Here is a 114,280-nt window from a genome sequence, read left to right on the forward strand (position 1 = left end):
TTGTGGCGCCATATAGACCCCATCATTCCAAACTGTCAACGCAGTTTCGTAAAAAAGAAGGAATTTTCTTTCCACAGCCAATATGGTCCTTTTTAACCAAATTTCAACTGGGAAAAACCGGCGATTCGAACGGTTGCGACGATTCCATGACAGTTACCGTGACAATTGGATGAATGAGCATGAAGCCTATGCCTTATATTCTGGCCGTCGATGGCGGCGGCACCGGATGCCGGGCGCTGCTTGCCGACAGCAATGGTGACCCCATAGGCCGAAGCACGAGCGGCCCCGCCAATATTGGCGCAGATCCGGCGACGGCTCTGGATAATATCATGCGCGCAGCAACACTGGCCGTGCACGATGCAGGACTGGATGTCTCTATATTGAATGAGACCTGCGCCGTGTTCGGGCTCGCAGGCGCAAACTCGCTCCCGGACAAGGATCGCGTGGAACAGAGCCTGCCTTTCGGCAAGGTGAAGATCGTTTCCGACGCTGTTACCGCCCTGCAAGGTGCGCTCGGTCAGAAAGACGGTGCCGTCGTCATTCTCGGCACCGGCTCGGTGTTCGTCAAAAGAGAAGAAGACGCTTTCGAGATTATCGGCGGGCGCGGCTTCATGTTGAGCGATCATGCGGGCGGCGCGCGGCTTGGTCGTGAACTTCTTGAAGAAACGCTGCTTGCTCTGGACGACATGACAGAGCGCACGGAACTTGCCGATGCCGTGCTGGCACGGTTCAACGGTGACATGCGCCAGATCATAATCTTTTCGCGCACGGCGACGGCCGCAGACTACGCCGCCTTCGCTCCCATCGTTTTTGACTATGCGCATAAGGGCGATGCGCTCGGCCTTTCGATCCTGCAACGCGCCTGCTCTTATATTGCCCGCGGTCTGGATGGGCTCGGTATAGAAACGCTTGGCCGGTTCAGCCTGACGGGAGGCCTCGCCTCATCCTATGCAGCCCTGCCATTTCTACCGCATCGGGAACGCTTTCGGCCCGCGCTTGGCGATGCGTTGCAGGGAGCATTATCGCTCGCCTTGCTGGCCAACGGACGAGATTAGCCGCGTGAACGCCATGCGCCATCGCGGATGTTCCACACTATAGAAGTCACGCATCGTGCATTCCAAAATCGATTCCGATTTTCGGGCCGATGCTGTAGCGGCAAAAAGACTTGTCGCGGCGGGGTTTACCCCCTAACTTCTTATATACAGGCACTCACAGATATTCGGCCTGATCTTGCGAAACGGTGCCAGCTCACGCTGGCGGCGTGTGTGGCGTATTCTTTTCATGCATTTCCGGACGGAAACCGGTTTCCGTTCCCAGAGGAAATGCTCCACAGGGGTGGCATGCTGACTAAAAAGGGCAAATATGGCCTGAAAGCCATGGTGCATCTGGCGGGCGTTGCAGATGGACAGCTGGTTTCGGCCAGCGAAATCGCCGAGAAGCACCATATACCGCGCAAGTTTCTCGACAATATTTTTACCGAACTTCGCAATGCCGGCTTCGTTCTTAGTCGCAAGGGCAAAGGCGGTGGCTTCTGTCTGGCCCGCCCGGCCCACGAGATTGCCATCGGCAATATCATCCGCGCGCTCGACGGCGCGCTTGCCCCCATCGCCTGCGCCAGCAAGACAGACTATCGCCCATGTGACGATTGCGATGAGGACGAATGCGAGGTGCGCCATATGATGCTCGATGTGCGCGAAGCCATCGCCAGCGTTCTGGATCATCGGACGCTAGCCGACAGCAAGGCCCTGGATATAGCCTCACTGTCAGAATAGGCCTCAAGCCGCGGCGGCCGACCAGTTCGGGAACGGATCGTTCAGCCCCGACCAGCGCTCTGGCACGAAGTCTTCTTCCTCAAGAAGACATTGATCCAGCTCATCGATGAGCGCATCTTCCTGCATCGGATCGACACCGATGAACACAATCTCCTGACGCCGATCGCCCCACACCTTATGAAAATATGGCTCCATGGCGCGCTGCCATTCGGGTTCCGCCGGCCAGTATTGCTTCGGCACGGATGACCACCAGCGCCCCCTTTTTCCGGTGCGGACCAACGCGCCCGCCTGACTGATTTCACCGACAAAATCCGGACGGGTGGCAAGCCAGAAGAAGCCTTTCGCCCGCACGACACCCGGCCAGCCCTTGTCGATGAACGATTGAAACCGTTCAGGATCGAAGGGACGTCGCGCACGATAGACAAAGGAGCGAACGCCATATTCCTCGGTCTCGGGCGTATGCGAGGCAAAGCCATGCAACTCCTTGTACCAGAGCGGATGCTCATGCGCCTTGTTGAAGTCGAAAAGCTTCGTGTCCAATATGGCGTCGAGCGACACTTCTCCGAAATCGACCTCCTCGATGCGGGCATCGGGATTGAGCGAGCGGATGACCTTGTGCGCCAGATCGCGCTCCTCTTTTGAAGCGGTCGATATCTTGTTCAGCACGACGACATCGGCGAACTCGATCTGTTCAACCAGAAGATCGACAAGCGTGCGCTCGTCATCTTCACCAAGGGATTCGCCGCGATCACGCAGAAAATCGCTCGATGCATAATCCTTCAGCAGATTGGCGGCATCAACAACTGTCACCATCGTATCGAGCCGAGCGACGTCCGAAAGACTGTTGCCCTTCTCGTCGCGAAACTCGAACGTGGCGGCAACCGGCAGTGGCTCGGCTATGCCGGTCGATTCGATCAGCAGATAATCGAAGCGTCCCTGAGCTGCCAGTTGTGAAACCTCCTTCAGGAGATCATCGCGCAATGTGCAGCAGATGCAGCCATTGGTCATTTCGACCAGCTGTTCATCCGTGCGGGAGAGATTGGCGCCGCCCTCACGAACGAGGGCGGCATCTATATTCACTTCACTCATATCATTGACGATCACCGCGACGCGGCGGTTCTCGCGATTATTGAGCACGTGATTGAGCAGTGTCGTCTTTCCGGCCCCGAGAAAACCGGACAAGACCGTAACGGGCAGTCTCTTTCTCATGACTCCGTTCCTCATCAAACTGGGTAGAATCAATCGTGATGGTGGTGATCGAGGTTGAAGGTCAGCGTGGTGAAATAGCTGAGCTTGTCCGCTTCCTTTGAATCAGACAGCGGCCTGGAATAGCCCGCCCCAACGACATTGAGACCCGCGTTGCGGATATTGATCCTGGCGATGCCTTCCGCGTCGGTTTTCACCGGCGCTGCGTGACTGTCATTGACATAATCCGCCGTAACCTCGACGCCTTCCACCGGCTTTCCGTCAAACAGAACCTGCACGGGAAGCTCGTTGCCCGCCTCCAATATTGTCGGGTCCATCAACGGAACGATTTCGAAAGGCAAACCTTGGGCTTCTGGCTTTTTGCGCAGATGATCCAGAATGGCGACAGCAAATTTCTGACTCTGGCTGGACTGTTTTGCGCCCGGCACTTCCGATTTCGGCTTGTTGACCCACTTGCCGTCCGGACCCTCGGCCCAGAAACCATTGTCGAATGTGCCGCTGACCACGACTGCATCCTTGGGCACGCTCAGCAGGGCATGATCTTCCTGTCGTTTGATCTCGACGGCGACATCCTTGCCCTCTCCATTCTTGGCCGTAACCGTCTTGAGCTTCTGCGGGTCATAGGCCTCATCGCTTGCGCCGTGACCGTAAACAACCGCCTGCGTTCCGTGACGTTCTGCAATCCAGATTCCATGAGCACCCGCGATTGCGGGAGCAAGAAAAGTCAAGACAGCACCAGCCTGAAGCGCCTTCACAAAGCTACGCATTCTCTTCTCCTTAATGTTATATCATAACAGATTTAGTGGTGAAAATAGGCGGCCTGAGCCGCCTTTGAGTGTCGAAATGCAAGTTTCGATCCGCTTCAATCAGGTCGAGGCGCACTCATTAGAGCATGTCTACCGAAAGTGGGAACCGGTTTCGGGATAAAGACATGCTGAAAAACAAACAGATAGAGCATTTCCAATGATTCAATTAAAACAGGAAATGCTCTAGTGCCGGGCTGCCCGTAAGTTAAAGCAGGGTCCAGCCCGGCACCGTTGCGACCGCTACCAAGTTATGGGCGTGCACCTGGCGAGGGCGCGGTCGCAGCTGTTGGCCCTATTTCGACAGACAGTCCTTCAACGAATCCGCCAGATTGCGAATGAGCTGCGGATAGAGATCCGGACCATCCTTCAGCTCTGCCCCCAGCGGATCGAGAACGCCTGTCCTGGCATCCGTTCCTTCGATAACTGTATTCACCAGCTTCGGTTCGAACTGCGGTTCGGAGAACACGCAGGTTGCGCCAAGCGATTTGATCTTCTCGTGAATTTCCTTGATGCGCGCGGCACCCGGCGCCTTTTCCGGGCTCACCGTGATTGATCCGGCCGCCTTCACACCGAAACGATTTTCGAAATACTGGTATGCATCATGGAAGACGATAAACGGCTTGTCCTTTACCGGCTCCAGTTCGCTGGCGACTTCCTTGGTCAGCGCGTCAATCTTCTCGCCATAGTCCTTGGCGTTCTTTTCATATTGCGCAGCGTGTTCGGGGTCGCTTTCGCCGAGCGTCTTGGCGATATCCGCCGCCAGAACCTTTCCGTTTTGCGGGTCGAGCCAGAAATGCAGATCATATTCACTGTGACCATGGTGATGGTCATGCCCGCTTTCCGATGCTTCGGCGGCATGATTGTGCCCCTTGTCGGCATCGGCGGCATCCTTCTTGTCATCGTGAGCATGGTCATGACCTTCGGCACCATGGTTGTGACCTTCATGGCCATGGTCATGCGCTTCGAACGGACCACCTTCACGGAACTTCAGCTTGGTCAGGCCATCCGCTTCACCAAGAGCGACAACCTTTGCGCCATCGCCAAGTGTATCGATGGGCTTGTCGAGGAAGGTTTCCATCGACGGCCCAGCCCAGAAAATCACCTTGGCGTGCTCGATTGCTTCGGCATCGGAGGGTTTCAGGCTGTAGACATGTTCGGAACCCGCACCCTGAACGATCAGTTTCGGCTCGCCCACACCCTGCATGACTGCGGAAACAATGGAATGGAGCGGTTTGATCGAGACCACGACGCCGTCGCGTTCTGCCGCAAGTGAGACATTTGCCGTACTAGCCAGAAATGCCGAGGCTAGGAGGAGGGAGCGGAGATGTTTCATAGTCTCTCTCTTGTACGATTGGGGAGGGGCACCATATTCATGTGATATGTTATTCTATTACGTCAGTTGCGTTATGCTATAACGTCTGTCATAAGGTGAGGCAACCCCCATTTTGGAAAAATCACAGCGGCGGTTGCGCAATAGAGCGGCAACGGAAAAAGACGCTGGGAAAAATTTCGAATCGGCGGATGATCCGTGCGTGGGACACGAACATACAGGCATTGAAAGCCCGGAATAAATGAGCAGGAAGACCGCCCTCCCCGCCGAAAAAGCGCGGGAAACATTGATTGAACTGAAAGATGCCGGCGTCTATCGCGACGGGCGCTGGCTCGTGCGCAATGTCGACCTGAGTGTTGAGCGCGGGGAGATCGTCACCCTGATCGGTCCGAATGGCGCGGGCAAGAGTACCGCCGCCAAGATGGCGCTGCGCATCCTGAAACCAGACGAAGGCAGCGTGATCCACGCGCCGGGCCTGCGCATCGGCTATGTGCCGCAAAAGATCAATATCGACCGCACGTTGCCGCTTTCGGTCGAGCGCCTGATGACCCTGACGGGGCCTCTCTCGCGCGAGGATACCGAGACGGCCTTGGAAGTGGTGGGCATTCCGCATCTGGCCAAGGCGGAAATCGCTAATCTGTCAGGCGGCGAGTTCCAGCGTGCGCTGATGGCGCGCGCACTCGCGCGCAAACCGGACCTCATGGTGCTGGACGAACCGGTGCAGGGCGTCGACTTTTCCGGCGAAGCTGCATTGTACGAACTGATTGCGAAACTGCGCGACGACACAGGCTGCGGCGTGCTGCTGATTTCGCACGACCTGCATCTGGTCATGGCGGCGACCGACCGCGTCATCTGCCTCAACGGGCATGTATGCTGCAGCGGGACGCCGCGCGATGTGACGGCGAGCCCTGAATATATGCGGCTGTTTGGCAGCCGGGCCGTCGGACCGCTTGCCGTTTATGAGCATCATCACGATCACACGCATCTGCCGGACGGGCGCGTGCTTCATGCCGACGGTTCCGTGACGGATCACTGCCACGCCGATGACGGCCATCATCATGACCATGAACACGGGCATGATCATGAACATCATCATCACGAAGGGAGCGCGCCGCGTGCTTGACGATTTCTTCACCCGCGCCATCATCGCCGGTGTCGGGCTTGCGCTCACGACCGGACCGCTCGGCTGCTTCATCGTCTGGCGGCGCATGGCCTATTTCGGCGATACCATGGCGCATTCCGCCCTGCTCGGCGTGGCGCTGGCGCTCATTTTCGACATCAATATGATGATCGGCGTGTTCGCCGTTGCCGTGGCGATTTCAGCCATTCTGCTGCTCTTGCAGCGCCGACACACATTGTCGGCGGATTCGCTGCTCGGCATCCTGTCCCATGCCACGCTGTCGCTTGGCCTCGTCCTCGTTGCCTTCATGACATGGGTGCGCGTCGACCTGCTGTCGTTCCTGTTCGGCGATATTCTGGCTGTCTCGCGAATGGATATCGCCTTCATCTATGGCGGCGGGGTGTTTGTGCTGGCGGTTCTGGCCTGGCTGTGGCGCCCTTTCCTTGCTGCCACCGTCAGCGAGGATATTGCCCGCGCCGAAGGCATGAACCCTGCCCTGTCGCGCATTGTTTTCATGCTGCTTCTGGCCATCGTCATCGCCATTGCGATGAAGATCGTCGGAATTCTATTGATCACCTCGCTGCTGATCATTCCGGCAGCAACGGCACGCCGCTTTTCCTCCACACCCGAACAGATGGCCATTCTGGCCTCACTGATCGGTGCTGCGGGGGTTATCGGCGGACTTTATGGTTCCATTCATTTCGACACGCCATCCGGCCCTTCCATTGTGGTCGCGGCGCTTGCCATTTTCATTTTGAGCCTGCTACCCCTACATAAGAGGGAAAAGGCATCACCGAAACGGATCGCTGGACAATGAGCACGCATCACCATCATCACGCCCCGCAGGACCTCACCCGCAATCAGACACTGGTTTTCGACGTTTTGTCCAAAGCGGAAGGCCCACTCAGCGCCTATACGATCCTCGACCAGTTGCGTGACGACGGTTTCCGCGCGCCGCTGCAGGTCTATCGCGCACTGGAAAAGCTGCTCGATTACGGGATGATCCATCGCCTTGAAAGCCTCAACGCCTTCGTTGCCTGCGCGCACCCGCAATGCCATCAGCAGGGTCTGGTGGCTTTCGCGATTTGCGAGAAATGCGGTCAGGTGACGGAATTCTCCGACGCGGCGATCGAGAACCTTGTCAGCGCCTGGAGCCTTCAGAACGGTTTCAAGTCGCGCAAGACGACACTGGAGCTGCGCGGCCTCTGCGAAGCCTGTGGCGAGCACTGACAAACAGGAACCTGTTCAAGGTAACCATGTCCGCAAAATCCCGGTTTAAAAAGTAACGCATCGGCAATCGAAACCTGCTAGATTAGTCTCAGGGGAATAGCAGGTAAGATTTTGATATGGCACGGGTTAAGCCATCCCACGAACGTCGTAGGGAAGAGAGACAGCGTACAAGGCTGCGCTCCGGAAAGATCGTGGGGCTCGATGGGCGTTTCATCATCGAATGCCAGTTCAGCGATATCGCGCCCCATGGCGCCAAGCTGAGAACTGTCGAAGTCCCGACCCTGCCCGAACGCTTCTGGCTGTTTGACGATTATTACGGACGCGCGCTTCTGGCCCGCGTGGCCTGGCGGGATGGTCGTGAAATGGGTGTGGAGCTTGTATCCGACCCGGCGGTCGCACCGCTCGATGACGAGCGCCTCGCCCAGCTTGCAGGAAAATACTATTCGCTGTGACTGACAGGCTCTGCGTTGGCCTGCTTCTCTGACTGCTTGGCCGGTGCCGTCGGTGTCGGCGTGCCGCGCATGTTCATGGCACGGATTTCTTCCGCTGAAATATAGTTGAACTGCTCAACCAGAAGGTCCTTGATGACCGGCTCGGGGAACCGCGCATTGAGATCGGTGATGATCGAGGCACGAACGTCCTCGAAACTCACCTTCTCGACCTCTTTCGTATCCGAATAGCTGCCATAGAATTTACGGAATATCTCATCGTTGATGAAGAATTCGAGCGGCACGGTCAGCTTCTTGCGAATGTTCGAATCGACCGTATAGACAAGCTGCGTCACCACATAACCGGCGACGCCGCCATTCGAGATGATCGGCACGCTCATCACATCTGTCTTGACGTAATCCACGCCGCCAAATCCACTGGTCGCCGCCTGCGCCTCACCCGACGATGAGACGTTCTGGCGAACCGCCAGGAAAAGCGAGCCGAAAGCGACGGCACAAATCCACAGACCGATGGCAATGATGCGGATCATCGTGCGTGACCGAGCCTCACACTCTGCATGCTGTAGGTGCCGTCGGCTTCCTGCGTTTCCAGCGCACCGCGAATGAGATCAGCCAACTCACCAACGGCCCGCAGATGCAGCTGCAGCGCTTCGCAGTTCTTCTCAAGCTTCTGCTTCAGGCTGTCGAGCAGCGGCTGAAGCCGCTTCATCGTCGCCGGTTCGGCAGCACTGGCCGCTTTCTTGATCGCTTTGTTGAAATCGTAAAGCCCACGGCTCTTGCGGGAGTTGATTTCCGCCAGATCCGGATTGCCGCCCTCCAGAAGAAGACGCGTTTCAGTATCGATGACATCTTCCAGACGTTGGATTGCCCGCACGACCGGCTTCAATGTGGGGTTCTCGGCCGGTTCCTCTGCCAGCGCCTGCCCCGGTTCGCTCGTGACAGTGACGATTTGCGAATCCTCTGGCGGCAGGCTGTTTTCAGAGCTTGTCTCGGTCATTTAGGGGTCCTCAATTATGAAGCATGGCGGACGCTATGGTTGCGGGCCAATCAGCCGCGCGCGCTGTCCGTATCGCTGTTGTTGTCGAGTTGCTTTTGAATGAGCTTGCGTTCGAAGCCATGCACGATGTCCTTCGATACGCCGTTCTGGCCCACACTTTCTCCCAGATTATTGATCACGTCTCCTAACGCTATCGTCGTCGGCGCGTCTGCCCGCCCGTTGCGCGCCGCCTGTTCCTCAAGCAACTTGGCAATGCCGACACCGCCGCCATCCGCCATCTTGTTTGCCATGGCTTCCGCCATCATGGACTTCCAGTATTCACCGGCAATCCCCTTCCCGAAGGTCGCCGTCGTGTCACTGGTGAACATCGACTGCACGAAGGATTGCAGCATGAAGGCCTCGAACTTGCGATAAGCCGGACTGGCCGCATTCTGCGCATCCGCTCGCACGCTGACCCCAGCCGCAAGGCTGTCGGAAAAGCTGGCGAAATTATCCCGCGTCAGTCCACCACCGGCGGCGGGTGCCGCCATTGTGGCTGCCCCAGTGGGTGCCGCCATTGTGGCTGCCCCAGTGGATGCCACCATGGTCCCGGATGCGGACGGCGCTCTCAGCCGTTCCGCCGCCATGCGATAGGCTTGCGGATCGGCTGCACGCGCCACGTCCATCACCAGATCTGACGGCGGGTTGATCGCCATGCATCTCTTCCTTCTTTTAGAGCGCGTTTCGATCTGATCGTCCTTGCGCGCATCTTGTCCAAAAATCGCTTCGCACTTTTTGGGATGCGCTTTGTTACTTGCACCATAATGGGTCAAACTTGACTGAAACTTGTGCGTGCGTTCAGCCTCGATTTTGCGCTCAATCAGGGTTTTGCAAGCGATTTGTCGTTTTCCGGCTAATAAATTCCTCGATCAAGCTGGAAAGTTCCCGCCGTTCGCGATCATTTTCAGCATCCGTCAGCCGCTCTTCCAGCAACCCGACACGTCTTTGTTCCTGCAGAAGTGCTTTGCGCTGTGATTCGAGACGCTGCTCGAGCTGCTGCGATTCGGCGGCATTGGTTCCAAGACGCTTGATGAGCAGCGATGGATCGATATCGAGCGTATCGCCATCATAGCGGCGATCCTGCATGGCGATGAGCGCCTCCCGCTCCTCATCCAGCGCGCCCTTGCGTGCATTGGCTGCGGCAAGAGCCTGTTCCAGCCGGGCGCTTCCGAGTTTTTGCAGTTCAATCAGCTTTTTCAGATTGCGTGGATTCGCCATGGCCACCCCTAAAACAGCTCGCGAAGCTGCGTCGCAGTTTCGTTGGTGAAGAAGCGCAGGAGTTCCGGCAGGATGAAATAGACCACCAACAGCCCTCCCCCCAGCACGAATGGCATCGATACGAAGTAAACCGGTATGGTCGGCGTCAGCTTGTTCACCAGACCGATGGCAAAATTGACGAGAATCGCAAAAACGATGAATGGCGCTGCAATACGCAGTGTCGCCAGAAAAGCCGCCGAAAGCGCATCGGTGAAGTCGATCATCGCCGCATCGGGGCGGAACTGCCCGTCAACCGGAATGGCCACATAGGAATTGAGCAGCGCCCGGAAGATTTCCAGATGCATATCGGTAATGAAGAACAGGAACAGTGCGCTGAAGGTGACGATGGTGGCAAGTGTCGCCTGCGGTTCACTTTCCGTGATGGCATCGGCAGGCGAGCCGGAATATCCGACTGAAACCGCCATCGTGTTTGCCATGAATTGCAACGCCCAGAAATAGATATGTGCCAGAATACCGATAACCGCGCCGACGAACATCTCGCTCGCCATCAGGCGGAATAGAGTCCACGGCTGCCCGGCATCGACAACGGTAACGATACGCTGCAGCACCAGCGGCAGGACTGCGAATGAACAGGCCAGCGCAATATAGAGCCTGACCTGCAACGGAATGCGCGCACTCGAAAGCCCCGGCATCAGCATCAGGCACGCACCGACCCGGCAGAACGCCAGAACGGCGGCCAGAATGATTTCGTTGAGCGGCAGTTGCGCGACAGGCACTCAAGGCCCTTTCATTATATGAAGCAATAACTAATCCCCTCGCCCTTCGATCCTTCGAGACGGTTCCCTTCGCTGCGCTCAGGGCACCTCCTCAGGATGAGGGGCGTAGGATCGAAGAATGCTGTCCTCTTACGAAATCGCGCCGAGTGACTTCACCTCCACACCACGTGCGATTTCGACATGGGACAAGACAGGCAGGGTGGCGAACAGACGCTCGATAATCATGCGAATGTATGGCCGCGCTTCTGGCGAGGAAACCAGCACGAAACGTTCGCCATTGTCGAAATGCTTGCGAATGACGGTGGAGGCCTCGGTGCCAAACTGTTCCAGCAGGCGCGGATCGATGTCGAATTCGACGATTTCACCTTTGGCGTCACGCTTGAGGCTCTGGTGGAAGACCAGATCCCAGCGATTGCCCAGACGCAAAACATTCAGCACGCCATTGTCGGAAAGATCGCCGCAAATCTGCTGCGCCATGCGCATGCGGACATGTTCCACAATCATTTCCGGGCGGCGAACAAGCGGTGCGATCTCCGCAATGGCTTCAAGGATCAGATGCAGGTTGCGGATGGAAATGCGTTCGGCGAGCAGCAGCTTCAGCACCGCCTGCAGGCCCGAATAGGAAATATGCGTCGGGCAGATATCTTCCAGAAGCTTGCGATATTCAGAGCCGAGACGGTCCAGCAGAATGCGCATATCCTTGTAGGAAAGAAGCTGGGCCAGATTGTTGCGGACGATTTCGCTCAAATGTGTCAGCAGGACTGAGAGATTATCCACGGTCATATAGCCATCGCGGCGGAGATCGGACGCAAAGGTTTCCGGCACGGAATAGGCGCGCATACCGAAGGCCGGTTCGCGCACTTCCTCACCCGGAATGGATGGGATCGGGCGGTCGCCAAGCACGACAAGCGTTTCACCGACGCGCAGCTCGTGGCTGGCAACGGCCGTACCGTGTATCTTGATGCGATAGCTTTTCGGCGGAAGCGCGATATCGTCCGTGACCTTGATTTCAGGGATGACGAAACCGTATTCCTGCGCGAACTTGCGGCGCATCTTGTTGACGCGATGCGCCAGCTCCTGCTGCGATGCGATCAGGCGGGCGGAAAGCTGCTTGCCGAGGCAAAGTTCGATCTGGTTGGTTTCGAGTGACGCCTTGACGGAATTGCGCTCCTGCTCTTCCGCTTCGCGCTGCTTCTTGCCGGCCTCGTTGGCTTCCGCCTCGCGCTGGCGCGCTTGTCGACGGGGTACGGCAATACCGATGAAGGCCATTGCGCCACCGAGCATAAAGAACGGGAAGGCTGGCAGGCCCGGCATGATGCCGAGGACGAAGAGCAGCATCGCCGCGACCAGAAGCGCCTTCGGATAGGCACCCAGCTGACCGAAGATCGCCTGATCGGCGGAGCCGCGTGTGCCGCCCTTCGACACCAGAAGACCGGCGGCAAGCGAGACGATCAGGGCCGGAATCTGTGTGACCAGACCATCGCCGACCGACAGCTTGGTGAAGACATCGGCTGCGTGCGCAATATCCATGTCGTGGCGCGTAGCGCCGATGATGATACCGCCGAAAATATTGACGGCGGTGATGATGAGACCTGCAATCGCATCGCCGCGCACGAATTTGGATGCACCGTCCATGGAGCCGAAGAAGGAGCTTTCCTCTTCCAGCTCGCGACGGCGGCGCTGCGCTTCCTTTTCATCGATCAGGCCGGACGACAGGTCGGCATCGATGGCCATCTGCTTGCCGGGAATGGCGTCGAGAGTGAAGCGCGCGCCCACTTCCGCGATACGCGTCGCGCCCTTGGTGATGACGAGGAAGTTGACGATGATGAGAATGCAGAAAACGACCAGACCGATGACGAAGTCGCCGCCCATCACGAATTGCGAGAAGCCGTGGATCACATGACCGGCGGCAAGATAGCCTTCATTGCCGTGGGTGAGAATCACGCGTGTCGTCGCGATATTCAGCGACAGTCGCATCATGGTGGCGATCAGCAGCACCGTTGGAAAGGCGGAAAAGTCTAGCGGGCGCTGAATCCAGAGCGCAACCATCAGGATCAGGACCGAGAAGGCGATCGAAAACGCCAGACCAATATCCAGCACGACAGCCGGAACAGGCAGGAAAAGCACGGTCAGGATGATGATGATGCCAACCGCCAGCCCCATATCGCTGCCGGTCAGAAGTCCGCTTTTCATCAAGGGTTTAGCCGCTGCCTGCTGCACATCCGTCTCCTGTTTCGGGACGGACCTTAGCTCGCGAAGCTTGCGCGAAGGCTACGTGCTAGAACCCCTTCTCGATACGAGAATAGGCCAGCAGCGTGAAGGAGTTGATCTGCGCACCGACGAACGGCGCGGTCAGGGCCAGCACGACGAAAATGACGATGATCTTCGGCACGAAGGTCAGCGTCATTTCCTGAATCTGCGTCAGCGCCTGGAAAAGTGCGATGCCGATGCCTGCAAGCATGGCGGCAAGCACCGCCGGACCGCTTGCCATAAGCACGGTCCAGATCGCAGAATTGACGATATCAAGCGCGTCGGCTTCGTTCACCGCATCGGTCCTAGCTGATCTTGACGCCTGCGCCGATCATCAGCGTCTTGCCGTCTTCCAGTTCGGCCAGCATGCCGTTTGACTGGATGGTAACGGATTTCACGACGCCCGATATGCTGCCATCGGCATTGGTCAGCGTGCGACCGATCCAGCCTTCGGCCTGTGTCAGAGACGTATTGGCGATCAGCGTTTCAAGCTTGCTGTTCATCTGCACGGCCTGCTCGACATTGGAGAATGTCGCAAGCTGCGAAACATATTGCGTCGCGTCCATGGGCTGCGTCGGATCCTGATTTTGCATCTGGGTCACCAGAAGCTTCAGGAAGGAATTATAATCGACGCTCGCCTTGTTGGCCGCGGAATTGCTGTTGTTCGTCGTGTTGTTATTCGTCGTATTTGTGCCAATCGGCGGTGTCGTGGTCATGGGTTTGCCTCCGCAGATTTCCGGGTCGCAGCCACGGGCAAAACAGGGCTCTCAAGGCCCATCAGTTCGGCCTCGCGTGGATATTGCGCGCGAATTGTCTTGAGCGCCTCGAAAATGCGCCCGTTATGCACCAGCTCGTCGACCAGCTTCAGCGCATTCAGGATTTCCGCATCCTTGAACGTCGAGAACATGCCTTTCAGCATCTGTGCGAAAGTGGAGTGGGCCTGTTCGCGCATGGCCGGTTCGATCAGCATCATCTGCGCGGCGAAATAGAGCTGGCGCAACGGCGTGGTCGTGTCTTCCGGCTGGAGAACATGGTTTTCCAGAAGGAAGGTCGCATCGTTCAGGAGTTCGAGCGAGACCTTGCGGTCGGCTCTCAGTACGGCACCGTTGATGAAGATTCGTTCGCCCGCGCGCAGCGAAAGGCGAATGGCCGGTTTTCCGTTTGGGGTCATCTCAAAGCCCATCCCGGATCGACTGTGTGATCTCGATCAGCGTGGCGTAATCATTGCTTTCGCCCTGGCGGATGCGCTCGATTTCCTTCAGCACGAAAATACCGACGGAAATGATCGCAGCCTTCAGTTCCTTCGGCAGCACATTTTCCTCGGACCCCAGATCATCGATGATCGTGGTCCAGAGCTTTGTCGTGAAATAGGTCGCGTCAATTGCCTCACGCGAGCCGCTGCCATTTGCCTTCGCCGCCTCGAGCATTGCGATGGAACGGTCGAACAATGCCCGTTCCCGTTCCTTGGCGCTCGCCATATCGTCATTCATGACATCTTCGTAGCGCATCTGATACATGGTTTCTCCGTCTATCAGTTCGGACGGGCTCGCATCATGCTGCGTCCGTCCTCATTTCATCTCAACTATCTGAGATAGTTGAGCAGGCTCATATTCTGCAGCTGAACCGTCAGCGAATAGGACGTTTCGATCTGTGTCTTCAGAGCGTTGACGCGTGTCGCCGCTTCATAAGGATCGACTTCTTCGAGATTGAGAACGGACTGGTTCAGGATCTTTTGCTGCGCCACAATGCGCGTGGTTGCAGCTTCGGTGCGCGACTGGGCGAGACCAAGCGTCGTCTGTTGCGACGTCGTTTCGGTGATTGCAGTCGTCGTGGTCTGCATCGCCTTTTCAGTCAGGGCATTGAAAGCGGAATTGTTGAGGCCGATGGTTGCAAATTCGGCCACCATAACCGCCGACATGATGGTCTTGCGGAAACCGTCGGCATTGGCCGAGATCGATGTATCCGCCGTTTCTGTCGGCGAAATACGGCTCTTGATCACCGTGTCCGATGCATCCGACCAGTTTGCGGCCCAGTTGGCATCGTTGAACTCGTCGGCGAAATCACCGTCCAGAAAGGCCTTCATTTCATCGCCGGTGATGTTCGCCACCTGCGGATCGTCGATGGCAAAGCCGAAATGCGTCTGAAACGCCTGTCGCACTGCTGTTTGCGCAGCGCTGCCTTCGGTATAGTCGGCAACCGGCTTCACATCGGTGTTCACACCGGCGAAGATATATTCGCCGTTATAGCTGGTGTTGAGCAGACCGGTGACAGAATTGAGAATGGACTTTGCCGACTTTGCAATCGTGGCAGCGCTTTCAACGGTATTGTTGGCGCCAGTCAGATCACCCAGAAAATTCTGCGTGTTCTCGATGATCGTACCGGCAGCGGTCTGCGTCGCATTCATGCGCTGCTGCACCAGCTTGTTCATGTCTGTTAGCACGGTCAGACGGTCATATTCCTTGCGCAACGATACGGTCTGGCCAGACTTGGAGCCAAGCGACAGGCCGACATCGAACACGGTTCCCGTGGTCGCTTCCTGCTGCGCCTTCAACATCTCGGCCTTGTTCTTCGCCACAAGGGCTCGCAGGGCTGACGTTGCGCCATAGGTGGAAATCGATTGCGCTTTCATTGGCCTCACACCGCGTTGAGAAGATCGTCGAGCATTGCGCTGATCGTGGTCAGCACCCGGCTCGATGCCTGATAGGAATGTTCAAGATCGAGAAGCAGCGCCATTTCGGTATCCATATCGACACCGTTGGCGTTGGAGAGGGCTGTGTCTGCCTGACCGGCAACCGTCGCATTATAGGAGAATTCGCTGTTGGCCTTCTGGCGCTTGCCTTCAAGCCAGCTGATCGACGATGAGCTGTAGTCCGTCAGGCTGGAGTTTGTCGCCAGACCCGCCACCGAATTGAAGGTCATCGGCTCCGAAAATGCTTCGTTGAGCGCACGCAGGCGATCGCTGAAACCTGCCCCACCTTCAGTATTATATTTGTAGTCAGGCCCGTTGGCCCCACCGTCGCGCAGAAGAAGTGAGCTGCCGCCGTCAGACGTAACGAAAGCCGAAGACACCTTGATGGTGCCTGCAATACCTGCCGAAAGGCCTGCACCAGGAACATCCGGCGATCCGCCCCAGCTGAACAGGCCCGTCTTGTCCGCGCCAACACCGGTCTGGTCGCTTTCAGCGAACATCGTCACCAGATTGCGTGCAATCTCATCAAGCTGCATCTGGTATTGCGGGGCGATCTGGTCACGCAACTGCAGCAATCCGCTCAGGCGGCCCGTTCCATAAGGCTGGTCGAACGTCTCGTGGTTGAGCGGAACGCCATCCACCAGCACCGCCTTGCCGGCAATACCCGGCGCCAGCACAGTCGATTGCTCGAAGCTCACCTTGCGCGCCGTGGTCTCGAACAGTGTCACGCCGTTTTCGGCAAAAATGACCATGTCATTATCGCCGCGCATCATGGTGGTGATGCCGATCTCGCCGGAAAGCTGCTTCAGGATCGAGTCGCGCTGATCCATGTAGTCGGAGACATCGCGATTGGCGCGCGTACCGCCGACGATCTCCTGATTGATCTTTTCGAACTTGGCGAGAAGATCATTGATGTTGGCGACAGAATCCGCGATTTCACGGTCCGCATCATTGCGCAGCGACTGAACCTGCTTGGTTCCGGCATTGAGCGCATTGGCAAGCGATTGCGCCGTGGAAACAACACTGTCGCCAAGCGCGCTGTTGGACGGAGAAGCGGCAAAGGTCTGGAGTGCATCGCGCAAATCGCCGATCAGTGCCGATGGCGAACCGGAATAATTATCTGCCGAATAAAGCGACGAAAGGCGGTCAAGCCCGCCTGCGAGAATGGAAGAGGAAGAAGCCGTACTGTTGGACTGGATGAACTTGTTGAACAAGGCTTCATCCGCCGACCGGCTGATGCCCACGTAAAGAGAACCGTAGGGCCCCGATACGAGAGAAGCCGTGCGCCGGGAATAATCCGGATCGTTGGCGCCCGCAATATTGCGAGAGACAACGGAGGTCTGCTTGGACGTTGCCGCAAGCGAACTTTTGGCCGTCAGAAGAGCAGAACTAAGCGACATCTTACCCCATCCTACAAGTGCATCCCCGAAAAGCGCGAAGCGGTCTCGCGTCCGGAAATGCGGCTAAAACAAACACCTGGAAAGCCCCTGATAATTCCGCTTATATCGGAACTGCCCCAGCGTGCGCGGACCGTACCTGTTGCCTGAACGGTCCGTATTCTCAATGCTGCAATTCCGGGGAAGACTTCTTTGCCATCCCCGGAATCGTCTCGATTTATCTCTTCAGATTGACCAGCACGTCCATCAGTTCGGAGCCGGTCTGGAAGACTTTCGAATTGGCTGTGTAGCTGCGCTGCGCCTCGATCATGTCGGTCAGCTCCTGCGCGATATCGGCGTTGGATTCCTCCAATGTGCCCGACATGATCTTGCCCAGACCTTTACTCTGGGGATAGCCGAGATTGACCTCGCCCGATTCCGCGCTCGGCAGGAACACGTTGCCGCTCACAACCGTCATGCGATCAGGGCTTGCCACATTGGCCAGCGGAATGCGCGCCAGAACCTTCTGCGTGCCGTTTTCGTAGATGGCAACGACGGAACCATCATTGGCCACATCCACGCCTTTGACCGCAGATGGTGCCTGACCGTTAATCTGCGCCTGCGAAATGGTGTAGTCACCGGCGCGCTGCGTCGATGCTCCCAGATTAAGGTTGAGGTTCTGGCCGCCATAAGGCCCAAGATCGACCGCAATGCCACCTGCAGACGTCATGTCGCCGGTGGTCGGATCGAATGTCAGCGCTGTCGGGCCGCCAACCACCACATTGTCGGCAGCATTCTTGACCGTGACGCTCCATTCATCCGCGCCGGTCTTGGTGAAATAGACATCGAGCGTGATCTTCTCGCCCTTGTCATTATAGGAGATCAGCGACGTCTTATGATTGAACTCGCCAGCTGCCGGGACCTGATCGGTAGACGGCAAATTAACGGTGAAGTTGCCCGACGTGCTGGCCTCGGCAGGAAGTGCGGCGCTGTTGACATTGATGATGTTCAAACCGGGAACCGTCAGGGCGCCAGCCGGGTCGTTCGGGCCCGCGCCCAACAGATAATAGCCGGCTGAGTTGACCAGGTTGCCGTTCTTGTCGGGAACGAAGGAGCCAGCCCGGGTCAGGAAGGTCGAGCCGTCCGCTCCCTGCACCACAAAATAACCGTTGCCGTCGATGGCAAGGTCTGTCGTGGACGATGTGGAGCGGATGCCGCCCTGGTCGGAAATGCCGTAACGAACATCAGTCAGAACGCTGCCGGAATTATACTGTCCGCCAGTGCTGGGCAGAACGAGCGACGAAAACTGGGTTTCCGCACGCTTGTAACCGACGGTGCTCGCATTCGCGATGTTGTCAGCGACCGCCGACAGGCGGTTCGCCTGCGCGTTCATTCCCGAAACACCGGTCCGCATCATACCGTAGAGGCTCATTGGCAGCTCCTGATTAGTTGTAGCAACCAGCTCAAAGTCCGAAACTATCGGGCTGGAATTCGTAAAACCGAGCGACTGAATCGGCACACCGATCCAATCATCCGCGGTAAAGCTAATGGACCACGCTTGCGTGAAACTGTAGCCTCGGGATTTTCTACGCTTTTACTGAGGGGACAGGCGCGATTTCAGAAATCCGGAAATGTGCTCGAAATCGCGATACTGGGGATTATGGAGATGCAGCAATATCACTCGATATTGATGCAGTAGCCGAGGAAGCGCTTGGAATCGATCGGATCGAAACCCATCTGCTCACGCAGCTTTTTCCGCAACTTACTGATATGGCTTTCAACGACGTTCTCTTCGACTTCACTGTCGAAGATGCCGTAGATCGCGCTGAAAATCTGCGCCTTGTTGAGGCGGCGACCGCGATTGGCGATCAAATATTCCAGGATGCGGCGCTCGCGACGCGGCAGTGGAAAATCGATGCCATTGATCTGCGGATCACGACCATCGGAGAAAACACGGATCGGACCGAGCTCCGTGCCGCTATCATTGGAAGCAGCTGATGCACCTGCACGGCGGCGGATCGCATTGATGCGCGCAAGGATTTCACGCACATGCACCGGTTTGCGAACAACATCGTCAACCCCGGATTGAAACAGCTCAAGTGTATGTTCAAGCGAGGGGCGATCGTTGACGGCGATGACGGGCGCCTTGCAGCGTTCACGAATCCGGGCTGGAAGGCGATGCTGATCTGCACATTCGCCGATCAGAAAAGCTTCGACAGCCATAATATCCTGTTGTGGAACGCTCTCGACCCATTCGTCGAAATCGGTAGGGGTAAAACCTGTTGTCGTGATGCCTTCGCGACCGAACCAGGAAGAGTATCCTTCAGTCACTATGTCTCTGTCGTCTACGACAACAATCATCGGCCCGCCTTCCGAATCAATATGTTAGCCCAAGCACGATAGGAATAACTGGCAGGAGGAATCAGCAACAATGGCAATTAATTGCCCGCAATATATTGGGAGGTAATTTAGTATATTCTAATTTAATGGGAATCGCACTGATTGCAATGCGCCTACCTCTTTAGCCGTAAGAACCTTAACCAGATGTCAACGGCTCACGAACTTTTACGATTCTTTACAAGGGCTTAAAAATCCACGTGCTAATTTAGCGCCCACCGGGCTCGGCAATCATAGGTTGAGCACAGGCAAGCCGGGTGTATCTGACGTTCTGTTACAACCTGTAAAATTCCAAGGGATCCCTGTTCAGCCGAAGCAGAAGCTTCGCGCCTGTGGCGTCCAGTTTCCGAAGCCGGTGGCGACCATATTCGTCATCACGCGACAGACATAACGCTTCTGGGCGGGGTCGTTGTTCGGCCCTGCGTGATAGCGTGCAACTGCCATCGTCCAGTTGCCTTCGCGCTGTCGAAGCTGCCGCAGAAAACGCGCCGCATAATCAACATTGAGGCTCGGCATCAGCATCGCGGCGACCGACGGAAATTCCTTGCCGTGATAATAGTAGTTGATCTGCATGCAACCGAGATCGACCAACTTCGCACCTTCGGCCCGCACTTCTTCGAAGCGCCTTACCGCCGCCATTTGCGATGGCATAAATTCGGCATGGCCTTCAATATTCATCGCATAAGGTTGCAGCGAGTTCTTGCGACCGGTTTCCGTGAGGCCGACCGCGTAGAGTATGCCAAGCGGCACATCGTAGCGGGCGGATGCCCGGTGCATTTCACGCTCGCAGATATTTTCGGCGCGGGCCGGGCTGCTATCAGACAACCAGGCCACGGCCATCATTGCGAGAAATGCCGCTCCCGCTGTCCTGAGCGGTTTGCATGTCTGAACGCTCGCGTCCTGCCTGACCGGATTCGCCATTCTGCCTGCCCTCGCCGCCCATAAAACCCGCCTGTGCCTCAGCGCCGTTTCGCCCGTCGAAGCCCTGCTGCATGTTGAAAGCTTGCTGCTGACCCGGTTGCTGGCCACTCGCCTGTTGCTGGCCCGCATTCTGCGATGCCTGCGCCTGCTGGACGGCACCTGCCGCGTTGCGGTCAGCGACGGTCACCGAAATTTTCGCATCGTCTGCAATGCCCGCCGCTTTCAGTGCTTTCTCAATCATCGAGCGGTCAGCGGCGAGCGCTTCCGCCGCATGGGTCTTTTCAGCGACGAGATGCACCTCGATACCTTCCGACGCCACACGGATACGCGCCGTCACCGCTCCAAGCTCAACCGGATCGAGCCTGATCTGCAAGGTCTTGACCGTTCCGAAGCTGCGCTCGGAAACCACCTGAATGTCGGCTATCCGGGCTGCTGCCTGCGATGGCGTGGCGGCTGCCTTGATGTCTGCAGGCGCGTTACCCTTTGCGGGTGGCTGCTGCTGGATATCGGCTCTGTCAGGCATTTGACCCGACTGCTGCTGTGCCGACCTCTTATCAGTTTTCAGAAGGCTGGCGAGATCGTCTGGAGCGTTTTCGGCCTGATTGTCGCCGGTAGCCTTCGGTGCGTCCTGATTGATTGCCTGATCCGGTTTGGTGCTGGCCGTCAGGATTGCTGCAGCCTTCGAAGGCACTGTTTCAGGCGTGCGCTTCTTCAGATCGGCCTGCAGCTCGCCCTCCTGCCCCTCGACCTGTTTCGGATCGATGTCTTTAATTAAGGCAGAAAGCGGATCGGGGGCATTTGTGTCGTTTTTCGCAGTATTCGGCGTGGAAAAACTGTGATTTGCCCCTTTCAATTCAGGCGAAGAAGCGTCCAAAGAAAGGAGATTTTGTGGCAAGGCAAACAGAGCGACCGGCTTTGAACCTTCCTCATCCTTCGTATCTGTCTCGTCCGAACCCGCATTGGCTTCGCTGTCGCTCTTCTTTTCGACCTTGCCCTGAGGCTTTTCGAGAAGCGAACTGAACAATTTTGCCGGGTCAGCATTATCCTGTGCCTCGCCCTCGGCTTTTGCCTGGGAAGGACCCAAATTTCGAGCGAGCGAAGCAAGTCGGCTGGTGGAATTCAGCAAAATATCAATGCTCATTGAACGGTCTTTCCTAGCAAGGCATCGATCTCGGCGAGCTTGCGCCGCGCATCTTCCATCGTTTTCTGCAAATCGTCTTCCGGCTGGTTTTTGACCGGCTTCATGCTAACCGCCGCCGGGGTCGGCTCAGGTTTTACGGCCTCATGCTCCTGCGAATCCGCCACTGCCATTGGCGGCACATCCCGTTCGGTGAGAGCGGGTTTTGCAGGCGGCAAAGCATCTGGAGTGCGTGTAACCACCGTGCCGACCGCTTCAGCGGCCTTCAACAATTTCCGGTCACGCTCCTGCAATTTGTCGGGTGAAATCTGCGACAGTTCACGCAGCGCACTGCCCGCCGAATCCGAAGCCACATCGCTTGCCGCCGCATAAAGATTGGCGCGGGTAGGGTCGGCCTTCAGCCTGTCAGCAAGTTTCTTCGCCTCTGCCGACATGAAACGCGCCCGTTCCGTCTGGCCATCAACGAGCGCACCGCGCGCGATTTGCAGATAAAGCGAATATTGCATCACCGGATCAGCAGAGCCGATCAGTTTTGCCAGCTCCGCATTGCCGATACGGTCGTTGAGTTTCACCGCAGCATCAACAAATTGCGCCATGAAATCACGCATATAGGGCGAACGTGGAAAGCGCTGGAGATAGTTGCGCGACAGGAGCCTGATCTTGTCAGCATCGCCGAGCTTGGCCGCAATCGGCATCGAACGGCGGATTGCCGCTTCCTCAAACAAGGTGCCCGGCGCATCGAGTCGCACCTGATCAAGCCGCATCAAGGCCGTCGCTGGGTCGAAGGCGGTCATCTGGCTCGCGGTGACAAGCACGATGGATGCCTTCAGTTCTGCCGGAACATCACGCGAAAGCGGCACCGAGAAAAGCTTCACGACTTCGATCGTCTGGCCGGAAGCATAGGCCAATGCGCCCTTGACCAGCTCCGGCGGCACCGCATCCGTCTTGAGGTCGGCAAGAACCTTGCGCACCGCTTCCGGATTGCCGCCGTTGAAGAGATAGATGATCGCCGCGTAGACATTTTCCGGATTGCTCCAGACGTCATTCGAAGCTCGGCCCATATCCGCGCTGACAAAGCCCAGAAGCTTGTTCAGCATCACCACTGCTTCCGGTTTTCCGGCGACGACCTGATCCTGCAGCATGCGCAGCGAACGCACGAGCTTGTAAGGCTCCAGCACCGGCAGCGCGCGGGTCTCAGCCGGTGCCTGCGTTTGCGCAAAGACTGGATAGGCCGCTCCCATCAGGGAGAAGCCTGCAACACATGCCAGCAAAGAGCGCATGGCGAGCTGCATCATGGAGCGGATTTCAGGAAAATATCGATGCGGCGGTTTTCAGCCGCATTCGGATCGTTGGCGTTCTTGGGCTGGCGGTCTGCATAGCCTTCAACGCGCAGCACACGCTTTTCATCGAGCCCGCCGCGAACCAGCATGTAATAAGCCATCTGCGCCCGCGCCGAAGACAGACGCCAGTTATCATAGGTCGCGCTCTTGAACGGCCGCGCATCCGTATGCCCACTGATGATGACTTCACCCGGCTGGCGGGAAATCACCTGCGCTATACGCTCCAGCATCTGCACCACCCGCGCATCCGGCTTGGCCGAGCCGATGGTGAACATGCCATAATCGATCTTGTCGGTGAGCTGGATCATCACACCGCCATCGACCGGAACGACCGTCACATCCGGCATTGGCTCGGCCTTCTTCGCCTCAATCCCGTCTTTCGCGGCTTCGCCCTCAGCTGCCTTCTTCAGGTCGGCAATGAGCTGCTCCTGCGTTTCTGCAGGCTTTGCAGCTTCCTCCGGCTTCGGCTGTGCTGTTTCCGACTTGGGTGGTGCGGCAGGCGCAGCATCGGGCGGGGTCAGGTCATCGACAGCCTTGCTCGACCAGTAATCCGGGCTGAACGGATCGCGATAGGCTTCACCGCCTTCGGCACCCGTTGCCGGACCGGATTGCGAGGTACCGCCATCGCCCTTGGCCGACTGGTTCTGCAGAACACCGGTTTCATGAGCCAGTTCCGAGAGGACCGCATAGGGTTCGCGGAAAAGCTGGCGCTTTTCCTGGTCGCTTGGCGGCGCAACCGTCGTATCGTTGATGACCTTCGTGCTGTTTTCGATCTTCTGGTCGCTCTCATAGCGAACCTTGCCGTCTTTTTCCTCGACGTCCTGCACGCCCTTGGAGCTTGAATGCCGGTCCATCAGCTTGACGGGGTTGAAATAGCTGGCAACCGCTGCCTTGGTTTCCTCATTGGCGGCATTGATGAGCCACATGACGAGGAAGAAGGCCATCATTGCAGTCATGAAGTCGGCATAGGCGATCTTCCATACGCCACCATGATGGCTGTCATGATCGTCGTGCCCGCCCCGGCGAACAATGATGATCTCACGTTTGGTTTCGGGATCGATGCTCATTGAACCGCAGCCTTCAATTCTTCAAGAAGCGGCGCGATGCGCGTTTCAAGCTTCCGGTCGCCAAAGGAAAAGGAAAGTTCTTCCGCCCCGGTTTCTGAAAACCGGCAACCATGCGGCAACAGGGCCGCATGATCGCGAAGCGGCGCAATCAGTCGCGCCGGACCGGAGATTTCCGGTGCTTCGCCATCGAGCGCCAGCGCCGCAATGCGCCGCGCAAATTCCGCGACCGCCTCACGCTCCATCTTTTCCGCCAGAAAAGGCATCAGGATTTCGGCGATCTGACCGGAAAAGTTTCGTTCAAGCGCGGTCAGCGCTTCGGTCAGACTACCCGCCAAGAGCAAGGCCTGCTCACGCGAAAATGCAGCGCGCAATGTCTCGATCTCGGTCTCATGTTCGCGCAGAAGCCGCGTCTTTTCAGCTTCGTAAAGCGCCTGAGCTTCCCGGTGGCCGTCCTCACGCCCTGCTTCGAATGCCAGGCGCTTTTCTTCCTCGATGGCGATGATGGCGGCGACTTCGGCCTGCTCGGCAGCGGCGGCTTTCTCAGCCGAAACGGGACGCTTCGCTCCATCGCCGCCTGCCTGCGGCGGGGGTGTGTCTTTCAGCGGCATCTGCGGCGCAGGCGCAGCAATGATCTCGATCGCCTCATCCTCGATATGATGGGTCGAAAAGTCGGGAAGATAACGGCTGAGGGAAAGCGCGCTCATCGTCAGGCCGCCTCAAGCTCCGGCATGGCCGAAGCCTTTACGGCCGATTCCCTCAATGGTTGGGCTTCGCGGCTCGCGGCGGTTTCGTGAATCCACTGCTTGAGAATGGAGGCGACGCGCTCCTCATCCATGTCGATCATCTGCTCCAGACGTAGCTTGGCAGGCATGCGCATGCGCTGGCGAAGATCGCTGAGGCTGGTCTTCATCTGATCGGCATAGGCCTCCGGCCCACCGATGACAGCCTGCACGCCTTCACCAGCCGCCTGACCGCCGACGAAATTCGGCATTGCCACTTCACTCGTCTCGCGGACTGCCACTTCCGTGCCGGTTGGCTTGGCATTCTGGTCACGCAGCAGCGGACGCAGACCGAACCAGATCAGGAGACCAACGGCGGCGAGGATTGCAAGCGCATTGACATAGGAGCCGCTCTGGCGAAGCACAGTATCGGTCCACGGCGTGGAGACCGGCTCCATATCGGCACCGGCAGGATCAAGGAAGTTCACCGCCGTCACATTGATGACGTCACCGCGATCCGCATTCAGACCGGCAGCCGTTGCAACGAGGTCGCGGATCTTGGTGATCTGCTGATCGACGAAATTGGCAGGCGGCGGCGTGGTACCCGCAGTTTCCAGAAGGCGCGCCTGATCGATGACCACGGCAATGGACAGCCGCTTGACGGCATAGCCGTCGCTGACGGTGGAGACCGTCTTGCTGTTCATTTCGTAATTGGTCAGCTCCTCGCGGCGGTCGGTCTTTTCCGTCGAGCTTTCGCCGTTGCGGTTCTGGATTTCTTCCTGCGGAATGTTCTGTTCCACACCGGTTGCATTGTCGTTACGATTGTTGCGGGAATCGCCGCTTTCACGGACAACACGTACGGAACGCTCGACGCGGGATTCAGGATCATAGGTCGTCTCGTTGATCTGGCGGCGGTCCGTATCGAGCACGGCCTGAACGCTCGTCTGGAAATGGCCAATGCCGAGATAAGGCGCCAGCGCCTTGCGAATGCTGTCATCCACATTGCCTGCAACCTGCTGTTCCAGCGAGGCGGTCATGAGGGCTGCGCCATTGGCAGCTTCGCCAGCCGATGCCAGCAGACGGCCGTTGGTGTCGAGAACAGTGACGGCGGAAGCATCAAGCGACGGGACGGCAGCGGCGACCAGCTGGCGGATGGACTGTGCGGATTCGGCAGCAAAGCCGCCTTCGGCGCGGATGACGACCGAGGCGGACGGCTTCTGGTCGCCGCGACGGAACGAGCCTTTTTCTGCCATGACTATGTGAACGCGCGCGGCTTTCACACCACGAATGGCCTGGATGGTGCGGGCGATTTCGCCTTCAAGCGCACGCACGCGGGTGATTTCCTGCATAAACGAGGTGAGGCCGAGCGAACCCATATTGTCGAACAGCTCGTAACCGGCATTGTTCGAGGTCGGCAGGCCCTTTTCAGCCAGATACATGCGGGCATTTTCAGCCTTGCCGATGGGCACGAGGATGGACGAGCCGTCAGCCTTCACGTCGAAAGGAATGCCTGCTTCACCGAGCGCAAGACCCATGCGGTTCACGTCGTCACGCGAAAGGCCGACATAGAGCGTCTCGTAGGATGGGCGGCTCAGATAGATGCTCGTATAGAGGATCGCGCCCATGAGTGCCGCGCCCACCAGTCCGAGCGCGATGAGTTTTCGCGCGCCGAGCTTGCCGAGCGTACCCTTGAGCTGTTCGATCAATTGCTGGAAATTCTGCTGCATCCACACCACCGCCATAATGATGGATGCAAACTAGCCCGCGAAGCTTGCGCGAAAGTGGCGGCTGATGAAGCAAGCGCTTTCTAATGCATGTCTCCCAAAAGTGGGAACCGCCTTCGCGGGGGACTCAGTCCACTGGACTGATTTCTGGTCCCGCTACGATGGGATAAAGACATGCATAAAAACAAAAGTTTAAAGCGGGTCGTAAGAGTACGATAAAACGCGACACGCTTTAATACAGAAATGAGCGCAAAGAATTGGGGCGCGGAATAAATCCCGCGCCCCGTTTTCCGCCCAAAGACATCCGATCCGATCAGGTCGGTTCGGATGCGAACCCCTGATTTACCTGAGAACTCGCGAGCGCCGGCAACCCGGCGCCCTTGCTGTCTACTCAGTTATGATTAGCCGCGGAACAGCGACAGGATCGACTGGTTCGACGAGTTGGCAATCGACAGAGCCTGAACGCCGAGCTGCTGCTGAACCTGCAGAGCCGACAGACGTGCCGATTCCTTGTTCATGTCAGCGTCAACGAGCGTGCCAACGCCCTTTTCAATGGAGTCCTGAAGACCCGACAGGAAGCTCTTCTGGCTGTCGATCTGCGACTTGGCTGCACCGAGGGTCGCTGCGCCGGTAGCCAGCGAAGCAAGAGCGGTTTCAACCGTGTTCAGAGCCGTGCCGATAGCAGCGTCGTCCGAGCCGGAAGTGAAGAAACCCGTACCCACGATCGTAGCGACCATGGTCTTCGCATCGGTGTCGGCAGCGGCAACGGTGATCTTGTCAACCGTGACGGTAGCACCAGAACGATTGTACGAAGCAACAACGTCGAGATCGGCGGTCGGGCCGTTCAGCAGGTTGGAACCAGCGTAATTGGCATTGCTGAGAGCAGAGTTGATGTTGGAAACGATCGACTTGATTTCAGTTTCGATCTTGGTCTTGTCTTCCGTGCTCGCACCCAGAGCCGAAACAAGCTTGGTCTTGATGTCGTCAACCGATTCACGAATCTTGTTGATCGCGGAATAAGCGGTGTCGACCTTGCCTGCGCCGAGGCCGAGAGCGTCCTGAACAGCCGAGTTGGCCTTGTTGTCGGACTTCATCGACGTCGCGATGGACCAGTACGAAGCATTGTCCGAAGCTTCCGAAATGCGGAGGCCGGTCGAGATACGGTTCTGGGTCGATTCCAGTGCCTTGTTGGTCGAGGAAAGCGTCTGGAGAGCGGTCAGAGCCGACGAATTTGTAAGAATGCTAGCCATAGTTTTTTGCCCCTTGGGAAAAACAATCTGAGGGACAGGCCGGGTTTTGGATTACCGGCATGGTGGAGCGGCATCATGCCTGTTGCCGCGTAACGCGCGGAAACCCACCATGAGCCGACAGTTAGAACCCAAACATTAAATAAAGGCTAATTTATTCAGTCGAAATTTAACGGATTCGCGGATTCCGATGCAGAAACTTGATTGGCACGGTTCGAAGCGTACCAAAATGGGTCAGGAGAAGGATCGTATGAGGCTTCCGACCAGAATATTCCAGCCATCGATCAGCACGAAGAACAGAATCTTGAACGGCAGCGAGATCACCGTCGGCGGCAGCATCATCATACCCATCGACATGGTGAGCGTCGCCACGACGAGGTCGATCACCAGAAATGGCAGCACGATCAGGAAGCCGATTTCAAAACCGCGCCGCAGTTCCGAGATCATGAAGGCTGGAACCAGCACGCGGAAATCAACGATACCATCATCGCCGGTGCGGAAAGACGGATCGGCGAGGTCTTCGAACAGACGCAGATCCTTGTCGCGCACCTGCCCCATCATGAATTCACGGAAAGGCTGCGATATTTCACCGAATGCAGCTTCCTGTGTGATTTCATTGCGCATCAGGGGCTGCACGCCATTGTTCCAGGCCCGGTCGAAGGCGGGCGCCATGACATAGAAGGTCATGAACAGGGCAAGCGAGATCATCACCATGCTGGCAGGCGCGGTCTGGAGGCCAAGCCCCGAACGCAAAAGCGAAAAGGCGATGGCAAAACGCGTGAAGCTCGTCACCATGATGAGCAGGCCCGGCGCAATGGAAAGCACCGTCAGAAGTCCGAACAACTGCACGATCTGGCCGCTCGCAGCACCACTGCCCGCAGGCAGCAGATTGTCGAGCGTCAGCGGCTGCTGCGCCTGTGCGGAAACGGTGAGAGCGAGCGTCAGGAGAACACCAAGACCAAGAAGTTTTTTCATTCTACGACCAGTGCCGAAATGAAAACGCGTTCGACAGCGCCTTCCGAACGCAGGCGTGCGCGTTCTTCCAAATCGGAGCGCAAATAGGCAAGCCCGGCCGCGCCCTGCAATTGCATGAGGTTGACACTGCGCAGGAAGCTCAGGAAATCATCGCCGACGCTTGCCGCCACCGCCGCCGGAATTTCATGGCCCGGTTTTGCCACCAGCGAGGCTTCGAGACGCACCCAGGTGTTCTGCGGAATGCCGAGATTGGTGATGATCGGCTGCAGGGGCACGACAGTGCCGATGGAGCGTGACTCGAAATCACCCTGCTTCGGCTTGTCTTCCTTGCCGGAAGGTTTGGCCGATGCCAGCTGATCGGCGGAGATCATGCCGCCCAGATACCAGCCGCCACCGCCCGCGATGACGGTCAGAACCGCGACGGCCGCCAGCAGCCCCGTCAGGGAGCCTTTCGCCTTACCGTCTTTTTCCGTTGCCGTCGTGTCACTCATGCTCAGCGCCCTAGAACGGAGAAACCTGATCGAGAATCTGCTGGCCGTATGGCGGCTGCTGAATCTCGCTCAGACGTCCGCGGCCACCATAGGAAATGCGGGCCTCGGCAATCTTGTCGTAGGAAATCGTGTTATTGCCGGAAATATCGCGCGGACGCACGACACCGGCGACATTCAGCACGCGCAGCTCATTGTTGACGCGCACTTCCTGCGACCCGCGGATAATCATGTTTCCATTGGGCAGCGTATCGGTGACGATGGCCGCAACCTGCAGGCGGATATCTTCACTGCGCTCGATGGTGCCCTTGCCCTTCGACTTGCTGTCGGAATGGGTGTTGAGCGAAGCATCCATGTCGCCGCCGGCCCCGGCACCCGTGCTGCTACTCGTGGCAAACGAACCACCGGCACCGTAAATGCCCTTCGACACACGCTCGCGATCCGTCTTGTTATCGAGATTGGCGCGATCGTTGATTGAAATGATGACCGTCAGGACATCACCCGGCGTCGCCGCACGCGGATCCTTGAAGAAATTGGTCGAACGCTGGTCCCAGAGCGAATAGGTCGCCTTGCTCGGACGCGCCGGATAACCGTTGAACTGCGGATTGTTCTGCATACCAAGATGGGCCGCAACCGGGGACAGATCGGGTGCCCGACCAATTTCCTCCGGTTTGGTGGCACAACCGGCCAGAAGAACCAGTACTGCTGCTGCAAGGGTTGCTCTGTTCATGCTGTTTTTCATTGAACCGTATTCCCGGACTGCGCCGCAGCGCGCTGATCCCTGCCCGACTGATCCTTCACAGCCTGCGGTGCAGTCGTCGTGCGCTGCGAACCGACGATGACGCGGGCCAGCTTGGCCGCCTTTTCCGGCGGCATTTCATTGAGGATGATGCTGGATACGCGCGGGTTGAGCTTGAGGATCAGGGCTGCCGCCGCTTCGTCGCCAATCAGCGCCATCTGCGCCGCCGCTGCATCGGGCTTCATTTTCGAGATGATGTCGACCAGCGAATCCTGCGCCTTGCTGACAAACTCGTCGCGGCGCTTCAGCCACATTTCATATTCCCGGCGCTTTTCCTCAAGCGCACGCATCCGTTCCTCGACATCGGCCTTCAGCTCGGTCAATTGCTTGGCCTGCAGCGCGTAGCGGGCGTCCGCCGCCTGATCGTCGATATTGCCGCAGAACTTGCGGATTTCATCGAGGTTGCCAAGCGGCGGCGAAGAAGCAAGCTGCTGTGCCGCCGATGCCTCTACCGGTACTGGAGCGGGCGTCGCCGCCTGCTGCGCCAATGCCGGAGCAGAGGCAGCCAGAAGCAGCGCTACTGCCGAACCATACCGGATCATTTTATGAGCCATGGTCATTGCACCACCAGTTCCGCATGAAGCGCGCCGGATGTCTTGATAGCTTGCAATATTGCGATGATGCCGGTCGGCTTCACGCCGATCTGGTTCAGGCCCTTCACCAGATTTTCAAGATTTGCGCCGGTCAGAATGCCAATCTTGGCGTTCTGCTGGTTGACGGCGATATCAGTGTTCGGTTCGACAGCCGTTACACCATCGCTGAACGGCTCTGGCTGAACGACCATCGGGGTTTCTGTTACACGAACCGTCAAGCTGCCATGGCTGATCGCTACTTTGGAGATACGCACCTTCTCGCCGATGACGACAGTTCCAGTCCGTTCGTCAACCACCACACGCGCCACTTCGTCAGTCGTGATCGGCAGGCCTTCAAGTTCCGCAAGAAAGCGCGCGGCAGGCACGTTCTTCGGACGCGACAGGCGGATCGTTTTGGCATCGCGCGCAATAGCGACACCGCGACCGTAACGGCGCTTGGCGAAGACATTGATCGTGTCGGCAGCGCGCACGGCAGTGGTGAAATCAGGATCGCGCAGCTCGACGATCATTTCGGTTTCCTTGCCGAAATTACCCGCCACTTCGCGTTCGACCAGCGCGCCATTGGGGATGCGACCGGAAGTCGGCACACCCTGCGTCACGCTTGCGGCTTCACCTTCCGCCGCAAAGCCGGACACGATCATGTTGCCCTGTGCAACGGCATAAATCTGATTGTCGGCACCCATGAGCTGGGTCATGACCAGTGTGCCGCCCTGCAGCGACGTCGCATCGCCGAGCGACGATACCGTCACATCGATGCGCGAACCGGCACCGGCAAAGGCGGGCAGGTTCGCTGTCACGATGACCGCAGCCGTGTTTTTCGAGCGGGTGGAGTTGCGCGGCGCGCTGATGCCGAGATTATCCAGCATGGCGCGCATGGACTGTTCGGTGAACGGCGAATTGCGCAGGCTGTCACCGGTGCCCTTGAGGCCGATGACAAGACCATAGCCCACAAGCTGGTTTTCACGCACGCCCTGAATGGTGGCGATATCCTTCAGGCGCGCAACCGCGCTTCCCCGGCCAAGTTCGGCATAGGCCATTTTCGACGGATCGCCACCCGAGCCAAGCCAATCGGCATCGGCATCCACTGCGGAACCGAATTCCCGCGCATTCTTCGACGACTCATCCGCAAATCCTGCAACAGGCTGGAAAACGAGCGCCAGGACGGCGAACAAAGTAGCAATCTGGGCGGCGCAAGTCTTTCTCACTGCATCCCCACCTGAATGCGCCCATTGGCCAGCACCGTACCTGACACGATGATGCCGCTGTCGACGTTACGAACCTTGATGAAATCGCCAGCCGCACCGGATTCGAGCGGTGTGCCCATGGCGGTTATGGTCAGCGTACCGGCGGTAAAGACCAGCGGTGCCGGAACACCGCGTGTAACCAGAGACGGCTCCCCCAATGCGGAAACGAGGATTGGCTTGCCGGGGAGCAGCGTCTTGCGCGCCACCTTGCCTGCCGCCTGATCCGGGGATAGCACATATTGGGTCGCCGCCGGCGCATTGATGAAGAACTGCTTCTCCAGCAATGCCGTATCGCTTACGATCTGGCCGGGATAGACGGTGGCCGAAGGCACCACAAAGGCGATGCGGTCTGCCGCACTTGCGCCAGCCATTGCGGCAAGCAGGAAGCCACCGGCAAGAACCAGCCTTTTCTTTTGAAAGATCGCCTTCACACAGCCCATCGCCATCACCGTCAGCGCAAGTTCTTCGATACGGTTGCCGCCATTTCGTCGGCAGCCTGAATAACCTTGGAGTTCATTTCATAGGCACGCTGCGCCGTGATGAGATCGGTGATTTCCTTCACCGGATCGACATTCGACGCTTCGAGATAGCCCTGCTTGATCGAGCCGTAGCCCGGATCGCCTGGCACGCCGACCAGCGGACCGCCGGATGCTTCCGTCTCGCGATAGAGATTGCCGCCGAGCGGCTCCAGACCCGCTTCATTGGTGAAGTTAGCGAGGGTCAGCTGGCCGAGATCGACCTGATTGACCTGATCCTGCAGCTTGGCGAAAACCTGTCCCGTATCGGTGATCGTCACTTCAACGGCGTCTGGCGGAATGGTGATCGCCGGTTCGACAGGATTGCCATCGAGCGTCACAAGCTGGCCATCGGCATTCTTGTTGAACGCGCCAGCGCGCGCATAAAGCGTCTCGCCGGTCGGGCTCTGAATCTGAAACCAGCCCTTGCCGGTCAAAGCCAGATCGAATGGATTGCCGGTCTGGTTGAAACTGCCCTGCATATGGAGATTGCGCACCGCTGCCGTCTGCACGCCAAGGCCAACCAAAGCGCCTTCCGGCACGATGGACTGGTTAGCCTGATTGGGCACGCCTGCCGTACGCTCGGACTGATAAAGAAGATCGGAAAATTCCGCACGCGCGCGCTTGAAGCCCGTTGTGTTGATATTGGCGATGTTGTTGGCAATCACTTCCAGATTGAGCTGCTGGGCGTTCATGCCGGTGGCGGCGATCGTCAGGGCTTTCATGGCTTATTTATCCTTGGCTACCGCAAATCAGATGGGCATACGGCTGATTTCGAGATAGGCCTGCACGATCTTGTCGCGGATCGCGATGGCCGTCTGAAGCGACTGTTCGGCTTCCATGACGGAGCTGACCACATCGCGCACCGGCGCATCGCCCTTGATGCCCTGAATGGACGTCGCTTCAGCCGTCTGCAGCTTCTGGCCGACGGAATCCGTCATCTGAGACAGAACTTCGCCGAACGAGGCACCCGGAGCTGCCGGAACAGCCTGCGGCGCGGAAGTGGAACCCACGCCCTTTTCGGCTACGGTTTCCGAGAGGCGCGACAGGGCATTGCGCGCCGAAATGCTCATGATCGAGTCGTACATTATGTGCTCCTCAAGAGATCGATGGTCATGGAGATCAGCTCACGGGCTTGTTTCACGACCTGCAAATTGGCTTCATAGGAACGATTGGCTTCGCGCATGTCCGCCATTTCGACGACCATGTTGACATTGGGGTAACGGACATAGCCGCGCTCATCCGCTGCGGGATGGCTCGGCTCGTATTGCTCGATAAAGGGCGATGTGTCCTTGCCGACTTCGGCAATGCGAACTTCGGCGGCTCCTGTGCCCTGTTCCAGCTCGGTACGGAAGGACACCGTCTTGCGGCGATAGGGATCGGCGTCGGCAGTCTCGGCGGTGGACTGCGCATTGGCGATGTTTTCGGAAACGATGCGCAGACGCGTCGATTGGGCCGAAAGGCCCGACGCTGCGATCTTCAATGTGCTTTGCAAGGCATCGGAAGACATAACTACCCCTTCGCGACCGAAAGCATCATGCGATGGAACGCTTTGACGATGCTTGTGTTGAGCGAATATTCGCGGGCGATCTCACCGGCCTTCATCATTTCCTGTTCGACATCGACCGTATTGCCGGAGTGGGTCTGCTCGGTGATGTCGTCCGGCCGCAGGCGCGCACCGGCGATCCCGTCGGCCCCGGATTCCAGATGCAGAGGGCTGGTGGCAGCCATGGTAAGCTGCGTCTTGTCCAGTACATCCGCGAAAGGCTGCACGTCCCGCGCCCGGAAATCCGGCGTGTTCGCATTAGCGACATTGCCCGCAACAGTGGCTTGTCTCACCGACAACCACTGCGCCTGCCTTGCAGCCAGATCGAAAAGATGAATGGAGCTCATGGAGTTTCCCGCCTTTACAGTTGATTAACTTAAAGGCCGGAACTTGCGTCAAGCTTGCGGGAGGATAGGGCAGGAGGGCCTTATTGCCTTCCCCCTCACCTCCGCATCTCAATCACATCGCCCGACGATGTTGTGAGCTGCCAGGTGCCTGCACCGCGACCGATTGAAACGAGGTGACTGCCATCGGGCAGCAACGAGCCTTTTTCGACGAACCAGTAGCCTGACGTATCCTCGATCATCGCCATGCCGCCAACGACTTCGCGCAGTGCAAAAACCGGCTTCGGGAAAGCCTGCCCGTCCCCGCTTCCATCGCCGCCATTGCCCATGCCGGTGCCCGGAAGCCCCTTGCCGTTCGACATGACCGAGCCTGTCATCGTGTTGTCCACATCGGCATTCGGCGCAACCTGCTCGGATGGTCGGAAGGACGGAAAACGACGCACCGTTTTCTGTTCCGAACGGTCCAGCGGATCGATGATCTTGCGCTCGGCCTTCTCGGGCGAACCCAGATCGACGCGCTGAAGATAGGTGACGAAAGGCAGCATCGCACTTCCGGCGGCGAGCGTGATGGCCGCGATCTTGAGGTAGCGATCCACCTTGCTCTGCGGCTTCTTCATGCCTTCCTGTCGTGCAGCGGCCTCGACCTCCGCCGTCAGATCTGCAAGGAGTTTCTCTTCCTTTGTCTTGCGAAAGCCCGTCATCATGCGTATTGCGCCTGTCTGTCGCCGCGCAGTGCTGCGGCAAGGTCGTTATAGGGATCGTCCGATAAGCCGGTTTCCGGCGATTGCTGCAAGGCGTCGTAAATGCGCGGCACAAGATCGACCGCCTGATCCAGAAGGCCGTCATGGCCTTTCTGGTACGCCCCGATGGCACGCAGGTCGCGCGTTTCCTCAAAACGGGCAACCATGCCCCGCAATTGGCTGACCAGCTTGCGTTGTTCCGGTGTCCAATTGTGCTTTGCAAGGCGCGAAACCGAGCCCGGAATATCGACCGCCGGAAAGCGTCCCTGCGCTGCAATCGCCCGGTCAAGCACGATGTGGCCGTCCAGCGTGCCGCGGATCGTGTCGGAAACCGGATCATTGTGATCGTCGCCGTCGACCAGTACCGAATAGATGCCGGTGATGCTGCCGCCCGCTTCCGTGATACCGGGCCCTGCGCGCTCCAGAAGACGTGGCAACTGGCTGAAGACGCTTGGCGGATAGCCACGCGAAACCGGCGGTTCCTCAGCGGCAATCGCCACTTCACGCGCCGCATGGGCAAAGCGCGTGACGGAGTCAACGATCAGCAGGACATTCTGACCGAGATCGCGAAAATATTCGGCAATGGCCGTCGCCGTATTCGGTGCGAGGCGACGCATCATCGGGCTTTCATCGCCCGTTGCAACCACGGTTATCGTTTTGTCCAAGTGACCTGCCATGGTCTCTTCCAGCATCTCGCGCACTTCGCGTCCGCGCTCGCCGGTCAAAGCCAGTACCACCGTGTCGAAATCCGCCGCACGCGTCATCATCGCAAGCAGCGTCGACTTGCCGACACCAGAGCCTGCAAAGATGCCGATACGCTGGCCGAAGCAAAGCGGCGTGAAAATGTCGATGACATTGACGCCTGTACGCAAGCCGCGATCCACCCGCCCGCGGCGCAAGGCAGCCGGTGCAAGGCTCTCGGATGCCATTGGCCGGGTACCGGGCTGCAAAGCGCCCTTCCCGTCAACCGCCTCACCCAGCGCATTGATGACGCGTCCGCGCCATTCGAGTGCCGGGCGAATACGCATCGGCCCTTCCTCGAAAACCGCAGCGCCAAGCGAGGGAATGATGCGGTCATCGAAGGGTTTGACCAGCACCTGCGTGTCAGCCACCCGGATGATTTCGGCAAGGCTCTGGCCGCCTTGCGCGTGGATCGCCACCGCATCGCCCAAATGCGCATCACGCGAAAGCCCGCGCACGGCAATCGCCGAGCGCGACACGTCGCTCACCGTTCCGCCGATACCGGTGAGCGGTTTTGGCGCCACCGATTGCTGACGGGCAAAAGCGGCCAGACGGGAGAGCGGCAGATCAGGCGTCATCCGTTTCTGGAACCCAGGGTCTTAATAGCTTCAGAGACAGTACTTTCCTGCTGCGACAGCAGATTGTTGACCTGCTCAAACGCACGGCTGACGCTGATGAGGCGCGTCATCTCCGTCATGGCATCAACATTCGATCCTTCGATCATGCCCTGCACGACGCCCACGCTGTTGTCGTCGGCCACCGGCTGGGCAGGCTTGTTCGGGATCACACCGGATGTGCCTGCATAGGTCAGGTCCGCATCCGCCGGAATGGTGTAAAGACCGATAGCACCGATCTGTGTTCCGTTCTGGTAGATTGCGCCGTCGCTTGAAATCTTCGGTGCGCCGCCGCCGGGATTGAGTACGATGGGGGCACCGCCGACATCGAGAACCGGATGGCCGGTGATGGAAACGAGATCGCCCGTCGGCAGCATGTTCATGCGCCCGTCACGCGTATAAATCTGCCCCTGCGGTGTCGAGATCGACATCCAGACATCGCCCTTGACTGCAACGTCCAGCGGATTGTCGGTCTTGATCATAGGGCCTGCTTCGGTACGGATGAAGCTCTTGCCCGCCGTAGCGAAACTCACATCGTCGCTGGCCTTGTTCGAAACGATGGTATCGAACTTGGTGCCCTCGCCCCGGAAACCGACCGTTGAGACATTGGCGACATTGTGGGCAATGGCATCCATCCGCCGTTCCAGCGTGATGAGCGACGAAAGCCCGACATAAATCGAATTATTCTGCATCGCCTAACGCCCGCCCGGCTTGAAGTTCTGCAAGGTGCTGAGAATATCCATCGAAATGCCGACGGAAGACGTTCCGCCCAGAAGCAGGGACGCAATCGACGCCGGGCTGCTCGCCGTTGGATTGTTCATCTCATACATGGCGGTGAAGCGCGAAATGAGCTTCGACACGTAATCGGGATCGGACATCTTGGTGAAGTCGATCTTGTCCTCGATCATCTTCGCCTGCTTGTCGATATCAGCGTTGGATATACTGGATGGCCAGCCGAAGGTCGTCTGGATCATCGACACCAGCGCCCTGTCGCCAAGGATTTCATAGGCATTGGTGATCGTCGGCGCCTTGCGTGCGAAATAGAGTGCCAGCCGCACGCCTTCGTTCTGGCTTCCGGCTTCCGTTTCCATTGTCTGGCGAAGATATTTATCCACGACACCTTGTTGGGCAGCCGTGCTCTGCGTGGCCTCCGCGCCCTTGCCTGCAAAATCGAAGACGGTCGCAAATTCCTTGTAGCGCTTGTCGGTCAGCTTGTTCGCCATGGCATCATCGCTCGTGACGCCCTCAGTCAATATCTTGCGGACAAACGCCTTGGCGAAGGCCATGTCTTCCAGACCGAACGCCTTCATCGCGTAATTATAAAGGCGGCTATCGGCCATGAAATCATCGATGGATTTCACCTTGCCGATATTTTCCTTGTAGTAGGCGGTTTCCCGCTCCACCATCGGTTCCTTCGAAACACGCTGCAACGACCGCGCCATATCCGCCGCGATCAGGCGATAACTTGTCATCGTATCGACCATGCGCATGACCCCCTTCCGGTATTTCAATCCTTTATGAAAGACCAAGCTTGTCCGAAGCTGGCTTCCGCCCGCGCCAGTTGGCAAGCTTCGCGCAAGCCGCGATCCATAAGGTGCAATGAACGAACTTGTACGCGGGAGTCTCGAGCTTTGGGCATTATTGTCGGTCTTGTCATCACACTGGGCTGTATGCTGGGCGGCTTTATCGCCATGGGCGGACATGTCAGCGTGCTCATCCAGCCCTGGGAATTCGTCATCATTCTGGGTGCCGCGCTCGGGACCTTCTTCATCGCCAACCCTTTTTCACTCGTGAAAGACACGGGCCGCGCCTGCATGGAAGCATTCAGCAATGCCGTTCCAAAGCAGCGCGACTATCTCGACGTTCTGGGCGTGCTCTACAGCCTGATGCGCGAGCTGCGCGCCAAGTCGCGCAACGAAGTGGAAGTGCATATCGACAACCCGAGGGAATCGTCGATTTTTCAGGCCTATCCGAGCGTATTGAAGAAAGAAGACCTTACCCATTTCATCTGCGACTATTGCCGCCTCATCATCGTGGGCAATGTGCGCTCGCATGAAATCGAGGCGCTGATGGACGAGGAAATCCACACCATCGCCCGCGACAAGCTCAAGCCCTACCACGCCATGGTCAGCATTTCCGAAGCCCTTCCGGCACTCGGCATCGTTGCCGCTGTTCTCGGCGTCATCAAAGCCATGGGCGCGCTGGACCAGTCGCCGGAAGTGCTGGGCCATCTGATCGGTGCCGCCCTTGTCGGTACCTTTGCCGGCATCTTCTTCTCTTACGGCGTGGTCGGCCCGATCGCAGCCAAGATCAAATCGACCCGCGAAAAGAACAATCGCCTCTACATCGTCGTGAAGCAGACGCTTCTCGCCTATATGAACGGCTCCCTGCCGCAGATCGCCGTGGAGTATGGCCGCAAGACCATCTCCGCCTATGATCGCCCGACCATCGATGTGGTCGAGCAGGAAACCATGGCGAGCGCGCCGACCCAGCAGGCAGCGTAAGATGACTACGTTGGGGCAAAACCGCAAAAGCGATGTTCTGGCCGAGAACCTGCTGCGTGCCGCGGGTCTTTCAGGCGACGACCTGAAATCGCTTGCCCATGTGTTCAAGGATGCCTCGACCCATTTCTGTGACCGGCTGAAACATGGTTGCGCTGCCGCATTCGACGTTGAAGCAGGCCAGGTGGAAAGCACTGACGATGCTGCCTTTGCCGATATTCTCGACAAGGCTGCGATCATCGCACCTTTGAAGGCCGAGCGTTGGGGCAGCACACTTTATCTCACCGCCGATGCGACGCTCGTTTTCTCCGTGATCGAAGCCATGTATGGCGCACAGGGCCATGTCGGCTCTGTCGATGAGGACCGGCCTTTCGGCATGCTGGAACAGAAGATTTCCGCTCTTCTTGCCGGTCATCTCGCCAGTTCTCTCGATCAGGTTTTTGCCGCAAACGGACAGGCGCTTTTTACCGCCGGTGAATGCACCGACACAGCCGAATTCGACCGTGAGAATTTCGAGCGCTCGCGCCTTTTCGCCTGCCGCATCGATGTTACTGCTGCAGGCAAAACCGGGCAGGTTCATCTGCTGCTGCCGCGCAGCACGCACAAGCCGATGCAGGATGCCGTGGCAGCCTTTTTGCGCCGTCCGATGAACCAGACCGATCCGAGCTGGGCGAAGAAGATGCGACAGGAAGTCAGCCGTGCCCGCATCGAACTCGAAGCTTTCATCCAGCAGGGGTCGATGACGCTGGACGCCTTGTCGATGCTCGAAATCGGTCAGGTTCTCAAACTGCCTGTCGATGCCATGGAGCAAGTGCGCCTGCGCGCCGGCGATCAGCAGCTTTTCAAGTGCACGCTCGGCAAATCGGGCATTCATTTCACAGTCAAGGTCGGCGACCCGGTCAATCAGGAAGAGGATTTCATCGATGAGCTTGTTGCTGGCTAACGTGCTTTCCACATTGATGGCTCTTGCCTCGCTTGCTGCGCTCATCGTGGTTGGCCGCAAAGCCAACGAGACGATCAAGCTTGGCAAGCTGCTGGCGCTGCGCGTTGCAGCCGCCTCCAACGGTTTGGAGCGCGCCGTCAAGGCGATCCAGAGCGAACGCACCGACCTGACGGACGAAAACAACAAGCTCGAAGCCCGTCTTGCCGAAACGCAGCGCGTGCGCCGCGAAATGGAAGAAGCCATCGAAGAACTGAACAGGCTGCGCAAGGCCCTGACCCGCGACATCCGCCATGCGCGCAACGTCGCTGACAGCTCGCCGCGCACTGAAGACAAGATCGCCACTGCCACCGAACAATCGCTCCCGAAGGAAAAGAACGCGCTGCCGGTTTTCGTGCGTCGCGCGGTTCGTAAAGCTACCGTCGAACTTGCGGGGCAGGCATGAGCGCTGACAACAAGGACAAGAACATGCAGCAGGAACTGGACGAAGCCATTGAGGAACTGCGCGAGGAGAAGCCGCGCGGCACGCAGAAGGGCGCATCCAAACCCAATCTCGAACTCATCATGGGCATCCCTGTCGATGTTCAGGTTGTTCTTGGCGGCACGACCATGCCAGTTGCCAATCTGATGAAGCTTGGTCGCGGTGCGGTCATCACCCTCGACAAGCAGATCGGCGATCCGGTCGATATCGTGGTCAATGGCCGCGTCATCGCCCGTGGCGAAGTGATCGTCCTTGAAGACGATTCCTCGCGCTTCGGTGTCAGCCTCACCGAAATCATCGGCAAGTAACGGACGTGACCATGGCCGACAATGAACAGCAAGCCCTCGCGGAAGATCTTGAAGGCGGCGCTACGGGGCTCGTCGATACGCTGACCGGCCCGCAAAAGGCGGCAGCGATCCTCGTCGCCATCGGACGCCCCGCTGCCTCACGTCTTCTGAAGCATTTCAATGCCGAGGACCTGCGCAAGCTTGCCGGTCATGCCCGTACGCTGGAACCAATTTCTCCGCTCGACTTCGAACAGCTGGTCAAGCAGTTCGAGGATTCCTTTGCCGAAGGCGCGCCAGTTTCAGAAGCCGCCCAACGGTTTGAAGGTCTCTTGCGGGAAGCTCTGCCGCAGGAAGAAGTCGATGCAGTTCTGGAAGACCGCGTTCAGCCGCAGCTCGTTCAGGAATCGGTCTGGGTGCAGCTTGGGCGCCTGCCGGTTGATAACCTGCAGGCCTATCTGACCGACCAGCATCCGCAGATCATCGCCTATATCGTGTCGAAGCTCCCATCCGACCTCGCAGCCCGACTGTTCGTCGTCCTGCCGCCTCAGCTGCGCAATGCCGTCGTGCAGCGCTCGCTTCATATTGGCAATGTGGCACCGGCGGCTGCGGAACTTCTCGAAGACGTGCTGCGGCGCGATCTTCTCGGTCGCAGCGATTCCGGTCCGGTCAAAGCGCATCACGGCCAGATCGCCAACATCTTCAACCAGCTCGACAGAAGCGAGATGGAAGAACTGATGGCGAGCCTGGAAGATCTCAACCGCGACGATCTCAACCGCATCAAGGCCAAGCTCTTCACGTTTGAAGACATCGAGCGCCTGTCGCAGCGCGCACGCCTGCTGCTCTTCGATGAAGTGCAGACGGAACAGATCGCAACCGCACTTCGTGGAGCAGACACAAGGCTTCAGGAACTCGTTCTCTCGTCGCTCTCGACCCGTGGTCGCCGCATGGTGGAAACCGAGCTTGGCGCCGAGCAGGGCAACATAACCGCGCAGAACATTGCCGATGCGCGCCGCACGATAGCCCGTATCGCCATCGATCTTTCCGAGCGCGGTATCATCACCCTCGACGCAAGCGAAGCTTCGTCCTGATCCTGTGTGACCCATGGCAGATGATGCTGACAAGGAAAGCAAAACAGAAGAAGCCACCGAGCAGAAGATCCGCGACGCCTTGGAAAAGGGCAATATGCCCTTTTCCCGCGAAACGCCGATCCTCGCCGGTATCGCTTCCTTTCTGATTATCGCGGTCTTTGTCGCAGGGCCTGCCACCACGAAGCTCGCCGTCTTCCTGCGCGAACTAATCGACCGCCCCGAGGACTGGCTCCTCAACAGCGCGGAAGATGCAAGCCGCTTGTTCGGCGTGCTGGCGCTGGCAGTCGGTGCAGCCCTGGTGCCAGTGTTCATCATCATTCCGCTTGCCGGTATTGCAGCCTCCGCATTCCAGAATGCGCCGCGCTTCGTTGGCGAACGCATCCGCCCGCAGGCATCCCGCATATCTCCGCTTAAAGGCTGGCAGCGGATTTTCGGGCGCGCCGGTCAGGTGGAATTCCTCAAATCGCTGGCGAAATTTCTGGCGGCAAGTGTCATCGTCTTTGTCGTCTTCTTCAACGGCAACAGTCTTTTCACAGACGCAGTCGCTTCCGACCCGAGCGCCTTGCCGGAGTTTCTGCGCGAGAACATGGTGCGCCTGCTCGTCGCCAATGTTCTGGCCATTACCGCAATTGCGGCATTCGACCTTGCCTGGTCACGCATTCACTGGCGGCAGGAACTGCGCATGACGCGACAGGAAGTCAAAGACGAACTGAAGCAGTCGGAAGGCGACCCGCTGGTCAAATCGCGCCTGCGTTCGCTTGGCCGCGACCGTGCGCGCCGCCGCATGATCAACACCGTTCCGACGGCAACGCTGATCGTCGCAAATCCGACTCATTTTTCCGTAGCACTGCGCTACAAGCCCGATCAGGATGCAGCCCCGATCGTTGTAGCAAAGGGACAGGATCTCATAGCACTGAAGATAAGAGAGATTGCAGCGCAGCATTCCATCCCGATATTCGAGGACGTTCCGCTGGCGCGCGCGCTCTATAAACAGGTCAATGTCGACCAGATGATCGCGCCCGAATTCTACAAGGCTGTTGCCGAGCTTATCCGGGTGATCAATGCACGGCACGCGATACATTGATGAATAGCCATGATTTTTATATATTTCAGAACAGTGACAGCCTGTTCCCCCAGATCGGCGGTGAAACCATGAAGAGCCTGCAATTCTCGAACGAGCGCGAGGCGATTATTGCCCAGAACCTGGTTGAGGTCGCAACCGATCTTCGTCTGGTCGATCCGGCGGATTACATTGCTTTCATACGCTGCGAGCTTTTTGCCAATATCGCCGATATCGTCAGTTCAGCTACCGAGCTTTATTTCTTTCCCGGCACGCTGGAACTCGGCCATGGCGGCGAATATCTCTGCGACTGGCAGTCGGCTCCAGCCATCGTGCTCGACATGGAATTCCGCAATCAGGGCGTCTATGCCTATTTCCGCTTGACGCTGACCGACAAGACTGCCGGAGTAGAGCTGAACCATATCGCCTTCGAAGATGCGGATGAAGACCCGGCCAAAAATACGGCGAGGCTTGCCAACGCATTCGACGCTGCCCGTCTGCCGCTCAGAAAAAGGGCCTGAAGCATTTCCAGCAAAAGTGCGAAGCGGTTTGCGCGAGGCAGATGTGGCGAGAAGAATAAACAAACACCGGATGTCTCAGCATCCGGTGTCGTTATAATCAGGTCTTTATACTGCGGCTGAACTACACCAGATGGTGAACTTCCGGCATTTCGATGATGCCGAGCGACAGCGCCGTTGCGACAGCCGACGTGCGGTTGGAACAGTTGAGTTTGATCTTCGCATTCTGGAGATAGGTAACGACGGTCCAGCGCGCGATACTCAGGATTTCCGCAATCTCTCCATCCGTCTTGCCGTTCGCGGCCCAACGCAGGCAGTCGACTTCACGCGGGGTGAGAAGGCTTGCGACCGTCGCAACATCCTTGCAGCCGCACAGGGCTGAATGAATGATCCCGGACAGGCTCAGCAGGCGCGGACGAAGCTTGGCCACAAATTGTTCGCGATCTTCGTCGGGGCTCATCTCGAACATGAACAAGGTGCATCCCACAGCACCTTTCTGGCTCCGGGCTGACACGGCGACGAAGATGTTGCCCAGTCCATGCTTTTCCGCATCCTGCAGCAGTTCAGCAATGGACGGGCACTCATTGGCATCTTCCTGAAGATCGCGAACAATACCGCTGGCATCATTCTGGAAATAAGGCGCGTCTTCCTGAAAGATCGGATCGATGACGAAATAATTCTTGGTGGAATAACGCGCAGTCCAGGAGGTCGGCACGGTCATCACGACTGTCAGATCGGAAGAAGTAGTTTTCGTGCAGTCACCCATGCGCCCACGATAGGTATGCATGATGTGGCGGCAACCGATCTCATCGCGAATTCGCGTCAGGAGAGCAAGGGTGTCGCTTTGGAAGGCCGTTCCAAAGAAGGTCTTCTTGAAATTCGGAAAATGAATGAGATCGAGTGTCATTTTTACAATATCCTTGGTACGCAAGTCCGAGGGTTACTTTGTTACCGCCTCTGAAATATCAGCGAATCGTGTCCCTAGAACTTTTCAATCGTTTATAAGTGACATAAAAAATGTAGTCTCTGGCAACCCGCAATTAATGGATTGCAATCCTTTACACACAAGAACAGTGCGTAAATTATGGCCCTCAAGCAAAATTTATAGATTGAGCCAAAAATAAAATTTTCTAAATCGATTTGTAAAAATCAACTGTTCTCTTTTTGAACACTTCGCTGCTCCGTGCCATAGGCACGGTAGAAAAAGTCGATGGCGAGCTCAACGTTTTTACGAATCGTTTCCACCGATGGCGGTTCCGGCAAAACGCCAAACAGGCGAGGCCGATAGAGGCCAGACAGGAACAAATCAGAGAGCTGATAGGCCATTTTCTCGGGATCGAAAGGCTCCAGTTCGCCATTCTTAATCATATCATCGAGATACTCGGCCATGAGAACGAGGCTGCGCTTCGGTCCGCGCTCGTAGAAGCGGGCTGCAAGCTCGGGCTTGCGCTCGCTGACACCCAGAACAATGCGCTGCGCGCGCACTGCCGTCGGTGAGGTTATCAGCGTGACCAGCGCCACGCCGAAGTCGGTCAACTGCTGGCGCGAATTAAAACCCTTGTCGAGTTTTTCGATCAGTTCACGAAACATTGTATCGCGGTAATGCTCGCATAGTGCGACGAACAGATCTTCCTTGCTGTTGAAGTAAACGTAGATCGTTCCCTTCGACACACCAGCCTCGCGCGTGATGTCGTTCATGCTGGCTGCGTCGAACCCCATGCGCAGGAACACATCCTGAGCGCCTTCAAGGATTTGGCGGCGTTTTGCAGGGTCCTGGCCGGCGCCGAGCCGTGTGCGACCGCATTCCGTTTCGGAGCAGGACGATTTGCTGTTTCCGGGTCGGCCGACACCTTTTTCATCATGCCGGTTCCGGTCATGCATCATCGTATCCGGTGTTCCTTTGGTGTTGCGATCAGGCTTCATTCTTCGAGACTCTTAACTTTTTTCGAACCAAGCGGTTCGATATCCTCTTGATATGCGCATCTTATTGATCTATGTCAACATCGAACCGAGCGGTTCAATCCGAAGGATGTGCAGAAAGTTTCCCCTATGTCCGCCCCGAAGTCCGTTGATAAGGCCGATATTCATCCGTTCCCCAACGCCAAGAACTTCGCCTCGGCAACCCAGCCAGCGACAAGTGAGGCGCCTCTGAACGAGAGATCGCAGCCCCATACCGTACCGACCCCGCAGGAAGCCGCCCCTAAGGAAACTGCCAAAGAACCTGCAAAGAAAAAGGGCTTCGGTAAACGTGTCCTTCTTCCCGGCATTCTGACGGTCGCGGTCGCCGGAGGCCTCTGGTTTGCCTATGACTGGTGGACAGTTGGACGTTTCATGGTTTCAACCGACGACGCTTATGTGCAGGGCGATATTGCGTCCATCGCGCCGAAGGTTACGGGTTATATCGAAAATATCCCGGTGGTCGCGAACCAGCAGGTCAAGGCTGGCGACGTCATCTTCCAGCTTGATGCTGGTGATTACCAGATCGCGCTTGACGAAGCAGAAGCCAAGCTGGCGACCCAGAAGCAGACGCTCATCCGCATCAAGGCGGAGACCGATGCCGCGCAGGCTGTTCTTTTGCAGGCCAATGCCGACAAGCAGGCCGCAACAGCAGTCCTGACCAATGCTCAGAACACGATTGCGCGCGTGCAGAAGCTGCACGAAACGCGTTTCGTCGCGCAGGCTGATCTCGATACCGCCCAGTCCTCGCTGGACCAGGCACGCGCCAAGGTCGCTGGCGGCGATGCGCAGATCGCTTCCGCCAAGGCCAATATCGAAGTGCTCAACGCTCAATATAGCGAAGCCGACAGCACGATGAAATCGCTGGAACTCGCCCGCGATAAAGCCGCGCGTGATCTTTCCTTCACGTCACTGCGCGCGCCGTTCGACGGTGTGATCGGTAATCTTGCTGGCAAGAAGGGTGATCTCGTTTCGCCGGGCCAGAAAATTGCAGCACTTGTTCCGGTCAATGAGCTTTATATCGACGCGAACTTCAAGGAAACGCAGCTCGCAAAGATCAGGACCGGTGAAACCGCGCATATCTATGTCGATGCAATCGACGGCACGAAATTCGACGGCAAGGTCGCGTCCATCGCCCCGGCTTCGGGTGCAGTGTTCTCGCTGCTGCCGCCGGAAAATGCGACCGGTAACTTCACCAAGATCGTGCAGCGCGTTCCTGTTCGCATCATGATCCCGAAGGAAGCGTTGGAATCCGGCAAGATTCGCGCGGGCCTGAGTGTCGTGGTTGATATCGATACGCGCACGGCACCCGACGAAAAAGCCGACTGATCGAAATCGGCAGATCCTATTGAAGTAACACATGGCGGCGCGGCGAAACGGATTTCGCGCCGCCTTTCTCTTCCATTCCGGAGTGCGCCGTCATGGCCGCAGATACGACAATGGGGCCAGTAGCCCCGGCGGATGACCGCATCGACCCGAAGAAGGCCGTCGCCTTTCTGGCCATGGTGTTCGGCATGTTCATGGCGATCCTGGACATCCAGATCGTCTCGGCATCGCTTGCTGAAATTCAGGCGGGTCTGAGTGCCAGTTCCGACGAAATATCCTGGGTTCAGACATCCTACCTGATTGCCGAAGTCATCATGATTCCGCTGTCGGGCTTCCTCGGACGCCTGATGTCGACGCGCGTTCTCTTCACCCTTTCAGCGGCAGGCTTTACCCTCGCAAGTATGCTCTGTGCGACAGCGACGAACATCGAGCAGATGATCGTCTACCGCGCCATTCAGGGCTTCATCGGCGGCGGCATGATCCCCAGCGTGTTCGCGGCTGCCTTCACCATCTTCCCGCCTTCCAAGCGCTCGATCGTCTCGCCGATGATTGGCCTTGTGGCAACGCTTGCGCCCACCATCGGCCCGACGGTAGGCGGCTATCTGAGCCACGCCTTCTCCTGGCACTGGCTGTTTCTGGTCAATGTCGGTCCCGGCATTCTGGTCACCATCGCCGCATGGAACCTCATCGACTTCGACGAAGGCGACAGTTCGCTCCTCAGCAAGTTCGACTGGTGGGGCCTAGCCGGCATGGCAGCTTTCCTCGGCTCGATGGAATATGTGCTTGAAGAAGGCCCGCGTAACGACTGGCTGCAGGATGAAGCCATCTTCATTCTGACCGGCGTCATGATCATCGGTGGTATTCTCTTCTTCTTCCGGGCCTTCACGGCTGAAGAACCCATTGTGGACTTGCGCGCCTTCAAGAACGTCAACTTTGCCTTTGGCTCACTGTTTTCGTTCGTGATGGGCGTCGGCCTCTATGGTCTTACCTATCTTTATCCACTCTATCTCAGCAGCATACGCGGCTACGATGCCCTGATGATTGGGGAAGCGCTGTTCGTCAGCGGCCTTGCCATGTTCTTCACCGCGCCATTGGCAGGCTTCCTGTCAAACCGCATGGACCCGCGTCTGATGATGATGATCGGCTTCCTCGGCTTTGCGGCAGGCACATGGATGGTGACCGGCCTCACTGCAGACTGGGATTTCTACGAACTGCTGCTACCGCAGATCCTGCGCGGTTGTTCACTGATGCTTTGCATGGTGCCGATCAACAATCTGGCGCTGGGCACGCTCCCGCCTGCCCTGCTGAAAAATGCGTCGGGTCTTTTCAACCTGACCCGTAATCTGGGTGGCGCTGTTGGCCTTGCCGTGATCAACACGATTCTGACCCGTCGCGGTGACATGCACTATGAGCGTCTGGCGGAGCATGTTCGCTGGGGCAATGCCGAAGCGGAGAAAATGATCGCCAGTCTGACAGCCAAATACAATGCGGCTGGCATGGACGGCGCAACAATCGCCATTGCCAAGCTTTCCGGCATTGTGCGCCAGCAGGCTACCCTGCTCTCCTTCATCGATGTGTTCTTCATTCTCACGATGATGTTCTGCTCGCTTGCTGTCTGCGCCGTTATGCTGCGCAAACCGAAGCAGGTCGCCGGTGGTGGTGGAGGGCATTAAACCTTCCACCTCACAACTTCATACGAAACCCGCAAAGGTTCATTCAACTTTCGGAAGTTTTCGTTTATCCCCGATATCCGACATTGATGCCGCGCTGGGACAAACCCTTGTCGCGCAGGGAAAAGCCTCTCGCAGAATTGTGACAGCGGTGAATTTGCTGTCACATTTCCTGTCATAAAAATGCTGCTCCCGCTAACGGATGAATTGCTAAGTCCCTGAAAACGTGTTTCACTTTCCACCGCTGACAGTTTGTGACAATCCATAAACTGTCATCCAACCGTCATGTAGGGCGGGTATCGGGAATGCGCGAGCACCGGAATCGACCGGGGGCGTTCGCCGGACCTTAAACAGGGGAGTCAAACAATGCTTGCTTACACAGCGCGTCTGCTGTCGCTTTCGACGGCAATCGCCGTTGCCGGGGTTTCCATCGCCGCTGCTGAACCGTCAGCCGAACTGATCGCCGCTGCCAAGGCAGAAGGCGAACTGACCACCATCGCACTCCCGCATGACTGGTGCGGCTATGGCGAAATCATCAAGAGCTTCAAGGACAAGTACGGCCTCAAGGTCAACGAACTGAACCCGGACGCCGGTTCGGGCGATGAAATCGAAGCCATCAAGGCCAACAAGGACAACAAGGGCCCGCAGGCTCCTGACGTCATCGACGTCGGCTTCGCCTTCGGCGCATCGGCCAAGAAGGACGGCCTCATCCAGCCTTACAAGGTTGCAACATGGGACGAAATTCCGGACAGCGCCAAGGATGCTGAAGGCTACTGGTACGGCGATTATTACGGCGTTCTGGCCTTCGAAGTGAACAAGGACATCGTCAAGGACATCCCGCAGGATTGGGAAGACCTTCTCAAGAGCGACTATGCCAACTCCGTTGCGCTTGCAGGCGATCCGCGCGTTTCCGCACAGGCCATCCTCGGCGTTCATGCCGCCGGTATCGCCCGTGGCGGTGAACCGGGCGAAGCCGCAGGCAAGAAGGGCCTTGAATTCTACAAGGAACTGAATGCCAACGGCAACTTCGTTCCGGTCATCGGCAAGGCTGCCTCGCTGGCACAGGGTTCCACCCCGATCGTCGTCCGTTGGGACTATAACGCTCTCGCCGATCGCGACACGCTCAAGGGCAACCCGGAAATCGAAACCGTCATTCCGAAGTCGGGCGTCATCGCTGGCGTGTATGTTCAGGCAATCAGCGCCTACGCACCGCATCCGAACGCTGCGAAGCTGTGGATGGAACACATCTATTCGGATGAAGGCCAGCTCGGCTATCTGAAGGGCTACTGCCACCCGATCCGCTTCAATGCAATGGCGAAGGCTGGCAATATCCCGCAGGAACTGCTCGACAAGCTGCCACCGGCAGAAGCCTATGAAAAGGCTATCTTCCCGACCCTGGAACAGATTGAGGCCGCACAGACCACGATCACCAAGGAATGGGACAGCGTCGTGGGCGCAAACGTCCAGTAAGGACCTGTAAGCGCCAAGTACACACTTGTCGCATCGAACACATATCGCGTCGGCCTTAGAGCGCATCCCGAAAAGTGTGAAACGGTTTTCGGAAAAGATGCGCGGTGCAGAACAAAAGTTGAGATACATTGATCTGGTTTATTCAGATCGGCGTATCTCAACGGTCGGCGCGATATCAAAGCGGCTTTCATCTGAGCCGCCGGTCCTCTTTTCCAAACAGCGTCACGCTCCTTGGCAAACAGGATGCGCAGTTCAAAAAGAATGCTAGCTATTTCCGGCAGGGCGAATGACAGCCTGCCGATCGCAAAAAATAAAAACAAAAGTCGGAACGGTTCTGTCAGTTCCGTTCTGGCGGGAACCGGTCTAAAGAAAGAACGTATGAGTTCAATAGCCGAAACATCAGCCCCCAGCGGAGTGCGCAAGCGCCGACTTCCGTTGTCATGGCTTGGCGTGACACCGTTTTTCATCTTCGCCATTTTGTTCCTGATCTGGCCGACGATGTATCTCATCATCGGTGCATTTCAGGACCCGGCCGGAAACTTCACGCTCCAGAACATCCACGATCTGTTCCAGCCGCAAATCATGAGCGCCTACTGGGTATCGATCAAGGTCAGTCTGGCATCGGCCATTGGCGGCGCGATCATCGGCTTCTTTCTGGCCTGGGCAGTCGTTCTCGGCAACCTGCCTTCGTGGCTGCGTCCGACGGTATTGACCTTTTCAGGCGTAGCATCGAACTTTGCAGGCGTGCCGCTTGCCTTCGCCTTTCTGGCGACACTGGGGCGAACCGGCTTTGTGACGATCCTGCTCAGGGAGTGGTTCGGTTTCAATCTCTATTCGACAGGTTTCAACCTGCTCTCCTTCTTCGGCCTGACGCTGACCTATCTGTTCTTCCAGATACCGCTGATGGTGCTGATCCTGACACCCGCGCTCGACGGCCTGAAAAAGGAATGGCGGGAGGCCTCATCCATTCTGGGTGCAACCACCGCGCAATACTGGCGCATGGTGGCCTTCCCGATCCTGTGGCCGAGCCTGCTCGGCACGACGCTTTTGCTGTTCGCCAATGCCTTCGGGGCGATTGCGACGGCCTACGCTCTGACGGGCTCCTCGCTCAACATCGTGCCGATCCTGCTCTATGCCCAGATCCGCGGCGACGTTCTGCATAACCAGAACCTCGGCTACGCGCTGGCACTTGGCATGATCGTCATTACGGGTGTTTCGAACCTCATCTATATCTGGCTGCGCATTCGCGCCGAGAGGTGGCAGCGATGAAAAAGAAAGGCATTAATGCCCAGAAGATTGGGGCCTGGATCGCCTTCCTGATCGGCGCAATCTACTTCCTCGTCCCACTGATTGGCACGTTCGAATTCTCGCTGCGTATGCGGCGCGGCGAATATTCCTTCGATGCCTATCGGGTCGTGTTCTCCGATCCGAACTTCCAAGCAACCTTTGGCTATTCGATTCTGCTTGGCTTGCTCACCATCGTTTTCGGTGTTCTGCTGGTGGTGCCTACGGCCTATTGGGTGCGCCTGCGCCTGCCGCAACTGCGCCCGGTGATGGAATTCATCACGCTGATGCCATTGGTCATTCCGGCCATCGTCATCGTGTTCGGTTACTTGCGCATCTACAACTCGTCGTCGTGGCTGCCGTTCACTGCATCCACCCGCGCGACCGACCTGCTCCTGATGTTCGGCTATATGACGCTGTCGCTGCCCTATATGTATCGCGCTGTCGACACAGCGATGCGCACGATTGATGTTCGCACGCTGACCGAAGCAGCCCAAAGCCTCGGCGCGGGCTGGGGCCGCATCATGTTCAAGGTGATTTTCCCGAACGTCATCTCCGGCGTGATGAGCGGTGCTTTCATCACATTCGCCATCGTCATCGGTGAATTCACGCTGGCTTCGCTTCTGAACCGTCCGGCCTTCGGTCCCTACCTGCAGCTGGTCGGCGCAAACCGCGCCTACGAACCGTCAGCGCTGGCGATCATTTCGTTCGGCATCACGTGGCTCAGCATCATCATGCTGCAGCTCGTCTCGCGCCTCAATAAATTCAAGACAACCGCCGGGTAACATTCATGGCTTTTCTCAACATCAAAAACCTGAAAAAGAGCTTCGGCGCCAATACCGTCGTCCACGATTTCAACCTCGCCGTGAAAAAGGGCGAATTCGTTTCTTTCCTCGGTCCATCGGGCTGCGGCAAGACAACCGTTCTTCGCATGATCGCCGGTTTCGAAGCGCCCGATAACGGTGCCATCGAAATCGACGGCAAGGATGTAGTCGATCTCAAGCCCAACCAGCGCAATATCGGCATGGTGTTTCAGGCCTATGCGCTCTTTCCGAATATGACGGTGGCGCAGAATGTTTCGTTCGGCCTGCGCGTTGCCGGAAAGCCGAAGGCGGAAATCGACGCCACCGTGCAGGAGATGCTCGGCCTCATCCGTCTCGATCATCTGGCGGATCGTTATCCCTATCAGATGTCCGGTGGCCAGCAGCAGCGCGTGGCACTGGCCCGCGCGCTTGCCACCAAGCCGCAGGTTCTTCTGCTCGACGAGCCGCTATCGGCACTGGATGCGAAAATCCGTATATCCTTGCGCGAAGAAATCCGTGCCATCCAGCAGAAGCTTGGCATTACCACCGTCTTCGTCACCCACGATCAGGAAGAAGCGCTGTCGATTTCCGACCGCATCGTGGTCATGCACGAAGGCCGCGCCGACCAGATCGGCTCGCCCTTCGACATCTATAACCGCCCTGCCTCACGCTTCGTGGCATCTTTCGTCGGCACACTCAACATGCTGGAAGCCTCAGTTAGCGAACCCGGCAAGAACAGCATCGAACTCGACGGCCGCACCATCACCGTGCAGGAAAAGCTCGACCATCATCCGAAGGGCAAGCCTGTCACACTGGCCCTGCGCCCGGAAGCTGTCAGCCTCGAAGCACGCAAGAGCCACGATACCTCGCTGGACGCGACCATCGAGGACGTGCACTTCCTCGGCTCCGTCATCCGCACGCGTGTGGCGCTTGGCAAGAACCGCCTGTCGTTCGACACGTTCAACGACCCGACCCAGCCTCCGCCGCAGCGCGGTGACAAGGTGACGGTGCATTTCGCCTCGCATGATCTGCTCGTGCTGGCAGATTAGAGCGCATCCCGAAAAGTGTGAAACGGTTTTCGGAAAAGATGCGCGTAAAAACAAATGATTAGAGCGCCGATCTGATCCAATCAGATCGAAACACGCTCTAAAACAAAAAAGCCGCCCGATGGGCGGCTTTTTTGTTTGTCACGTGCGCGACGGGCTGATGAGATTTCGGTTCATGTCGTGCCGAAAATGGTGGCTTTCGAGAACCGGATCGCAGAGGGACGCCATTTGCAGGCGGGTGAGGGACCGAAAGATATCAGCCCCAGGGACCGTGGAAATCACCATCCTTATCGATACGCTTGAAGCCGTGCGAACCGAAGAAGTCGCGCTGGCCCTGAATGAGATTGGCTGTGCCGAGCGCCTGCGTGAAGCTGTCGAAATAGCTGAGCGCTGAGCCGAGCGCTGGCAGAGGCAGGCCAGCGAGTGCCGCCTTGGCGACGATCTGGCGCAGGCCCTTGGAAGCCTTGCTCATGCGCTCCACAAAAGCAGGTGCCAGCAGCAGGTTGCGGCTTTCGCTGTCTTCGAAGGCATGGGCGATATCGTCCAGAAGCTGCGAACGAATGATACAGCCTGCGCGCCAGATGCGCGCCGTTTCGGCAAGCGGAATGTTCCAGCCATGCTCTTGCGAGGCGGCTTCCATCACCGCAAACCCTTGAGCATAGGCAGCAATTTTGCCAGCAAGCAGGCCCTGCTCCAGATCGGCAAGGAATTTTGCCTGATCGGAAATGTCGAGGCTGCGCGAACCCGGCTTGTAGGCCTTTGCGGCAAGCTCACGCGTAGCCTTCAGCGAGGACAGCGAGCGCGCGGCAACAGCGGCTTCGATTGCCGTTGCCGGAACGCCAAGCATCTGCGCCTCGATGGCCGCCCAGCGGCCCGTGCCCTTCTGACCAGCTTCATCGAGGATCATGTCGACCATCGCCTTGCCGGTTTCCGGATCGGTCGCCTTCAGCACCTTGGCGGTGATTTCGATCAGATAGGAGTTGAGCGGGCCTTCGTTCCATTTCTCGAACACATCACCGATAGCCGGAGCCGAAAGCCCGAGGCCGTCCCGCAGGATGCCGTAGATTTCGGCGATCATCTGCATGTCGGCATATTCGATACCATTGTGGATCGTCTTGACGAAATGACCGGCGCCATCCGGGCCGACCAACGCGCAGCAAGGCTCGCCCTTGTACTTGGCGGCGGCAGCAAGCAGGATCGGTGCGATGCGCTCATAGGCTTCCTCGGTGCCGCCGACCATCATCGACGGGCCATGGCGTGCGCCTTCCGCACCGCCGGAAACGCCCATGCCGACAAAGGTTGGGTCGTTGGGGCCAAGTGCCTTCAGACGGCGCACCGTATCGCGGTAATCGGAATTACCGGCGTCGATCATGATATCGCCCTTCTCAAGATAAGCCTTGAGGCGGGTGGTTTCGGCATCCACGGGAGCGCCTGCCTTGATGAGGAAGATGATGGGACGCGGCTTGCGGATATTGGCAGCCAGATCCTCGAAAGTGGGGCAAGGGATGATCTTGTCGCGCAGCGGGCCAGCCTTTTCCATGAAGGCTTTGAGCACAGGCTCATCACGGTCATAGACGGCTACCGTGTAGCCTTTCTCGGCTATGTTCAGCGCCAGGTTGGAGCCCATGACGCCAAGGCCGACCATTCCGATATCTGCTTTTTCCATTTTGTGCCCTTCAGAAATGCAACCGACCGGCCGTCGTCTAGACACATGCAGAACATCGAACGCCGACAAGCCGAACCGATAAGAATAGGCTGCAGCCGGATTTCGGCAGCAGCGCATGTCAATCTGTATCCTATTGTGGGATGATCTAGGGCATATGACGCAAAGTTGATAGACCTCCCATGACGAAAATCACCGGTTTTGCCCGTGGAAGCGTCTGGTTAAATCGGTTAGCTCACCCCAAAAACCTGTATTTCGCGCACTTCACACCCGTTCCAGCTTGCGATGCGGCAGCGGCGGCAATTCGACAATTATCGCGTCATCCGCCTTCACCGTGCCGCCTGCAAGAACGACGGTCATGATGCCGGACTTGCGAACAAGTTCGCCATCGGGCGTGCGATCCAGCACAGCATCGAGAAGCCCGGTCTGGAAATTCTCTATCTGGGAGCAAGGGTTGCGCAGGCCCGTTGTTTCCAGAACGACCTCGTCGCCAATTCGGATCAAAGCGCCCTGCGGCAGCCCCAGAAGATCGACCCCGCGCGTGGTGACGTTCTCGCCAAGATCTGCGGGCGCGACATCAAAACCCTTTTCCGCAAGCTCGTCGAAAAGCTCGGCATGAATGAGATGCACCTGCCGCAGATTGGGTTGCGTCGGGTCGGCCCGCACGCGTGAACGGTGCTTCACCGTCACGCCTTGATGCGCGTCGCCTTCGACGCCGAGTCCTGTGACGATGCGGATTTCCGGCACAACCTGCTTTGAAAAACGATGCTCGCCATCCCGCGCCACAGCCACGACAAATCCACGCATCACGTCCACCTCTCCTGACAGGATAAACAAACTTCGTTAGCCGCATTACATGGGTTATATAGCACCTGTATGAAGCTGTGGGGCAAGCACTTGAATCGCGACAAGCAGGCAAAGACGGATTTCCGCTGGGGCATTTGGGGCACAGGCACGATAGCCGCCGCCTTTGCTGCCGATATTCAGGCAAGTACCGGAATGCGCGTTACCGCAGTCTGCTCGCGAGCATCAGAGACCGCCGAGACATTCCGGCGACGTATCGGCGCCGACAAGGCGTTTGGCGATTCAGGTGAATTTCTTTCCGACGCGGATATCGATGCCGTCTATATTGCGACCCCGAGTGCCATGCATGTGCTGCAGGCCATGCAGGCAATCGCAGCGGGCAAGCCCTGCCTGATCGAAAAGCCGCTCTCGCTGGATGCTGCTGGCGCGCGGCAGATCGAAGCTGCGGCAAAAGCAAAAAACGTCTTCGCCATGGAAGCCATGTGGAGCCGTTTTCTGCCAGCTATCCGCGCTACCAAACAGCATATCGATAATGGTCGCATCGGCACTGTGACGCGCATCGAAGCCGATCTTTCCTATATCCGTGCCTACGACCCGCAAAGCCGCTTCTTCAGCCCGGACCTTGGCGGCGGCGCAGCATTCGATCTGGGTGTGTACCCGGTTTCGCTTGCATTGTATTTTCTCGGTCTGCCGGATCATGTCGATGGTCGCTGGCAGCGCGCCAAAAGCGGCGTGGACATGCGCACCGAGTTCCAGCTCAGCTGGCAGGGTGCCACGGCCAGCCTCTCCTGCGGCTTCGACCGCGACGGCGACAATCGCATGCTGATTGAGGGAACCAGGGGCACGATCCTGATCCACGCGCCGTTTCTGAAAGCCCAGAGGCTGACCCTGTTTTCAGCCTTTGCTGCGCGGTCGTCGCTCGGGCCGAATGGCGGCAAAGGCCTTGTCGGCAAGGTTATGAACCGCCTGCCCCTGCCGGGCCGCACAATCGAAACTTATGCCTTTTCCGGCAACGGGCTGCAGTTTCAGGCCGAAGCGGTCCGCGATGCGGTGCGAAGCGGCCAAATCTCCAATGCGATCATGCCACTCGACCAGAGTGCAGCCGTTGCCGATATCGTCCGCAAGGTGCTGGCTAGAGCATGATTCCGAAAAGTGGGAACCGGTTTTCGGATAAAATCATGCTCAAACAAAAGTTTAGAGCGGGATAACGATTCAACTTAAAAACATCACGCTCTAAAGGCTAGAAGCTGCTTCTCATCCTGTAAGGCTGTGCATTTTCGCCAGCATTGTTCAAGGCAAGCGCGATTTCAGTGATATGCAACGCCACATCACCGGAAAAGAATGCCTTATCGCCGGTTTGGATAGCCCGAGCCTGATCGGCAATACCGCGCACAAAATCGATCTGCGAAGGATACATCGGCAGCGTCCGCTTGTCGGCCTTCGGATAGGAGAGCTTTTGACCGACGGTCGGTTTCCATGACAGGAACTTGCCGATGCGCATTTCCAGAATACCGAACAGGCGCGCCAGAAAACGGCGTTTTTCTTCCGTGCGCTCAAGACGGACAGCCGAGCGATTATCCCAGAGATCATCCACCACAATCGAGCCCTTGTCGGCAACGATTGTCAGGCTGCGATCCTTCGGCATCGCAAGCCCGGATGTGAGGCGTGCCACCAACCCCGACCTGAAAACAAGACAGCCGACCGAAAAATCGGGCGCCATGTGAAGATGTTCGGTCCCCGGCCCCTTGTTGGGAAAGGTTATGGCGGAAAATGCCGAAACGCTCTCGACCGGACCGAACAGCGACACCAGCCATGACAGTGCATAGCCTGCATGTTCCAGCGTACAACCGATCTCGAACTCGTGCAGGCCCGGCCATGGCGCACCAGACTGCGAACGCCAGGTCGACCATTTGTCACGAAACACAGGCCCGTCTTCCATTTCGGCATAAACAAGACGCGGCATGCCGATCCCGTTGATCACGCTTGCTACCAGACGATAGGCTTCGCTGAGGCCGTTTGCCGGGGCTGCCGCCAACGTGAGGCCGGCTTGCCGTGCAAAAGCGACCAGCGCTTCCGCATCCTCATAATTCATAGCCAGCGGTTTTTCGGAATAGACATGTTTTCCTGCGGAAAGCGCTGCATGCGAGATTTCAAAATGGCTTTCAGGTGTTGTCAGATTGACGACGATCTGCACGTCAGGATCGGCCAGAACAGCCTCGAAACTCTCATAAGCCTGGACGGAGTAGTGCGCGCAGAACGCTTTCAGTCGTTCAGGCGACCGATCATAGACCCCGCGCAGCGTCAGCTCGGGATAATTACGCAGCGTGGTCATGTAATAGTCGGCAACAAACCCGGTCCCGACGATTGCGATATTCATGAATTGGCTCCGGCTAAAAGCATTTCCAGCAAAAGTGCGAAGCGGTTTTGCGTTGGATAATGCGTATAAACAAAGAGATAGAGCGGTTCTACGATTCTGTTTTAACCGGAACCGCTCTATCGTTTGGGAATGATAATTTTCGCGGTCAGTCTGAGGCCGAAAATCGCAAAGACGAGCGTAAGCCAGACCGGGTCCATGCGGCGAAAGAAGAAGCTTTCCAGCATGGCGTTCAACGTTCCGAAGAACACGATCATCAAGAAGAAATCGGCAAGCAACAGATTTTCGCGCACCGGACGGCACCGCAGATAATTGATCAGCGGCATGACGATGATGACCAAGATGGCGCAGATCAGCGCCGGAATCCCCATCGATACCGCAATATCGAGATAGCCATTGTGTCCATGTACGATGCCGCGCACATCCCAATCCAGATAATAGGGATTCGCCGCCTCTTTCACGATTGGCGTGCCCCAGAAGCTTTCATAGCCGAAACCGGTCCAAGGGCGATGGGAAAGCGCCTCAACGGCAAAGGCCCAGATGGAAGTGCGTCCGGTGAAGGTCGGATCAACATCAAGCTGCAGAACGAGCTGGTGCATCGGCTCGAAAAGAACCGTGCCGAAGGTGAACAGCGCAAGCAGAAACTGGATCGTGAAAACTGCCGCCGGCGCAAGAAAACGGAGACCAAAAATGCCGGGGCCGATCACAAGCAGCATGGCGAGCGGCACCAGTGCCGCAGTGGTTTTCGATCCGGTCTGCGAAACGAAAAACAATGCAGAAACCGCAATCAGAAAACCGCTTACGCGCCAGCCGCGCCGCCACAGATAGACACCGGCAAAGGCAAAAGCGGCCATGACCGGTCCGGCAATATTTTTGTGCGTGAAGACACCGCGCCAGAGATAGGCGTTTTGCGGCTCCAGAGCGTCGGCGCCGTGTGTCCCGAGATTTGGCAGGAGGAGGACGCCCGCATAGGAAATGACAATCACAACCGAAGCCACCGCGACCAACATCGACGAATAGGCATCGCCATCCTGCGGCAGGCTCAAAACAGCGATGACGGTCAGAATGCCGATCATCGTCAAAAGCACGCCGCGTATGGCGGTTGACGGATCGGGGCTTGCGAAAACCGATGCGAACAGGAAGGCGAACATCAACAGCCATCCGGGGCTGACGATTTTGACCACTTTTTTCGGGTCGGCAAACATCGCAAGCGACAGAAGCGCCACCGCGCCGAGGCAACCGAAACCAAGCTGATTGATGACGTCGCCGCCGCCCGATGCGGCACCATCGGCTGCGGCACTCAGCGGATTGAACGGACGGAATGAAATCAGCAGGATGCAGAACGTTATCGTGGCGATAACAAGCGCAATCGTACGGATCGTCGCCCGCATATCGGTTTGCGCTGCAACGTCGGAGCGGGTGTCAGTTCTTGTCCGGGTTGCGATACTGCTCATTCAGATATCCAAAATGGGCCATGACCCGGCCCAACCCGATATGGATGAAATAGGTCCCGACCGGCACGAAGCGCGCCGCGAATCCGCGCCGCAGCGCCTTGATCGGAGAATAACCCAGAAGTGCAACGCTTTTCAAAAAGACGCGGACCTGACCGAAAGGCTCGTCCTTGCGCTGGCGCTGTTCGATCAGTGTCGACAGAACGCCGTTGCGCAAGCCACGCGCCGTGATCCAGTCACTCTCCAGCCGCCGCGCCGGAATGGTTTCACGGACAATGCCTTCATTGCACCAGGCGATATTAAAGCCCTTGGCCCGTGAACGATTGATGAAATCTGAATCGCCGCCGCCGGTGAAGTTGAACTTCAGGTCCATGAACGGATAGCCAATGGCTTCCAGAACCGGACGCGCAATGAGCAGATTACCGGATGAATAGATGATCGGAACCGGGCCGGTCTTGTTGTAATGCGGCAGGAAGACAGGATGTCGCGCCCATTTTTCCGCGCCCGGCTTTTCAAAGATCGGATATTGCGGGCCCCCGACGAGGCTGGCGTTATAACGCTCGGCAGTGGCTACCATGTTTTCGATCCAGGCCGGATCAGCCAGTTCATCGTCATCGATGACGATGACATATTTGAAGTTCGGAAAGTAGGTCATCGCCGTCAGCCAGCCCGCATTATATGCGTTGCAGTTGCCGCGATGGGATTCGACAATCAGCATGCCGGTATATTTTCCGGCCTCGAACTGAGGCGCCGCAACCTTGGCGCCTTCCTGGTCCTCCGCCTCGTTCTCGATCACCACGACCGCGAAGCGGCGGCTCGTGACCTGAGCATTCAGCGTATCCAGCGTCCGGATGACATGCTCCGGACGGCGGAACGTCGGCAGCGTTACCACCACCTCGACTTCATCGAAACGAAGCCCAGGAGTTTTAGCAATTACTTGTATATGACTAGGTAAATCAGACATAAACGCTACCGGATATTTCGAACTTCTATATTTGTTTATCCGCCACTATTGAAAAACATTTAAAGAAAAGTTCACCGCAGGACTATAAACACTGGCCAAAACTATCATAGAGCATACCGACCCGAAATGTTAAGGGTTTTAAGATGAATAATGCATTAGGAAAAGCTTGAGCGCGCACCATTATTTTTAATGCTGCCAGCGCGAAAATGATTGTTCAGGAGTTGAATTGCCGTCCCCTCACCTTGTTTTCGTGACATCGATTGTTCCGCACGGAGTACCGACCACCGGCTATGAAGTGGCAAACGCCGCCGTGGTCGACGGCTTGCGTCGTTCGGGAGCAAAGGTGACCGTTCTTGGCTTCACATGGCCGGGCGTGAAAGCCGATGCCGCGGATACTGTCGTTCTGGGCGAAGTCGAAGTACGGACCGAAGGCGCGGGTATCAAGCGCAAGATCGGCTGGGTGCTGAAATCCTTCCTGACCGGCCTCACGGTTTCCTCGGCGAAGCTGCGGGTGATACCAGCTGAGACACTGCGCGCGGCCATCGCCAAGATCGGCCCGTTCGATGCCTATGTGCTGAACGGCGTGACCTTGCCCGGTGCATTTGAAGACATCTTCAAGGACAAGCCCTCGCTGTTCGTGGCGCATAATGTGGAGTATCGCTCTGCGGAAGAAAACGCCGCCGACGCAGGAAGTTTCATCCAGAAATTCCTGTTCAGTCGCGAAGCCCATATTCTGAAGGGATTGGAAAGCCGTCTCATCGGGGATGCCCGCTTCGTCTTCACTTTTGCCGAGGATGACGGCCCGGCGCTCGGCCTCGGCCCTGATCGGTTTGCGACAATGCCGCTCGTCACGCCGGGCGGGACGCAGGCCGCGCAGCAACGCCCGATGAAATACGACCTTGCCCTGATCGGCACATGGACTTGGCACCCGAACCGCATCGGGCTCGAATGGTTCCTGCGCGAGGTAAAGCCGCATCTTCCAGACGATATTTCCATCGCGATTGCAGGCAACACGCCCGCCGATCTGATTGCTACATGGTCGGGTGTGAGGTCCGGCGTCGACTTCTTGGGCAAGGTGCCGGACGCGACTGAATTTGTCGAAAGCGGCGCGCTTGTACCGCTCATCAGCCGTGCGGGAACCGGCGTGCAGCTCAAGACCATCGAGACATTCGAACTGGGCATGCCAAGTGTCGCGACATCACATTCCGTGCGCGGTATCGGCAATATTCCGGCCAATTGCACCATTGCCGACAACCCGAAGGCATTCGCTGCGGCAATCGTCGAGCGCATTGAAAAGATAAGGTTGGGGGATCGCCAGAGACTGGACGGCAAAGCCTTTACAGGGTCACAAATCGAAGGCATGGACCGCGCAGTTGCCAGAGGTCTGCAAGCACTTCATGGCGAAGAGAAAAATACGGACCAGGCATGATGCATACCGAAAATGTCACTTACCGGAATATCCTTGGCGTGAAGGTCGCCTGTTTTGACTGGGACAGCGCCTTTGCCTTTTTCGAGAACCGCATCAATGAAGGCCGGTTCATGAAACAGGGTTGGCTCAATGCCAACAATTCCAACATTACAGATACCGACCCAGCTTACCGCACTGCATTGCAGGATTTCCTGATCCTGCCCGACGGTGTGGGCGTCGATATTGCAAGCAAGGTCGCCTATGGCAGCAAGTTCCCCGCCAATCTCAACGGAACGGACTTCATTCCGGGGCTTTTGCAGCATATGAAACGCCCGCTGAAGGTTGCACTTCTCGGTGGCGGTCCGGGCGTTGCCGCCGATACCGCGCAGCTCTTCATGCAGCAGATACCGCACCATGAATATCGCGTCATTTCCGACGGCTTCTTCAAGCCCGCCGATCTCGACAGCATTCTCGGTCAGCTCAAGGAATTTCATCCCGATATCCTGCTCGTCGCCATGGGCGTTCCGCGCCAGGAACTCTTCATCGACAAGCATATCACGGCGGAGCATTGCACGGTGGCGAGTGCGGTCGGCGCCTTGTTCGATCTGCATACAGGTCGTGTGCAACGCGCCCCGCACTGGGTGCGCAAGATCCAGATGGAATGGGTGCACCGGCTGCTACAGGAACCGCGACGGCTCGCAAAACGTTATCTCATCGGCAATCCCGTATTTCTGTGGCGCGTTGCCAAAGGCTGGATGAAGGGAGAGCCCCGGTGAAAACCGCAATCGTCACAGCCAGTTGGGATCAGGATTTCGAGCGCTGCAAGCTGCTTTGTGAAACAATAGACAAATATGTCAGCGGTTTCACGAAGCACTATATCCTTGTCGACAGCAAGGATGTTGCCCTGTTCCGCAAACTCGAAAGCACACAACGCGTCATCATCGACGAACGCGATCTGCTGCCCTCATGGCTCCACGCCTTCTGGGACCCGACCTATCTGTGGCGCAGGCGCGTTTGGCTCTCACTCAGAACCAAGCCGCTGCGCGGCTGGCATGTGCAACAGCTGCGCCGCATCGCACTTGCCGGTGCCGTGGAGGAAGACGGATTTCTCTATACGGATTCCGACACGGCTTTTCTGCGTCCTTTCGATTGCGGCACACTCTGGCACCACGAAAAGCTCCGGCTTTTCGTGCGCCCCAATGCGCTTGCAAATCCGGAATGGCCGGAGCATCCGGTCTGGGCGGCCAATGCGGCAAAGCTGCTCGGCATCAGGAAAGGAAAAAGCGGGCTGAACGACTATATCGGCCAGCTCGTCTCATGGCGGCGCGATAGCGTGATTTCCATGTGCAAAAGGATCGAAGCCCATACCGGACAACATTGGGTGGCAGCCCTTGGCAACATACGCCGCTTTTCCGAATGCTTCATCTATGGTCGCTATGTCGATGACGTCCTGCACGGCTCCGGTCATTACAGCGACACCCATGATCTGTGCCGGATGCAATGGTTCGCACCACCGCCGAGCGAAGAGGAATTCCGCACCTTCATCGCGGAAATGGAACCGCATCAGGTCGCCATAGGCATGCAGTCCTTCCTCGGTCTTTCGGTCGACGACATTCGGCGGATCATCGGAGCCTAGAGCATAATCCGACCGGAGTGAAACGAGGATCGATGAGATTATGCTTTGGAAAGAAAACTAAGAGCGGGTTCTCTTCGGATCATTGAAACCGCTATCTGCTTTTACGCATTTCCGAACGCAAAACCGGTTCCCACTTTTGCTGAAAACGCTTTAAACCCGCTTTGCCGGCAAACGAATGCTCGTATAGGTGAAAACCAGCGACAGCAGATAGAGCCCGGCGAATACGACATTGAGCCCGAGAATCCAGTCGTGGCTATCGACATAATTCACGAGCAGAAGCCAGACGAAGGATGCCTTGGCGACGGTCATCAGCACCATGCTCAATGTCCTCAGACCGGACTGGCCGCGCGCATAGAGAATTTCGGTCTGATACTCGATGAGGTTGCGAAAACCCGGTACGAGCAACACCAGCGGCAGCAGCCCGACAATCGGGGCAACGCTTGAACCGAGTGCGTTCGGGAAGATTTGCAGGAACACGACCATAGCGCCAAGACCTGCCACCGAGACGGCAAAGACTGCAAGTTCCAGCCCGGCGCGGATGCGCAAAGAGGACAACATGTCCGGCGTGCGCATAAGCTTTTGCACCAGCATCATGTTGAAGGACCGCACTGGCAAAGCTGTCAGATCGACAAGCCGCATGATGATCGCATAAAGACCCGCAGTCGCAGGCCCGCCAACGGTCAGCACAAGAAGCTTGTCGAGCTCAGCCTGAATATAGAACAGCAGTTCGGCCCCCATGACTGCAATCGCATCCGAAAGCCGCCGCATATAGAGAACCGGTTTGAAGCGGAGCCGGATAGACGGATAGAATTTCAGCGCCGTAAGCAGCGCAACGCCATTGGCCGCCGCATACCACCACGCCCAATGAGCAATGTCATGAACACTCGCCAGCCACATGAACAGGACAGCCGCCACAGCGCGCGTGGCTGTCCCGAAAATCACCAGCCCCGCCGATATGCCGAACCGGCGCAGGCCATTGTTGACGATGATGATGATTTCCGTCGAACGCCAGAGCAAGGCTTCCGCAAATACCACCACGGCAAAAGGCAGAAAAGAAATGTCGCGGCTGAAAAAGACGAAATAGACCAGCCAGGACGCCAGTGCGAACAGTGGCAGGGAAACCAGAAGAGCGACAAGAAAACCCGCTGTATAGATGCCGAGCAGGCGCGGCTTCACTGTCGATATGCGGTAAAGCGGCGAACTGAAGCCCAGAGAAACGATGCGTGACAGAACCACGCCTGTGCCCGATGCGGTGGCAAATATACCGAAATCACCGGTCGGCAGTGTGTTTGCAAGCGCAATGAAATAGACAAGCGAGACGACCAGCCTGCCAGCGGAGCCTGAAAACAGGGACAGGTAATCACGCACCATTCCGGCGTTATTGCCTGACAGTTTCCGGAGCGCTTTCGCTATCAACAGGGAGCCTCGCCTATCATAGTCTGGTGCATGTGCCTGTTCGTTGGAACGGAGGCATAATCGGGGTTTAGCTAAAAAGACTTAAACTCTTCTTTGCAAGCTCAAAGAGTAATCAAGCAAAAGCTAAAGTTGCAGATTCAGGGAATTGACACTTCACCTCGACATTATTTTAACGTTTTGTTTTCTATAAAAAATTACATTCGGCCTTGAGGTGCGAGCCAATCGGATTCCCGTTTGGCATGCGGAAGCCTTGGCTTATGAATTTCAAAGCAGCCGTTGGCGCCGGAAACGGTTGAGACGGCTTACAGACACGGACGATTTCGGCAATGAGCGATCACGAGGAGCGCAGAAAGGCGGGAGTTGAGAAACCTCTTCTCGCATTCTCCGACGCTCGCCCCGCTGGTCGTTTTGACAGCGAAACCGCACCACCCTGGACACCACCGGCGACGCCGGATGAACGCGCCGCGTTCTTTCGCCAGCACGATCATGCTGCGCAGGAAACACCAGAACCGGCGGAATCCGTTCTCGAAGAGGAACTGGATGAGGCCGATGTCGCCAAGCTGCAAAAGCGCGTCGCGCTGATCGAGGCGGAACTGGAACGCAAGGTTCAGGAACGCGAGCGCCGCAAAGTCACAGTCGAAACTCCCGTTCCAACGCCAGAGCCGACCCGCGCGCCGGCCCCGGAGCCGATCAAGCGCCAGCGCCCTGTCATTGACGGACCGGCACCTGATGCGGAATGGAAACCGCTGATCGATCCGCGCATCGCTATCGACGTGCTGCGGGGATCGCGCAAGCTACTGCTTGTCAGCACACTACTGGGTGGTGTGGTCGCCGCGCTCTATGCATTGTCCTTGCCGCAGATGTATGTCGCATCGACGGATATTCTGGTCGATCCGCGCAATATCAAGACCGTTGGAGACGAACTGACGCCAGGTCAGCTCCCGACCGATGCGTCACTTGCCGTTGCGGAAAGCCAGGCACGCATCATCGATTCCAGCAGTGTGTTGCTGAAAGTGATCGACAGGACCGAACTGACAAAAGACCCCGAATTCAACGGCACTCTGGTTCCGACCGGCATTGCCGGGCTGTTTGCACAGATCAGGGATATGCTGTCGCCCAAAAAGGCAAGCGACAGCCAGACACTGCAAACCCGCGTCTTGTACAATCTGCACAAGAGCATCGCCATCGGTCGCGACGCCAAGACCTTCATCTATTCAATCTCGGTGAAAACGCGTGATCCGCAGAAATCGGCATCGCTTGCGAACACGATCAGTTCCGTGTTCCAGAGCGAGCTTGCATCCGTGCAATCCGATGCTGCACGGCGCACTTCGGATGAATTGTCGAACCGTCTTGCCGATATGCGCGCCAATGTCGAACAGGCGGAGCGCGCAGCAGCTGATTTCCGCGCCTCACGCGATCTCGTCAATGTCGACGGCAAGCTGATCAGCGATAACGACCTGACCCGCCTCAACGACCAGTTGACCAACCAGCGCGCTGAAACAATGCGGCTTCAGGCCCGTGTGCAGGTGCTGAACAGCGCCACTTCCGACAGCGTGGTATCCGGTACCTTGCCGGAAGATTTGCGTTCCAACACGCTGACCGCGCTGCGCGCGCAATATGCGCAGGCGCGCCAGACGGCAAGCGGCCTGTCCACCCAGCTTGGGCCACGCCATCCGGCACTCATTCAGGCACAGTCGCAGGCAGGCACGGTCCTGAGCGACATCGATGCCGAATTGCGACGCATCCGCTCCTCGTTGCAGGTCGAGGTCGCCCGGTCCGCGCTGCAGGAAAAGGACCTCACTGCCCGCCTGGCGCAGCTAAAATCGCAACAGGCGAACAATAGCGGCGATCTGGTGAAGTTGCGTGAGCTTGAGCGCGAAGCCACAGCACGGCGCTCGGTCTACGAAGCCTTCCTCCTGCGCTCGCGCGAGACGAACGAACAGGAAGGTCTGAATACGGCCAATGTCAGGGTTTTGTCGGAAGCTCGCCCGCCGCTCGATCCGGCAGGCACATCGCGCAAGCTGATCGTCATTGCCGGGCTGATTGCAGGCTTCCTTGCAGGCCTTGCAATCACAGCCGTCCGCAACTTCGGACGGCTGCTGCGTCTATCTTAAAGCGCGTTTCGATCTGATTGGATCAGATCGGCGCTCTATCTCTTTGTTTTGACGCGCATCCCGAAAACCGTTTCACACTTTTCGGGATGCGCTCTAATTCACGCGGACTGCCGCAAAGAGGTCTCAACGCGCGGCACCTTGCGCCCGCTGGCACGCAGAATGCCGTGTGCCCCGTCAAGATGGCCCGGTTTCAGCTCAAGCGCCAGAAAGCGACGCTCTTCATAAGGGCCGGGCATGGCAAGCTCGCCGGTCTTTTCAGCAGTGAAGCCGAACCGCTCGTAGTATTCCGGATCACCGACAAGGATGATCGCGCCATGGCCGCGGTCTTTTGCTTCATCGATCGCACGACGCATCAACGCCGAACCGATACCGCAACCGGCAGCGGACGGATCGACCGCCAGCGGGCCGAGCAGCAAGGCAGGCACCGGAAAGCCGAAAGCATCGAGACCGGCATGGACATCCCACAGCCGCACAGTGCCTGCAAGCAATCCGTCTTCGCCAAGCGCCGCAAAAGCCAGACCGTCCGCAGGCAGGCGACCGCGACGCAGCTTTTCCGATGACTTCCGGCGACGGCCTTCACCCATCGCCCGATCCAGCAGCGATTCACGCGCAAGCACGTGCTCCAGCGTTTCGCCCGCTATTGTGAAAGCCGGAGCGACGATGGTTGCAGTATGTTCCTGAATTTCCAGAGTTACGTTCATGACATCTATCCCCGCAAAGCGGCAGCAGCACACCCCACCCAGCGCCTTGCAGCACTGGGCGGATTGAGAGGATCATTCGGGACTTTTGAAGATATGATCTAATCCGAAAATCGGTTCCCACTTTTCGGGATCATACCAAGTCTGAATGATCAGATGACGTAGGATCGGAGCGGTTCGAAGCCGTTGAACGCCACCGCCGAATAGGTGGTGGTGTATGCGCCCGTGCCTTCGATGAGGATTTCATCACCGATGGTCAGCGAGACCGGCAGCGGGTACGGCGTCTTTTCATAAAGTACGTCCGCACTGTCGCATGTCGGCCCAGCCAGCACGCATGGTTCGGTTTCGCTGCCGTCATGCGGGGTCACGATCTGATAGCGGATCGCCTCGTCCATGGTTTCGGCGAGACCGCCGAACTTGCCGATGTCGAGATAGACCCAGCGCACATTGTCGTTGTCTGCCTTGCGCGAGACCAGAACCACTTCGGTCTTGATCACGCCTGCATTGCCGACCATGCCGCGACCCGGTTCGATGATGGTTTCCGGGATACGGTTGCCGAAATGCTTGGACAGCGCATCGAAGATCGCCATGCCGTAGGCCTGAGCAGTCGGCACGTCCTTGAGGTAACGGGTCGGGAACCCGCCGCCCATATTGACCATGCGCAGGACAATGCCTTCGTCAGCCAGAGTGCGGAACACCGATGCTGCATCGCCAAGCGCGCGATCCCATGCGGAGAGGTCCGTCTGCTGCGAGCCGACGTGGAACGATACACCGTAGGAATCGAGACCGAGCGACTTTGCATGGCGCAGAACGTCGATGGCCATCGCAGGCACGCAACCGAACTTGCGCGACAGCGGCCATTCGGCGCCTTCACCATCCGTCAGCACGCGGCAGAACACGCGGCTGCCGGGAGCGGCGCGAGCAACCTTCTCGACTTCTTCAACGCAGTCGACCGCATAAAGGCGAATGCCCAGCTCGAAGGCGCGCGCAATATCGCGCTCCTTCTTGATGGTGTTGCCATAGGAGATGCGGGTTGGCGTTGCGCCGGCTTCCAGAGCCATTTCGATTTCAGCAACCGACGCAGTATCGAAGCACGAGCCGAGCGAAGCGAGCAGGCGCAGGATTTCCGGCGCAGGATTTGCCTTCACCGCATAGAAGATGCGCGAATAGGGCAAAGCCTTCTCGAAGCTCTGATAGTTGTCGCGCACGACGTCGGTGTCGACGACGAGGCAAGGACCGTCCGGACGGCGGGTGTTGAGGAAGTCGATGATACGCTGCGTTGCCATGGTCGTTCTCCCGCACGGCTTGATCTTGCCGTATTCTGGTGCGTAACCCCGAAAAGTTTCAGACTTTCGGAAAGGATTACGCAGAAAAGGACTTAGAGAATTTCGCAGGCCCTCTTTGGACCAAGAGAAACTCTAAGGACAAAGTGTGCATGAACGCATCCGCCGTGAGGCCAGCCTTTGGAGGTGCTGATGTCACGCGAAAACTCATGCGGCGATGGAACAACGCTAAACCCGCGTTACTCCGCTTTGTCTGCCTTGGATTGGAATTGGAGAACCGCATCCGCACTTCTGGCAATGAAGGTGTGCCTCTTCAGTAATTTCGGCTTTTGGACAGCCGAAAGACACTAGAAAGGCCCGCACCGTCGTTGCTTCAAGATGTCCTCGATCTGGCGGTTGGCCAACAGATCGACTGGAGCGGTTAGGTCCAGGTACCGTACCGAATTCCTCACCATTCGAGGATCGGCGGACACCCACAGGCACGTGCGACTTTGGGCAAGCGCGATATAAGCGCAAAGTCGTGTCCATTCAATGACAAAAATTCCTCCGGACGAATTTATTTTGGCAGGATCGCGTTGAACGGCGCGCTTGCCATTGTTCAATATAAGTGAAACATTCGCAGCTCAGACCTGCCTCGAAAGAGCGTAAATAGACCGTTAATTGCTGCATGTTGTGAACAATGGCCAGTTTCGATCCCTTCAACGCCATCATTGCAAAACCCGAGAAGTTACCCGTTCACACAACGGACGGACCGCTTAAAGGTGAACGGCTGGCCGTAAAAGACATTTATGACGTCGCCGGAATGGCGACCGGATGCGGGAATCCGCAGATCGAGGCCGAATCACCTCGCGCCGAAAGATCAGCTCCGGTGGTGAAGAAGCTCCTCGCCGCCGGTGCCGAATTTGTCGGCAAGGCGCAGACCGACGAGCTTGCCTTCTCCCTGATGGGCCAGAATTCGCATTTCCCCTATCCGATCAATCCGGCAGCACCGGACCGCGTTACCGGCGGCTCATCATCCGGTTCGGCAGCAGCAGTGGCGGGCAAACTCGCCGATATTGCGCTCGGCTCCGACACGGGCGGCTCCATTCGGGCACCTGCAAGCTTTTGCGGTCTCGTCGGCCTGCGCACCACCCATGGCCGCATTCCGCTCGAAGACATCATGCCGCTTGCGCCCTCGCTCGATACGATTGGATGGTTTGCACGCGATATCGACCTTTACGACCGCGTTGGCTCTATCCTGCTTGGCAACGACGCCCGAGAATTCAGGCTGACGCAACTTCTCTATATGCCGGTTCTGGAACAGCTTCTGCTCGGTCAGCAGGAAACAGACGCCTATCGCACCATGTTCGCCCAAGTGCGCCCGCACTTCTCGGGTCTCAAGGCGGCGAGCCAGCCGACGCTCTCGATAGACGAGCTCTATCTGGTCTTCCGCCACATACAAGGCGCGGAAGCCTGGGCGACACACGGCAGCTGGATTTCCTCCGGCGATCGCAAGCTCGGTCCCGGCGTCGCGGACCGTTTTGCCTTCGGTGCGGAAATCGCCGCTGATCTCGTTGCCAGCCAGCGTATGCGCCGGGCACAATTCACGCAGGAACTCGAACAGATCGTCGGCAATGATGCCGTGCTGGCGTTACCGACCGTACCGGGTGCAGCTCCGCTGGCAAAAGAGCCTTTCGAGACCTTGCAGGCCTATCGCGAACAGGCTTTGCGCCTGCTTTGCCTTTCGGTACTTTCCGGCCTGCCGCAGATCACATTACCTTTGGGACAGGTGCAGGGCGCACCTTTCGGCATCTCCTTCATCGGACCACGCGGCAGCGACCGGGCGCTGATCGGGCTGGCCAAAAACATCATCGGGAAGCGGGGCTAGACCATGGACACCCTCACACGTATGCGCGCCTTCATCGACGTGGTCGAGGCGGAAGGCTTTTCCGCCGCTGCGCGAAAAATCGGGCGCTCCAAGGCGCTTCTTTCCAAATATGTGCGGGAATTGGAGGACGAACTCGGCGCACGCCTTCTCAACCGTACCACGCGGCAATTTTCGCTGACCGAAGCCGGTCACACCTATTATCACCGAGCGGTGGAGATCATTCGCGAGATCGACGCGCTGCAGGATGCTGTCAGCGAAACCAGTTCTGACGCGCGCGGGCGTATCAAACTGTCGGCCCCGCGCACTTTTGCCGATGCCGTCATTGGGCAGTCGCTGATCGACTTTTGCCTCGCCCATCCGGACATTGTGCTCGATGTGCGGCTGGATGACCGTTTTGTCGATCTGGTGGAGGAAGGCTTCGATCTTGCGATCCGCATCACGCGTTTGCAGGACTCTTCCCTCATTGCCAAGCGCCTGTCGCCATTCCATTCCATCCTGTGCGGCGCGCCCGAACTCATCTCCCGCGTCGGCAAGCCCGAACGTCCGGAAGATCTGGCTGATCGGCCTTGCATCATCGACACCAATGCACGCTCGCGCAACAATTGGCATTTCCGCAATACGGATGGCTCGATGATGACAGTTCCCGTCAACGGTCCCATCGAGGTGAACAGTCCCGTCGCCACCAAGAATGCAGCACTCGCCGGGCTTGGCTTCTGCATGCTGCCCGCCTTCATCGCCGAAGAAGAAATCGAGCGCGGCAGGCTGGTTGCCTGTCTGGATGAATTCATCGTGAAGGATGGCGGCATCTATGCCGTCTATCCACATCGGCGCTATCTGCCGGCAAAAATCCGGGCATTGGTCGATTTTCTGACCCAATGGTTCAAGGAGCGGGAATAGAATGCATCCTGAAAAGTGTGAAACGGTCTTCGGGACTAAGATATACGATAAAGCAAATAGAACGTCGCACTTTCGCCGCCTTCGGGCATAAGCGTGGGAAAACTCTAACGGAAAGTTTTATGCTGGTTTCGTCGTCTTGGCTCAAAAGCAGGTTCGTTCGGTCTGCCGCAGCTGCGCTGCTGGCCGGTCTCGTGCCGACGGCTGCACTCGCTCACCCGCATGTCTTTGCCGACGCACGACTGGAACTGACCATAGCCCCCGATGGCACAGTGCAACAGCTTGCGCATGTCTGGCGTTTCGACGACGTTTTCTCCTCCACCGTCCTGATGGAATTCGACAAGAATGGCGATCTGCAGCTCGACAAGAATGAATTGATCGACCTCGGCCATGTCATCAACGGCTCGATTGCCGAGTTCAAGTATTTCCAGACCGTTCTGGACGATGGCAAGGACGTGAAAATGGCGAGGCCGACCGACCTCGCAGCAGATTTCACGGACAATCGCCTGCTCATCATCTTTACGAGCAAGCCTGAAAAGCCGTTGAAACTCGCCCCCGGCCACAAGGTCAGCTTCGGCGTCTACGACCCGACTTTCTATACTGCCATCGATTACATGAACGACAGCGATCTGGTTGTGAAAGGCCTGCCCGCAGGCTGCACCTCCAAGGTCGTGCGCCCCAATCCGGATGAAGCGCTCGCCCAGAATCAGGCGACACTGACCGATGCCTTCTTCAACGATCCGGCAGGCACGGACATGTCGAAAATATTCGCGACCCGTCTTGAGATAGACTGCGAACCGAAAGGAAAGACAGGCTGATGAGAAAACCGGCTACCTTTATTCTAACCCTCTGCCTTACGATGATCGTTGCGCAGGCCTATGCGCAGTCATCGCTCGGCATTGGTGCGAATGAGGTGGCGATGAAGCCAACCGGGCCTTTCGCGCACATCATTCTCTGGATGAACGAACAGCAGCGCTCGTTTTATCTCGCCATGACCAATGCGTTGAAAGCCATGCGTGAAGATCCTTGGCAGGCTTCGGTTCTGGTCGGACTTTCCTTCGTCTATGGCATTTTTCATGCGGCAGGGCCCGGCCATGGCAAGGCGGTCATCTCGTCCTACATGATCGCCAACGAAACGGCGCTGCGGCGCGGCATCTTCCTGTCGTTCATTTCGTCGCTTTTGCAGGCCATCATGGCCATCGCCGTGGTCGGCCTCGCATGGTTCCTGCTGCGTGGCACCGGCATTTCCATGAATCAGACCGCGCGCTACATGGAAATTGCAAGTTTTGCGCTTGTCCTGTTCTTCGGCCTTTGGCTTCTGGCGCGCAAACTACCGCTACTTTTCAAGAAGCAAGACGATGCAAGCCCCAGCCCGGCCTCGTCGCTTTTTGCCACAGCACCCGAACCGGCAATGGCTTCCGGTCCGGCATGGCAGGGCAGTATTTCGCAGACCACACGCGCGGCGGCTGCCACAAGCACGGTAAAGCTCAACTACAAACCCGCAACCGCTACTGCATCGGATCATATCTTCATTGGCGAGGGCGATGTGTGCGCCGCGTGCGGTAACGCCCATATTGCCGATCCGTCGACGCTCGGCGACGACTTCAACTGGAAATCGGCGTGGTCGGCGATTTTCTCGGTGGGCCTGCGTCCCTGTTCGGGTGCGCTGATCGTGCTGACTTTCGCGCTTTTGAATGGTCTGATGGTCGGCGGACTGCTCTCAGTCTTCGCCATGGCGTTCGGCACATTCATCACCGTGGCTGTTCTTGCCACGCTGGCTGTCACGGCAAAAAACACGGCCCTGCGATTTGCAGGCAGCAATGCCATGTCCGGACGGCTGAAGGCGGCAATCGAAGTTGCCGCCGCCCTGTTCATCGCGCTGACAGGTGCGCTTTTGCTCAGCGCTTCGCTGGTTGGTTAATCCTTGTTCTGGCGGCGCGAGCGCAGCCAAAAAATGGCGAAGAAGCCCAGAACGAAAACAATCGGGAAAATGATCGCCGCGATTTGCGAGCGCTCGCCCAGTGCCAGCATGATGCTGGGCACGAAATAGGCAAGCACCCCGAAGCCGATCAGGATGATGGCGGCAGCAATTGCCGGATTGCTCTTCTTACGCTCAGCCAAGATCACGAAACTCCTCCAGCTTCTTCTTCTGCTGACCGTCACTATCAAAGTTTTCCGGCGCAAGCCATGCCTGATAGGCTTTCTTCAAGGCAGGCCACTCGCTGTCGAGAATGGAAAACCATGCCGTATCGCGGTTCTTGCCTTTCGCCACCATATGCTGACGGAAAATCCCCTCGAACGAAAAGCCGAAGCGCTCCGCGGCCCGCTTGGACGGCAGATTGTCGTTGTTGCACTTCCATTCGTAGCGACGATAGCCAAGCTCGTCGAAAATATACTGCATGAACAGGAATTGTGCTTCGGTGGCGGCGGACTTGCGCGAAATCAATGGTCCCCAATAGATGTTGCCGATTTCAATCGCGCCGTGAGCGGAATCGATGCGCATCAGGGTCTGGCGTCCGGCGACCTTGCCGCTGGCCTTATCGATGACGGCGAAAAACTGCGGGTCTTCGCTTTTCGCCACCTTTTCCAGCCAGGGCTCGAATTCTTCGCGGGTTGCGGGCGGAAACTCGAACAGCCACGTAAAGCGCTGATCCGCGTCGGTGACCGACGAAGCGGCGAAAAGTTCGTCCCCATGCTTCTTCGGGTCCAGCGGCTCCAGCCGCACATAACGGCCTTCAAGCACTTTGCGTTCCGGTTTGGGGCGTGGCGTCCAGTTCTGCAAATCAGTCATGCCTATTCTCCCGTTCGACAAAGACAGGAGCATAAAAGAAGCGGGCCGAAAACCGGATTATTGTCCCCGCGTCATTTTTCCCGAATAGCCGCCCGATCCACCGAAACCGCCTTCACCAGCGCGACCACATGATCACCCGATTGCAGCGCCAGTTCGTCAACCGAGCGCCGCGTCAGCCGTGCACCGAGACGACGGCCTTGGAAGTCCAGCGAGACATAGGCATTCGGGCCATCATCCGCCGTAATGGCAGTGACGGTCACCGGCAGCACATTGCGGATGCTGATCGCTTCCGGCACCTTGCGTGCGATGGAGACGTCGCGCGCACGCACGCGCAGCCGCACATGCATATTCTGTTTCAGCCCCGCATCGCTGAGCTGGAACGACGCGCCGCCGAGATCGATTTCCGCCAATTTGTAGCGCTCGTCGTAAGACGAAACCAGCCCTTCCAGCAGCACACCGCCACTCTCGCCTTCTGCATTGATCAGTGGAAAGACATCCGTCGCCGTACCGCTTGCGGTCACCTTACCGCCAGACAGAAGCACGATTTCGTCGGCAAGCCGCGCAACCTCATCGATTTCATGGCTCACATAGACAATCGGCACATGGCTTTCATCGCGAAGACGCTCGATAAAGGGCAGAATTTCCTGCCGGCGCGCATGGTCGAGTGAAGAAAGCGGCTCGTCCAGCAAAAGAAGTGCGGGATCAGACAACAGCGCGCGACCAATGGCGACACGCTGGCGCTCGCCACCTGAAAGTGTGGACGGTCGCCTGTCGAGAAGATCATCAATGCCGAGCAGCGCCACCACCTCGTCAAAGCTCCGCGTCGCCTGCCTGTGCCCGGCCCAACGCGCATAAGTCAGGTTCCGCTTCACGCTCATATGCGGAAACAACCGCGCTTCCTGAAACACATAGCCGATGCGGCGCTTTTCCGGCGGAAGATTGACACCCTTTTCGGCATCGAACAGTGTGAAGTCACCCACGGCAATGCGTCCGCTCTCCGGACGGAGTGTTCCGGCAATCATTTTCAGAAGCGTCGTCTTGCCGGCGCCCGAATGGCCAAACAATGCAGTCACGCCCCAGTCGGCGGCGAAATCAGCCTCGACAGGAAACCTGCCATTGCGCCCTTTGATCGAGACAGCAAGCCCGCTCATTTTGTCGCTCCCGCAAGCCTGCGCTGCAACCACTCGGAAAGGACCACGGCGGCAATTGAGATAGCTGCAGATATGGCAATCAAACGGAATGCTTCGGCATCACCCGTTGGCGTCTGCATCAGGGCATAAATGGCAAGCGAAAGGGTCTGCGTTTCGCCGGGAATGTTGGATACGAATGTGATCGTAGCGCCAAACTCACCCAGAGCCTTGGCAAAACCAAGCACTGCGCCTGCAAGCACACCGGGCAGCAAAGGCGGCAGAATGACCGTGAAGAAGGCCGTGACCCGGTTCGCGCCAAGCGTGCGCGCCGCTTCCTCTAGCCCGCGATCAAGCCCCTCTATCGAAAGCCGGATCGGACGGACGAGCAACGGAAACGCCATGACACCGGCGGCAAGTGCGGCGCCCGTCCAGCGAAAGGCAAAGGAAAGACCGAACAATTCCTGCAGAGGCGCTCCCAGAACACCCCGCGCGCCAAACAGGATTAAAAGCAGATAGCCCGTCACCACCGGCGGCAGGACCAGCGGCATGGTGACGATAGCCTGCGCCAGAGACTTGCCCGGAAAATTGAACCGGGCAAGAATCCAGGCGACGATAAAGGCAACTGGCAGCGCAACAATGATGGCTATTCCGGCAACCCGGAGCGACAGAGACACAATCTGCCAGACATTACTCTCAATCATCTTTGGCCATCATTATTCAGCAGCCTCCGCAGCTCCCACGAAGCCCTTGTCCTTGATGATCGCCTGACCGGCATCGCTTTCAAGGAAAGCCAAGAAAGCCTTGGCGGCATCGGTTTCGTTCTTCGCAACAAGTGCCGCCGGGTAAAGGATCGGGGCGTGGCTGCTAGCAGGGAAGCGATAGGCTTCGACCAGTTCTGGTGCCGCGGCACGGTCCGACGCGTAGACGATGGCCGCCTTCACTTCCGCGCGGCTGACATATTGCAGCGCAACGCGAACATTCTCGGCAAACACGCCATTCTTCTCGACGTCTTTCCAAATGTTGAGCTTTTCAAGCGCTGCCTTGCCGTATTTGCCTGCCGGGACATTCGACGGGTCACCCATGGCAAAACGACCGGCGCTCAAAAGCTCCTTGGCGTCACCCTTCGGCGTGTCTTTCTGCGTTGCAATCACCAGCGCATTGCCAGCGATCACCTTGCGTGAAGCCTTGTCGATGGCATCGGCCTTTTCGACATAATCCATCCAGTCGAGATCGGCGGAAATGAAAATCTGCGCCGGAGCGCCCTGCTCGATCTGCTTGGCCAGAACCGACGAAGATGCAAACGACGCGACCACTTCGGTACCGTCCTTGGCCTTCATCTGCTTGGCAGCTTCTTCGATAACGTCTTTCATGCTGGCGGCAGCGAAAACAGTCACCTTCTCGGCAGCATGGGCAACCGAGGCGGCGCCCGCAGCAACGGTGATGAGAAATGCGGCGATCAGTTTCTTCATGAGTATCCTCCATATTGCCTGCGACGACAGGCAAACCATCATCCGCCGGAAAACCGGCGCTGTTTCTGTATGAGCATTGGAGATTTCCTATGCCCCGACTTGCGATGATGGGTGTGATGGAGGCAAACGCGACCCGGATGCCGTCAAACCCTTGATGCACGGGCGTCCATGCAAAAGCCGCCCAAATTCCGTAACGAATTCAGATCGTTCCGGAACCAGAGCCACCATAATGGGATGAAATCTGTTTGACCAGCCCTATGGGGAGCATGCGGCAATAGAGCATTGCCGCAAATTGCGTCAACTGCCGATGTGCTTGTGCGCCCCGCGCATTTCGGCGAGCTTCACCTGCTTCTGGCGTTCTGCGTAGCGGGCGCGATCTTCCGGCGTGCGCTCGTCATAACAACCGGCACAGGAAACGCCTTCCTTGAAAAACTGCGAAAGCTTGTCCTCCGGCGAAATCGGGCGGCGGCAAGCGCGGCACAGTTCGACATCGCTTTCAGCAAGGCCATGGCCCACGGCCACGCGCTCGTCGAACACGAAGCACTCGCCGTTCCACATGCTGTCTTCACGCGGAACTTCCTCAAGATACTTCAGGATACCGCCCTTCAGATGAAAGACATCGTCGAAGCCCAGCCCCTTGACGAAGGCCGTTGCCTTTTCGCAGCGAATACCGCCTGTGCAGAACATGGCGATCTTCTTGCCTTCCAGCTTGTCGCGGTTCTGCTCGACCCATTCGGGGAACTCGCGAAAAGTCTTGGTCTGCGGATCAAGCGCCCCTTCGAATGTGCCGATGGCATATTCATAATCGTTGCGCGTATCGACCACGACGGTGTTTTCATCGGCGATGAGTGCGTTCCAGTCCCGCGGCGCGATATAGGTGCCGACGCTTTTCAGAGGATCGATACCATCGACACCCATGGTGACGATCTCACGCTTCAGTCGCACCTTCATGCGATGGAACGGCATTTCGGTCGCATGGGAATATTTGAGCTCCGGGTCAGCCAGACCGGGGATAGCCGTGATGTGCTGCACCAGCCTTTCAATTGCCTGGGGTGTGCCTGCAACCGTCCCGTTGATGCCTTCCGCCGCCAGAAGCAGCGTTCCCTTGATGCCATTAGAGCAGCAAAGCTTGGCAAGCGGCTCGCGCAGGCTTTCATATTGCGGGAGCGGCGCAAAGCAATAAAGGGCGGCAACGGTGAAAGGCAAATTGCTCATCGGTTCTATCTTCTTTGAAAACTATCCCGCAACTAATCCCCACAAACGGCGAATTCAAGTCAACTTTATCCTCATGCGACCAAGACGCCTCAAAATCCGCCTCGAAGACCACTTTTCGAGGAGAGAGATATGTTCGACAGCCAGACAATTGCAGCCCTGACGACAATGGCAGATGAGACGGAGATCAACCCGGCGGCTTTGCTGGCAATTGCGGAAGTGGAAAGCGGCGGGCAGGCGCTATTCGATATCAGCGGAGGCAAGGAACCGGCCATCCGGTTCGAAGGACATTATTTTGACCGCAGGCTGTCCGGTCGTCTGCGCGACTATGCGAGGAGCAACGGCCTGTCCGCCCCAGTCGCAGGCCAGATACGCAATCCGAAATCGCAAACCGCGCGCTGGCTTCTGCTTGAACGTGCGATGGGCTTGAGCAAAAAGGCAGCGCTTGAATCCACCTCTTGGGGGCTGGGGCAGGTTATGGGTGCGCATTGGGAATGGCTTGGCTATGCCACCGTCGATGAACTTGTGGCGGAAGCACGCGGATCGGTTGCTGGTCAGGCGCGCTTGATGTTGCGCTTCATCGAAAAGGCAGAGCTTCTCGAAGTGCTGAAAGTCCGTAACTGGCGCGAGTTCGCCCGACGCTATAACGGTCCGGCTTTCGCCCGCAACGAATATGACAAACGCATGGCCGAAGCCTATCAGCACTGGCAAAAGCAGCTTGAGAACTTTAAAAGAGCCGCATGAATGCGGCTCCTTCAGTAGTGGACAAATTGCCGAAGGGGACTTAGAGCAGTTCCTGTTTTAACGGAAACCGTTGGAACCGCTCTAATCGTTCATTTTAACGCATTATCCGACGCAAAACCGTTTCACACTTTTGCTGGAAATGCTTTAAATCGATTTATCCACTCAAACAGCCGAGCAAGCCGATGTCCCAGAAAACCGATCTTCTCGCCCCCATCATGACAGGCCAGCCGGTCATTCCGGTTCTGTTGATCGACAAGGTGGAACATGCTGTTCCGCTGGCACGCGCGCTTGCCAAAGGCGGATTGCCCGCAATCGAAATCACCCTGCGGACGGCTGCGGCACTTGATGCCATCCGCGCGGTCGCGTCGGAAGTGCCGGAAGCAATCGTCGGTGCCGGGACGATCCTCAATGCCAAACAATATGAGGATGCAGCGAAGGCTGGTTCGCGCTTCATCGTCAGCCCCGGCGCAACGAAATACATCGTCGCTGCCGCCAATGACAGCGACGTGCCACTTCTGCCCGCCGCCATCACACCGAGCGAAATGCTGGCGCTCCGCGAGGAAGGCTATACCCATCTGAAATTCTTCCCCGCTGAACAGGCTGGCGGCGCATCGTTCCTGAAGGCGCTGTCCTCTCCGCTGGCCGGAACCTTCTTCTGCCCGACAGGCGGCATCAGCCTTGCAAACGCCAGGAATTACCTGTCGCTGCCGAACGTCGTCTGCGTCGGCGGCTCCTGGGTTGCACCGAAAGAACTCGTCGAGGCTGGCGACTGGGATGCAATCACCGACCTTGCAAGTGAAGCAGCTGATCTGAAAAGCTGAGTAAGCTCATATGGGATGTAAAAAGGGGCCTCGAAGGCCCCTTTTCTTTTGGTTTGTCGTCGTTTGGATGGCGATCAGTTGGTTTCCGTGAACTTGGCCACAGTCAGGAAGGTAACGGCATTGCCGCTGAACTGGTTGGCGCGTTCGGTCGGCAGATTGCCACGCTGGAAACCTGCCGTGTAGACCATGGCCGGTGCGGAGCGCATCGCATCGTTGCGGAGAACCGGATTGGTCACCGGTATGGCGCTCGACACCGATTCCGTCGACATGGCGACTTCTGAAGTTGGCATCACCGCAGGCTGGACAACTGCACGCGGTTTGGACTGGGCCTTGGCTACATAACGCCCGCCCTTCGCGGTGGTACGAACACCAGTTTCTGCTGCCTTGCCAATCGCTGCGACCTGTTTATGGACTGCCGCAGAAGCAGTGGCTGTCGGCTTTGCCGGTGCCGTGCGGGCAACCGACGCTGTCTGCACAGCTGCTGGAGCCTGTTTTGGCGCAGCGTTTGCAACCGGCTTGCTGTCGTAATAATCGTCAGAAGGCGGTGCGATCAGTTCGCCGATCTCATCCCTCTTGGAAAGCAGGGCAAGCTGCGTGTTGGCACGCGGCGCTTCCTTCGGCAGCGGGAACGCTGCCGTTTCGCCCGGCTGCGGCACAGCCGCATTGCCTGCATCGGCAAGCTGTGTCGGTTCGGCCTGCTGGCTATTGACCAGCGCGGCAATCGCATCCTGACCGTTTGTGGCAGGGTTTTCACCCGGACGCGTCGGACGCGCTGACGGCACCACCGCAGCTGCAAGCTGCATATTATCCGTTTCAAGCTGCGGGCGAGCCGACGGAATTGGCACAAAACCATTCATCAGCGGCGAAGGCGTGCCAGCATCGGCAACCTGAACCGTATTCGCATCCACGGCGGCACGGGCGGCAGCTGCCGCGTCGGCGGCAGGCTCCGCTGCGGCGAGCGCGACGGCATCCTGTGGCGCCATTGCGGGTTTGCGAGCCGGGATAGGAACGTTTAGTGCGGCGACCGGGACTTCGGCTGCGGCCTGTGCCTGTGCATCAAGGCCCGTTTCCGGACGCGGTGCCTGTACCGGAAGCGGAGCATCGCGGGCAGGCAGAGCAGCAACCATAGTTTCACGCGGCTGCTGGACCGGCTCTTCCGGAACCGCCGCCGGAGCCTGACGCGCAGGCGCGGCGCGAGCCGGCCGTGCCGTCGCCGGCGGGGCGCTCACATCACCAGTGTCTTCTTCTTCGTCGGCACCGCCGCCAAACAGCGCACCGAACAGGCTCTTGCTGCGACGCGGCGCGGAATTGCTGGCCATCAAGATCTCGCCGCCACCGGCCTTGCGCTTCTCGATCATGGCCAATGCCTGCTCATAGCCCGGCAACGGCTTGCCGTCTGCGGGAAGGTGAGCGGTCTTGCCGTCCGGGAAGAGTGCGAGCAGTTCGCGGCGGCTCATGCGCGGCCAGGAGCGAACATTGCCAACATCCATGTGGACGAATGGCGAGCCGGAACGCGGATAATAGCCAACGCCACCAATCTGATAGCGCATGCCGATGCCGCGCAATTTTGCCAGAGGTACGCCGGGAATATAGAAGTCCATCGCCCGGCCGAGCATATGCTGGCTCTTCTTGGCAACGCCGGTCTTCGCGGAACGCGAGCGCAGCATGGCATTGGTGGCCGGTGAACGATAAGCGGAAACGACGGTGATATACTGGCTCGACCCAGTAGAGCGATAGACCTGCCAGACCAGATCGAACAGGCGCGGGTCCATCTTGGTCGGCTCGTTGCGGCGCCAGTCTCGCAGGAAAACGTTCAGCTTCTTCAAACCTTGGGCGTCAAAGCGACCGTTTCTCTTGAAGACGATTTCCGCTTTTTCACCGGTGTGAACGTAATAAAGCTTGAGAGAGCGGGTTTCAGCCGAAGCCTGCGAAGGAGACAGCGCCATGAGAACCGCAGCAGCGGCAAGGGCAGACGGAACGGACATAGATGCCTTCATCCCGGTCCAAACCTTCGCAAAGCGCGCTTTAATGGTCGATATGCTGTTCATCGAATCGTATCGCCTTACCGTTTTTCCGCCCCAGAAGCATTCTCCAGGCATCCCTCGGGACTTTCTTTGTGGTGCCACAAAAAGCCTGCGTCCCAGTTCCGCTCGAGCTCCGATTGTCGGATTTAATGGTTAATGGACGCTTAGTGAACAACAAATGAGGAAACACCATGGCAAAAAAGCCACACAGGCGCATCTATTTTTGTCATGGTTAAAAAATTATTAACAGTCTTTAATCGGCAACAGTACCTGCCAGGCGTGACAGCCAATCTATTATAAATGACTAAAATTCAATTGGTTACGCAGAGTTTCATCAACTGGCAGCACGGTTGAAAGGGGTCGTTTCCCCCTCCTCATCGGCACCCGGTCCCTTGCCGGAAATCGACGTCACATCGATGCCATATTCCTTCAGCTTCCGGTAAAGTGTGGTTCTTCCAATGCCCAAACGACGGGCAACTTCACTGATTTGCCCGTCATAATGAGCAATCGCGAACCGGATCATTTCTTCTTCGGCTGCGGCAAGCGTGCGCACCTCGCCTGCCCCATCGATCCCGCTGAACAAGCCCGACTGACCACTCACCGTCGGATCGTGATCGACAAGGTTGAACCGAACCGATTGCTGCACTGCCCTTGCAGCCTCTGCCCCCGCACCGATCTGTGCGAAATCAGCTGCCGTCAGTTCGCCAGTCTCGCAGAGAAGGACGGCACGATAAACGGCATTTTTCAGCTCCCGCACATTGCCGGGCCAATGATAGGTCTTCAGCTTTTCCAACGCATGGGTCGTGATGCCGGTGATATGCCCCATCCGTTCTTCGCTGACATAGCGCATCATGAACTGATGCAGCAGGATCGGAATATCTTCCAGACGGTTGCGCAACGACGGCATAGCAATGGCAAAGGAGCCGAGCAGATGGTAAAGCCCTGCATGGAAGCGCCCCATATGGACAAGATCGGCCAGAGGGCGGCTGTTCGATGCCATGATGCGGGCGTTGGACAACGTGCGCTCGCCTCCGCCGCCGGCCTCAAACTGGCCGGACTGCATGGCGGCAAAAAGCTTGATTTGCGTGTGGCGTGGCAGCGCACCCACCTCATCCAGAAAGAGCGTCCCACCATCGGCTTCCACGAGTTTTCCGAGGCTGCGGATGACATCATCCTCGCGGCGGTCGCGCCGTGCAGTCGAAACGCCGAAGAAAACTTCGTCGGCATTGTCGACGGTCAAGGTGCGGCAATCAACGGCCACGAAAGGGCCACGCCAGCGGGCACCGCCGCTGCAAATAGCGCGCGCCAGTGTTTCCTTGCCGCTGCCGGGCTCTCCTTCGATCAGAAGCGGTGCATCCAGCGCCGAGGCACGACGTGCCAGAATGCTGACCCGCTCCATTTCCGGGCTTTTGATCGCCATGTCGGAAAGTGTCAGATGAGCTTTCAGGGATGAGCGGGCGCGGCGGATTTCCTGCGTCAGCGCATCGATCTTCAGAACATTGGAAACCGAAACCTGCACACGCTCGAAGGCGACCGGCTTGGTCACAAAATCGACCGCGCCCATTTTCATTGCCTGCAGAACCGGCTGGAGATCATCATTCTGAACAAGAACGATAACGGGAACATTATTTCCAGCTTCGCGCATCCGGCGCAAAACGGTCAGGCCATCCATGTCCGGCATCGATAGATCAAGCAGCATCAGGACGATGTCCTTACGCTGGCTTACAAAGCCGAGTGCGCTTGCTCCACCGTCAGCAAGAATGGTCCGATAGCCCATGCGCATGACTATCGCTTCAAGATTGCGCCGATGAATCGGATCGTCATCCGCTATGAGTATGCGCGTGGCCATTAACAGCTATCATCAACCTATGGAGTTCCCACGCCCAAAATACTTAAACAGTTTAAATGTCTCATATTCCAGGCGCGTTATTTGGAGGCAAGCCTTCGTCGAATGCAAGGTACTAAATGTACCTGAACGTCCCATTCACAAAAATTGTATCCTGAATCCACTCCCCGATTCAGGTATTTGCTTTTCTGCAATCCACCGCGGGACAGGCCATCACAAAATTTCGAGGCGCTTTTCCCACCTCTTGGCGATCCTGGCAAGACATGCGAGAAGAGGCCTAGTAGAGCGGTTCCGGTTAACGCGGAATCGTGGAACCGCTCTATCTCTTTGTTTGTACGCATTATCCGACGAAAAACCGTTTCGCACTTTTTCTGGAAATGCTCTTGGAGAATGTTCATGACCCGCTTTTCAGAATCCGTTTCCTTCAACAAGGTTTTGCACGCACCGGCCAGTGATACGGTTGCTGCCGAAACGACTGACCTCGGCAACCTGCCGGAATGGAATCTGGGCGATCTTTATCCGTCTGCGGACAGCGCAGAACTGAAAAACGATATCGAAAAGGCTATGAAGGACGCTGCAGCCTTCGAGAAACGCTGGAAAGGCAAGCTCGGCGACGAAGCAGCCAAGGCCAATGGCGGTAATTTTGTCGATGCAATCAAGGAATTCGAGGCTCTGGACGAACTGATGGGCCGTATCGGCTCCTTCGCGGGCCTCTACTATTATGGCGACACGTCCGACCCGAAGCGCATGAAGCTTTTCGGTGATGTGCAGCAAAAGCTGACCGACGCCAGCACCCATCTCATTTTCTTCGGCCTTGAATTGAACCGCATCGAGGATGCAGTTCTCGAAAAGGCGATGAGCGATAACGAAGCCATTGGCCATTATCGCCCATGGCTGACCGATCTGCGCATGGACAAGCCATATCAGCTCGATGACAAGCTGGAGCAGCTCTTCCATGAAAAGTCGATTACCGGCTACAGCGCCTGGAACCGGCTGTTCGATGAAACGATGTCAGGGCTTCGCTTTGAAATCGATGGCAAGGAACTCAGCATCGAGCCGACGCTGAACATGCTTCAGGACGCCGATGGGGCCGTGCGTAAAAAAGCCTCCGATGCACTGGCAAAGACTTTTGCCGCCAATCTGCGCACATTCACACTGATCACCAACACGCTCGCCAAAGACAAGGAAATCTCCGATCGCTGGCGCGGTTTTCAGGATATTGCCGACAGCCGCCACCTTGCCAACCGCGTCGAGCGGGAAGTGGTAGACGCACTCGCCAAGGCGGTGGAAGACGCCTATCCACGCCTTTCGCACCGTTATTATGCCCTGAAAGCCAAATGGCTCGGCCTCGAAAAGCTTGAAAACTGGGATCGCAACGCGCCGCTGCCGGAAACGCCGCAGGCGCTCATTCCTTGGGATGAAGCGCGTGAAACCGTACTTTCCGCCTATGGAAATTTCGCACCGGAAATGGCCGAGATTGCGAAGAAATTCTTCGACAGGAACTGGATCGACGCGCCGGTCCGCCCCGGTAAGGCACCGGGTGCCTTTGCACATCCGACCGTTCCGTCTGCGCATCCTTACGTGCTTCTCAATTATATGGGCAAACCGCGCGATGTGATGACGCTGGCACATGAGCTGGGCCATGGCGTGCATCAGGTTCTGGCGGGTGGTCAGGGCGCTCTGATGGCCTCAACGCCACTGACGCTTGCTGAAACCGCATCCGTGTTCGGCGAAATGCTGACCTTCCGTTCGCTTCTGGAGCGCACGAAAGACAAGCGCGAGCGCAAGGCCATGCTGGCGCAGAAGGCCGAGGATATGATCAACACGGTCGTGCGCCAGATAGCCTTCTACCAGTTCGAACGTCGCGTCCACACCGAGCGCCGCGAAGGCGAACTGACCGCAGAACGCATCGGCGAAATCTGGATGGATGTGCAGCGCGAAAGCCTTGGCGATGCCGTCAATCTCAATCCGGGTTACGAGACCTTCTGGACCTATATCCCGCACTTCATCCATTCGCCGTTCTATGTCTATGCCTATGCTTTCGGCGATTGTCTGGTGAACTCGCTTTATGCGGTCTACCAGAACTCGGAAAAGGGCTTCCAGCAGAAATATTTCGACATGCTGAAGGCTGGCGGCACCAAGCACCACAAGGAATTGCTTGCGCCGTTCGGTCTGGATGCAAGCGATCCGGCTTTCTGGAGCAAGGGCCTGTCGGTGATCGAAGGCATCATCGACGAGCTTGAAGCCATGGAAGACTGAGCACTTGCGTGACTCACCAAAGCAATAAGCCGCTTATCCTGTTCCGGGATGACAAGGCGGGCCGCGATGTGCTTTTCACGGCCCCCTCATCGATCATTCGCGCCGACACACCGGATGAATTTGAACCCGCATGGGATGCGATGCAGGCGGCCCATAATGCCGGAAAATGGCTTGCGGGTTATCTATCCTATGAAGCCGGCTATCTTCTCGAGCCCAAGCTGAAGCCGTTGCTGCCAGAGGGACGCAATGCCCCGCTTCTCTGCTTCGGCGTGTTCGATGGCCCTTCCGACCAGTCTATGCACGGCCGCGGCGAAGACAATGCCACCTTTCTGCGCGATCCGGTCGCGCAATGGTCGTTTGACGACTATGCGCCCCGCTTCGAACGCTTGCACCAGCACTTGCGCGAAGGCGATTGCTATCAGGGCAACCTCACCTTTCCGATCCATGCGGAATGGGACGGCGATCCGCTGATCCTGTTCAACATGCTCGCAAAACGTCAGCCGGTTCGCTACGCGACCTATTGCGATCTTGGTGGACCGGTTGTCCTGTCGCGCTCGCCGGAACTTTTCTTTGAAGTCGACGGCGACGGGTGGATTGAAACCCATCCGATGAAAGGCACCATGCCCCGCGGTGCGACGCCTGAAGAAGACGAGCAGAACCGCCAGTTTCTGCTGAACGACCCGAAGAATCAGGCCGAAAACCGCATGATCGTTGATCTGCTTCGCAACGACATTTCGCTTGTCAGCGAAGTAGGATCGCTCGATGTGCCGGAACTCTTCCGCATCGAAACCTATCCCACCGTCCACCAGATGATCAGCCGCGTGCGGGCCAGACTGAAAGAAAACCTGCCATTGCGCACGCTCTTTGCAGCCCTTTTTCCATGCGGCTCGATCACCGGCGCACCAAAGATCAGCGCCATGGAAATCCTGCGTAAACTGGAGGCCGGGCCGCGCGACATTTATTGCGGCTCGCTCGGCTGGATCGAGCCAAGCGGGCGGATGCGTTTCAACGTTGCCATTCGCACGATCTCGCTTCTCGATGAAAATCGTGCGATCTTCAACGTCGGGGGTGGCGTGGTCTTCGATTCCACGGCGCAAGCGGAGTACGAGGAATGTCTTCTGAAAGCACGGTTCGCGGCACTGTCGAGCCACACGGGGCGCAAGCTGTGATCATGGAGCCGGATTATCAGCTGATCGAAACCATGCGCTGGGAACCGCTCTCGGGCGTTTTACGCTTCGATTTGCATATGGCGCGTCTCGAAAATTCCGCCCGTGAACTCGGTTTTTCCTGCAATATGGAAGCTGTCCGGCAGAAGGTTTCAGAAAGCGGAACCGGTGAGCAGGCCCTGAAGGTGCGGCTGACACTTGCGCCCGATGGCGTGACCACTGTCTCGACCATACCTTTTGAGCCACTCTCCTGCCAGACGATCTGGCGAATCGCAATTGCCCGCACGCACCTTGATCACAATGATACTCTGTTGCGCCACAAGACGACGCGACGGCAGGCCTATATCGCAGCGCGCGAGGAGTACTCGCCGGCGGAGATCGATGAAGTCATCCTGCTCAATGATCGCGGCGAAGTCTGTGAGGGAACCATTACGTCGATATTTCTCGATGTTGGCGGCACGACCTGCACGACGCCCGCCCTGTCATGCGGCCTCCTCGACGGGGTTCTGCGCCGTGAATTGCTGAACAACAATGTTGTCGAAGAGGGTATCGTTACCGTCGAAACGCTCAAAAATGCGCGCAACATTCTCGTCGGCAATTCGCTGCGCGGCATGATCCGCGCACAGCTGATCGAGGCTTAAAAAGCCAATCCGCATTAAACATGTATTGATGTCATAGGCTTGTGACGTTTCTTTCTTTCTATGAAGTTGTGTTATCGTTCCCGCGCATAAGCTAAACCGGGCTAAAGATAACCCAACACCGCAATTCTGCGGCACCTCAGAGGAAGAAAATGGCGAAAGCGAAATGGCAAGTCTATGGCGAGATAACCGGCCCTGTCATCATGATCGGCTTTGGGTCGATCGGGCGCGGTACCCTGCCGCTGATTGAACGTCATTTCAAATTCGACAAGTCGCGCATGGTCGTGATCGATCCGAGCGACGCCAATCGCAAAATCCTCGATGACAAGGGCATCCGCTTCATCAAGGAAGCAATCACCAAGGACAATTACAAGAAGGTTCTTGGACCTCTCTTGAAAGAAACGGAAGGCCAGCCTTTCATCGTCAATCTTTCGGTCGATACCGGATCACTCGATCTGATGCGTTACGCCCGAGAGCATGGCGCGCTTTATATCGACACCGTGGTGGAGCCTTGGCTCGGCTTCTATTTCGATGAAGACGCAGACAATGCCTCGCGAACCAACTATGCGCTGCGCGAAACGGTTCGCGCTGAAAAGCGCAAGAACCCCGGCGGCACGACCGCGGTTTCCTGCTGCGGTGCCAATCCGGGCATGGTCTCGTGGTTCGTCAAGAAAGCGCTCGTCGATCTTGCGACTGAACTGAAGCTCGATTTCACCGAACCGGCAGCGGATGATCGCCACGGCTGGGCGAAACTGATGAAAAAAGCCGGCGTCAGGGGTATCCACATCGCCGAACGCGATACCCAACGCGCAAAAGAGCCGAAACCTTTCAACACATTCTGGAATACATGGTCCGTCGAAGGGTTCATCGCCGAAGGCTTACAACCGGCAGAGCTTGGCTGGGGCAGCCATGAAAAATGGATGCCCAAGAATGCCCGCAAGCAGAAGAAGGGCAACAAGGCCGCAATTTTCCTTGAACAGCCGGGCGGCAATACCCGTATTCGTACCTGGTGTCCGACGCTCGGCGCGCAATATGGCTTGCTCGTCACCCACAATGAAGCGATCTCCATCGCCGATTTTTTCACGCTGCGCGACAAGAAGGGCAAGCTTGATTTCCGCCTGACCTGTCACTACGCCTATCACCCGAGCAATGACGCCATTCTGGCTCTTGACGAAATGTTCGGCGCAAGCGGCAAGGCGCAACCCGTGCAGCATGTTCTGGAAGAGCATGAAATTCTGGACGGCAGTGATGAACTTGGCGTGCTGCTTTATGGCCACGACAAGAATGCCTATTGGTACGGCTCGCAGTTGACCGTAGAGGAAGCGCGCAAACTTGCGCCTTATCAGAACGCGACTGGCCTGCAGGTTTCCTCAGCCGTTCTGGCGGGCATGGTCTGGGCGCTGGAAAATCCGCGCAGCGGCATCGTCGAGACCGACGAGATGGATTACCGCCGTTGCCTTGAAGTCCAGATGCAATATCTGGGTCCGTTGAACGGCTATTACACTGACTGGACACCGCTGGAAGGTCGCGGCCATCTGTTCAAGGAAGACCTCGATACCAAGGATCCGTGGCAATTCCGGAATATTCTGGTTCGCTAATCAAGCTGGCCCGGCTTCGACCGGGCCATTCCATGAGGAATATGTGCGTTTATCGATATTTGCCCGCAATACGATAAGGCTGGCTGTAAGCCGGTTTCCTGATCTGATGGCTCTGATCTGCGGACTTCTGGTCTTGCCCTGGATTCTAGGTGTGCCGGGGCATCCCAGCCAGACGGTGCAGTTTGGATGGACGATCGGGCTAATCTCGATTGTCCTCTATCTCGCTCTCTACCAGTTAACGAAATCCATTGCCTCCATGGTCTCGTTCAAGAACAGTACTGCGCTCAAGCACTATCTTCGTCGCGCACTTTCAGCGTCGTCGGTGATCGTCGCCGTCATGATGTTTATATCGGCAATGCTGATTTTCGGGTCGTGACAGCGAAACGGAAAGATCGGGCACAGCCTTCCACTCTGCGCGGCGATCTTGCATCATTGTCAACAAATCGACAGGCGGAGGCCCATTCCTCACAATGAGGGCTTGTTTTCGTGCAAGTTTCAATACATCAAACTAACCATCCCCGAGCGGTTCCAATCAGCACGGAATCGTTGAAGCCGCTCTAAATACTTGGTTTTACGCATTTCAGACGCCAGCCATTTCGCAGTTCTGGCCCGAAAATGCTTTAATGGAGAGCATGGATATGAAACGCTTCCGCATCATTGCCCCTCTTGCAGTCATGTCGCTGGCGTTGGCCGCGTGTGAAACGACTGGCCCGGTCGGCGGCAATGTCCCGACCGTATCCCGCGCCCCTGCCGGCATCGAAGGCAGCTGGGTCGATCCAAACGGCATCGTCTCGTCGTTCAACGGCGGCATTTTCGAGACCCGCTCCACCGACACAAACGAAAAGCTTGCCGAAGGCAACTACCGTTACCAGTCGCCGCAGCTTGTCGAGATCGACATGCGTTCCATCGTGCGCGGCACGTCTTCAAAAGTGAACTGCGCACTTGTTTCTCCGACGCAGCTCAACTGCACGTCGTCGTCGGGTTCGCGCTTCTCCCTAATGCGTCGCGCGGCGGCATAAGCACCCGATATCTTGCGTAAGTTTCAGATATTTACGGCGCGGGAAACACCCGCGCCGATAGAATTGCGCCAGCGGCAATTGTCAGGATTGTAATTTGTCTTTTTTTCTCTAGTTTTCCGGCTGAACAGGAGTCGGAAGATGAGTGAGATGGATAAAGTGCAGGAGAAGCCCAGCCAGACAACCAAAACTGAGGTGCAGGCAAAACTGCCCAAGGTCGGTGTTCTGCTGGTCAATCTCGGCACACCGGATGGCACGAGTTACGGCCCAATGCGCCGCTATCTGGCCGAGTTTCTCTCGGATCGCCGCGTCATCGAATGGCCGCGTCTTATCTGGTATCCAATCCTTTACGGCATCGTTCTCAACACTCGCCCGAAGCGTTCCGGCAAGCTTTACGACCGCATCTGGAACCGCGAGAAAAACGAATCTCCGCTGCGGACCTATACGCGCGCGCAGGGCGAGAAGCTTGCCAAGGCGCTTGCCGACTATCCGAATGTGGTCGTGGACTGGGCAATGCGCTATGGCCAGCCCTCCATTGAAAGCGTGACCGACCGTCTGCTGCAGCAAGGTTGCGAGCGGATCGTCATGTTCCCCCTCTATCCGCAATATTCGGCAACGACGACCGCTACGGTGAATGACAAGTTCTTCGAAGCGCTCATGAAAAAGCGCTTCCAGCCAGCGGTGCGCATCGTCCCGTCTTACGAGACGGAACCCGTTTACATCGAAGCACTGGCCCGCTCCATCGAGAAACATCTGGAAACACTTTCCTTCAAGCCGGAAGTGGTCCTCGCATCCTATCATGGCATTCCGAAAAGCTATTCGGACAAGGGCGACCCCTACCGCCAGCAATGTCTTGAAACATCGCGCCTGCTGCAGGCCCGGCTGGGCCTTGATGACAGCCAGTTTCGCTCCACATTCCAGTCGCGTTTCGGTCCGGAAGAATGGCTCCAGCCTTATACCGACGAAACGGTGGAAGAACTGGCCAAGCACGGGGTCAAGTCGATGGCCGTTCTCAATCCGGGTTTCGTGGCCGACTGTCTGGAAACAGTGGACGAGATCGGCAATGAGGCTGCTGAAGAATTTCTAGAAAACGGCGGCGAGAATTTCAGCCATATTCCTTGTCTCAACGACAACGAAGACGGCATGAAGGTCATCGAGACACTGGTGCGCCGCGAATTGCAGGGATGGGTGTAAGGCAATAGGCGATTAGGGCAGTATGTTTGCCGCGCTAAAGCATCTATTGTCATATTGCCCTACTGCCTTAATGCCTTAAAAGGGAAACAATCAATGACCGGTTTCGATATCACGCTGCTCATTCTGGCCGCACTGGTTCTGGCAACGCTGTTTGCCGGTATCAAGACCGTGCCGCAGGGGTTCAACTTCACAGTCGAGCGGTTCGGACGCTATACGCGCACCCTCAATCCCGGCCTCAATCTGATCGTGCCATTTTTTGACCGTATCGGCGCGCGCCTCAACATGATGGAGCAGGTGCTTGATGTGCCGACGCAGGAGGTCATCACCCGTGACAACGCCATTGTCGGCGTTGACGGCGTGGCTTTCTATCAGGTGCTGAACGCAGCACAGGCAGCCTATCAGGTCGCGAACCTGCAATATGCGATCCTCAATCTTACGATGACCAACATCCGTACCGTCATGGGTTCGATGGATCTCGACGAGCTGCTGTCGAACCGCGATGCCATCAATGATCGTCTGTTACGAGTCGTCGACGAAGCTGCCCATCCGTGGGGCCTCAAAATGACCCGCGTGGAAATCAAGGATATCAATCCGCCGGAAGATATCGTCACCTCGATGGCGCGCCAGATGAAGGCAGAGCGTGACAAGCGCGCGCAGGTTCTTGAAGCCGAGGGCGACCGCAACGCGCAGATTTTGCGCGCCGAGGGTCAGAAGCAGTCACAGATTCTCGAAGCTGAAGGCAAGCTGGAAGCGGCCAAGCGCGAGGCAGAGGCACGCGAGCGCCTCGCGGAAGCCGAAGCGAAAGCCACCACCATGGTTTCCGATGCCGTTGCCAACGGCAATGTACAGGCGCTTAACTACTTCGTTGCACAGAAATATACGGAAGCTCTCAGCAATATTGCCAGCGCCAAGAACCAAAAGGTCGTGCTGATGCCGCTTGAGGCGAGTGCCCTTATCGGCTCGCTCGGCGGCATTGGTGCAATTGCCAAGGAAGTCTTTGGTGATGGCAGCAGGCCGGTAGACCCGGCACCGCAGCCGCCGACCCCTTCCCGCCCGCGCAGCGTTCCCTCCGCAGGGCGCTAAAGCTGCTCAAAAAAGAAGAGAGGGCGCCATGATTATCGAATTTCTGTCCGGCCTTGGCATATGGAACTGGCTCGTTTTCGGGCTGATCCTGCTCATTCTGGAAATCTCGGCGCCCGGCTTCTTCTTCATCTGGTTCGGGCTTGCAGCACTTGTAACCGGTGCGCTCGCCTTTCTCTTGTCTTCGACGACAGGGTTTGGCTGGCAGTTTCAGACGGTTGTGTTTCTGGTTCTGGCCGTCATTTTCGTGCTGGTGGGGCGTCGCTTTTTTGGCTCACGCAGCACCGATGCCGACGAGCCCTTACTCAATCGCCGCGGTGAACAGCTGGTCGGCCAGCGCGCGACATTGACCGAACCGATCATCAATGGTCGCGGGCGTATCCGTATCAACGATACGATGTGGCGCGTGAAGGGCCCTGATCTGCCAACCGGAACAGAAGTCCGCGTTGTGGCTTTTGATCCGGTCTCGCTGGAGATTGAAGTGGCAGAATAAGGCAGTAGGGCAATATGTCTGCCCTACAAAATATAATGCCTCAATACTCTATCAAGCAGCGCCGATCCGCAGCAGGTCGTGGAAATGCACAAGCCCGATCGGGCGTCCGGCCTCGGTGACGATCAGTGCGCCGATGTGATTTTCATTGATGGTGTTGAGTGCCGCCGTCGCCAGCATGTTCTGGTCAACCGTCTTGGGCTTGCGTGTCATGACGTCGTCAACCGCCAAAGCCGCAAGGTTTCGGCTCAGATTGCGCGATATATCGCCGTCTGTGACGATGCCTGCCAGATCACCACCACCGTCGACAACCACAACACACCCAAAACTCTTCTGCGCCAGAACCTTCATCGCGTCCGGCAGAGAGGTGCCCACTTCCACCAGCGGGAGGCGTTCGCCGCGATGCATGATATCGCGGATATGGATAAGACTTGCCCCCAACGAACCACCGGGATGAAATGTCTTGAAGTCACTCGGGGTGAAGCCGCGCGCTTCCAGAAGTGCTATTGCCAGCGCATCACCGATGGCAAGCTGCATCATGGTTGAGGTCGTGGGTGCCAGACCATGCGGGCAGGCCTCGGCAGTTTTCGGCAAGAGCAGCACGACATCCGCAGCACGACCAAGCGCAGAATCCTCACGTGAGGTAATCGCGATCAATGGAATGCGGAAGCGCTGCGAATAATTGACGATCCCCTTCAATTCTGCCGTTTCACCCGACCATGAGATGGCCAAAATAACATCGTCGCGGTCGATCATGCCGAGATCGCCGTGATTGGCTTCCGCCGAATGAACGAAGAATGCCGAAGTACCGGTCGAGGCAAAAGTAGCAGCGAGCTTGGAGCCGATATGGCCGCTCTTGCCGACGCCCGTAACGACCAGACGTCCGCGCGAGGTGACGATACGCTTCACCGCTTCGACAAAGGGGCCGGAAAGGCCGTCGTTCAGCGCTTCTTCAAGCGCTGCGAGGCCCGCATTTTCGGTCTTTATGGTGCGCAGCGCCGAAGCAATAGTCGCTTCCGCATCTGCCGGAGGGATGATCTGATCGAGCTTTTCCATGGCGGCAAGGGTTAACTTTTTCACAGTCAGTTGTCCAAACATTTGTGCAGCGAGCATCGCCATGAATTCAGCCGCAGCAACCAAGAATTAACCATGTGCCTTTACCGTTCATCTACCACGTTGCGACGGTTTGAAAACACGACATGCTATTTGCCAAGACCCCTTCTGGCGGTTCGACGCCCATTGCCCGCAGGCTGCAATGCCTGTTTTTGTCGGGCGTGGCGATAGCAATCTGTCATGGTTCTGCATTTGCTCAGGAAGCCTATCTGCGCGGAAGCGTTGCCGAGGACGTGCTTTCAGCCTCCTCGCCGGAAACGCTCGCAAATCGCGGGCTTGCTGCGCCCGGATATGATGACGGCGCCAGCGAGACGACCGACGACAGTTATACCCCACCTGAAAACACGACAGCGGCAGACCCGGCCGCCACAACACAAACCGCTCCGACCGTTCCCGTGCCGCAGGACCGTCAGCCGCTTCAACCCGACAATATTCGTGTTGGCTCGGTCGATACCGACGCAAGCGACGAAACGGGCCGGGCACAGCGCGAAAATCTCCGGCAATCGCCCGAGCAGGGGCGCAGCTCCACGCAGGAAGCCGATCCGTTCGCGCCGGTCGGCATTCGCACCGGTTCGTTTATCCTGCGACCGTCGCTGGAACAGGGTATCCGTGTCACGACCAACGGCGACAACAGCGCAAGCGGTTCCAGCGCCGTTCTCAACGAAACCACGTTGCGGCTCAATGCACAGTCGGACTGGGCGCGCCATCAGGCAACACTCGATGCTTCGGGCACATGGGCCAAGTCCATTTCAGGCGAAGACGTTTCCGAACCGCAGGTCGATATTCAGGGCAAACTGCGTTTCGATCTCGGTGATCAGACGACCGTCAACACTGGCGCAGGCTATCGGCTGCGCCGCGAAAGCGCGTCAAGCCCGAACGGGGTCGTCGGCGCATTGCAACGGCCTCTGGTTCACACACTCAATGGAAGCCTCGGCGTCGAACGAGACATGGGCCTGATCTTCGGCAGCGCAACCGGACGGGTCGAGCACAATATTTATGGCGATGCGGAATTGTCCTCCGGCGGCACGGTCAGCCAGAAGGATCGCGACAACACCTATGCCAGCATTACGCTGCGCGGCGGTTTCAGCCTGTCCCCGGCAATCAAGCCCTTCACTGAAGTTGAGCTGGGCAAGCGCATCTTCGACGAGAAGGTAGACAGCAACGGCTATGAACGCAGCGGATCACAATTTGCCCTGCGTGGCGGTATGATGCTGGATATGGGCGAAAAGCTGAACGGCGAATTCGCCGCCGGTTACATGCGCGCCAACAGCGATGATTCTCGTCTTGGCGACATCAGCGGACCGTCGATCAATGCAGCGCTCAACTGGTCACCGCTACGCGGAACCGATGTGAGCCTCTATGCGCAGACAATGGTCGATACTTCGACCACGCCCGGCATTGCAGGATCACTCCTGCATTTTGCCAGCCTCGATGTGACGCACCGCATACGTTCAGACCTGAGCCTCAATGGCAGGCTCGACGCGAATATCCGGCAGAACAAGGATGGCACCGGAACCGACTACACGATCGGTGCGCAGATCGGGGCAACCTACTGGATCAACCGGTTTGTCGGGCTGGATGCGCGCCTGCGTCACGAATTCCTGACAAGCAAGATTTCCGATCGCGAATATACCGCCGACAGTGTCTATCTCGGCGTGAAGGTGCAGCGTTAGAGCATGTCTCCCGAAAGTGGGAACCAGTTTCGGGATAAAGACATGATTGAAAACAAACAGATAGAGCATTTCCAATAATTCAATCAAAGCAGGAAATGCTCTAGTGTGGAGATAGGACGGCACCCCTTTCGGGATGCCGTATTATCGTGAGTTTAAGCGAGCCAGAACAGAATACACGCCATGCCGAAGCCCAGAAGTCCGATAAGGGTTTCCAGAACCGTCCAGGTTTTCAGCGTTGTCTTGACGTCCATATTGAAGAAACGACCGACGAGCCAGAAACCGGAATCGTTGACGTGGGAGAGCATGACCGACCCTGCAGCAAGGGCAATCACCACTGCGGCGGTCTCAAGCCCGTGATATCCGGCAGCCTGAACGGCAGGCTGGATAAGCCCGGCAGCCGTTATCAGCGCTACCGTTGCCGACCCCTGTGCTACGCGCAAAATCGTTGCGATCAGGAAGCCTGCCACGATGACAGGCAGTCCTGTATCGGCGAACGCATTTGACAAGGCGTCGCCAATGCCGGAAGCACGCAGAACACCGCCAAACATGCCGCCTGCGCCCGTAATCAGGATGATGGAACACACCGGACCGAGCGCCGAATCGAGAATGCGTTCGACGCTGGCTGCATCTCTGCCGCGCCGTGGCCCGAGCACATAGGATGCCACCAGCACTGAAATCAGGAGAGCAACCGGCGTCGATCCGATCATTCGCGCCAGCTGATACCAGTTTGCATCGGCACTGACCCAGCCTTGCGCGCGGGCAAAATCGAGCCCCGTATTGATGAAGATCAGAACCAGCGGCAGCAGAAGCAGCAACATGACCAAGCCGGAACTCGGAGGATTGACAGCTTCTTCTCCGTTTTTCCCGGCATCAAAACTATCGGGGATCGGAAGTACGATCTTCTTGCCGATCCATGCACCAAAAAGGTGCCCGGCAATGAACCAGACAGGTATGACGACCACGATCCCGACGAGGATGAGAAGCCCCACATCTGCACCCAGAAGCTCGGATGCGGCCACCGGGCCCGGATGCGGCGGCACGAAAACGTGCATCACCGAAAAGGCCGCTGCGACCGGAATACCGTAGAGAAGCAAGCTTCCTTTAAGGCGCCGTGCGACGGTGAAGACCACGGGAAGCATCACGACCAATCCCGCATCGAAAAAGATAGGGAAGCCGAAGATGAGCGACGCGATGCCAAGCGCCATAGGCGCGCGCTTTTCGCCGAACCGTCGGATGAGATCGTCGGCCAGTGCCTGTGCGCCACCGGATATTTCAAGCAACCGGCCCAGCATTGCGCCAAGACCGACCAGAAGTGCCACCCCGCCAAGGGTTGACCCGAAGGCGGAAGTGATTGTCGTCAGAATATTGCCTGCCGGGATGCCGGTCGCGAGCGCCGTCAAGAGGCTGACGATTATAAGCGCTACGAAGGCATGGACACGAAACCGGATGATGAGCAAAAGCAATAATAGAACAGCGCCCACCGCTATCGAGATGAGCGCGCCTGCACCCATCGTCTGCTGGAATTCCTGCATGCTTTATTCCTTATGAGGGGGAGGAACCTGTTTGACCGATTGCACCCAAAAGATGTTTCACACTTTTTTGGGTACGTACTAGGCCAAAAGCCTATTGTCATTGTCAAAAAAAGCAAGTTTCACGGAAATAATACCCGCGACCATAAAAAAAACGCCCCCCTTTGCAGGGGGCGTGACCAGAGATTTGACTGGTTATATCAGGCTGGTTTGATGGTGTTCAGCAGATTGCCGATCGAGCTTTCGACGGAAGGCCGAATGTCGTTGCGCCACAACGCGAAGGCAACGTTGGCTTCGATGAAACCAGCCTTGGAGCCGCAGTCGAATGTCAGGCCCTGATAATCGAAGCCGAAGAATTTCTGTGCGTCGGCAAGCTTCAGCATGGCATCCGTCAACTGGATTTCGTTGCCAGCGCCCTTTTCCTGCTTGCTCAGAAGTTCGAAGATTTCCGGCTGCAGGATATAGCGACCATTGATGTAAAGATTGGAAGGCGCCGTGCCCTTGGCAGGTTTTTCAACCATCTGCGTGATTTCGAAACCGCTGCCGATGGCTTCGCCCTTGCCGACGATACCGTATTTATGCGCTTCTTCCGGGTCGCATTCCTGCACGGCGATGACGTTGCCGCCGGTCTTTTCGTAAAGCTCGACCATCTCCTTCAGGCAGCCCTTCTTCGACTGCATGACCATATCTGGCAGCAAGAGAGCGAAGGGTTCATCACCGACGAGCTCACGAGCGCACCAGACTGCATGGCCAAGACCGAGCGGCACCTGCTGGCGGGTGAAGCTTGTCGTTCCCGGCTGCGGCTGGATATCCTGAAGATGCTCCAGTTCCGCCTTCTTGCCGCGCTCTGCGAGCGTGGAATAAAGCTCAACCTGCGCATCGAAATAGTCTTCGATGACCGCCTTGTTGCGCCCGGTGACGAAAATCAGATGTTCGATACCAGCTTCGCGCGCCTCATCGACCACATACTGAATGACGGGCTTGTCGACGACCGTCAGCATTTCTTTGGGGATGGATTTGGTGGCGGGCAGGAAGCGGGTGCCAAGACCTGCAACAGGGAACACGGCCTTGCGAATTTTTCGGATCGAACTCATTCCTCTCCTCGATTTCACTATTTCAGATTTACTATCAAAGCATTGAAACGACTGAATTTCAAATAAGGCCTTTTCATTAAAGAACGACGAAATTGCGTGACCCATCCCATCACATTCAATGACCCGACCTTAATGTTGCTTGATTCAAAAATTTTTCGAAACTTTAGCGAATTTTAAAGCAAGGCCGCGATGGTAAACCAATTGCTAACCGACAGGTTCTAAATTGAACGTTCAACGGTTCGATCCGGAATTTTCTGCTGGCTCAAATTCAACACAGGATGGTATTAATTGAATAATGCAATCCGGAGCGGGCAGAATCCAGGTCGAAGGGAAACGCGCCGGTATCGGCTAAATTTGATTGCAGAAGGGAAACACAGAATGCTGCGATTTCCATTCACGGTGGGCCAGACGATGAAGCTGAAAGCAGCTGCAACGGTTGCGATAGCTGTGCTCGCCTCAACGCTGACGACCGGTTCCGCACTGGCTGATGCGAAATTTCGCCAATGGGTCGCCAGTTTTCGCCCTGTCGCCATAAATGCAGGTGTTTCGCCTTCCACGTTCGACCGCGCATTTCGCGGCGTGGATGCGCCAGACCCGGTCGTGCTGCAGAAGGCCCGCTATCAGCCCGAATTTACCGAACCGGTCTGGAACTACGTCGATAACCGCGTGAACGAACATTCCGTTTCGGTCGGCCAGAACATGGCGCGCAAATGGGGTCCGTGGCTCCAGCGCATCGAACAGCGTTTCTCGGTCGATCGCAATATCCTGCTCGCCATCTGGTCGATGGAGAGCAATTACGGCGAAATTCTCAAGCGTGATGACGTCATGCGCGATGCCGTCCGTTCGCTGGCAACGCTTGCCTATGCAGACCAGCGTCGCGCCAAATATGGCCGCACACAGCTGATTGCTGCAATGAAGATTCTCCAGACCGGCGATATTGACCGCGGCCATCTTTCCGGTTCCTGGGCCGGTGCGCTCGGCCACACACAGTTCATCCCGACGAGCTATCAGGCTTATGCCGTCGATATGGATGGCAATGGCAAGCGTGACATCTGGAATTCGATCCCAGATGCGCTGGGCACAGCGGCCAACCTCCTGCATCGCAATGGCTGGCAGCCAGGCCGTAGCTGGGGTTACGAAGTAGCCTTGCCACAAGGACGCAAGTTCCCTTCCGGCTCACTCTCGATTGCCGAATGGCAGAAGATCGGTCTCGTTCGTGCCAACGGACGCGCCTTCCCCGATCCGAGCGAAAAAGCAACGCTGAAAGTGCCGGATGGCCGTCAGGGGCCCGCCTTCCTGATGACAAAGAATTTCTTCGTCTTGAAGCGCTATAACAACGCCGACAAATACGCACTTGCTGTCGGCCTGCTTGCCGACCGCATCGGCGGCTATCAGGGACTTCGTCAGGACTGGAATCGCCCATTCACGCCGATTACCATGGACGAGAGGCAGGAATTGCAAACGCATCTGAAAGCGCTCGGCTATTATGACGGCAATATCGATGGAAAGATCGGCTCCACTTCGCGGGCGGCCATCGAAGCCTTCCAGCAGCGCAACGGACTTCAGCCGGACGGTCATCCGAGCAAGGAAGTTCTGTCGGTCCTGCGCCGTCGCTAGACTGTCGGGTTAAATTATCAAATGGGGCGCGCTTCTGATCAAGTGCGCCCCATTTTGTTTTTCCAAACAGCCAAGCTAATATACAGGCCATGAAGGCAAGACTGATGCGCGAAAATCGGATTGGGAGACGAATGGTGAACGCTGCTGGCGTCCTGCTGGCAGTCGCAGCTCTGCTGTTCTCAGGCATCGTCACGGCTTCTGCACAGGAACGTCCGCGCACGCTTTTCGATCTCTTGTTCGGCTCGCGGCAGGCACAGCCACAGCGCCAATATCAGCAGCCCGCTCCACAACGCGCCCGGCCAAAGGCGAAGCGGCCCAAGACCACCTCTCCCGCTTCACGACCGACGCCACCACCGGCTGCGACCCCGGCAGTCGAGTTCGTCGAGAAAAAGCCAGATGCCAAAAAGGTTCTTGTTGTCGGTGATTTCATCGGCAACGGTCTGGCCGAAGGCCTTGATGTTGCTTTCGCGTCGGACCCCGATCTTCAGGTTGTAACCCGGATAAATGGCTCCTCCGGCTTTGTGCGCAATGATCATTTCGACTGGCCCGACAATATCGGCAAGATACTGGACGAGGAGAAACCGGCTGCTGTCGTCGTGATGATCGGTTCCAACGACAGACAGGCAATCACCGAGAAAGGCTTAAGTCTGCCAGCCCGATCCCCGGAATGGAATGAAGAATATCAAAAGCGCGTCGCCGCCTTCATCAAGGTGATCAACGACAAGCATTTTCCTCTGGTGTGGATAGGGCAGCCACCCTTTCGCCCGAAAGGCATGTCGCAAGATATGCTGGCGCTCAATGAAATCTATCGCACCGCCACCGAGAAGGCGGGCGGAAAATTTGCCGATGTCTGGGATGGTTTTGTCGATGAGGATGGTAATTTCACCCAGACCGGCTTCGATATTAACGGTCAGACCGCGCGTCTGCGCGGCAATGACGGCATCAACATAACTTCGGCAGGCAAGCGCAAGCTCGCCTTCTATGCGGAAAAGCCGCTTCGCGCCTATCTCGGCGGTGCAAAGGAAGAGGACCAGCCCCTGCCCGCGGCAGGCACGCATGACCCGTCCAAGCCGGTTGATCGCGTGGCACCGGTCAGCATTCGGGACGTTGATAAGGACGAAAGCGGCGTTTTGCTTGGTGGCAACATCGCAGCGCGTCCGCAAGCCACACGGCCAGCCCGGACTGAGAGCAAACCTTCACCCGGACGAGCGGACGACTTTTCCTGGCCACAAAAGAGCTCAAATCCCTAAATTATTGCCGTTCCTCAATAGGATTGAGCTATCAGCTGATTGATAGTCCGCGCCTTTCTCTATCCGATATGATTCTAATTGCTACATTCTGCGCTGTTCACAGGAGCGTTCGCATCGTCTATCAGAAGGCGCCGTCTGGCTGAAAAGGCTGGACAGAAAGGGCGCTTTTCCTCGCGCGAGCGGGAGTAGTTTCCAGCGTCCGCCAGAAACAAGAGGCGTTTGAATGAATATCGCATCAAAGCCTTCTGTCGATCCACATCGGGAGGAGGAACCCCATCTTGCACGCAATCTGTCCAACCGACACCTGCAGCTGATCGCCATTGGCGGCGCCATCGGCACCGGCCTTTTCATGGGTTCGGGCAAGACCATTTCGCTGGCAGGCCCTTCGATCTTGCTGGTTTATGCCGTGATCGGCTTCATGCTGTTCTTCGTCATGCGCGCATTGGGCGAAATCCTGCTGTCCAATCTCGAATATCGCTCCTTTGCGGATTTCGCAGGCGATTACCTAGGGCCGTGGGCACAGTTCTTCACCGGCTGGACCTATTGGCTTTGCTGGATTGTGACCGGTGTGGCCGACGTGGTTGCCGTTTCGGGCTACGTCTCGTTCTGGTTCCCGGAACTGGCGCTCTGGATACCGGCGCTCGGACTGATCTTCACGCTTCTGGCGCTCAATCTGCCGACCGTGCGCAATTTCGGTGAAATCGAATTCTGGTTTGCCCTCATCAAGATTGTCGCCATTGTCGGGCTGATCATCGCAGGCGTGTATATGCTCTCGACCGGCTTTACGCTTCCGAATGGAAGTCAGGCATCGGTCGCCCATCTGTGGAACCATGGCGGGTTCTTCCCCAATGGCTTCCTCGGCTTCGTTGCCGGTTTCCAGATCGCGGTTTTCGCCTTCGTTGGCATCGAGCTCGTCGGCACCGCCGCCGCTGAAACCAAGGACCCGGAGCGCAATCTGCCCAAGGCAATCAATTCCATCCCGATCCGCGTGGTACTGTTCTATCTCGGTGCGCTGTTCGTCATCATCACCGTCATTCCGTGGGATCAGGTCGATCCGAATTCAAGCCCGTTCGTCGCCATGTTCTCGCTCGCCGGTCTCGGCATCGCAGCCCATGTCGTGAATTTCGTCGTGCTGACTTCAGCAACGTCGAGCGCAAATTCCGGCATCTACTCAACCTCGCGCATGATCTACGGCCTTGCCACTTCCAAACTCGCGCCGAAAGCGCTCGCCAAACTCAACAAGCGGCAAGTACCGGTCAATTCGCTGTTCTTCTCGTGCGTTTTCCTGCTCGCAGGCGTGGTTCTGCTTTATGCTGGCCAAAGCATCATCGAAGCCTTCACCATCGTCACGACGATTTCGGCGCTGCTCTTCATCTTCATCTGGTCGATCATTCTGGCGTCTTACCTGCAATATCGCCGCAAGCGCCCGGACCTGCATGAAAAGTCCACATTCAAGATGCCCGGCGGACGCGCAGCCGTCGTGATGGTCTTCGCTTTCTTCGCCTTCATTCTCTGGGCGCTGGCGCAAGAGCCGGACACTGCAGCCGCGCTGAAAGTCACGCCGCTCTGGTTCGTGCTTCTCGCCGTCGCGTATCTGGTGATGAAGTCGCGACGCAGCCAAGGCTAAAAACAAAAAGCCCGCCAATCTGGCGGGCTTTTCATTTCTGAGTCTCTCTTAGCGCGGTAGAACGGAACTACCCATCAAATCAGCATCGATGGCGTGCGCTGCCTGACGGCCTTCGCGGATTGCCCAGACAACCAGCGACTGGCCGCGGCGCACATCACCGGCTGCATAGAGCTTGTCGACATTGGTGCGGTAGTCACGCTCATTGGCCTTGACCGACTTGGAGCCGCGACGGTCGGTCACGATGTCGAGCTTTTCGCCCAGTTCCTTGACCACGCTGTCTTCTGCCGGTCCGGCAAAACCGATTGCGATGAAGGCCAGATCGGCCTTGATGAAGAATTCCGTTCCGGCAATCGGCTTGCGCTTTTCATCAACCTGACAGCACTTCACATGGGTGAGGCGGCCGTCTTCGCCGATGAACTCCAGCGTTGCCACCTGAAACTCGCGGGAAGCACCTTCCGCTTGGCTGGAAGAGGTACGCATCTTGGTCGCCCAGTAAGGCCAGACGCTGAGCTTGTCTTCCTTTTCCGGCGGCTGCGGACGAATATCAAGCTGGGTAACATTGACCGCACCCTGACGGAACGCCGTGCCCACGCAGTCCGAGGCGGTATCGCCACCGCCGACCACAACGACATGCTTGCCGCCTGCCAGGATCGGAGCCGAAGTCCAGGCAACGGATTCGATATTTTCGCGCCCGACGCGGCGATTCTGCTGAACCAGATAAGGCATGGCATCATGCACGCCTTCAAAATCTGCACCCGGAATACCCGCCGGGCGCGGCGTTTCCGAGCCACCGCTGTAAAGCACGGCATCATAGGTATCAAGGAGACCGCGCAACGGCTTGTCGACGCCGATGTTCACACCGCACAGGAAGCGAACGCCCTCGCCTTCCATCTGCGCGACGCGGCGGTCGATGAGGTGCTTTTCCATCTTGAAATCTGGAATACCGTAACGCAACAGACCGCCGGGGCGGCTTTCGCGCTCATAAACATCAACCATGTGACCAGCACGGGCCAGCTGCTGCGCAGCGGCAAGGCCAGCCGGTCCAGAACCGATGATGGCGACCGACTTGCCCGTCTTGTTGGCGGCTGGCTGCGGCACGATATGGCCGAGCTCATAGGCCTTGTCGCCCAATGCCTGCTCGACCGTCTTGATCGCAACCGGCGTATCCTCGAGGTTCAGCGTGCAGGCTTCCTCGCAAGGAGCCGGGCAAACGCGACCCGTGAATTCCGGGAAATTGTTGGTCAGATGCAGGTTACGGATCGCCTGATCCCAATTGTTGTTATAGACGAGATCGTTCCAGTCCGGGATTTGATTGTGCACCGGACAGCCCGTCGGGCCATGGCAGAACGGAATGCCGCAATCCATGCAGCGCGCCGCCTGCTTCTGCACTTCGCCATCCGTCATCGGAATGGTGAATTCCCGGAAGTGACGGATACGATCCGACGCTGGCTGGTACTTCGCTACCTGCCGGTCGATTTCAAGAAAACCAGTTACCTTACCCATTCTCTTACTCCCCTCGGCCTGCGACCAGCGCGTGGTCGGCTTTGCCGGAAGTTGCCCTGTCTGCCGCATCATCTTCCAATGCGCTGGCATGCAAGGGCGTTGTTATCTCTCATGTGGCTAAGGGCACCCGACCCAAAGGCCGGGTTCCACTTTTCAGGATCATGTCCTATTCAGCCGCGACACCGATCCGCATACGCTCCATGTCTTCCAGAGCACGGCGGTATTCGACCGGCATGACTTTCACGAATTTGGGACGATAGCTCTCCCAATTGTCGAGAATATCTTTCGCCCGCGTCGAGCCGGTGTAATGCAGATGATTGGCGATCAGCTGCACCAGACGTTCCTCGTCATGATGGGTCATGTTGGCCGAAACGTCCACACGGCCCTTGTGCATGAGGTCGCCGCCATGGTGATGCAGCTTTTCGAGGATGTCGTCCTCTTCCGGAACCGGTTCCAGTTCGACCATCGCCATATTGCAGCGCTGGGCGAAATCGCCTTCCTCGTCAAGCACGTAGGCGACGCCGCCCGACATGCCGGCCGCAAAGTTGCGACCCGTCTGACCGATAACCACGACGACACCGCCGGTCATATATTCGCAGCCGTGGTCGCCCACGCCTTCCACAACCGTGACCGCGCCGGAGTTGCGGACGGCGAAACGTTCGCCTGCAACGCCGCGGAAGTAGCACTCGCCTTCAAGCGCACCGTAGAGCACGGTATTGCCGACGATGATGGAGTCCTCGGCAACGATACGCGTGTCTTCCGGTGGACGGATGACGATGCGGCCACCCGAAAGGCCCTTGCCGACATAGTCGTTGCCATCGCCGATCAGCTCGAACGAGACGCCGCGCGCCAGGAACGCACCGAAAGACTGGCCAGCCGTACCGCGGAGCGTAACGGCGATGGTGTCTTCCGGCAGACCCTTGTGACGGAAGCGCTTGGCAACTTCGCCGGAAAGCATCGCACCGGCAGAACGGTCGACATTCTTGATATCGATGTCGATCTTGACCGGCTGGCGGTCTTCCAGTGCGGGCATAGCCTCGGCAATCAGCTTGCGATCAAGGACATCCTCAATCGGGTGATGCTGACGCTCGGTCCAGTAGATCTCGTGCTTCTCGGCTTCAGGCTTGTAGAAGATGCGGCTGAAATCGAGACCCTTGGCTTTCCAATGGTCGATCATGGCCTGCTTTTCCAGAAACTCGGTCTCGCCGATAATCTGTTCCAGCTTGGTGAAGCCCATCTCGGCAAGCAAGGCACGCACCTCTTCCGCCAGATAGAAGAAGAAGTTGATGACGTGTTCCGGCGTACCCTTGAAGCGCTTGCGCAGAACCGGGTCCTGCGTTGCCACGCCCACCGGGCAGGTGTTCAGATGACACTTGCGCATCATGATGCAACCGGCAGCAATCAGCGGAGCGGTCGAGAAACCGAACTCATCCGCACCGAGCAGCGCGCCAATAATGACGTCGCGACCGGTGCGCAAGCCGCCATCGACCTGCAATGCCACGCGGGAGCGAAGCCCGTTCAGCACCAGCGTCTGGTGGGTTTCGGCAAGGCCAATTTCCCAGGGACTTCCGGCATGTTTCAGCGAGGTAAGCGGCGAAGCGCCCGTACCGCCATCATAACCCGACACGGTGATATGGTCGGCACGCGCCTTGGCAACACCGGCAGCAACCGTGCCCACACCCACTTCCGACACCAGCTTGACCGAGATATCGGCAGCCGGATTGACGTTCTTCAGGTCGTAGATCAGCTGCGCCAGATCTTCGATCGAGTAGATGTCATGGTGCGGCGGCGGCGAAATGAGGCCGACTCCCGGCGTTGAGTGACGGGTCTTGGCGATGGTCGCATCGACCTTGTGACCCGGCAGCTGACCGCCTTCACCCGGCTTTGCACCCTGCGCAACCTTGATCTGGATCAGATCGGAGTTGACCAGATATTCCGTCGTCACACCGAAACGGCCAGAAGCCACCTGCTTGATGGCAGAGCGTTCCGGGTTCGGCTTGCCATCCGGCAGTGGATAGAAGCGATCCGGCTCCTCGCCACCCTCGCCGGTGTTCGATTTGCCGCCAATCGCGTTCATGGCGCGGGCCAGCGTTGTGTGGGCTTCTCTGGAGATTGAGCCGAACGACATTGCCCCTGTCGAGAAACGCTTGACGATTTCCGTCGCCGGTTCGACCTCATCGATGGAAACCGGCTTCAGACCGCGCTCTTCGGCGAAACGAATATTGAACAGGCCGCGAATAGTCTTCGCCTGCGCCGACTTGGAGTCGAGCATACGTGTATATTCAGTGAAGGTCTCCGGGTTGGAGGTGCGCACTGCATGCTGCAGTCTGGCGACTGCATCCGGCGACCACAGGTGGGCCTCGCCGCGCATACGGTAGGCATATTCACCGCCAACTTCCAGCGAGGTCAGGAGAACCGGATCGCTGCCGAAAGCGTCGGTGTGGCGACGTACGGTTTCTTCCGCGATTTCATCGAGACCAACGCCTTCAATACTCGTTGCCGTGCCGAAGAAGAACTTGTCGACAAAGCCCGTCTGCAAACCGACGGCATCGAAAATTTGCGCGCCGCAATAGGACTGATAGGTCGAGATGCCCATCTTGGACATGACCTTGAGCATGCCCTTGCCGATGGACTTGATGTAGCGCTTGACCACTTCATCCTCGTCCACTTCCGGCGGGAACTCGCGACGGCGATGCATGTCGAGCAGCGTGTCGAAGGCGAGATAAGGATTGATCGCCTCGGCACCGTAGCCAGCGAGGCAGCAGAAATGATGTATTTCGCGCGGCTCGCCCGATTCCACCACCAGACCGACCGAAGTGCGCAGGCCCTTGCGGATCAGGTGATGGTGCACGGCTGCCGTCGCCAGCAGCGCCGGGATCGGAATGCGATCCGGACCAACCTGACGATCCGACAGGATGACGATGTTGTAGCCACCGTGAACAGCCGCTTCGGCACGGTCACAAAGGCGTTCGATGGCGCCGTGCATACCGGCTGCCCCTTCACCCGTATTGTAGGTGATGTCGAGCGTCTTGGTGTCGAAGCGGTCTTCCGTGTGGCCGATGGAACGAATCTTTTCCAGATCGCCATTGGTCAGGATCGGCTGGCGCACTTCCAGACGCTTGCGGCGTGACGTGCCGACAAGGTCGAAAATATTCGGACGCGGGCCGATGAACGAGACAAGGCTCATCACCAGTTCTTCGCGGATCGGATCGATCGGCGGGTTGGTGACCTGCGCGAAGTTCTGCTTGAAATAGGTGAACAGCATCTTCGACTTGTCGGACATGGCCGAAATCGGCGTATCCGTACCCATCGAACCGATGGCTTCTTGACCGGTCGTGGCCATGGGCGACATCAACAGCTTGGTATCTTCCTGCGTGTAGCCGAAGCTCTGCTGCCGGTCGAGAAGGCTCACATCCTTGCGCAGCGCACGTGGTTCGACCGGATTGAGGTCTTCCAGAATGAGTTGCGTGTTGGCGAGCCACTGCTTGTAGGGATGCTTCTGCGCGATCTGGGACTTGATTTCCTCGTCCGAAACGATGCGGCCCTCTTCCATATCGATCAGCAGCATGCGGCCCGGCTGGAGACGCCACTTCTTGACGACTTTCTTTTCCTCGACCGGCAGAACACCGGCTTCCGAAGCCAGAATGACGAAATCATCGTCCGTCACGATATAGCGCGCCGGACGCAGGCCGTTGCGGTCGAGCGTCGCGCCAATCTGGCGACCGTCCGTGAAAGCCACCGCTGCCGGACCGTCCCATGGTTCCATCAGTGCTGCATGATATTCATAGAACGCGCGGCGTTCATCCGACATCAACTTGTTGCCTGACCATGCTTCCGGGATCAGCATCATCATCGCATGGGCAAGGCTGTAGCCGCCCTGATGCAGGAATTCGAGCGCATTGTCGAAGCAAGCCGTGTCCGACTGGCCTTCGTAGGAAATCGGCCAGAGCTTGGAAATGTCGTTGCCGAACAGTTCCGAGTCCACCGAAGCCTGACGCGCAGCCATCCAGTTGACGTTACCGCGCAGCGTGTTGATTTCGCCGTTATGCGCAACCATGCGGTATGGGTGCGCCAGACGCCAGGACGGGAAAGTGTTGGTGGAGAAGCGCTGATGCACCAGCGCCACCGCGCTTTCGAAACGCGGGTCTTTCAGATCCTGATAATAGGCACCGACCTGATAAGCGAGGAACATGCCCTTGTAGACGACCGTACGCGCCGACATGGACACGACATAGAAGCCCTTATCGTCGCCGTCATTTTCCTGATAGATACGGTTGGAAATGACCTTGCGCAGAACGAACAGACGGCGCTCGAAATCGTCATCCGTCTCCAGCATCGGATTGCGTCCGATGAAGACCTGAACGTGAAACGGTTCGGTTGCGGCAATATCCGGCGCCTTGGAAAGGGACGAATTGTCGACAGGCACTTCGCGCAGGCCGATAAAGGTCTGGCCTTCGGCAGCGATGACTTCCTTGACGATCTCTTCAATATGGGCACGCAATTCTGGATCGCGCGGCATGAACAGATAGCCGACGCCGTAATGACCGGGCTGCGGCAGATCGATGCCCTGGCGCGCCATTTCCTCGCGGAAGAAGCGATCCGGAATCTGCACGAGAATGCCGGCGCCATCGCCCATCAGCGGGTCGGCACCAACCGCACCACGATGGGTGAGGTTTTCCAGCATCTTGAGGCCGTTTTCAACGACCTGATGCGACTTCTTGCCCTTCATATGCGCAATAAAGCCAACGCCGCACGCATCATGTTCGTTGCGCGGATCGTAAAGTCCTTGCGCTGCGGGCAAACCCGCCGCTGTCGTTTTTCGCGTCGTTCGGTTGGGAGCGGTCGTCGCAGCTTTGACCGTTCCGTTCTGTACGTTGTGAGAAACCACATTCGATACAGATGGCGTCAAATGCGTCATCGTCATTCCCTCCGTTTGGCCCTCATCATGAGGTGCGCGATCAGTATATACCGAGATGGTGTGACAACCATCCCGCCGTTGCTTTACGTATAAAGGAAGCCTTATCGACAAGGCGTTGGACGAGGTCCCGGGCGAGCGGCAAAGCCGGTGCGAGGAACGATGTTTAGCGCCTTATTCTCATCAGGCTTGGACAGACGACACTCAGCCCACCAGAAAATGGCGTACTAGAATTCCTCCTGTCGCGGTCGGGGCGCCTGTTACCGCCAGGCTATGTGCCTGCCAGTACGGCGCCTCTTTCTGAAACTTTTCGGAGAGCGTTGTGTCGCTTCCGTCTGCATCAGCGTTTAATTGGACAGCATTGCTGTCCTAATTACGTATGACAGAATTCAAATTGCCTCACAAGATGGAAACGCAATTTTTCTCAGCAGCTTCCGTAATAAAATATCAAAAGCTGTGATTTTACTGGATTTTAATTGCGTTTAGTGGCCATTGCGTCAGTTTGGCGCGCTTTTGCCTGCCCCTTGAATGCCTAAAAAATAGGCATGTTGATGACATTTTTCGCGCAAGCCGGACCTTAACCGCTTCTGTCAGACAGGTTATAGAAACATCGACTGTGCGACAGCCCATTCAACCCATCTGGAGGAACACGTGCATTTTGCGTCAGACAATTGGGCAGGCGCCCACCCGAAAATCGCCGAGAGCCTTTCGTTGCATGCTGCAGGTTTTGCGGCAGCCTATGGCGCAAGCGAACTCGACAAGCGCGTCGAGCAGCGCTTCAACGAATTGTTCGAGCGCGAAGTGGCCGTCTTTTTCGTCGGCACCGGAACGGCCGCCAACTCGCTGGCGCTGGCCAGCGTCAACCGTCCGGGCGGCGTTTCGCTGGTGCATCGCGAAGCGCACGTCATCGAGGATGAATGCGGCGCGCCTGAATATTTCACCGGCGGCGCACGTCTGCATCCGATTGACGGCGCGCATGGCCGCATCGACCCCGAACTTCTCAAGCGCGAACTGAAGCGGTTCAATCCGGCTTTCGTTCATGCTGGGCAGCCCATGGCCGTCAGCATCACGCAGGCGACCGAAGTTGGTACGCTCTACCAGCCCGAACATATCGCCACCATTTCCAAGATCTGCCGCGATGCCGGTCTGCCACTGCATATGGACGGCGCACGCTTTGCCAATGCGCTTGTTTCGCTGGACATGACACCAGCCGAAATGACCTGGAAACAGGGCGTGGACATCGTTTCCTTCGGTGGTACGAAAAACGGCTGCTGGTGCGCCGAAGCATTGGTCTTCATGGACCCGGCCCGCGCCAAGGACCTACCGTTCATCCGCAAACGCGCAGCACAGCTCTTTTCCAAGACACGCTTTGTGGCAGCGCAATTCGATGCTTACCTGCGAGACGATCTCTGGCTGGAACTGGCACGCCACTCCAATGCGCTCGCCGCGCGCCTCGCCGGTCATATCAATGCGTCGAGCCAGATGCGCCTTGCCTGGAAGCCGGAAGCCAATGAGGTCTTCGCCATCATGAAACAGTCGGTCTATGATCGTCTGCGCAATGCCGGAGCGATTTTCTACGACTGGAACCCGCCGCATTCGGAAGTGAACCGCATCAGCGACGGCGAAATTTTCGCCCGCTTTGTGACGAGCTTCGCCAACACGGAAGAAGATGTCGACCGGTTCGCCGACTTGATCGCCTGACGCTCTTTCGTATCTGTCAAAATGAAAAAGGCGGCGCTTCAAGCACCGCCTTTTCTTATTCATTCTCAACCAAGCTTAATGCGCGGTTTTCGCCTCGATCTGCTGAGCGCTGTCGGAGCCAGCCTTGGCAACTTCGATCTTGCGCGGTTTCATCTGTTCTGGAATCTCGCGCTTGAGATCGATGTGCAGGAGACCGTTCTTGAGGCTCGCACCGGCGACTTCAACGAAGTCGGCAAGCTGGAAACGGCGCTCGAAAGCACGTGAGGCGATACCACGATAGAGAACTTCACCGATATCGGAAGCATTTTCATCCGCCTTCTGACCCTTGATCGTCAGCAGGTTGCGATGCGCTTCGATTTCGAGTTCACTTTCGGAAAAGCCCGCGACCGCCATGGTGATGCGATAGGTGTTCTCACCCGTGCGCTCGATATTATACGGCGGATAGGACTGGTTACCTTCCGGCGAAGCGAGCGTATCAAGCATGGAGAAGAGCCGATCGAAACCGACCGTGGAACGATAGAGCGGGGAAAAATCTACGTGACGCATGTATTAGCCCTCCTTTAGAGCGACATGATGCTTGTTTCAGCATGATCTGTTCCGAAGAGCGCTGAGCGCATTCGGGACCATACACGGCGGCGAAACTCCCTTATGGCGAATTCCTTGATGCCGGCGGCCCCTTCCAGGCGACCGCAAAACTCATTTGGGAATGGTTCTTTTTCATTTCAAGGCCGCGTGCGCGCGAAGCTTGCGAAACACGGGCTGTCACGCCGCGTAATAACTCCTGATCAATAGGGGCCTACATTTTGGGGGATTCGCCGCACGATGAACCCAAAATGAACATCATCTTTGGCGAGCGTTCAGCCGCTTGGGGCTAATGTCCCACCATGCCTGCTGCAAAGCGGGTTCATTAAAGGATCACGGTTATGAGAAAAGCTGTTCTCGCTTTTGCCGCACTTGCTACCGTCGCGACAGGGATTGCGACACCCACCCTTGCAGCCGATAGCGGCCTGCGCGTTCAGATTCAATATTACGATGATGACGGCTATCGTCCGCCGCGTCCATATCCGGGTCCACGCCCTGATTGGGATGGTGGCCCGGATCGCCGCCCGGGCTGGGGCGACGATTATGGTCGTCGCGACATCATGGGACCGCGTCGTATCGCACGCTCGCTGGAACGCCGCGGCTATGATGTCGGCGACATGCGCCTTAACCGCGACACCTATTTCGTGCGCGCCACAAGGCCGAACGGCCGCCGCGTCATCGTCATGGTCGATGCCTATTCAGGCCGTATTGTCGGTGAACGCCGCCCTGGCGGATACTGAGCACCGTCTTCAAATTTTCTCTACAGACCAGCTGGTGTAACGTCCCTTGCACCGGCTGTTCTTTGAGCCGGAAGTTCGTTCTCGAACTTCCGGTTACTTTTTATCATCAATTGCCCCATTATGCTGGAGTCCCATATCCCAATCTGAAGCAGAAAGGTTCGCAATCGGATGTCGGAACTACTTTTCGAAACCGATGCGAATCCGATTCCGCACGGGATCAAGGCTGGCCTGCTTGAAGCGAAGGGCGGCAAGACCCTGCGCTATGCCATTCTGAAAGCCGACGCAAAACCGATACGGGGAACCGTGGTCCTGCTTCAGGGACGTAACGAATTCATCGAAAAATACTTCGAAACCATGACCGATCTGACCGCGCGCGGCTTCACGGTCGTAACTTTCGACTGGCGCGGACAAGGCGGCTCGCACCGGTTGCTGAAGGACCGCCAGCGCGGCTATGTCCGCAGTTTCGAAGACTATTCCGACGATCTCGACCTTATCCTTGACCAGATCGCCTTGCCTGACTGTCCTCCGCCCTTCTACATTCTCGGCCATTCCGCCGGTGCGCTTGTGGCGCTTTCTTCGATGGGCAAACTGACATCGCGCATCAGCCGCATGGTGCTGTGCGCGCCCTTCATGGGGCTTGATGGGCAAAGGCTCAGCGATGACAATGTACGCCGCATCGCCTCCGCCTTTCGATGGCTCGGCCTCGGCCAAGTTTACGCATCCGGCGGACGCAGACTGGCTTCGCGTCCCTTTGCAGGCAATCCGCTGACCAGCGACCCGGCACGCTTCATGCGTAATATGGAAATTCCACGCCTTCACCCGGATCTTGCGCTTGGCGGTCCGACCGCCCGGTGGCTCTGGAGCGCTCTCGAAACGTCTCGGCGCATCAATCAGCCGGATTTCTATAATGGACCCACAGTACCGGTCCTCATCGTTGCCGCTGGCGCAGACCGCGTGGTTTCCACATCGGTGATCGAACGTTTTGTCGCCCGCACGCGCAATGTCTCACTGACCACAATTACCGGCGCACGTCATGAGATGCTTCAGGAAGCCGACTTTTATCGTGAGCAGCTCTGGGCCGCCTTCGATGCCTTCATTCCAGGCTCGTCCGAGGTCGAAACCATGCCGGAGACCATTGAGCCCTTGGCCTCCGGTATTTAGAGCGATTTCGCCTGCCGTAGAAGCATTGAAATCGCTCTAAATGTTTGTTTTTACGCATTATCCGACGCAAAACCGCTTCGCACTTTTGCTGGAAATGCTCTTATCAGCTATTCAGCAAATCAAGCGCTGCCCTGTGCAGTTCAGGAGAAGCTGCGGCGACAACATCGCCGCCCTTTTCCGCCGGGCTGCCATCGCGTTGCGTCACCACACCGCCAGCCTGCTCAATCAGCGGAATGAGAGCGACAATGTCATAGGGCTGGAGACCCGCTTCAACAACAATGTCGGCAAAACCGCTTGCGAGCATGGCGAAGGCATAGCAATCAACTCCATAGCGGGACAGACGCACCGCGCTTTCCAGCCGATCAAATCCCTTGCGGCTTTCACCCTTGAAAAGAGCAGGCGTCGTCGTAAACATCGTTGCATCGGCCAAGGTTGCATTCTTGCGCACCGACAGACGGCGAGGCGCGTCTTCGCCGCCATTACGCGCGAGATAAGCACCATTACCATCGCTGTAGAACAACTCGCCGGTGAAGGGCTGCGACATCATTCCCGCCGTGGCATCGCCATCGACAGTCAGTCCCAAAAGCGTGCCCCAGACCGGCAGGCCGGAAATGAAAGCACGGGTCCCATCAATGGGATCGATGACCCAGACATGGCTGCGGTCAATATTCTCCGGCCCGTATTCTTCCCCAAGAATACCATGGTCGGGAAAAACACTGCCAATAACAGCACGAATCGCACGCTCCGCCGCCCGGTCCGCTTCGGTCACCGGATCGAAACCAACGCTATATTTGTTGTCGATTTCCGTCAGCTGACGAAAACGCGGAAGCGTCTGAGCAGCTGCCGCTGCAGCCACTTCGGAAAAAAATGCCTTATTGATCAGCA

The 114,280-nt window shown here is 57.4% G+C and carries 109 protein-coding genes (1 of these 109 cut by a window edge); 46 read left to right on the plus strand and 63 right to left on the minus strand.

Translation table 11 applies throughout. From position 1 onward, the window contains the following. Window positions 1–173 precede the first annotated feature (173 nt). Entirely contained in the window at window positions 174–1,055 is an 882-nt protein-coding gene (locus AC1RHM_RS05400; RefSeq protein ID WP_151576802.1) for a glucosamine kinase nucleotide-binding domain-containing protein, read from the plus strand. Window positions 1,056–1,340: 285 nt separating this feature from the next. After that, window positions 1,341–1,772, plus strand: a complete 432-nt coding sequence (locus AC1RHM_RS05405; RefSeq protein WP_151576801.1) for an RrF2 family transcriptional regulator — start codon at window positions 1,341–1,343, stop codon at window positions 1,770–1,772. Window positions 1,773–1,775: 3 nt separating this feature from the next. Here AC1RHM_RS05405 and zigA read toward each other — a convergent pair whose 3' ends face one another. The 3 genes from zigA to znuA form a co-directional block, all read right to left on the minus strand. Continuing rightward, a complete protein-coding gene (gene zigA / locus AC1RHM_RS05410; RefSeq protein ID WP_012093487.1) occupies window positions 1,776–2,981 on the minus strand; it encodes a zinc metallochaperone GTPase ZigA in 1,206 nt (401 codons plus the stop codon). A gap of 29 nt (window positions 2,982–3,010) precedes the next feature. Next, the gene (locus AC1RHM_RS05415; RefSeq protein ID WP_010660762.1) at window positions 3,011–3,745 is read right to left on the minus strand and encodes a DUF4198 domain-containing protein; all 735 of its coding nucleotides are present in this window, start codon (window positions 3,743–3,745) and stop codon (window positions 3,011–3,013) included. A gap of 331 nt (window positions 3,746–4,076) precedes the next feature. Next, a complete protein-coding gene (gene znuA, locus AC1RHM_RS05420; protein ID WP_151576800.1) occupies window positions 4,077–5,117 on the minus strand; it encodes a zinc ABC transporter substrate-binding protein ZnuA in 1,041 nt (346 codons plus the stop codon). A 238-nt stretch (window positions 5,118–5,355) separates the two neighbouring features. Here znuA and AC1RHM_RS05425 point away from each other — a divergent pair, with 238 nt between their 5' ends. The 4 genes from AC1RHM_RS05425 (at window position 5,356) to AC1RHM_RS05440 (ending at window position 7,916) form a co-directional block, all read left to right on the plus strand. Next, window positions 5,356–6,237: an ATP-binding cassette domain-containing protein gene (locus AC1RHM_RS05425; protein ID WP_094515883.1), complete on the plus strand. Its 882-nt coding sequence runs from the start codon at window positions 5,356–5,358 to the stop codon at window positions 6,235–6,237. Further along, window positions 6,191–7,051 carry a zinc ABC transporter permease subunit ZnuB gene (gene znuB, locus AC1RHM_RS05430; protein ID WP_094515882.1) on the plus strand — a complete coding sequence of 287 codons (861 nt, stop codon included), beginning with the start codon at window positions 6,191–6,193 and terminating at the stop codon, window positions 7,049–7,051. Before AC1RHM_RS05425 ends, znuB begins: the two co-directional genes overlap by 47 nt. Then, window positions 7,048–7,464, plus strand: coding sequence for a Fur family transcriptional regulator (locus tag AC1RHM_RS05435; RefSeq protein WP_010660758.1), 417 nt, complete (start codon window positions 7,048–7,050; stop codon window positions 7,462–7,464). Before znuB ends, AC1RHM_RS05435 begins: the two co-directional genes overlap by 4 nt. 116 nt (window positions 7,465–7,580) lie before the next feature. Then, window positions 7,581–7,916 (plus strand): PilZ domain-containing protein, encoded by a 336-nt coding sequence (locus AC1RHM_RS05440; protein ID WP_010660757.1) that lies wholly within the window; start codon window positions 7,581–7,583, stop codon window positions 7,914–7,916. On the opposite strand, the gene AC1RHM_RS05445 is transcribed toward AC1RHM_RS05440, so the two are convergent. The 35 genes from AC1RHM_RS05445 to AC1RHM_RS05615 all read right to left on the minus strand — a co-directional run bounded on the left by AC1RHM_RS05445 (window position 7,904) and on the right by AC1RHM_RS05615 (window position 37,894). After that, window positions 7,904–8,443, minus strand: a complete 540-nt coding sequence (locus AC1RHM_RS05445) for a hypothetical protein (RefSeq protein WP_010660756.1) — start codon at window positions 8,441–8,443, stop codon at window positions 7,904–7,906. The genes AC1RHM_RS05440 and AC1RHM_RS05445 overlap by 13 nt on opposite strands. Beyond that, window positions 8,440–8,910 carry a hypothetical protein gene (locus AC1RHM_RS05450; protein WP_010660755.1) on the minus strand — a complete coding sequence of 157 codons (471 nt, stop codon included), beginning with the start codon at window positions 8,908–8,910 and terminating at the stop codon, window positions 8,440–8,442. The genes AC1RHM_RS05445 and AC1RHM_RS05450 overlap by 4 nt, the downstream gene beginning before the upstream one ends. Before the next feature lie 50 nt (window positions 8,911–8,960). Further along, a complete protein-coding gene (locus AC1RHM_RS05455) occupies window positions 8,961–9,605 on the minus strand; it encodes a rod-binding protein (RefSeq protein ID WP_151576799.1) in 645 nt (214 codons plus the stop codon). 160 nt (window positions 9,606–9,765) lie between these two features. After that, a complete protein-coding gene (locus tag AC1RHM_RS05460) occupies window positions 9,766–10,167 on the minus strand; it encodes a hypothetical protein (protein WP_151576798.1) in 402 nt (133 codons plus the stop codon). 8 nt (window positions 10,168–10,175) lie between these two features. After that, entirely contained in the window at window positions 10,176–10,943 is a 768-nt protein-coding gene (fliR, locus tag AC1RHM_RS05465) for a flagellar biosynthetic protein FliR (RefSeq protein ID WP_151576797.1), read from the minus strand. A gap of 129 nt (window positions 10,944–11,072) precedes the next feature. After that, window positions 11,073–13,136, minus strand: a complete 2,064-nt coding sequence (flhA, locus tag AC1RHM_RS05470; protein ID WP_010660751.1) for a flagellar biosynthesis protein FlhA — start codon at window positions 13,134–13,136, stop codon at window positions 11,073–11,075. A gap of 85 nt (window positions 13,137–13,221) precedes the next feature. Beyond that, the gene (fliQ, locus tag AC1RHM_RS05475; RefSeq protein WP_006469393.1) at window positions 13,222–13,488 is read right to left on the minus strand and encodes a flagellar biosynthesis protein FliQ; all 267 of its coding nucleotides are present in this window, start codon (window positions 13,486–13,488) and stop codon (window positions 13,222–13,224) included. 10 nt (window positions 13,489–13,498) lie between these two features. Then, window positions 13,499–13,909, minus strand: a complete 411-nt coding sequence (flgD, locus tag AC1RHM_RS05480; RefSeq protein WP_010660750.1) for a flagellar hook assembly protein FlgD — start codon at window positions 13,907–13,909, stop codon at window positions 13,499–13,501. After that, window positions 13,906–14,364 (minus strand): flagellar biosynthesis repressor FlbT, encoded by a 459-nt coding sequence (gene flbT / locus AC1RHM_RS05485; protein WP_012093496.1) that lies wholly within the window; start codon window positions 14,362–14,364, stop codon window positions 13,906–13,908. The genes flgD and flbT overlap by 4 nt, the downstream gene beginning before the upstream one ends. 1 nt (window position 14,365) lies before the next feature. Beyond that, entirely contained in the window at window positions 14,366–14,710 is a 345-nt protein-coding gene (gene flaF / locus AC1RHM_RS05490; protein ID WP_010660748.1) for a flagellar biosynthesis regulator FlaF, read from the minus strand. 65 nt (window positions 14,711–14,775) lie between these two features. Continuing rightward, a complete protein-coding gene (locus AC1RHM_RS05495; RefSeq protein ID WP_029929853.1) occupies window positions 14,776–15,822 on the minus strand; it encodes a flagellar hook-associated family protein in 1,047 nt (348 codons plus the stop codon). Between the two features lie 5 nt (window positions 15,823–15,827). Continuing rightward, window positions 15,828–17,282: a flagellar hook-associated protein FlgK gene (flgK, locus tag AC1RHM_RS05500; RefSeq protein WP_151607538.1), complete on the minus strand. Its 1,455-nt coding sequence runs from the start codon at window positions 17,280–17,282 to the stop codon at window positions 15,828–15,830. Window positions 17,283–17,496: 214 nt separating this feature from the next. Then, window positions 17,497–18,690, minus strand: coding sequence for a flagellar hook protein FlgE (locus tag AC1RHM_RS05505; protein WP_010660745.1), 1,194 nt, complete (start codon window positions 18,688–18,690; stop codon window positions 17,497–17,499). 245 nt (window positions 18,691–18,935) lie between these two features. Then, window positions 18,936–19,619 (minus strand): flagellar transcriptional regulator FtcR, encoded by a 684-nt coding sequence (ftcR, locus tag AC1RHM_RS05510; RefSeq protein ID WP_010660744.1) that lies wholly within the window; start codon window positions 19,617–19,619, stop codon window positions 18,936–18,938. Between the two features lie 342 nt (window positions 19,620–19,961). Beyond that, window positions 19,962–20,498 (minus strand): transglycosylase SLT domain-containing protein, encoded by a 537-nt coding sequence (locus AC1RHM_RS05515; protein ID WP_151576795.1) that lies wholly within the window; start codon window positions 20,496–20,498, stop codon window positions 19,962–19,964. After that, a complete protein-coding gene (gene fliK, locus AC1RHM_RS05520; protein ID WP_151576794.1) occupies window positions 20,473–21,717 on the minus strand; it encodes a flagellar hook-length control protein FliK in 1,245 nt (414 codons plus the stop codon). Before fliK ends, AC1RHM_RS05515 begins: the two co-directional genes overlap by 26 nt. Further along, window positions 21,714–22,955, minus strand: a complete 1,242-nt coding sequence (locus AC1RHM_RS05525) for a chemotaxis protein (protein ID WP_376749546.1) — start codon at window positions 22,953–22,955, stop codon at window positions 21,714–21,716. The genes fliK and AC1RHM_RS05525 overlap by 4 nt, the downstream gene beginning before the upstream one ends. Before the next feature lie 50 nt (window positions 22,956–23,005). After that, complete coding sequence (locus AC1RHM_RS05530; RefSeq protein WP_492332490.1) at window positions 23,006–24,121, minus strand: MotB family protein; 1,116 nt, start codon at window positions 24,119–24,121, stop codon at window positions 23,006–23,008. Continuing rightward, window positions 24,118–24,825, minus strand: a complete 708-nt coding sequence (locus tag AC1RHM_RS05535) for a hypothetical protein (protein WP_151576791.1) — start codon at window positions 24,823–24,825, stop codon at window positions 24,118–24,120. The genes AC1RHM_RS05530 and AC1RHM_RS05535 overlap by 4 nt, the downstream gene beginning before the upstream one ends. Before the next feature lie 2 nt (window positions 24,826–24,827). Beyond that, window positions 24,828–26,582 (minus strand): flagellar basal-body MS-ring/collar protein FliF, encoded by a 1,755-nt coding sequence (gene fliF, locus AC1RHM_RS05540; protein ID WP_010660738.1) that lies wholly within the window; start codon window positions 26,580–26,582, stop codon window positions 24,828–24,830. Between the two features lie 383 nt (window positions 26,583–26,965). Next, window positions 26,966–27,814 carry a flagellin N-terminal helical domain-containing protein gene (locus AC1RHM_RS05545; RefSeq protein WP_010660737.1) on the minus strand — a complete coding sequence of 283 codons (849 nt, stop codon included), beginning with the start codon at window positions 27,812–27,814 and terminating at the stop codon, window positions 26,966–26,968. Between the two features lie 231 nt (window positions 27,815–28,045). Next, window positions 28,046–28,786, minus strand: a complete 741-nt coding sequence (gene fliP / locus AC1RHM_RS05550) for a flagellar type III secretion system pore protein FliP (RefSeq protein ID WP_010660736.1) — start codon at window positions 28,784–28,786, stop codon at window positions 28,046–28,048. Next, complete coding sequence (locus AC1RHM_RS05555) at window positions 28,783–29,277, minus strand: flagellar basal body-associated FliL family protein (RefSeq protein ID WP_010660735.1); 495 nt, start codon at window positions 29,275–29,277, stop codon at window positions 28,783–28,785. Before AC1RHM_RS05555 ends, fliP begins: the two co-directional genes overlap by 4 nt. Window positions 29,278–29,287: 10 nt before the next feature. Next, entirely contained in the window at window positions 29,288–30,016 is a 729-nt protein-coding gene (flgH, locus tag AC1RHM_RS05560) for a flagellar basal body L-ring protein FlgH (protein WP_151576790.1), read from the minus strand. Beyond that, entirely contained in the window at window positions 30,013–30,633 is a 621-nt protein-coding gene (locus tag AC1RHM_RS05565) for a MotE family protein (RefSeq protein ID WP_010660733.1), read from the minus strand. The genes flgH and AC1RHM_RS05565 overlap by 4 nt, the downstream gene beginning before the upstream one ends. Next, the gene (locus tag AC1RHM_RS05570; protein ID WP_012093512.1) at window positions 30,630–31,871 is read right to left on the minus strand and encodes a flagellar basal body P-ring protein FlgI; all 1,242 of its coding nucleotides are present in this window, start codon (window positions 31,869–31,871) and stop codon (window positions 30,630–30,632) included. The genes AC1RHM_RS05565 and AC1RHM_RS05570 overlap by 4 nt, the downstream gene beginning before the upstream one ends. After that, complete coding sequence (gene flgA, locus AC1RHM_RS05575) at window positions 31,868–32,350, minus strand: flagellar basal body P-ring formation chaperone FlgA (protein ID WP_010660731.1); 483 nt, start codon at window positions 32,348–32,350, stop codon at window positions 31,868–31,870. The genes AC1RHM_RS05570 and flgA overlap by 4 nt, the downstream gene beginning before the upstream one ends. A gap of 11 nt (window positions 32,351–32,361) precedes the next feature. Next, on the minus strand, window positions 32,362–33,150 hold the full coding sequence (gene flgG / locus AC1RHM_RS05580; RefSeq protein ID WP_010660730.1) for a flagellar basal-body rod protein FlgG: 789 nt from the start codon (window positions 33,148–33,150) through the stop codon (window positions 32,362–32,364). A 27-nt stretch (window positions 33,151–33,177) separates the two neighbouring features. Beyond that, on the minus strand, window positions 33,178–33,513 hold the full coding sequence (gene fliE, locus AC1RHM_RS05585) for a flagellar hook-basal body complex protein FliE (protein ID WP_010660729.1): 336 nt from the start codon (window positions 33,511–33,513) through the stop codon (window positions 33,178–33,180). Further along, window positions 33,513–33,935, minus strand: coding sequence for a flagellar basal body rod protein FlgC (gene flgC / locus AC1RHM_RS05590; protein ID WP_012093515.1), 423 nt, complete (start codon window positions 33,933–33,935; stop codon window positions 33,513–33,515). The genes fliE and flgC overlap by 1 nt, the downstream gene beginning before the upstream one ends. 2 nt (window positions 33,936–33,937) lie before the next feature. Further along, entirely contained in the window at window positions 33,938–34,318 is a 381-nt protein-coding gene (flgB, locus tag AC1RHM_RS05595; RefSeq protein WP_010660727.1) for a flagellar basal body rod protein FlgB, read from the minus strand. Between the two features lie 95 nt (window positions 34,319–34,413). Then, the gene (locus tag AC1RHM_RS05600; RefSeq protein WP_012093517.1) at window positions 34,414–35,019 is read right to left on the minus strand and encodes a hypothetical protein; all 606 of its coding nucleotides are present in this window, start codon (window positions 35,017–35,019) and stop codon (window positions 34,414–34,416) included. After that, a complete protein-coding gene (gene fliI / locus AC1RHM_RS05605) occupies window positions 35,016–36,374 on the minus strand; it encodes a flagellar protein export ATPase FliI (RefSeq protein WP_151607540.1) in 1,359 nt (452 codons plus the stop codon). Before fliI ends, AC1RHM_RS05600 begins: the two co-directional genes overlap by 4 nt. Next, window positions 36,371–37,102, minus strand: coding sequence for a flagellar basal-body rod protein FlgF (gene flgF, locus AC1RHM_RS05610; protein ID WP_029929835.1), 732 nt, complete (start codon window positions 37,100–37,102; stop codon window positions 36,371–36,373). Before flgF ends, fliI begins: the two co-directional genes overlap by 4 nt. A gap of 3 nt (window positions 37,103–37,105) precedes the next feature. Then, a complete protein-coding gene (locus tag AC1RHM_RS05615) occupies window positions 37,106–37,894 on the minus strand; it encodes a DUF1217 domain-containing protein (RefSeq protein ID WP_151576788.1) in 789 nt (262 codons plus the stop codon). Between the two features lie 147 nt (window positions 37,895–38,041). On the opposite strand from AC1RHM_RS05615, the gene motA reads away from it, so the two are divergent. The 7 genes from motA to AC1RHM_RS05650 all read left to right on the plus strand — a co-directional run bounded on the left by motA (window position 38,042) and on the right by AC1RHM_RS05650 (window position 43,288). Next, window positions 38,042–38,914 carry a flagellar motor stator protein MotA gene (gene motA / locus AC1RHM_RS05620; RefSeq protein WP_151576787.1) on the plus strand — a complete coding sequence of 291 codons (873 nt, stop codon included), beginning with the start codon at window positions 38,042–38,044 and terminating at the stop codon, window positions 38,912–38,914. Window position 38,915: 1 nt separating this feature from the next. Beyond that, on the plus strand, window positions 38,916–39,854 hold the full coding sequence (locus tag AC1RHM_RS05625) for a FliM/FliN family flagellar motor switch protein (RefSeq protein WP_151576786.1): 939 nt from the start codon (window positions 38,916–38,918) through the stop codon (window positions 39,852–39,854). Beyond that, on the plus strand, window positions 39,835–40,296 hold the full coding sequence (locus tag AC1RHM_RS05630) for a BAB2_0123 family type IV secretion system effector (RefSeq protein WP_029929830.1): 462 nt from the start codon (window positions 39,835–39,837) through the stop codon (window positions 40,294–40,296). The genes AC1RHM_RS05625 and AC1RHM_RS05630 overlap by 20 nt, the downstream gene beginning before the upstream one ends. Further along, on the plus strand, window positions 40,293–40,640 hold the full coding sequence (fliN, locus tag AC1RHM_RS05635) for a flagellar motor switch protein FliN (protein ID WP_012093523.1): 348 nt from the start codon (window positions 40,293–40,295) through the stop codon (window positions 40,638–40,640). The genes AC1RHM_RS05630 and fliN overlap by 4 nt, the downstream gene beginning before the upstream one ends. 11 nt (window positions 40,641–40,651) lie before the next feature. Further along, window positions 40,652–41,707 (plus strand): flagellar motor switch protein FliG, encoded by a 1,056-nt coding sequence (locus tag AC1RHM_RS05640; protein ID WP_010660718.1) that lies wholly within the window; start codon window positions 40,652–40,654, stop codon window positions 41,705–41,707. 13 nt (window positions 41,708–41,720) lie between these two features. After that, a complete protein-coding gene (gene flhB, locus AC1RHM_RS05645) occupies window positions 41,721–42,791 on the plus strand; it encodes a flagellar biosynthesis protein FlhB (RefSeq protein WP_010660717.1) in 1,071 nt (356 codons plus the stop codon). A 68-nt stretch (window positions 42,792–42,859) separates the two neighbouring features. Beyond that, window positions 42,860–43,288 carry a BspJ family T4SS effector nucleomodulin gene (locus AC1RHM_RS05650; RefSeq protein ID WP_012093524.1) on the plus strand — a complete coding sequence of 143 codons (429 nt, stop codon included), beginning with the start codon at window positions 42,860–42,862 and terminating at the stop codon, window positions 43,286–43,288. 121 nt (window positions 43,289–43,409) lie between these two features. On the opposite strand, the gene AC1RHM_RS05655 is transcribed toward AC1RHM_RS05650, so the two are convergent. Together AC1RHM_RS05655 and AC1RHM_RS05660 are read right to left on the minus strand one after the other, a co-directional pair. Next, window positions 43,410–44,192, minus strand: a complete 783-nt coding sequence (locus tag AC1RHM_RS05655) for a helix-turn-helix transcriptional regulator (protein WP_010660715.1) — start codon at window positions 44,190–44,192, stop codon at window positions 43,410–43,412. Window positions 44,193–44,434: 242 nt separating this feature from the next. Further along, the gene (locus tag AC1RHM_RS05660) at window positions 44,435–45,208 is read right to left on the minus strand and encodes a TetR/AcrR family transcriptional regulator (protein ID WP_010660714.1); all 774 of its coding nucleotides are present in this window, start codon (window positions 45,206–45,208) and stop codon (window positions 44,435–44,437) included. A 126-nt stretch (window positions 45,209–45,334) separates the two neighbouring features. On the opposite strand from AC1RHM_RS05660, the gene AC1RHM_RS05665 reads away from it, so the two are divergent. The 6 genes from AC1RHM_RS05665 (at window position 45,335) to AC1RHM_RS05690 (ending at window position 52,843) form a co-directional block, all read left to right on the plus strand. Continuing rightward, window positions 45,335–46,570, plus strand: a complete 1,236-nt coding sequence (locus tag AC1RHM_RS05665) for an HlyD family secretion protein (RefSeq protein ID WP_010660713.1) — start codon at window positions 45,335–45,337, stop codon at window positions 46,568–46,570. 92 nt (window positions 46,571–46,662) lie between these two features. Beyond that, window positions 46,663–48,240 (plus strand): DHA2 family efflux MFS transporter permease subunit, encoded by a 1,578-nt coding sequence (locus AC1RHM_RS05670; RefSeq protein WP_010660712.1) that lies wholly within the window; start codon window positions 46,663–46,665, stop codon window positions 48,238–48,240. A gap of 363 nt (window positions 48,241–48,603) precedes the next feature. Further along, on the plus strand, window positions 48,604–49,707 hold the full coding sequence (locus tag AC1RHM_RS05675; RefSeq protein ID WP_151576785.1) for an ABC transporter substrate-binding protein: 1,104 nt from the start codon (window positions 48,604–48,606) through the stop codon (window positions 49,705–49,707). Between the two features lie 378 nt (window positions 49,708–50,085). Further along, complete coding sequence (locus AC1RHM_RS05680; protein ID WP_010660709.1) at window positions 50,086–50,976, plus strand: ABC transporter permease; 891 nt, start codon at window positions 50,086–50,088, stop codon at window positions 50,974–50,976. After that, on the plus strand, window positions 50,973–51,776 hold the full coding sequence (locus tag AC1RHM_RS05685; RefSeq protein WP_010660708.1) for an ABC transporter permease: 804 nt from the start codon (window positions 50,973–50,975) through the stop codon (window positions 51,774–51,776). Before AC1RHM_RS05680 ends, AC1RHM_RS05685 begins: the two co-directional genes overlap by 4 nt. A gap of 5 nt (window positions 51,777–51,781) precedes the next feature. Further along, the gene (locus AC1RHM_RS05690) at window positions 51,782–52,843 is read left to right on the plus strand and encodes an ABC transporter ATP-binding protein (protein ID WP_010660707.1); all 1,062 of its coding nucleotides are present in this window, start codon (window positions 51,782–51,784) and stop codon (window positions 52,841–52,843) included. Between the two features lie 253 nt (window positions 52,844–53,096). Here the strand turns inward: AC1RHM_RS05690 and gnd are convergent, their stop codons facing one another. Both gnd and AC1RHM_RS05700 read right to left on the minus strand, forming a co-directional pair. Continuing rightward, a complete protein-coding gene (gnd, locus tag AC1RHM_RS05695) occupies window positions 53,097–54,506 on the minus strand; it encodes an NADP-dependent phosphogluconate dehydrogenase (RefSeq protein ID WP_010660706.1) in 1,410 nt (469 codons plus the stop codon). 261 nt (window positions 54,507–54,767) lie between these two features. Next, window positions 54,768–55,310: an MOSC domain-containing protein gene (locus tag AC1RHM_RS05700; RefSeq protein ID WP_012093529.1), complete on the minus strand. Its 543-nt coding sequence runs from the start codon at window positions 55,308–55,310 to the stop codon at window positions 54,768–54,770. A 90-nt stretch (window positions 55,311–55,400) separates the two neighbouring features. On the opposite strand from AC1RHM_RS05700, the gene AC1RHM_RS05705 reads away from it, so the two are divergent. Further along, entirely contained in the window at window positions 55,401–56,450 is a 1,050-nt protein-coding gene (locus AC1RHM_RS05705; RefSeq protein ID WP_029929824.1) for a Gfo/Idh/MocA family protein, read from the plus strand. Window positions 56,451–56,547: 97 nt separating this feature from the next. Here the strand turns inward: AC1RHM_RS05705 and AC1RHM_RS05710 are convergent, their stop codons facing one another. The 3 genes from AC1RHM_RS05710 to AC1RHM_RS05720 form a co-directional block, all read right to left on the minus strand. Continuing rightward, complete coding sequence (locus AC1RHM_RS05710) at window positions 56,548–57,684, minus strand: Gfo/Idh/MocA family protein (protein ID WP_029929822.1); 1,137 nt, start codon at window positions 57,682–57,684, stop codon at window positions 56,548–56,550. A gap of 116 nt (window positions 57,685–57,800) precedes the next feature. Then, the gene (locus tag AC1RHM_RS05715) at window positions 57,801–59,135 is read right to left on the minus strand and encodes an O-antigen ligase family protein (RefSeq protein ID WP_029929820.1); all 1,335 of its coding nucleotides are present in this window, start codon (window positions 59,133–59,135) and stop codon (window positions 57,801–57,803) included. Beyond that, window positions 59,104–60,096 (minus strand): glycosyltransferase family 2 protein, encoded by a 993-nt coding sequence (locus AC1RHM_RS05720; RefSeq protein ID WP_010660701.1) that lies wholly within the window; start codon window positions 60,094–60,096, stop codon window positions 59,104–59,106. Before AC1RHM_RS05720 ends, AC1RHM_RS05715 begins: the two co-directional genes overlap by 32 nt. A gap of 226 nt (window positions 60,097–60,322) precedes the next feature. On the opposite strand from AC1RHM_RS05720, the gene AC1RHM_RS05725 reads away from it, so the two are divergent. The 3 genes from AC1RHM_RS05725 to AC1RHM_RS05735 are packed head-to-tail and all read left to right on the plus strand — an operon-like array spanning window position 60,323 to window position 63,140. Further along, complete coding sequence (locus AC1RHM_RS05725; RefSeq protein ID WP_010660700.1) at window positions 60,323–61,525, plus strand: glycosyltransferase family 4 protein; 1,203 nt, start codon at window positions 60,323–60,325, stop codon at window positions 61,523–61,525. Then, window positions 61,522–62,280 carry a WecB/TagA/CpsF family glycosyltransferase gene (locus AC1RHM_RS05730; RefSeq protein WP_036588014.1) on the plus strand — a complete coding sequence of 253 codons (759 nt, stop codon included), beginning with the start codon at window positions 61,522–61,524 and terminating at the stop codon, window positions 62,278–62,280. Before AC1RHM_RS05725 ends, AC1RHM_RS05730 begins: the two co-directional genes overlap by 4 nt. Next, on the plus strand, window positions 62,277–63,140 hold the full coding sequence (locus AC1RHM_RS05735; protein WP_492332491.1) for a DUF6492 family protein: 864 nt from the start codon (window positions 62,277–62,279) through the stop codon (window positions 63,138–63,140). The genes AC1RHM_RS05730 and AC1RHM_RS05735 overlap by 4 nt, the downstream gene beginning before the upstream one ends. A 150-nt stretch (window positions 63,141–63,290) precedes the next feature. On the opposite strand, the gene AC1RHM_RS05740 is transcribed toward AC1RHM_RS05735, so the two are convergent. Continuing rightward, complete coding sequence (locus tag AC1RHM_RS05740) at window positions 63,291–64,556, minus strand: lipopolysaccharide biosynthesis protein (protein ID WP_029929813.1); 1,266 nt, start codon at window positions 64,554–64,556, stop codon at window positions 63,291–63,293. A 326-nt stretch (window positions 64,557–64,882) separates the two neighbouring features. Between AC1RHM_RS05740 and AC1RHM_RS05745 the strand changes: the two genes are divergently transcribed. Further along, window positions 64,883–66,670: a GumC family protein gene (locus tag AC1RHM_RS05745; RefSeq protein WP_029929811.1), complete on the plus strand. Its 1,788-nt coding sequence runs from the start codon at window positions 64,883–64,885 to the stop codon at window positions 66,668–66,670. 98 nt (window positions 66,671–66,768) lie between these two features. Here the strand turns inward: AC1RHM_RS05745 and AC1RHM_RS05750 are convergent, their stop codons facing one another. Together AC1RHM_RS05750 and odc2 are read right to left on the minus strand one after the other, a co-directional pair. Next, window positions 66,769–67,371 (minus strand): GNAT family N-acetyltransferase, encoded by a 603-nt coding sequence (locus AC1RHM_RS05750; RefSeq protein WP_151607542.1) that lies wholly within the window; start codon window positions 67,369–67,371, stop codon window positions 66,769–66,771. Between the two features lie 149 nt (window positions 67,372–67,520). After that, entirely contained in the window at window positions 67,521–68,654 is a 1,134-nt protein-coding gene (gene odc2 / locus AC1RHM_RS05755) for an ornithine/lysine decarboxylase (protein WP_010660694.1), read from the minus strand. 676 nt (window positions 68,655–69,330) lie between these two features. On the opposite strand from odc2, the gene AC1RHM_RS05760 reads away from it, so the two are divergent. The 4 genes from AC1RHM_RS05760 to AC1RHM_RS05775 all read left to right on the plus strand — a co-directional run bounded on the left by AC1RHM_RS05760 (window position 69,331) and on the right by AC1RHM_RS05775 (window position 73,333). Beyond that, window positions 69,331–70,518 (plus strand): amidase, encoded by a 1,188-nt coding sequence (locus tag AC1RHM_RS05760; protein ID WP_010660693.1) that lies wholly within the window; start codon window positions 69,331–69,333, stop codon window positions 70,516–70,518. A 3-nt stretch (window positions 70,519–70,521) separates the two neighbouring features. Next, a complete protein-coding gene (locus AC1RHM_RS05765; protein ID WP_010660692.1) occupies window positions 70,522–71,415 on the plus strand; it encodes a LysR family transcriptional regulator in 894 nt (297 codons plus the stop codon). A 119-nt stretch (window positions 71,416–71,534) separates the two neighbouring features. Further along, window positions 71,535–72,230 (plus strand): DUF1007 family protein, encoded by a 696-nt coding sequence (locus AC1RHM_RS05770; RefSeq protein ID WP_010660691.1) that lies wholly within the window; start codon window positions 71,535–71,537, stop codon window positions 72,228–72,230. Beyond that, complete coding sequence (locus tag AC1RHM_RS05775) at window positions 72,230–73,333, plus strand: nickel/cobalt transporter (protein WP_029929804.1); 1,104 nt, start codon at window positions 72,230–72,232, stop codon at window positions 73,331–73,333. Before AC1RHM_RS05770 ends, AC1RHM_RS05775 begins: the two co-directional genes overlap by 1 nt. Here the strand turns inward: AC1RHM_RS05775 and AC1RHM_RS05780 are convergent. From AC1RHM_RS05780 to trhO, 6 genes are all read right to left on the minus strand, one after another. Then, entirely contained in the window at window positions 73,330–73,539 is a 210-nt protein-coding gene (locus AC1RHM_RS05780; protein ID WP_010660689.1) for a hypothetical protein, read from the minus strand. The genes AC1RHM_RS05775 and AC1RHM_RS05780 overlap by 4 nt on opposite strands. After that, entirely contained in the window at window positions 73,526–74,203 is a 678-nt protein-coding gene (locus AC1RHM_RS05785) for a GNAT family N-acetyltransferase (RefSeq protein ID WP_029929802.1), read from the minus strand. Before AC1RHM_RS05785 ends, AC1RHM_RS05780 begins: the two co-directional genes overlap by 14 nt. 71 nt (window positions 74,204–74,274) lie before the next feature. Next, window positions 74,275–75,354, minus strand: coding sequence for a molybdenum ABC transporter ATP-binding protein (gene modC, locus AC1RHM_RS05790; RefSeq protein WP_010660687.1), 1,080 nt, complete (start codon window positions 75,352–75,354; stop codon window positions 74,275–74,277). Beyond that, the gene (gene modB / locus AC1RHM_RS05795) at window positions 75,351–76,034 is read right to left on the minus strand and encodes a molybdate ABC transporter permease subunit (protein WP_010660686.1); all 684 of its coding nucleotides are present in this window, start codon (window positions 76,032–76,034) and stop codon (window positions 75,351–75,353) included. The genes modC and modB overlap by 4 nt, the downstream gene beginning before the upstream one ends. A 12-nt stretch (window positions 76,035–76,046) precedes the next feature. Then, window positions 76,047–76,802, minus strand: coding sequence for a molybdate ABC transporter substrate-binding protein (modA, locus tag AC1RHM_RS05800; RefSeq protein WP_012093545.1), 756 nt, complete (start codon window positions 76,800–76,802; stop codon window positions 76,047–76,049). A 297-nt stretch (window positions 76,803–77,099) separates the two neighbouring features. After that, the gene (trhO, locus tag AC1RHM_RS05805) at window positions 77,100–78,017 is read right to left on the minus strand and encodes an oxygen-dependent tRNA uridine(34) hydroxylase TrhO (protein WP_343723843.1); all 918 of its coding nucleotides are present in this window, start codon (window positions 78,015–78,017) and stop codon (window positions 77,100–77,102) included. 129 nt (window positions 78,018–78,146) lie between these two features. Between trhO and AC1RHM_RS05810 the strand changes: the two genes are divergently transcribed. Both AC1RHM_RS05810 and AC1RHM_RS05815 read left to right on the plus strand, forming a co-directional pair. Continuing rightward, complete coding sequence (locus tag AC1RHM_RS05810) at window positions 78,147–78,758, plus strand: N-acetylmuramidase domain-containing protein (protein ID WP_343723842.1); 612 nt, start codon at window positions 78,147–78,149, stop codon at window positions 78,756–78,758. Window positions 78,759–78,940: 182 nt separating this feature from the next. After that, window positions 78,941–79,579, plus strand: a complete 639-nt coding sequence (locus tag AC1RHM_RS05815; protein ID WP_151610365.1) for a 2-dehydro-3-deoxy-phosphogluconate aldolase — start codon at window positions 78,941–78,943, stop codon at window positions 79,577–79,579. A 74-nt stretch (window positions 79,580–79,653) separates the two neighbouring features. Here AC1RHM_RS05815 and AC1RHM_RS05820 read toward each other — a convergent pair whose 3' ends face one another. Together AC1RHM_RS05820 and AC1RHM_RS05825 are read right to left on the minus strand one after the other, a co-directional pair. Further along, entirely contained in the window at window positions 79,654–81,576 is a 1,923-nt protein-coding gene (locus tag AC1RHM_RS05820; RefSeq protein WP_343723870.1) for a peptidoglycan L,D-endopeptidase MepK, read from the minus strand. Between the two features lie 361 nt (window positions 81,577–81,937). Further along, window positions 81,938–83,452, minus strand: a complete 1,515-nt coding sequence (locus AC1RHM_RS05825) for a sigma 54-interacting transcriptional regulator (protein WP_343723841.1) — start codon at window positions 83,450–83,452, stop codon at window positions 81,938–81,940. Between the two features lie 393 nt (window positions 83,453–83,845). On the opposite strand from AC1RHM_RS05825, the gene AC1RHM_RS05830 reads away from it, so the two are divergent. The 9 genes from AC1RHM_RS05830 to AC1RHM_RS05870 all read left to right on the plus strand — a co-directional run bounded on the left by AC1RHM_RS05830 (window position 83,846) and on the right by AC1RHM_RS05870 (window position 92,893). Continuing rightward, complete coding sequence (locus AC1RHM_RS05830) at window positions 83,846–85,708, plus strand: M3 family oligoendopeptidase (RefSeq protein WP_343723840.1); 1,863 nt, start codon at window positions 83,846–83,848, stop codon at window positions 85,706–85,708. Window positions 85,709–85,716: 8 nt separating this feature from the next. Continuing rightward, on the plus strand, window positions 85,717–86,877 hold the full coding sequence (locus tag AC1RHM_RS05835) for an aminodeoxychorismate synthase component I (RefSeq protein ID WP_492332492.1): 1,161 nt from the start codon (window positions 85,717–85,719) through the stop codon (window positions 86,875–86,877). Further along, on the plus strand, window positions 86,820–87,515 hold the full coding sequence (locus AC1RHM_RS05840) for an aminotransferase class IV family protein (RefSeq protein WP_036588086.1): 696 nt from the start codon (window positions 86,820–86,822) through the stop codon (window positions 87,513–87,515). Before AC1RHM_RS05835 ends, AC1RHM_RS05840 begins: the two co-directional genes overlap by 58 nt. A 149-nt stretch (window positions 87,516–87,664) precedes the next feature. Beyond that, window positions 87,665–89,110 (plus strand): homospermidine synthase, encoded by a 1,446-nt coding sequence (locus tag AC1RHM_RS05845; protein WP_010660676.1) that lies wholly within the window; start codon window positions 87,665–87,667, stop codon window positions 89,108–89,110. 43 nt (window positions 89,111–89,153) lie between these two features. Further along, window positions 89,154–89,486: a hypothetical protein gene (locus tag AC1RHM_RS05850; RefSeq protein WP_010660675.1), complete on the plus strand. Its 333-nt coding sequence runs from the start codon at window positions 89,154–89,156 to the stop codon at window positions 89,484–89,486. Between the two features lie 262 nt (window positions 89,487–89,748). Continuing rightward, the gene (gene omp10, locus AC1RHM_RS05855; RefSeq protein ID WP_343723838.1) at window positions 89,749–90,129 is read left to right on the plus strand and encodes an outer membrane lipoprotein Omp10; all 381 of its coding nucleotides are present in this window, start codon (window positions 89,749–89,751) and stop codon (window positions 90,127–90,129) included. Window positions 90,130–90,267: 138 nt separating this feature from the next. Continuing rightward, window positions 90,268–91,320 (plus strand): ferrochelatase, encoded by a 1,053-nt coding sequence (gene hemH / locus AC1RHM_RS05860; RefSeq protein ID WP_258125012.1) that lies wholly within the window; start codon window positions 90,268–90,270, stop codon window positions 91,318–91,320. Between the two features lie 93 nt (window positions 91,321–91,413). Continuing rightward, a complete protein-coding gene (locus AC1RHM_RS05865) occupies window positions 91,414–92,403 on the plus strand; it encodes an SPFH domain-containing protein (protein WP_343723837.1) in 990 nt (329 codons plus the stop codon). 28 nt (window positions 92,404–92,431) lie between these two features. Next, window positions 92,432–92,893 carry an NfeD family protein gene (locus AC1RHM_RS05870; protein WP_010660671.1) on the plus strand — a complete coding sequence of 154 codons (462 nt, stop codon included), beginning with the start codon at window positions 92,432–92,434 and terminating at the stop codon, window positions 92,891–92,893. A gap of 51 nt (window positions 92,894–92,944) precedes the next feature. Here the strand turns inward: AC1RHM_RS05870 and AC1RHM_RS05875 are convergent, their stop codons facing one another. Continuing rightward, on the minus strand, window positions 92,945–93,946 hold the full coding sequence (locus tag AC1RHM_RS05875) for a KpsF/GutQ family sugar-phosphate isomerase (RefSeq protein ID WP_010660670.1): 1,002 nt from the start codon (window positions 93,944–93,946) through the stop codon (window positions 92,945–92,947). Window positions 93,947–94,089: 143 nt separating this feature from the next. Here AC1RHM_RS05875 and AC1RHM_RS05880 point away from each other — a divergent pair, with 143 nt between their 5' ends. Next, entirely contained in the window at window positions 94,090–95,676 is a 1,587-nt protein-coding gene (locus tag AC1RHM_RS05880; protein ID WP_151663963.1) for an outer membrane beta-barrel protein, read from the plus strand. A gap of 152 nt (window positions 95,677–95,828) precedes the next feature. Here AC1RHM_RS05880 and AC1RHM_RS05885 read toward each other — a convergent pair whose 3' ends face one another. Next, window positions 95,829–97,208, minus strand: a complete 1,380-nt coding sequence (locus AC1RHM_RS05885; RefSeq protein WP_010660668.1) for a GntP family permease — start codon at window positions 97,206–97,208, stop codon at window positions 95,829–95,831. A gap of 197 nt (window positions 97,209–97,405) precedes the next feature. Further along, complete coding sequence (galU, locus tag AC1RHM_RS05890) at window positions 97,406–98,299, minus strand: UTP--glucose-1-phosphate uridylyltransferase GalU (protein WP_012093562.1); 894 nt, start codon at window positions 98,297–98,299, stop codon at window positions 97,406–97,408. 378 nt (window positions 98,300–98,677) lie between these two features. Here galU and AC1RHM_RS05895 point away from each other — a divergent pair, with 378 nt between their 5' ends. From AC1RHM_RS05895 to cycA, 3 genes are all read left to right on the plus strand, one after another. Continuing rightward, window positions 98,678–99,916: a lytic murein transglycosylase gene (locus AC1RHM_RS05895; RefSeq protein ID WP_012093563.1), complete on the plus strand. Its 1,239-nt coding sequence runs from the start codon at window positions 98,678–98,680 to the stop codon at window positions 99,914–99,916. 131 nt (window positions 99,917–100,047) lie between these two features. After that, window positions 100,048–101,166 (plus strand): SGNH/GDSL hydrolase family protein, encoded by a 1,119-nt coding sequence (locus AC1RHM_RS05900; protein ID WP_343723836.1) that lies wholly within the window; start codon window positions 100,048–100,050, stop codon window positions 101,164–101,166. Window positions 101,167–101,389: 223 nt separating this feature from the next. Beyond that, the gene (gene cycA, locus AC1RHM_RS05905) at window positions 101,390–102,793 is read left to right on the plus strand and encodes a D-serine/D-alanine/glycine transporter (RefSeq protein WP_010660664.1); all 1,404 of its coding nucleotides are present in this window, start codon (window positions 101,390–101,392) and stop codon (window positions 102,791–102,793) included. 48 nt (window positions 102,794–102,841) lie between these two features. Here the strand turns inward: cycA and AC1RHM_RS05910 are convergent, their stop codons facing one another. After that, window positions 102,842–104,296, minus strand: coding sequence for a glutamate synthase subunit beta (locus AC1RHM_RS05910; RefSeq protein ID WP_010660663.1), 1,455 nt, complete (start codon window positions 104,294–104,296; stop codon window positions 102,842–102,844). A 166-nt stretch (window positions 104,297–104,462) separates the two neighbouring features. Beyond that, entirely contained in the window at window positions 104,463–109,214 is a 4,752-nt protein-coding gene (gene gltB / locus AC1RHM_RS05915; RefSeq protein ID WP_010660662.1) for a glutamate synthase large subunit, read from the minus strand. Between the two features lie 648 nt (window positions 109,215–109,862). Here gltB and AC1RHM_RS05920 point away from each other — a divergent pair. Continuing rightward, entirely contained in the window at window positions 109,863–110,912 is a 1,050-nt protein-coding gene (locus AC1RHM_RS05920) for a threonine aldolase family protein (protein WP_043062000.1), read from the plus strand. 75 nt (window positions 110,913–110,987) lie between these two features. Here AC1RHM_RS05920 and AC1RHM_RS05925 read toward each other — a convergent pair whose 3' ends face one another. Continuing rightward, a complete protein-coding gene (locus tag AC1RHM_RS05925) occupies window positions 110,988–111,458 on the minus strand; it encodes an Hsp20 family protein (RefSeq protein ID WP_010660660.1) in 471 nt (156 codons plus the stop codon). A gap of 377 nt (window positions 111,459–111,835) precedes the next feature. On the opposite strand from AC1RHM_RS05925, the gene AC1RHM_RS05930 reads away from it, so the two are divergent. Further along, window positions 111,836–112,234 carry a hypothetical protein gene (locus AC1RHM_RS05930; protein WP_010660659.1) on the plus strand — a complete coding sequence of 133 codons (399 nt, stop codon included), beginning with the start codon at window positions 111,836–111,838 and terminating at the stop codon, window positions 112,232–112,234. Between the two features lie 168 nt (window positions 112,235–112,402). Next, window positions 112,403–113,395, plus strand: a complete 993-nt coding sequence (locus tag AC1RHM_RS05935) for an alpha/beta fold hydrolase (protein ID WP_043061999.1) — start codon at window positions 112,403–112,405, stop codon at window positions 113,393–113,395. A 103-nt stretch (window positions 113,396–113,498) separates the two neighbouring features. Here the strand turns inward: AC1RHM_RS05935 and hisN are convergent, their stop codons facing one another. Further along, window positions 113,499–114,280, minus strand: partial view of a histidinol-phosphatase gene (hisN, locus tag AC1RHM_RS05940; RefSeq protein WP_043061998.1) — the 3' portion only. The gene runs 1 nt beyond the window's last position; 782 of the gene's 783 nt are visible here — the last part of the coding sequence; only part of the start codon is in view: it crosses the right edge, with 2 bases visible at window positions 114,279–114,280; it ends in the stop codon at window positions 113,499–113,501.

Source organism: Brucella sp. GW823-FHT04E01 (assembly GCF_058796175.1).

Excerpts from the sequence above, each read along its gene's own strand:
- AC1RHM_RS05400 (WP_151576802.1), top strand. The coding sequence starts at position 174 with ATGAGCATGAAGCCTATGCCTTATATTCTGGCCGTCGATGGCGGCGGC.
- AC1RHM_RS05405 (WP_151576801.1), top strand. The coding sequence starts at position 1,341 with ATGCTGACTAAAAAGGGCAAATATGGCCTGAAAGCCATGGTGCATCTG.
- zigA (WP_012093487.1), bottom strand. The coding sequence starts at position 2,981 with ATGAGAAAGAGACTGCCCGTTACGGTCTTGTCCGGTTTTCTCGGGGCC.
- AC1RHM_RS05415 (WP_010660762.1), bottom strand. The coding sequence starts at position 3,745 with ATGCGTAGCTTTGTGAAGGCGCTTCAGGCTGGTGCTGTCTTGACTTTT.
- znuA (WP_151576800.1), bottom strand. The coding sequence starts at position 5,117 with ATGAAACATCTCCGCTCCCTCCTCCTAGCCTCGGCATTTCTGGCTAGT.
- AC1RHM_RS05425 (WP_094515883.1), top strand. The coding sequence starts at position 5,356 with ATGAGCAGGAAGACCGCCCTCCCCGCCGAAAAAGCGCGGGAAACATTG.
- znuB (WP_094515882.1), top strand. The coding sequence starts at position 6,191 with ATGATCATGAACATCATCATCACGAAGGGAGCGCGCCGCGTGCTTGAC.
- AC1RHM_RS05435 (WP_010660758.1), top strand. The coding sequence starts at position 7,048 with ATGAGCACGCATCACCATCATCACGCCCCGCAGGACCTCACCCGCAAT.
- AC1RHM_RS05440 (WP_010660757.1), top strand. The coding sequence starts at position 7,581 with ATGGCACGGGTTAAGCCATCCCACGAACGTCGTAGGGAAGAGAGACAG.
- AC1RHM_RS05445 (WP_010660756.1), bottom strand. The coding sequence starts at position 8,443 with ATGATCCGCATCATTGCCATCGGTCTGTGGATTTGTGCCGTCGCTTTC.
- AC1RHM_RS05450 (WP_010660755.1), bottom strand. The coding sequence starts at position 8,910 with ATGACCGAGACAAGCTCTGAAAACAGCCTGCCGCCAGAGGATTCGCAA.
- AC1RHM_RS05455 (WP_151576799.1), bottom strand. The coding sequence starts at position 9,605 with ATGGCGATCAACCCGCCGTCAGATCTGGTGATGGACGTGGCGCGTGCA.
- AC1RHM_RS05460 (WP_151576798.1), bottom strand. The coding sequence starts at position 10,167 with ATGGCGAATCCACGCAATCTGAAAAAGCTGATTGAACTGCAAAAACTC.
- flhA (WP_010660751.1), bottom strand. The coding sequence starts at position 13,136 with ATGAAAAGCGGACTTCTGACCGGCAGCGATATGGGGCTGGCGGTTGGC.
- flgD (WP_010660750.1), bottom strand. The coding sequence starts at position 13,909 with ATGACCACGACACCGCCGATTGGCACAAATACGACGAATAACAACACG.
- flbT (WP_012093496.1), bottom strand. The coding sequence starts at position 14,364 with ATGACCCCAAACGGAAAACCGGCCATTCGCCTTTCGCTGCGCGCGGGC.
- flaF (WP_010660748.1), bottom strand. The coding sequence starts at position 14,710 with ATGTATCAGATGCGCTACGAAGATGTCATGAATGACGATATGGCGAGC.
- AC1RHM_RS05495 (WP_029929853.1), bottom strand. The coding sequence starts at position 15,822 with ATGAAAGCGCAATCGATTTCCACCTATGGCGCAACGTCAGCCCTGCGA.
- flgK (WP_151607538.1), bottom strand. The coding sequence starts at position 17,282 with ATGTCGCTTAGTTCTGCTCTTCTGACGGCCAAAAGTTCGCTTGCGGCA.
- AC1RHM_RS05505 (WP_010660745.1), bottom strand. The coding sequence starts at position 18,690 with ATGAGCCTCTACGGTATGATGCGGACCGGTGTTTCGGGAATGAACGCG.
- ftcR (WP_010660744.1), bottom strand. The coding sequence starts at position 19,619 with ATGATTGTTGTCGTAGACGACAGAGACATAGTGACTGAAGGATACTCT.
- AC1RHM_RS05515 (WP_151576795.1), bottom strand. The coding sequence starts at position 20,498 with ATGATGGCCGTGGCCTGGTTGTCTGATAGCAGCCCGGCCCGCGCCGAA.
- fliK (WP_151576794.1), bottom strand. The coding sequence starts at position 21,717 with ATGAGCATTGATATTTTGCTGAATTCCACCAGCCGACTTGCTTCGCTC.
- AC1RHM_RS05525 (WP_376749546.1), bottom strand. The coding sequence starts at position 22,955 with ATGGGAGCGGCCTATCCAGTCTTTGCGCAAACGCAGGCACCGGCTGAG.
- AC1RHM_RS05530 (WP_492332490.1), bottom strand. The coding sequence starts at position 24,121 with ATGAGCATCGATCCCGAAACCAAACGTGAGATCATCATTGTTCGCCGG.
- AC1RHM_RS05535 (WP_151576791.1), bottom strand. The coding sequence starts at position 24,825 with ATGAGCGCGCTTTCCCTCAGCCGTTATCTTCCCGACTTTTCGACCCAT.
- fliF (WP_010660738.1), bottom strand. The coding sequence starts at position 26,582 with ATGGCGGTGGTGTGGATGCAGCAGAATTTCCAGCAATTGATCGAACAG.
- AC1RHM_RS05545 (WP_010660737.1), bottom strand. The coding sequence starts at position 27,814 with ATGGCTAGCATTCTTACAAATTCGTCGGCTCTGACCGCTCTCCAGACG.
- fliP (WP_010660736.1), bottom strand. The coding sequence starts at position 28,786 with ATGAAAAAACTTCTTGGTCTTGGTGTTCTCCTGACGCTCGCTCTCACC.
- AC1RHM_RS05555 (WP_010660735.1), bottom strand. The coding sequence starts at position 29,277 with ATGAGTGACACGACGGCAACGGAAAAAGACGGTAAGGCGAAAGGCTCC.
- flgH (WP_151576790.1), bottom strand. The coding sequence starts at position 30,016 with ATGAAAAACAGCATGAACAGAGCAACCCTTGCAGCAGCAGTACTGGTT.
- AC1RHM_RS05565 (WP_010660733.1), bottom strand. The coding sequence starts at position 30,633 with ATGACCATGGCTCATAAAATGATCCGGTATGGTTCGGCAGTAGCGCTG.
- flgA (WP_010660731.1), bottom strand. The coding sequence starts at position 32,350 with ATGGGCTGTGTGAAGGCGATCTTTCAAAAGAAAAGGCTGGTTCTTGCC.
- flgG (WP_010660730.1), bottom strand. The coding sequence starts at position 33,150 with ATGAAAGCCCTGACGATCGCCGCCACCGGCATGAACGCCCAGCAGCTC.
- fliE (WP_010660729.1), bottom strand. The coding sequence starts at position 33,513 with ATGTACGACTCGATCATGAGCATTTCGGCGCGCAATGCCCTGTCGCGC.
- flgC (WP_012093515.1), bottom strand. The coding sequence starts at position 33,935 with ATGTCTTCCGATGCCTTGCAAAGCACATTGAAGATCGCAGCGTCGGGC.
- flgB (WP_010660727.1), bottom strand. The coding sequence starts at position 34,318 with ATGAGCTCCATTCATCTTTTCGATCTGGCTGCAAGGCAGGCGCAGTGG.
- AC1RHM_RS05600 (WP_012093517.1), bottom strand. The coding sequence starts at position 35,019 with ATGATGACGGGCTTTCGCAAGACAAAGGAAGAGAAACTCCTTGCAGAT.
- fliI (WP_151607540.1), bottom strand. The coding sequence starts at position 36,374 with ATGACGCCTGATCTGCCGCTCTCCCGTCTGGCCGCTTTTGCCCGTCAG.
- flgF (WP_029929835.1), bottom strand. The coding sequence starts at position 37,102 with ATGCAGAATAATTCGATTTATGTCGGGCTTTCGTCGCTCATCACGCTG.
- AC1RHM_RS05615 (WP_151576788.1), bottom strand. The coding sequence starts at position 37,894 with ATGGTCGATACGATGACAAGTTATCGCCTGATCGCGGCGGATATGGCG.
- AC1RHM_RS05625 (WP_151576786.1), top strand. The coding sequence starts at position 38,916 with ATGACTACGTTGGGGCAAAACCGCAAAAGCGATGTTCTGGCCGAGAAC.
- AC1RHM_RS05630 (WP_029929830.1), top strand. The coding sequence starts at position 39,835 with ATGAGCTTGTTGCTGGCTAACGTGCTTTCCACATTGATGGCTCTTGCC.
- fliN (WP_012093523.1), top strand. The coding sequence starts at position 40,293 with ATGAGCGCTGACAACAAGGACAAGAACATGCAGCAGGAACTGGACGAA.
- AC1RHM_RS05640 (WP_010660718.1), top strand. The coding sequence starts at position 40,652 with ATGGCCGACAATGAACAGCAAGCCCTCGCGGAAGATCTTGAAGGCGGC.
- flhB (WP_010660717.1), top strand. The coding sequence starts at position 41,721 with ATGGCAGATGATGCTGACAAGGAAAGCAAAACAGAAGAAGCCACCGAG.
- AC1RHM_RS05650 (WP_012093524.1), top strand. The coding sequence starts at position 42,860 with ATGAAGAGCCTGCAATTCTCGAACGAGCGCGAGGCGATTATTGCCCAG.
- AC1RHM_RS05655 (WP_010660715.1), bottom strand. The coding sequence starts at position 44,192 with ATGACACTCGATCTCATTCATTTTCCGAATTTCAAGAAGACCTTCTTT.
- AC1RHM_RS05660 (WP_010660714.1), bottom strand. The coding sequence starts at position 45,208 with ATGAAGCCTGATCGCAACACCAAAGGAACACCGGATACGATGATGCAT.
- AC1RHM_RS05665 (WP_010660713.1), top strand. The coding sequence starts at position 45,335 with ATGTCCGCCCCGAAGTCCGTTGATAAGGCCGATATTCATCCGTTCCCC.
- AC1RHM_RS05670 (WP_010660712.1), top strand. The coding sequence starts at position 46,663 with ATGGCCGCAGATACGACAATGGGGCCAGTAGCCCCGGCGGATGACCGC.
- AC1RHM_RS05675 (WP_151576785.1), top strand. The coding sequence starts at position 48,604 with ATGCTTGCTTACACAGCGCGTCTGCTGTCGCTTTCGACGGCAATCGCC.
- AC1RHM_RS05680 (WP_010660709.1), top strand. The coding sequence starts at position 50,086 with ATGAGTTCAATAGCCGAAACATCAGCCCCCAGCGGAGTGCGCAAGCGC.
- AC1RHM_RS05685 (WP_010660708.1), top strand. The coding sequence starts at position 50,973 with ATGAAAAAGAAAGGCATTAATGCCCAGAAGATTGGGGCCTGGATCGCC.
- AC1RHM_RS05690 (WP_010660707.1), top strand. The coding sequence starts at position 51,782 with ATGGCTTTTCTCAACATCAAAAACCTGAAAAAGAGCTTCGGCGCCAAT.
- gnd (WP_010660706.1), bottom strand. The coding sequence starts at position 54,506 with ATGGAAAAAGCAGATATCGGAATGGTCGGCCTTGGCGTCATGGGCTCC.
- AC1RHM_RS05700 (WP_012093529.1), bottom strand. The coding sequence starts at position 55,310 with ATGCGTGGATTTGTCGTGGCTGTGGCGCGGGATGGCGAGCATCGTTTT.
- AC1RHM_RS05710 (WP_029929822.1), bottom strand. The coding sequence starts at position 57,684 with ATGAATATCGCAATCGTCGGGACCGGGTTTGTTGCCGACTATTACATG.
- AC1RHM_RS05715 (WP_029929820.1), bottom strand. The coding sequence starts at position 59,135 with ATGAGCAGTATCGCAACCCGGACAAGAACTGACACCCGCTCCGACGTT.
- AC1RHM_RS05720 (WP_010660701.1), bottom strand. The coding sequence starts at position 60,096 with ATGTCTGATTTACCTAGTCATATACAAGTAATTGCTAAAACTCCTGGG.
- AC1RHM_RS05730 (WP_036588014.1), top strand. The coding sequence starts at position 61,522 with ATGATGCATACCGAAAATGTCACTTACCGGAATATCCTTGGCGTGAAG.
- AC1RHM_RS05745 (WP_029929811.1), top strand. The coding sequence starts at position 64,883 with ATGAGCGATCACGAGGAGCGCAGAAAGGCGGGAGTTGAGAAACCTCTT.
- AC1RHM_RS05750 (WP_151607542.1), bottom strand. The coding sequence starts at position 67,371 with ATGAACGTAACTCTGGAAATTCAGGAACATACTGCAACCATCGTCGCT.
- odc2 (WP_010660694.1), bottom strand. The coding sequence starts at position 68,654 with ATGGCAACGCAGCGTATCATCGACTTCCTCAACACCCGCCGTCCGGAC.
- AC1RHM_RS05760 (WP_010660693.1), top strand. The coding sequence starts at position 69,331 with ATGGCCAGTTTCGATCCCTTCAACGCCATCATTGCAAAACCCGAGAAG.
- AC1RHM_RS05765 (WP_010660692.1), top strand. The coding sequence starts at position 70,522 with ATGGACACCCTCACACGTATGCGCGCCTTCATCGACGTGGTCGAGGCG.
- AC1RHM_RS05770 (WP_010660691.1), top strand. The coding sequence starts at position 71,535 with ATGCTGGTTTCGTCGTCTTGGCTCAAAAGCAGGTTCGTTCGGTCTGCC.
- AC1RHM_RS05775 (WP_029929804.1), top strand. The coding sequence starts at position 72,230 with ATGAGAAAACCGGCTACCTTTATTCTAACCCTCTGCCTTACGATGATC.
- AC1RHM_RS05785 (WP_029929802.1), bottom strand. The coding sequence starts at position 74,203 with ATGACTGATTTGCAGAACTGGACGCCACGCCCCAAACCGGAACGCAAA.
- modC (WP_010660687.1), bottom strand. The coding sequence starts at position 75,354 with ATGAGCGGGCTTGCTGTCTCGATCAAAGGGCGCAATGGCAGGTTTCCT.
- modB (WP_010660686.1), bottom strand. The coding sequence starts at position 76,034 with ATGATTGAGAGTAATGTCTGGCAGATTGTGTCTCTGTCGCTCCGGGTT.
- modA (WP_012093545.1), bottom strand. The coding sequence starts at position 76,802 with ATGAAGAAACTGATCGCCGCATTTCTCATCACCGTTGCTGCGGGCGCC.
- trhO (WP_343723843.1), bottom strand. The coding sequence starts at position 78,017 with ATGAGCAATTTGCCTTTCACCGTTGCCGCCCTTTATTGCTTTGCGCCG.
- AC1RHM_RS05810 (WP_343723842.1), top strand. The coding sequence starts at position 78,147 with ATGTTCGACAGCCAGACAATTGCAGCCCTGACGACAATGGCAGATGAG.
- AC1RHM_RS05815 (WP_151610365.1), top strand. The coding sequence starts at position 78,941 with ATGTCCCAGAAAACCGATCTTCTCGCCCCCATCATGACAGGCCAGCCG.
- AC1RHM_RS05820 (WP_343723870.1), bottom strand. The coding sequence starts at position 81,576 with ATGAAGGCATCTATGTCCGTTCCGTCTGCCCTTGCCGCTGCTGCGGTT.
- AC1RHM_RS05825 (WP_343723841.1), bottom strand. The coding sequence starts at position 83,452 with ATGGCCACGCGCATACTCATAGCGGATGACGATCCGATTCATCGGCGC.
- AC1RHM_RS05830 (WP_343723840.1), top strand. The coding sequence starts at position 83,846 with ATGACCCGCTTTTCAGAATCCGTTTCCTTCAACAAGGTTTTGCACGCA.
- AC1RHM_RS05840 (WP_036588086.1), top strand. The coding sequence starts at position 86,820 with ATGTCTTCTGAAAGCACGGTTCGCGGCACTGTCGAGCCACACGGGGCG.
- AC1RHM_RS05845 (WP_010660676.1), top strand. The coding sequence starts at position 87,665 with ATGGCGAAAGCGAAATGGCAAGTCTATGGCGAGATAACCGGCCCTGTC.
- omp10 (WP_343723838.1), top strand. The coding sequence starts at position 89,749 with ATGAAACGCTTCCGCATCATTGCCCCTCTTGCAGTCATGTCGCTGGCG.
- hemH (WP_258125012.1), top strand. The coding sequence starts at position 90,268 with ATGAGTGAGATGGATAAAGTGCAGGAGAAGCCCAGCCAGACAACCAAA.
- AC1RHM_RS05865 (WP_343723837.1), top strand. The coding sequence starts at position 91,414 with ATGACCGGTTTCGATATCACGCTGCTCATTCTGGCCGCACTGGTTCTG.
- AC1RHM_RS05870 (WP_010660671.1), top strand. The coding sequence starts at position 92,432 with ATGATTATCGAATTTCTGTCCGGCCTTGGCATATGGAACTGGCTCGTT.
- AC1RHM_RS05875 (WP_010660670.1), bottom strand. The coding sequence starts at position 93,946 with ATGGAAAAGCTCGATCAGATCATCCCTCCGGCAGATGCGGAAGCGACT.
- AC1RHM_RS05880 (WP_151663963.1), top strand. The coding sequence starts at position 94,090 with ATGCTATTTGCCAAGACCCCTTCTGGCGGTTCGACGCCCATTGCCCGC.
- AC1RHM_RS05885 (WP_010660668.1), bottom strand. The coding sequence starts at position 97,208 with ATGCAGGAATTCCAGCAGACGATGGGTGCAGGCGCGCTCATCTCGATA.
- galU (WP_012093562.1), bottom strand. The coding sequence starts at position 98,299 with ATGAGTTCGATCCGAAAAATTCGCAAGGCCGTGTTCCCTGTTGCAGGT.
- AC1RHM_RS05895 (WP_012093563.1), top strand. The coding sequence starts at position 98,678 with ATGCTGCGATTTCCATTCACGGTGGGCCAGACGATGAAGCTGAAAGCA.
- AC1RHM_RS05900 (WP_343723836.1), top strand. The coding sequence starts at position 100,048 with ATGGTGAACGCTGCTGGCGTCCTGCTGGCAGTCGCAGCTCTGCTGTTC.
- cycA (WP_010660664.1), top strand. The coding sequence starts at position 101,390 with ATGAATATCGCATCAAAGCCTTCTGTCGATCCACATCGGGAGGAGGAA.
- AC1RHM_RS05910 (WP_010660663.1), bottom strand. The coding sequence starts at position 104,296 with ATGGGTAAGGTAACTGGTTTTCTTGAAATCGACCGGCAGGTAGCGAAG.
- gltB (WP_010660662.1), bottom strand. The coding sequence starts at position 109,214 with ATGACGCATTTGACGCCATCTGTATCGAATGTGGTTTCTCACAACGTA.
- AC1RHM_RS05925 (WP_010660660.1), bottom strand. The coding sequence starts at position 111,458 with ATGCGTCACGTAGATTTTTCCCCGCTCTATCGTTCCACGGTCGGTTTC.
- AC1RHM_RS05930 (WP_010660659.1), top strand. The coding sequence starts at position 111,836 with ATGAGAAAAGCTGTTCTCGCTTTTGCCGCACTTGCTACCGTCGCGACA.
- AC1RHM_RS05935 (WP_043061999.1), top strand. The coding sequence starts at position 112,403 with ATGTCGGAACTACTTTTCGAAACCGATGCGAATCCGATTCCGCACGGG.